Origin of the sequence: Candidatus Palibaumannia cicadellinicola (genome assembly GCF_000754265.1) — a bacterium.
Taxonomy (GTDB): Bacteria; Pseudomonadota; Gammaproteobacteria; order Enterobacterales; family Enterobacteriaceae; genus Baumannia; species Baumannia cicadellinicola_B.
Genome location: NZ_CP008985.1, coordinates 634,387 through 749,729 on the forward strand (window position 1 = coordinate 634,387; position 115,343 = coordinate 749,729).

98 protein-coding genes, 6 tRNA genes, 2 other RNA genes and 4 pseudogenes (2 of these 110 only partly in view) are annotated in these 115,343 nt (G+C 40.6%); 44 read left to right on the top strand and 66 right to left on the bottom strand.

Translation table 11 applies throughout. The annotated features are described in order from the left end of the window. From recB to crp, 3 genes are all read left to right on the top strand, one after another. Positions 1 to 3,212: the 3' portion of an exodeoxyribonuclease V subunit beta gene (gene recB, locus IM45_RS03035; RefSeq protein ID WP_038499126.1), read on the top strand. Its footprint begins 367 nt before the window's first position; 3,212 of the gene's 3,579 nt are visible here — the last part of the coding sequence; its start codon lies beyond the left edge, outside the window; the stop codon is at positions 3,210 to 3,212. 69 nt (positions 3,213 to 3,281) lie between these two features. Next, positions 3,282 to 5,165, top strand: a complete 1,884-nt coding sequence (recD, locus tag IM45_RS03040; protein ID WP_038499129.1) for an exodeoxyribonuclease V subunit alpha — start codon at positions 3,282 to 3,284, stop codon at positions 5,163 to 5,165. A 130-nt stretch (positions 5,166 to 5,295) separates the two neighbouring features. After that, entirely contained in the window at positions 5,296 to 5,928 is a 633-nt protein-coding gene (gene crp, locus IM45_RS03045; protein ID WP_038499132.1) for a cAMP-activated global transcriptional regulator CRP, read from the top strand. 116 nt (positions 5,929 to 6,044) lie between these two features. Here crp and IM45_RS03050 read toward each other — a convergent pair whose 3' ends face one another. Next, on the bottom strand, positions 6,045 to 6,632 hold the full coding sequence (locus IM45_RS03050) for an anthranilate synthase component II (RefSeq protein WP_038499135.1): 588 nt from the start codon (positions 6,630 to 6,632) through the stop codon (positions 6,045 to 6,047). 105 nt (positions 6,633 to 6,737) lie between these two features. Between IM45_RS03050 and dnaB the strand changes: the two genes are divergently transcribed. The 3 genes from dnaB to dnaJ all read left to right on the top strand — a co-directional run bounded on the left by dnaB (position 6,738) and on the right by dnaJ (position 11,759). Further along, positions 6,738 to 8,126 carry a replicative DNA helicase gene (gene dnaB, locus IM45_RS03055; RefSeq protein ID WP_038499138.1) on the top strand — a complete coding sequence of 463 codons (1,389 nt, stop codon included), beginning with the start codon at positions 6,738 to 6,740 and terminating at the stop codon, positions 8,124 to 8,126. 515 nt (positions 8,127 to 8,641) lie between these two features. Beyond that, complete coding sequence (dnaK, locus tag IM45_RS03060) at positions 8,642 to 10,546, top strand: molecular chaperone DnaK (RefSeq protein ID WP_038499141.1); 1,905 nt, start codon at positions 8,642 to 8,644, stop codon at positions 10,544 to 10,546. Positions 10,547 to 10,646: 100 nt separating this feature from the next. Beyond that, positions 10,647 to 11,759: a molecular chaperone DnaJ gene (dnaJ, locus tag IM45_RS03065; RefSeq protein WP_038499144.1), complete on the top strand. Its 1,113-nt coding sequence runs from the start codon at positions 10,647 to 10,649 to the stop codon at positions 11,757 to 11,759. Between the two features lie 5 nt (positions 11,760 to 11,764). Here dnaJ and rpsT read toward each other — a convergent pair whose 3' ends face one another. Beyond that, positions 11,765 to 12,025 carry a 30S ribosomal protein S20 gene (gene rpsT / locus IM45_RS03070; RefSeq protein WP_038499148.1) on the bottom strand — a complete coding sequence of 87 codons (261 nt, stop codon included), beginning with the start codon at positions 12,023 to 12,025 and terminating at the stop codon, positions 11,765 to 11,767. 175 nt (positions 12,026 to 12,200) lie between these two features. On the opposite strand from rpsT, the gene ribF reads away from it, so the two are divergent. Genes ribF through folA form a run of 7 tightly spaced genes read left to right on the top strand, consistent with a single transcriptional unit; the run spans position 12,201 to position 22,474 of the window. Next, positions 12,201 to 13,184, top strand: coding sequence for a bifunctional riboflavin kinase/FAD synthetase (gene ribF, locus IM45_RS03075; protein ID WP_051984615.1), 984 nt, complete (start codon positions 12,201 to 12,203; stop codon positions 13,182 to 13,184). Further along, positions 13,177 to 15,993, top strand: a complete 2,817-nt coding sequence (gene ileS, locus IM45_RS03080; protein ID WP_038499152.1) for an isoleucine--tRNA ligase — start codon at positions 13,177 to 13,179, stop codon at positions 15,991 to 15,993. Before ribF ends, ileS begins: the two co-directional genes overlap by 8 nt. A 4-nt stretch (positions 15,994 to 15,997) precedes the next feature. Next, complete coding sequence (gene lspA, locus IM45_RS03085) at positions 15,998 to 16,501, top strand: signal peptidase II (RefSeq protein ID WP_038499651.1); 504 nt, start codon at positions 15,998 to 16,000, stop codon at positions 16,499 to 16,501. A gap of 28 nt (positions 16,502 to 16,529) precedes the next feature. After that, on the top strand, positions 16,530 to 17,492 hold the full coding sequence (gene ispH, locus IM45_RS03090) for a 4-hydroxy-3-methylbut-2-enyl diphosphate reductase (protein ID WP_038499155.1): 963 nt from the start codon (positions 16,530 to 16,532) through the stop codon (positions 17,490 to 17,492). Positions 17,493 to 17,530: 38 nt separating this feature from the next. After that, positions 17,531 to 18,685, top strand: a complete 1,155-nt coding sequence (gene carA / locus IM45_RS03095; RefSeq protein WP_144241942.1) for a glutamine-hydrolyzing carbamoyl-phosphate synthase small subunit — start codon at positions 17,531 to 17,533, stop codon at positions 18,683 to 18,685. Positions 18,686 to 18,695: 10 nt separating this feature from the next. After that, positions 18,696 to 21,965 (top strand): carbamoyl-phosphate synthase large subunit, encoded by a 3,270-nt coding sequence (gene carB, locus IM45_RS03100; RefSeq protein WP_038499158.1) that lies wholly within the window; start codon positions 18,696 to 18,698, stop codon positions 21,963 to 21,965. Between the two features lie 20 nt (positions 21,966 to 21,985). Beyond that, positions 21,986 to 22,474, top strand: coding sequence for a type 3 dihydrofolate reductase (folA, locus tag IM45_RS03105; protein WP_038499161.1), 489 nt, complete (start codon positions 21,986 to 21,988; stop codon positions 22,472 to 22,474). A 10-nt stretch (positions 22,475 to 22,484) separates the two neighbouring features. Here the strand turns inward: folA and apaH are convergent, their stop codons facing one another. From apaH to IM45_RS03145, 8 genes and pseudogenes are all read right to left on the bottom strand, one after another. Continuing rightward, the gene (apaH, locus tag IM45_RS03110) at positions 22,485 to 23,309 is read right to left on the bottom strand and encodes a bis(5'-nucleosyl)-tetraphosphatase (symmetrical) ApaH (protein ID WP_038499164.1); all 825 of its coding nucleotides are present in this window, start codon (positions 23,307 to 23,309) and stop codon (positions 22,485 to 22,487) included. A 2-nt stretch (positions 23,310 to 23,311) separates the two neighbouring features. Beyond that, positions 23,312 to 23,653 carry an ApaG domain-containing protein gene (locus IM45_RS03115; RefSeq protein ID WP_038499658.1) on the bottom strand — a complete coding sequence of 114 codons (342 nt, stop codon included), beginning with the start codon at positions 23,651 to 23,653 and terminating at the stop codon, positions 23,312 to 23,314. Between the two features lie 16 nt (positions 23,654 to 23,669). Next, on the bottom strand, positions 23,670 to 24,503 hold the full coding sequence (gene rsmA / locus IM45_RS03120) for a 16S rRNA (adenine(1518)-N(6)/adenine(1519)-N(6))-dimethyltransferase RsmA (RefSeq protein WP_038499167.1): 834 nt from the start codon (positions 24,501 to 24,503) through the stop codon (positions 23,670 to 23,672). Continuing rightward, positions 24,496 to 25,491 (bottom strand): 4-hydroxythreonine-4-phosphate dehydrogenase PdxA, encoded by a 996-nt coding sequence (gene pdxA, locus IM45_RS03125; RefSeq protein ID WP_038499188.1) that lies wholly within the window; start codon positions 25,489 to 25,491, stop codon positions 24,496 to 24,498. The genes rsmA and pdxA overlap by 8 nt, the downstream gene beginning before the upstream one ends. 2 nt (positions 25,492 to 25,493) lie before the next feature. Then, a complete protein-coding gene (gene surA, locus IM45_RS03130; protein WP_038499192.1) occupies positions 25,494 to 26,801 on the bottom strand; it encodes a peptidylprolyl isomerase SurA in 1,308 nt (435 codons plus the stop codon). A gap of 190 nt (positions 26,802 to 26,991) precedes the next feature. Continuing rightward, a pseudogene (gene lptD / locus IM45_RS03800) lies at positions 26,992 to 27,627 on the bottom strand (LPS assembly protein LptD); the annotation flags it as partial. An 843-nt stretch (positions 27,628 to 28,470) separates the two neighbouring features. Beyond that, complete coding sequence (locus tag IM45_RS03140) at positions 28,471 to 28,764, bottom strand: RnfH family protein (RefSeq protein ID WP_260086850.1); 294 nt, start codon at positions 28,762 to 28,764, stop codon at positions 28,471 to 28,473. Further along, a complete protein-coding gene (locus tag IM45_RS03145) occupies positions 28,754 to 29,188 on the bottom strand; it encodes an SRPBCC family protein (RefSeq protein ID WP_038499199.1) in 435 nt (144 codons plus the stop codon). The genes IM45_RS03140 and IM45_RS03145 overlap by 11 nt, the downstream gene beginning before the upstream one ends. A 163-nt stretch (positions 29,189 to 29,351) precedes the next feature. On the opposite strand from IM45_RS03145, the gene smpB reads away from it, so the two are divergent. After that, a complete protein-coding gene (smpB, locus tag IM45_RS03150) occupies positions 29,352 to 29,834 on the top strand; it encodes an SsrA-binding protein SmpB (RefSeq protein WP_038499202.1) in 483 nt (160 codons plus the stop codon). A gap of 34 nt (positions 29,835 to 29,868) precedes the next feature. Next, positions 29,869 to 30,255, top strand: a transfer-messenger RNA (tmRNA) gene (ssrA, locus tag IM45_RS03705). A 16-nt stretch (positions 30,256 to 30,271) separates the two neighbouring features. On the opposite strand, the gene cysQ is transcribed toward ssrA, so the two are convergent. The 16 genes and pseudogenes from cysQ to orn all read right to left on the bottom strand — a co-directional run bounded on the left by cysQ (position 30,272) and on the right by orn (position 45,475). Beyond that, on the bottom strand, positions 30,272 to 31,021 hold the full coding sequence (gene cysQ, locus IM45_RS03155) for a 3'(2'),5'-bisphosphate nucleotidase CysQ (protein ID WP_038499206.1): 750 nt from the start codon (positions 31,019 to 31,021) through the stop codon (positions 30,272 to 30,274). A gap of 31 nt (positions 31,022 to 31,052) precedes the next feature. Continuing rightward, positions 31,053 to 31,505, bottom strand: coding sequence for a 50S ribosomal protein L9 (gene rplI / locus IM45_RS03160; protein ID WP_038499209.1), 453 nt, complete (start codon positions 31,503 to 31,505; stop codon positions 31,053 to 31,055). Between the two features lie 59 nt (positions 31,506 to 31,564). Further along, on the bottom strand, positions 31,565 to 31,792 hold the full coding sequence (gene rpsR, locus IM45_RS03165) for a 30S ribosomal protein S18 (RefSeq protein ID WP_038499212.1): 228 nt from the start codon (positions 31,790 to 31,792) through the stop codon (positions 31,565 to 31,567). 8 nt (positions 31,793 to 31,800) lie between these two features. Continuing rightward, complete coding sequence (gene priB, locus IM45_RS03170) at positions 31,801 to 32,121, bottom strand: primosomal replication protein N (protein WP_038499216.1); 321 nt, start codon at positions 32,119 to 32,121, stop codon at positions 31,801 to 31,803. 6 nt (positions 32,122 to 32,127) lie between these two features. After that, entirely contained in the window at positions 32,128 to 32,508 is a 381-nt protein-coding gene (rpsF, locus tag IM45_RS03175; RefSeq protein WP_038499218.1) for a 30S ribosomal protein S6, read from the bottom strand. Positions 32,509 to 32,703: 195 nt separating this feature from the next. Further along, positions 32,704 to 33,450 carry a 23S rRNA (guanosine(2251)-2'-O)-methyltransferase RlmB gene (rlmB, locus tag IM45_RS03180; RefSeq protein WP_038499221.1) on the bottom strand — a complete coding sequence of 249 codons (747 nt, stop codon included), beginning with the start codon at positions 33,448 to 33,450 and terminating at the stop codon, positions 32,704 to 32,706. A 43-nt stretch (positions 33,451 to 33,493) separates the two neighbouring features. Beyond that, positions 33,494 to 35,737, bottom strand: coding sequence for a ribonuclease R (gene rnr / locus IM45_RS03185; RefSeq protein ID WP_051984617.1), 2,244 nt, complete (start codon positions 35,735 to 35,737; stop codon positions 33,494 to 33,496). A gap of 113 nt (positions 35,738 to 35,850) precedes the next feature. After that, the gene (locus IM45_RS03190; protein ID WP_038499224.1) at positions 35,851 to 37,155 is read right to left on the bottom strand and encodes an adenylosuccinate synthase; all 1,305 of its coding nucleotides are present in this window, start codon (positions 37,153 to 37,155) and stop codon (positions 35,851 to 35,853) included. A 127-nt stretch (positions 37,156 to 37,282) separates the two neighbouring features. Continuing rightward, entirely contained in the window at positions 37,283 to 38,311 is a 1,029-nt protein-coding gene (gene hflC / locus IM45_RS03195; protein ID WP_038499228.1) for a protease modulator HflC, read from the bottom strand. 6 nt (positions 38,312 to 38,317) lie between these two features. Next, on the bottom strand, positions 38,318 to 39,481 hold the full coding sequence (hflK, locus tag IM45_RS03200; RefSeq protein WP_038499231.1) for an FtsH protease activity modulator HflK: 1,164 nt from the start codon (positions 39,479 to 39,481) through the stop codon (positions 38,318 to 38,320). Between the two features lie 256 nt (positions 39,482 to 39,737). Further along, positions 39,738 to 40,028 carry an RNA chaperone Hfq gene (hfq, locus tag IM45_RS03205; RefSeq protein WP_038499234.1) on the bottom strand — a complete coding sequence of 97 codons (291 nt, stop codon included), beginning with the start codon at positions 40,026 to 40,028 and terminating at the stop codon, positions 39,738 to 39,740. A gap of 125 nt (positions 40,029 to 40,153) precedes the next feature. Beyond that, the gene (miaA, locus tag IM45_RS03210) at positions 40,154 to 41,101 is read right to left on the bottom strand and encodes a tRNA (adenosine(37)-N6)-dimethylallyltransferase MiaA (RefSeq protein ID WP_038499238.1); all 948 of its coding nucleotides are present in this window, start codon (positions 41,099 to 41,101) and stop codon (positions 40,154 to 40,156) included. Further along, the gene (mutL, locus tag IM45_RS03215; RefSeq protein ID WP_038499241.1) at positions 41,094 to 42,809 is read right to left on the bottom strand and encodes a DNA mismatch repair endonuclease MutL; all 1,716 of its coding nucleotides are present in this window, start codon (positions 42,807 to 42,809) and stop codon (positions 41,094 to 41,096) included. The genes miaA and mutL overlap by 8 nt, the downstream gene beginning before the upstream one ends. A 154-nt stretch (positions 42,810 to 42,963) precedes the next feature. Further along, positions 42,964 to 44,175, bottom strand: a pseudogene (locus IM45_RS03220) (N-acetylmuramoyl-L-alanine amidase); the annotation flags it as partial. After that, complete coding sequence (gene tsaE, locus IM45_RS03225) at positions 44,172 to 44,651, bottom strand: tRNA (adenosine(37)-N6)-threonylcarbamoyltransferase complex ATPase subunit type 1 TsaE (RefSeq protein ID WP_038499244.1); 480 nt, start codon at positions 44,649 to 44,651, stop codon at positions 44,172 to 44,174. The pseudogene IM45_RS03220 and the gene tsaE, both read right to left, overlap by 4 nt. A gap of 269 nt (positions 44,652 to 44,920) precedes the next feature. Further along, positions 44,921 to 45,475 (bottom strand): oligoribonuclease, encoded by a 555-nt coding sequence (gene orn / locus IM45_RS03230; protein WP_038499667.1) that lies wholly within the window; start codon positions 45,473 to 45,475, stop codon positions 44,921 to 44,923. A gap of 375 nt (positions 45,476 to 45,850) precedes the next feature. Here orn and asd point away from each other — a divergent pair, with 375 nt between their 5' ends. After that, the gene (gene asd / locus IM45_RS03235; protein ID WP_038499247.1) at positions 45,851 to 46,735 is read left to right on the top strand and encodes an archaetidylserine decarboxylase; all 885 of its coding nucleotides are present in this window, start codon (positions 45,851 to 45,853) and stop codon (positions 46,733 to 46,735) included. A gap of 46 nt (positions 46,736 to 46,781) precedes the next feature. Further along, the gene (gene mscM, locus IM45_RS03240; RefSeq protein ID WP_420021797.1) at positions 46,782 to 50,069 is read left to right on the top strand and encodes a miniconductance mechanosensitive channel MscM; all 3,288 of its coding nucleotides are present in this window, start codon (positions 46,782 to 46,784) and stop codon (positions 50,067 to 50,069) included. A 32-nt stretch (positions 50,070 to 50,101) separates the two neighbouring features. Here the strand turns inward: mscM and efp are convergent, their stop codons facing one another. The 3 genes from efp to IM45_RS03255 all read right to left on the bottom strand — a co-directional run bounded on the left by efp (position 50,102) and on the right by IM45_RS03255 (position 52,806). Beyond that, positions 50,102 to 50,668 (bottom strand): elongation factor P, encoded by a 567-nt coding sequence (gene efp, locus IM45_RS03245; protein ID WP_038499253.1) that lies wholly within the window; start codon positions 50,666 to 50,668, stop codon positions 50,102 to 50,104. A gap of 129 nt (positions 50,669 to 50,797) precedes the next feature. Further along, a complete protein-coding gene (gene groL, locus IM45_RS03250; RefSeq protein WP_038499256.1) occupies positions 50,798 to 52,441 on the bottom strand; it encodes a chaperonin GroEL in 1,644 nt (547 codons plus the stop codon). A 71-nt stretch (positions 52,442 to 52,512) separates the two neighbouring features. Then, positions 52,513 to 52,806: a co-chaperone GroES gene (locus IM45_RS03255; protein WP_038499259.1), complete on the bottom strand. Its 294-nt coding sequence runs from the start codon at positions 52,804 to 52,806 to the stop codon at positions 52,513 to 52,515. A gap of 486 nt (positions 52,807 to 53,292) precedes the next feature. Between IM45_RS03255 and aspA the strand changes: the two genes are divergently transcribed. The 3 genes from aspA (at position 53,293) to ffs (ending at position 55,110) form a co-directional block, all read left to right on the top strand. Beyond that, complete coding sequence (gene aspA / locus IM45_RS03260; protein WP_038499670.1) at positions 53,293 to 54,711, top strand: aspartate ammonia-lyase; 1,419 nt, start codon at positions 53,293 to 53,295, stop codon at positions 54,709 to 54,711. A 112-nt stretch (positions 54,712 to 54,823) separates the two neighbouring features. Beyond that, a tRNA-Phe gene (locus IM45_RS03265) sits at positions 54,824 to 54,896 on the top strand. Positions 54,897 to 55,013: 117 nt separating this feature from the next. Beyond that, positions 55,014 to 55,110: signal recognition particle sRNA small type (gene ffs / locus IM45_RS03710), an RNA gene on the top strand. Between the two features lie 26 nt (positions 55,111 to 55,136). On the opposite strand, the gene hha is transcribed toward ffs, so the two are convergent. Beyond that, the gene (gene hha / locus IM45_RS03270) at positions 55,137 to 55,340 is read right to left on the bottom strand and encodes a hemolysin expression modulator Hha (RefSeq protein WP_038499263.1); all 204 of its coding nucleotides are present in this window, start codon (positions 55,338 to 55,340) and stop codon (positions 55,137 to 55,139) included. Positions 55,341 to 55,604: 264 nt separating this feature from the next. Beyond that, a complete protein-coding gene (locus IM45_RS03275; protein WP_038499267.1) occupies positions 55,605 to 56,207 on the bottom strand; it encodes a peroxiredoxin C in 603 nt (200 codons plus the stop codon). A gap of 163 nt (positions 56,208 to 56,370) precedes the next feature. Between IM45_RS03275 and queA the strand changes: the two genes are divergently transcribed. The 13 genes from queA to IM45_RS03340 all read left to right on the top strand — a co-directional run bounded on the left by queA (position 56,371) and on the right by IM45_RS03340 (position 70,970). Further along, positions 56,371 to 57,432 carry a tRNA preQ1(34) S-adenosylmethionine ribosyltransferase-isomerase QueA gene (gene queA, locus IM45_RS03280; protein WP_038499270.1) on the top strand — a complete coding sequence of 354 codons (1,062 nt, stop codon included), beginning with the start codon at positions 56,371 to 56,373 and terminating at the stop codon, positions 57,430 to 57,432. Positions 57,433 to 57,483: 51 nt separating this feature from the next. Next, positions 57,484 to 58,596, top strand: coding sequence for a tRNA guanosine(34) transglycosylase Tgt (tgt, locus tag IM45_RS03285; RefSeq protein ID WP_038499273.1), 1,113 nt, complete (start codon positions 57,484 to 57,486; stop codon positions 58,594 to 58,596). A 21-nt stretch (positions 58,597 to 58,617) separates the two neighbouring features. Continuing rightward, complete coding sequence (gene yajC, locus IM45_RS03290) at positions 58,618 to 58,950, top strand: preprotein translocase subunit YajC (protein ID WP_038499275.1); 333 nt, start codon at positions 58,618 to 58,620, stop codon at positions 58,948 to 58,950. A 48-nt stretch (positions 58,951 to 58,998) separates the two neighbouring features. Next, the gene (secD, locus tag IM45_RS03295) at positions 58,999 to 60,846 is read left to right on the top strand and encodes a protein translocase subunit SecD (protein WP_038499278.1); all 1,848 of its coding nucleotides are present in this window, start codon (positions 58,999 to 59,001) and stop codon (positions 60,844 to 60,846) included. Positions 60,847 to 60,855: 9 nt separating this feature from the next. Continuing rightward, on the top strand, positions 60,856 to 61,803 hold the full coding sequence (gene secF / locus IM45_RS03300; protein WP_038499281.1) for a protein translocase subunit SecF: 948 nt from the start codon (positions 60,856 to 60,858) through the stop codon (positions 61,801 to 61,803). Positions 61,804 to 61,912: 109 nt separating this feature from the next. Beyond that, the gene (gene nrdR, locus IM45_RS03305) at positions 61,913 to 62,329 is read left to right on the top strand and encodes a transcriptional regulator NrdR (RefSeq protein WP_038499284.1); all 417 of its coding nucleotides are present in this window, start codon (positions 61,913 to 61,915) and stop codon (positions 62,327 to 62,329) included. A gap of 50 nt (positions 62,330 to 62,379) precedes the next feature. Further along, entirely contained in the window at positions 62,380 to 63,507 is a 1,128-nt protein-coding gene (ribD, locus tag IM45_RS03310; protein WP_038499288.1) for a bifunctional diaminohydroxyphosphoribosylaminopyrimidine deaminase/5-amino-6-(5-phosphoribosylamino)uracil reductase RibD, read from the top strand. 74 nt (positions 63,508 to 63,581) lie between these two features. After that, complete coding sequence (gene ribH, locus IM45_RS03315; protein WP_038499291.1) at positions 63,582 to 64,055, top strand: 6,7-dimethyl-8-ribityllumazine synthase; 474 nt, start codon at positions 63,582 to 63,584, stop codon at positions 64,053 to 64,055. Positions 64,056 to 64,075: 20 nt separating this feature from the next. Next, positions 64,076 to 64,495, top strand: coding sequence for a transcription antitermination factor NusB (nusB, locus tag IM45_RS03320; protein WP_038499294.1), 420 nt, complete (start codon positions 64,076 to 64,078; stop codon positions 64,493 to 64,495). Positions 64,496 to 64,571: 76 nt separating this feature from the next. Next, a complete protein-coding gene (thiL, locus tag IM45_RS03325; protein WP_038499297.1) occupies positions 64,572 to 65,558 on the top strand; it encodes a thiamine-phosphate kinase in 987 nt (328 codons plus the stop codon). Further along, entirely contained in the window at positions 65,555 to 66,082 is a 528-nt protein-coding gene (gene pgpA, locus IM45_RS03330) for a phosphatidylglycerophosphatase A (RefSeq protein ID WP_038499300.1), read from the top strand. Before thiL ends, pgpA begins: the two co-directional genes overlap by 4 nt. A gap of 116 nt (positions 66,083 to 66,198) precedes the next feature. Continuing rightward, a complete protein-coding gene (gene tamA / locus IM45_RS03335; protein WP_038499673.1) occupies positions 66,199 to 67,866 on the top strand; it encodes an autotransporter assembly complex protein TamA in 1,668 nt (555 codons plus the stop codon). Between the two features lie 65 nt (positions 67,867 to 67,931). Further along, the gene (locus IM45_RS03340) at positions 67,932 to 70,970 is read left to right on the top strand and encodes a translocation/assembly module TamB domain-containing protein (RefSeq protein ID WP_260086104.1); all 3,039 of its coding nucleotides are present in this window, start codon (positions 67,932 to 67,934) and stop codon (positions 70,968 to 70,970) included. A gap of 56 nt (positions 70,971 to 71,026) precedes the next feature. Here IM45_RS03340 and ppa read toward each other — a convergent pair whose 3' ends face one another. Continuing rightward, complete coding sequence (gene ppa / locus IM45_RS03345) at positions 71,027 to 71,581, bottom strand: inorganic diphosphatase (protein ID WP_038499306.1); 555 nt, start codon at positions 71,579 to 71,581, stop codon at positions 71,027 to 71,029. Between the two features lie 120 nt (positions 71,582 to 71,701). On the opposite strand from ppa, the gene IM45_RS03350 reads away from it, so the two are divergent. Continuing rightward, positions 71,702 to 71,778 (top strand) — tRNA-Pro (locus IM45_RS03350). A gap of 28 nt (positions 71,779 to 71,806) precedes the next feature. Here the strand turns inward: IM45_RS03350 and IM45_RS03355 are convergent. The 3 genes from IM45_RS03355 to nadK all read right to left on the bottom strand — a co-directional run bounded on the left by IM45_RS03355 (position 71,807) and on the right by nadK (position 74,847). Further along, positions 71,807 to 73,534 (bottom strand): proline--tRNA ligase, encoded by a 1,728-nt coding sequence (locus tag IM45_RS03355; RefSeq protein WP_038499308.1) that lies wholly within the window; start codon positions 73,532 to 73,534, stop codon positions 71,807 to 71,809. Between the two features lie 86 nt (positions 73,535 to 73,620). After that, positions 73,621 to 73,702 (bottom strand) — tRNA-Leu (locus IM45_RS03360). A 197-nt stretch (positions 73,703 to 73,899) separates the two neighbouring features. After that, the gene (gene nadK / locus IM45_RS03365) at positions 73,900 to 74,847 is read right to left on the bottom strand and encodes an NAD(+) kinase (RefSeq protein WP_051984620.1); all 948 of its coding nucleotides are present in this window, start codon (positions 74,845 to 74,847) and stop codon (positions 73,900 to 73,902) included. A gap of 83 nt (positions 74,848 to 74,930) precedes the next feature. Between nadK and grpE the strand changes: the two genes are divergently transcribed. Beyond that, positions 74,931 to 75,530, top strand: coding sequence for a nucleotide exchange factor GrpE (grpE, locus tag IM45_RS03370; RefSeq protein ID WP_038499311.1), 600 nt, complete (start codon positions 74,931 to 74,933; stop codon positions 75,528 to 75,530). Positions 75,531 to 75,559: 29 nt separating this feature from the next. On the opposite strand, the gene ung is transcribed toward grpE, so the two are convergent. The 6 genes from ung to rpsU form a co-directional block, all read right to left on the bottom strand. Then, positions 75,560 to 76,261 (bottom strand): uracil-DNA glycosylase, encoded by a 702-nt coding sequence (gene ung, locus IM45_RS03375; protein ID WP_420021798.1) that lies wholly within the window; start codon positions 76,259 to 76,261, stop codon positions 75,560 to 75,562. A gap of 67 nt (positions 76,262 to 76,328) precedes the next feature. Beyond that, entirely contained in the window at positions 76,329 to 77,987 is a 1,659-nt protein-coding gene (gene nadB, locus IM45_RS03380; protein ID WP_038499314.1) for an L-aspartate oxidase, read from the bottom strand. Between the two features lie 141 nt (positions 77,988 to 78,128). After that, positions 78,129 to 78,204: transfer RNA gene (locus IM45_RS03385), tRNA-Ile, on the bottom strand. Between the two features lie 76 nt (positions 78,205 to 78,280). Further along, positions 78,281 to 80,122: an RNA polymerase sigma factor RpoD gene (gene rpoD, locus IM45_RS03390; protein WP_038499317.1), complete on the bottom strand. Its 1,842-nt coding sequence runs from the start codon at positions 80,120 to 80,122 to the stop codon at positions 78,281 to 78,283. A 35-nt stretch (positions 80,123 to 80,157) separates the two neighbouring features. Then, positions 80,158 to 81,915: a DNA primase gene (dnaG, locus tag IM45_RS03395; RefSeq protein WP_038499320.1), complete on the bottom strand. Its 1,758-nt coding sequence runs from the start codon at positions 81,913 to 81,915 to the stop codon at positions 80,158 to 80,160. Between the two features lie 123 nt (positions 81,916 to 82,038). Continuing rightward, positions 82,039 to 82,254 (bottom strand): 30S ribosomal protein S21, encoded by a 216-nt coding sequence (gene rpsU, locus IM45_RS03400; protein WP_038499323.1) that lies wholly within the window; start codon positions 82,252 to 82,254, stop codon positions 82,039 to 82,041. Positions 82,255 to 82,452: 198 nt separating this feature from the next. Between rpsU and tsaD the strand changes: the two genes are divergently transcribed. Genes tsaD through bacA form a run of 3 tightly spaced genes read left to right on the top strand, consistent with a single transcriptional unit; the run spans position 82,453 to position 84,740 of the window. Next, positions 82,453 to 83,484 carry a tRNA (adenosine(37)-N6)-threonylcarbamoyltransferase complex transferase subunit TsaD gene (gene tsaD / locus IM45_RS03405; protein ID WP_038499326.1) on the top strand — a complete coding sequence of 344 codons (1,032 nt, stop codon included), beginning with the start codon at positions 82,453 to 82,455 and terminating at the stop codon, positions 83,482 to 83,484. A gap of 53 nt (positions 83,485 to 83,537) precedes the next feature. Then, complete coding sequence (gene folB, locus IM45_RS03410; protein WP_038499329.1) at positions 83,538 to 83,894, top strand: dihydroneopterin aldolase; 357 nt, start codon at positions 83,538 to 83,540, stop codon at positions 83,892 to 83,894. A gap of 36 nt (positions 83,895 to 83,930) precedes the next feature. Next, complete coding sequence (bacA, locus tag IM45_RS03415; protein ID WP_144241943.1) at positions 83,931 to 84,740, top strand: undecaprenyl-diphosphate phosphatase; 810 nt, start codon at positions 83,931 to 83,933, stop codon at positions 84,738 to 84,740. Between the two features lie 63 nt (positions 84,741 to 84,803). Here bacA and IM45_RS03420 read toward each other — a convergent pair whose 3' ends face one another. Both IM45_RS03420 and ubiK read right to left on the bottom strand, forming a co-directional pair. Further along, complete coding sequence (locus tag IM45_RS03420) at positions 84,804 to 86,030, bottom strand: multifunctional CCA addition/repair protein (protein ID WP_038499331.1); 1,227 nt, start codon at positions 86,028 to 86,030, stop codon at positions 84,804 to 84,806. A gap of 238 nt (positions 86,031 to 86,268) precedes the next feature. Further along, positions 86,269 to 86,604 (bottom strand): ubiquinone biosynthesis accessory factor UbiK, encoded by a 336-nt coding sequence (gene ubiK / locus IM45_RS03425; RefSeq protein WP_051984622.1) that lies wholly within the window; start codon positions 86,602 to 86,604, stop codon positions 86,269 to 86,271. Positions 86,605 to 86,905: 301 nt separating this feature from the next. On the opposite strand from ubiK, the gene ribB reads away from it, so the two are divergent. Continuing rightward, positions 86,906 to 87,547 (top strand): 3,4-dihydroxy-2-butanone-4-phosphate synthase, encoded by a 642-nt coding sequence (gene ribB / locus IM45_RS03430; RefSeq protein ID WP_038499333.1) that lies wholly within the window; start codon positions 86,906 to 86,908, stop codon positions 87,545 to 87,547. A gap of 79 nt (positions 87,548 to 87,626) precedes the next feature. After that, a complete protein-coding gene (gene cpdA, locus IM45_RS03435) occupies positions 87,627 to 88,454 on the top strand; it encodes a 3',5'-cyclic-AMP phosphodiesterase (protein WP_038499336.1) in 828 nt (275 codons plus the stop codon). Positions 88,455 to 88,491: 37 nt separating this feature from the next. Here the strand turns inward: cpdA and IM45_RS03440 are convergent, their stop codons facing one another. The 20 genes and pseudogenes from IM45_RS03440 to greA all read right to left on the bottom strand — a co-directional run bounded on the left by IM45_RS03440 (position 88,492) and on the right by greA (position 108,720). After that, the gene (locus tag IM45_RS03440; protein WP_038499339.1) at positions 88,492 to 89,229 is read right to left on the bottom strand and encodes a 1-acylglycerol-3-phosphate O-acyltransferase; all 738 of its coding nucleotides are present in this window, start codon (positions 89,227 to 89,229) and stop codon (positions 88,492 to 88,494) included. 207 nt (positions 89,230 to 89,436) lie between these two features. Then, on the bottom strand, positions 89,437 to 90,837 hold the full coding sequence (radA, locus tag IM45_RS03445; protein WP_038499342.1) for a DNA repair protein RadA: 1,401 nt from the start codon (positions 90,835 to 90,837) through the stop codon (positions 89,437 to 89,439). 162 nt (positions 90,838 to 90,999) lie between these two features. After that, positions 91,000 to 91,401: a DNA polymerase III subunit psi gene (locus tag IM45_RS03450; protein ID WP_038499346.1), complete on the bottom strand. Its 402-nt coding sequence runs from the start codon at positions 91,399 to 91,401 to the stop codon at positions 91,000 to 91,002. Between the two features lie 30 nt (positions 91,402 to 91,431). Then, positions 91,432 to 93,195, bottom strand: a complete 1,764-nt coding sequence (locus IM45_RS03455; RefSeq protein WP_038499349.1) for a DEAD/DEAH family ATP-dependent RNA helicase — start codon at positions 93,193 to 93,195, stop codon at positions 91,432 to 91,434. Then, the gene (gene yrbN, locus IM45_RS03815; protein WP_144241944.1) at positions 93,182 to 93,334 is read right to left on the bottom strand and encodes a protein YrbN; all 153 of its coding nucleotides are present in this window, start codon (positions 93,332 to 93,334) and stop codon (positions 93,182 to 93,184) included. The genes IM45_RS03455 and yrbN overlap by 14 nt, the downstream gene beginning before the upstream one ends. A 210-nt stretch (positions 93,335 to 93,544) precedes the next feature. Then, a complete protein-coding gene (pnp, locus tag IM45_RS03460; protein ID WP_038499353.1) occupies positions 93,545 to 95,665 on the bottom strand; it encodes a polyribonucleotide nucleotidyltransferase in 2,121 nt (706 codons plus the stop codon). A gap of 262 nt (positions 95,666 to 95,927) precedes the next feature. Further along, positions 95,928 to 96,197, bottom strand: a complete 270-nt coding sequence (gene rpsO, locus IM45_RS03465; RefSeq protein ID WP_038499356.1) for a 30S ribosomal protein S15 — start codon at positions 96,195 to 96,197, stop codon at positions 95,928 to 95,930. 124 nt (positions 96,198 to 96,321) lie between these two features. Beyond that, positions 96,322 to 97,266, bottom strand: coding sequence for a tRNA pseudouridine(55) synthase TruB (truB, locus tag IM45_RS03470; RefSeq protein WP_038499359.1), 945 nt, complete (start codon positions 97,264 to 97,266; stop codon positions 96,322 to 96,324). Between the two features lies 1 nt (position 97,267). Continuing rightward, positions 97,268 to 97,666, bottom strand: coding sequence for a 30S ribosome-binding factor RbfA (rbfA, locus tag IM45_RS03475; RefSeq protein ID WP_038499362.1), 399 nt, complete (start codon positions 97,664 to 97,666; stop codon positions 97,268 to 97,270). Between the two features lie 59 nt (positions 97,667 to 97,725). After that, positions 97,726 to 99,939 (bottom strand): annotated as a pseudogene (gene infB / locus IM45_RS03480) (translation initiation factor IF-2); the annotation flags it as partial. A gap of 152 nt (positions 99,940 to 100,091) precedes the next feature. After that, positions 100,092 to 100,383: pseudogene (locus IM45_RS03820) on the bottom strand (translation initiation factor IF-2 associated domain-containing protein); the annotation flags it as partial. 25 nt (positions 100,384 to 100,408) lie between these two features. After that, entirely contained in the window at positions 100,409 to 101,896 is a 1,488-nt protein-coding gene (gene nusA / locus IM45_RS03485) for a transcription termination factor NusA (protein WP_038499368.1), read from the bottom strand. A 344-nt stretch (positions 101,897 to 102,240) separates the two neighbouring features. Beyond that, a tRNA-Met gene (locus IM45_RS03490) sits at positions 102,241 to 102,314 on the bottom strand. A gap of 57 nt (positions 102,315 to 102,371) precedes the next feature. Further along, positions 102,372 to 102,458: transfer RNA gene (locus IM45_RS03495), tRNA-Leu, on the bottom strand. Positions 102,459 to 102,505: 47 nt separating this feature from the next. Then, on the bottom strand, positions 102,506 to 102,838 hold the full coding sequence (secG, locus tag IM45_RS03500; RefSeq protein WP_038499371.1) for a preprotein translocase subunit SecG: 333 nt from the start codon (positions 102,836 to 102,838) through the stop codon (positions 102,506 to 102,508). 146 nt (positions 102,839 to 102,984) lie between these two features. Then, on the bottom strand, positions 102,985 to 104,322 hold the full coding sequence (gene glmM, locus IM45_RS03505) for a phosphoglucosamine mutase (RefSeq protein ID WP_038499374.1): 1,338 nt from the start codon (positions 104,320 to 104,322) through the stop codon (positions 102,985 to 102,987). After that, positions 104,319 to 105,167 (bottom strand): dihydropteroate synthase, encoded by an 849-nt coding sequence (gene folP, locus IM45_RS03510; RefSeq protein WP_038499688.1) that lies wholly within the window; start codon positions 105,165 to 105,167, stop codon positions 104,319 to 104,321. Before folP ends, glmM begins: the two co-directional genes overlap by 4 nt. Positions 105,168 to 105,224: 57 nt before the next feature. Continuing rightward, positions 105,225 to 107,141, bottom strand: a complete 1,917-nt coding sequence (ftsH, locus tag IM45_RS03515; protein WP_051984624.1) for an ATP-dependent zinc metalloprotease FtsH — start codon at positions 107,139 to 107,141, stop codon at positions 105,225 to 105,227. 58 nt (positions 107,142 to 107,199) lie between these two features. Further along, on the bottom strand, positions 107,200 to 107,829 hold the full coding sequence (gene rlmE / locus IM45_RS03520; RefSeq protein ID WP_038499377.1) for a 23S rRNA (uridine(2552)-2'-O)-methyltransferase RlmE: 630 nt from the start codon (positions 107,827 to 107,829) through the stop codon (positions 107,200 to 107,202). 414 nt (positions 107,830 to 108,243) lie between these two features. Next, the gene (greA, locus tag IM45_RS03525) at positions 108,244 to 108,720 is read right to left on the bottom strand and encodes a transcription elongation factor GreA (protein ID WP_038499380.1); all 477 of its coding nucleotides are present in this window, start codon (positions 108,718 to 108,720) and stop codon (positions 108,244 to 108,246) included. 244 nt (positions 108,721 to 108,964) lie between these two features. On the opposite strand from greA, the gene dacB reads away from it, so the two are divergent. Further along, positions 108,965 to 110,404 (top strand): serine-type D-Ala-D-Ala carboxypeptidase, encoded by a 1,440-nt coding sequence (gene dacB / locus IM45_RS03530; protein ID WP_038499383.1) that lies wholly within the window; start codon positions 108,965 to 108,967, stop codon positions 110,402 to 110,404. Positions 110,405 to 110,493: 89 nt separating this feature from the next. Here dacB and cgtA read toward each other — a convergent pair whose 3' ends face one another. The 3 genes from cgtA to rplU all read right to left on the bottom strand — a co-directional run bounded on the left by cgtA (position 110,494) and on the right by rplU (position 112,269). Then, positions 110,494 to 111,564, bottom strand: a complete 1,071-nt coding sequence (cgtA, locus tag IM45_RS03535) for an Obg family GTPase CgtA (protein WP_038499694.1) — start codon at positions 111,562 to 111,564, stop codon at positions 110,494 to 110,496. 94 nt (positions 111,565 to 111,658) lie between these two features. Continuing rightward, on the bottom strand, positions 111,659 to 111,934 hold the full coding sequence (gene rpmA / locus IM45_RS03540) for a 50S ribosomal protein L27 (RefSeq protein ID WP_038499386.1): 276 nt from the start codon (positions 111,932 to 111,934) through the stop codon (positions 111,659 to 111,661). A gap of 23 nt (positions 111,935 to 111,957) precedes the next feature. After that, on the bottom strand, positions 111,958 to 112,269 hold the full coding sequence (rplU, locus tag IM45_RS03545) for a 50S ribosomal protein L21 (RefSeq protein ID WP_038499390.1): 312 nt from the start codon (positions 112,267 to 112,269) through the stop codon (positions 111,958 to 111,960). A gap of 198 nt (positions 112,270 to 112,467) precedes the next feature. Between rplU and ispB the strand changes: the two genes are divergently transcribed. The 3 genes from ispB to fbaA all read left to right on the top strand — a co-directional run. Beyond that, the gene (gene ispB, locus IM45_RS03550; RefSeq protein ID WP_038499393.1) at positions 112,468 to 113,439 is read left to right on the top strand and encodes an octaprenyl diphosphate synthase; all 972 of its coding nucleotides are present in this window, start codon (positions 112,468 to 112,470) and stop codon (positions 113,437 to 113,439) included. 232 nt (positions 113,440 to 113,671) lie between these two features. Continuing rightward, positions 113,672 to 114,868, top strand: coding sequence for a phosphoglycerate kinase (locus tag IM45_RS03555; RefSeq protein WP_051984625.1), 1,197 nt, complete (start codon positions 113,672 to 113,674; stop codon positions 114,866 to 114,868). Between the two features lie 92 nt (positions 114,869 to 114,960). Further along, positions 114,961 to 115,343 carry the 5' portion of a class II fructose-bisphosphate aldolase gene (gene fbaA, locus IM45_RS03560; protein WP_038499396.1) on the top strand. Its footprint extends 694 nt past the window's final position, so 383 of the gene's 1,077 nt are visible here — the first part of the coding sequence; the start codon lies at positions 114,961 to 114,963; the stop codon falls past the right edge of the window.

Genomic DNA, 115,343 nt, shown 5'->3' on the forward strand with positions numbered 1-115,343 from the left:
TTACTGCAGAACAGCAAATAGATGAGGCAGCGATATTTACAATTCATAGTTTTTGCAAGAGGATGCTCAATCATAGCTCGCTAGAATCTGCAGTGCTGTTTCCAAACCATTTTGTAGAAGATGAATCATATTTGCTTCAACAGGTAAGTGCTGACTTCTGGCGGCGTTACTGCTATCCATTACCAGAGACGATAGCGCGAATAATTCAGCAGCAGTGGAAAAGCCCTAATCATCTCCTAATAGAACTCTTGCCTTATCTACATAGCGAAGCGCTAGTTGTCTCTAATCCACTCAATAAAAATAAGTCAATTATTGATTGTCATAACAGCATTATTGCCAAGATTAATGCATTGAAGCAACAATGGAATACTTTTGCACAGCATCTACCTCTGATCCTTAAGAGAAATAATTTAAATAGCTTAGTATATAGTAAAAAAAATCTATTGTGCTGGCTCAAAAAAATAAGTATATGGGCTCATGAACCAACAGTGGATTACGAAATCCCAAAGGAATTAGAACGATTCAAAACTTCGGTACTAAAGAAAAATACTTGCCGGGGAGAACCCCAGCATCATTTATTATTTGAGTCTATAGAAGAATTATACCGTCAACCCTTGTCGCTGCGAGAATTCATTTTGATGTTAGCGCTTGATGAGATACGCCAATCTTTAGCGCAAGAAAAAAAACTACGGGATGAGATTGGATTTGATGATTTACTCAAACGTTTCGAGAGCGCACTAGCTAGCAAGGGAGGCGAAGCTATCGCACAGGCTGTGCGTAGTAGATATCCGGTGGCGATGATTGATGAATTCCAGGATACAGACCCACAGCAATACCGCATATTTAACCGTTTATATGGCGTGTCTACTAGCTCAGTATTATTACTCATTGCTGATCCTAAACAAGCTATTTACTCATTTCGTGGTGCGGATATTTTTACTTATATGCGCGCGCGTGAATTAGTAAAGTATCACTACACACTTGATACTAACTGGCGGTCTGCTCCTGGAATGATAAATGCTGTTAATCAGCTATTCCTATGCTTACCTACGCCATTTATTTTTCGCGATATTCCATTTCAACCAGTAGCTGCTGCAAAGTGTAACGCTAGGTTGCGGTTTTTACTACACAACAAACCACAACCTGCAATGTTATTATGGCTACAAGTAAGTAATGCCGTAGGAGTTAGTGATTACCAAAAGATTATGGCGCGCCAGTGTGCTACCACTGTAAGCGACTGGCTAAGAGCCGCCTCTTCTGGGCTAGCATGGTTGGAAGGAAATCAAAGAAAGCAGCCATTACAGGCATCGGATATTGCGGTTTTGGTACGCGACCGCAACGAAGCAGCACTAATTAGCGATGCACTGACAGTATTATCGATCCAGTCTATTTACCTTTCTAACCTTAATAGTGTGTTTAATACAGCTGAGGCACGTGAAATAATGTGGCTATTACAGGCTGCTTTGGAGCCTGAACAAGACACTAAACTACGCTGCGCTTTAGCTACTAGCTTACTAGGCTGTGACGCTGAGGTTATCGAGGCTTTTAATAGTGATGAGTACTATCGTAATAAATGGATAGCTGAATTTACTACCTACCGTAACATTTGGCTACAGCGCGGCGTTTGGCCTATGTTGCATCATATAATAATTAGAAACAGTATGGCAGAATTATTACTAGCCCGCAGCGGCGGTGAGCGTTGTTTTACAAACGTGTTACATTTAGGTGAGTTATTACAGGAAGTATCGGTACAGCTAGATAATGAATATGCGCTAGTGCGTTGGCTGTCTTCGCAGATTAGATCACCAAATAAGAAGGATAAAAATCAGCAACTGTGGCTAGAAAGCGATAGTCATCTAGTGCAGATTATGACTGTACATAAATCTAAAGGATTAGAGTTTCCACTAGTTATACTTCCGTTTGCTTGTAATTTCCGACAGAAAAAATCGTCGTTATTTCATGATAGACAACAATATCAAGCCTGGTTTGATTTAAGTGCGTCGCCTAATAGTATCAAGCTAACGGAAGAGGAACGTCTAGCAGAAGATTTACGGCTATTGTATGTAGCAGTAACTCGTTCAATTTACCACTGCTGTATCGGCATCGCTCCGCTATTTCATGGTAGTCGTCAAAAAACTGGTACTAGCGATTTGCACTTCAGTGCCTTAGGTTACCTAATACAACAGGGAAATGTTGGTAACGCGATATTTCTACGTAGCCAATTAGAAAAGTTGCGGTATCGTGCAGGAGGAGATATAGCATTATGTGACATTAATAATCCACAATCTTTGCCGCTGACATCTGTACCAGCACAAACTACTAATATCGCTCTGAGGGCACGATCTTGGCAAACTCCTTCATTTGATCTCTGGCGAGTAACCAGTTACACGGGTTTACAACAAAACAGCACATCGGTCATGGTAGATCGACAACCACGGTTTAATGTAGAGCCAGCTGGCAATAACCATAACTACCAGCAGAATATACAGCAACTAACACCACATACTTTCCCATGTGGTGCATTAGCTGGAAAGTTTTTACACAGCCTATTCGAAAATCTAGATTTTACTAAGTCACTAGATAGTAATTGGTTGAGTAGAGAGCTAATGAAAAATTGTCTCGATCAAAGTTGGCTCCCAGTCCTTCAACAGTGGATCAAAAAAGTAGTTACTACGTCGCTTAACGGTACTACGCTGTCACTCAATAGGCTAAATCGCGGGAGTTGTTGTGCTGAGTTACCATTTATACTACCGGTAAATACAGTCGTTAAGGCGCAAGATATGGATAAGTTATGTAAGCATTATGATCTTTTGTCAGCGCGTTGTCCCCCGCTAGATTTTCCACCAGTAAAAGGAATGCTGAAAGGAGTGATTGATCTCGTGTTTTGTTGGCAAGAGCGTTATTACCTGCTGGATTATAAATCTAACTGGCTTGGTCAGGACAATGATGCTTACACCAAGTTGGCCGTAGAGCAGGCAATGATCATACATAGATACGAATTACAATACCAGCTTTATACCCTAGCGCTGCACCGCTATATGCGTCAAAGATTGGTAGATTACGACTATCAACGTAATTTTGGTGGGATTTTTTATCTTTTTCTCCGTGGTGTTAACATTGATTTACCTTGTAATAGTATTTATACGTGTCGGCCAGATGTAGCGCTAATAAATAGATTAGATCAGATGTTTAGCGGCGAAGCATATACTTAAGGTCAATTGAATATTGAACCTAAACCTAAGTATTAATATTAATCAATCATTTCAGCTACAGGTATCTAAATGGAAGAAATTATACTTCAGGCACAAAAGCTATGTTTATGGCGACCGTTAGATATTCAATTTGCTCGTATGGTGGCAGCGCCATCACATTCACCACAGGCATTATTGCTCGCAAGCGCTTGTCTTAGTGCTGATGTAGGGTTAGGGCATGTCTGTCTACCGCTATTACTATTAACACCTAAGAAACTATTCGACGGTCGCTACCCAAAACTAGCGTTACAAGCGTGGCAACAAGTTGGTAGCCTAAAGCTTAAAGCTTGGCAACATTTACTACTAACATCACCATCCGTCAGTGATGGTTCACGCTCAACACCCTTAGTACTAGATAACCAGCGTCTTTATTTGCATCGTATGTGGCGATATGAATGCACAATTGCGTATTTTTTTCAACGGCAGTTTAGACCACGAGTTGTCACTGATGAGAACCGTATTCGTGCCGTACTAAATAGGCTGTTCCCGACCAAAGATCAGATGATTAACTGGCATAAAATTGCTATTGCTGTAGCGCTAATCGACCAAGTAGTGCTGATATCAGGGGGTCCTGGTACCGGTAAAACTACAATTGTGGCTAAATTACTAGCAGCAATATTGCTTCTAAGTGATAACGCGCGTTTGCGCATAATGATAGCTGCCCCAACTGGTAAAGCCGCTGCCCGCTTGAGCGAGTCCCTTGCTCAAGCAATACAAAAGATGCAATTAGATAACAGTTTGCGACAACAGATAGCTTGTCAGGCTATTACTCTACATCGATTGTTAGGTGCGCAACCTAATAGTCAGCGCATGCGCTACCATAATGATAATCAGTTGCATATAGATGTTCTTATTATTGATGAAGCATCAATGGTTGATTTTAGGATGATGGCTAATATTATCGATGCTCTGCCGGCGCACACTAGGGTCATTTTTCTTGGCGATCGCTATCAGTTAGCATCGGTCGAAACCGGAGCAGTATTTAGAGATTTATGTCAATTTGCGAATACTGGTTACAGCGTTCAGCGCTGTCAAGAACTATCCAGGTTGACTGGTTATAGACTCTCTACTAAAAAAAATCACGAGGGTAGGTATGATAGTAGGTATAAAATAGCCGATAGTCTATGTTTATTACGTAAAAGCTACCGTTTTAACTACCATTCTGGTATTAGCCGTTTAGCTCACGCTATTAATGTTGGTGATATACAAAATACTCTAGCGTTACTAAATTCGAAACAATATGCGGACATTCACTATATACCTAGACGAGAGGAACAGGATTACCAAAAGATGATAAATGACTCTATTACTAGCTACTACTACTATTTGAAACTGGTATATGCAGGTGAATCACCACACGCTATCATAGCAAAGTTTAACAATTACCGGTTACTAACCACACTACGTGAAGGTCAATTTGGTGTCTCTGGCTTAAATAGTAGTATTGAGCAAATGTTGATGAACTACGGTCTGATTAAGAAAATAGGCTGCAGTTATGCTGGCCGGCCGATTATAATTCTACATAACGCGCCGTCACTCGGTTTATATAACGGAGATATTGGAATGGTGCTTTCGTCCGGGCAGCATATACTATGTGCGTATTTTATATTGCCTGATAGCAGCATTAAAGCTGTGCCAATAAGCTGTCTCCCGAAACACGAAACTGCTTTTGCCATGACAGTACATAAATCGCAGGGATCAGAGTTTACGCATACAGCGCTGGTACTACCAGACAATATATGCCCAGTATTAACACGTGAGCTTCTATATACTGGAGTGACTAGAGCACGCCAACTCCTTTATATTTATGCTCCTGATAATGGTATCCTAGCTCAGACTATTGCTACTACTATTCAGCGTCGTAGCGGACTAAAAGAACGGTTCTTATCAGAACCTAACAGCTACACACTCTAGCTTTATTAATCTTTTGAACTGAATTGCATTATAATACAGCATTATATGATAATTAAAAGTCAAAGCAAAAAGTAATAGGCTGTACTTGATTTGGTAAAGGACAACGATGACAAAATGAGGATAACAGAGAATGGTTCTTGGTAAACCACAAACTGACCCTACACTAGAATGGTTCTTGTCTCATTGCCATATTCATACGTATCCATCGAAGAGTACGTTGATTTACCAGGGTGAAAAAGCAGATACTCTCTACTACCTTGTGAAGGGTTCAGTGGCGGTGCTGATAAAGGATGAAGAAGGCAAAGAAATGATTCTCTCTTATCTTAATAAAGATAATTTTATTGGTGAGTTAGGATTATTTGAAGAAAGTCAGGAACGTAGCGCTTGGGTGCGAGCAAAAACTGCTTGCGAAATAGCTGAAATATCTTATAAAAAATTCCGACAGCTTATTCAAGTCAATCCGGATATTATTATGCGCCTAGCATCACAGATTGCTAGTCGCCTGCAGGTGACTTCAGAGAAAGTAGGTAATTTAGCTTTCCTTGATGTTACCGAACGCATTGCACATACCTTACTCAATCTTACTAAACAACCAGATGCTATGACTCATCCAGATGGCATGCAAATAAAAATTACCCGCCAGGAGATCGGGCAGATTGTTGGATGTTCGCGGGAGACTGTTGGGCGAATTTTAAAAATGCTTGCAGATAAGAATCTTCTCTATGCTCATGGTAAGACGATTGTCGTCTATGGTACTCGTTAATTTTCTTTAGCATTTTTTCACAGTAAACGGTAACGGTCATATCATTCACGAAATAAAATAACGTTACTTTTATTTTGCTCACGATGAGAGCTACTAGCTGTCTAACAATCACAGCATTAGCAACGTAGTCTCAGAAAGTTTTCTAACAACTTATGTCCTTGTTCACTCATAATACTTTCCGGATGAAACTGTACACCTTTTAGTGCTAGAGAGCGATGTTGGATAGCCATAATTTCATCTTTTTCTCCTGCACGTAAACTCCAGGCTGTAACTTCTAAACAAGGCGGAATACTAGTGGGATCTAGTACTAAAGAATTATAACGTATCACTTTAAGTGGCTGTGCTAGACCAGCGAAGAGTCCTTCTCTCTGGTGCTGAATCAGCGATATTTTGCCATGCATAACTTTATGCGCCTGCACTACCTTCGCACCAAAGACCTGACCAATAGCTTGATGACCAAGGCAAACACCCAGGATAGGCAGTTTGCCGGCAAAGTAACGGATAGCGTGCAATGAAATACCAGCTTCGTCTGGCGTACCGGGACCAGGTGAAATAACTAGTTGCTGTGGTGCTAACTGCTTAATCTCCATAATATTAATGTTATCATGTCGTCTTACCTCTACCTGTGCACCTAATTCAGAAAAATATTGATATAGGTTCCAGGTAAATGAATCATAGTTATCGATTATCAATAGTTTACTCATAAAATGGCCTTTAAATTGGTTACAAAGCGCATAGGATATCTTTCTAAGAGAGGATACAATGTGTTATCTCCCCGTTAATTCTCTATCAAGCAAAGTAATCATTTTATGTCAGATAAAATAAATTTACCCCTAGATAACCAGGTAGAGGGTTTAAAAATGCCACCCCATTCGTTAGAAGCGGAACAGTCAATACTGGGAGGCTTAATGCTAGATAATAAGCGGTGGGATAATGTATCCGAACGTGTAACAACTCCTGATTTTTTTCATCGTCCGCACCGGTTAATTTTCAGAGAAATGCAACGTTTATTAGACATGAGTAAACCGATAGATTTGATAACTCTTTCTGAATCTCTGGAGCAGAAAGGTGAGCTAGACGCTGTGGGTGGTTTTGCCTATCTAGCGGAATTATCGAAAAATACCCCGAGTGTTGCTAATATTTCTGCTTACGCAGATATTGTACGTGAACGTGCTGTGGTACGTGAAATGATAACTGTAGCTCATGAGATAGCAAATGCTGGATATGATCCGCAAGGTCGGAGTAGTGAAAATCTACTAGATTTTGCAGAATCTCGGGTATTCCAGATAGCTGAGAATCGTGCCAACAAAGATGAAGGTCCCAAAAGTATTGACCGTATTCTAGAAGATACCGTGACGCGCATAGAACAGTTGTATCAAAATCCACATAATGGTGTCACTGGTATATCTAGTGGTTACCAGGATCTAGATAAAAAAACGGCTGGTCTCCAGAAGTCTGATTTAATTATCGTTGCTGCGCGACCATCAATGGGAAAAACGACTTTCGCTATGAATATGTGCGAAAACGCTGCGATGACCGAAGCAAAGCCGGTGCTAATTTTTAGCCTCGAGATGTCTGGTGAACAGATTATGATACGTATGCTATCTTCACTATCGCGTGTAGATCAAACACGTATTCGTACTGGTAGGTTAGACGATGAGGATTGGGCACGATTATCTAGTACTATGGGTATTCTACTAGAAAAGCGGAATATGTATATTGATGACTCATCTGGTTTAACACCGACAGAAGTACGTTCCCGTGCACGGCGGGTATTCCGTGAACATAATGGATTAAGTATGATTATGATTGACTACTTACAACTAATGCGTGTACCAGCGCTAGCTGATAATCGTACGTTAGAGATTGCAGAAATATCACGCTCGCTGAAAGCCTTAGCTAAGGAGCTACAGGTACCGGTAGTAGCGCTTTCTCAGCTTAATAGAAGCCTAGAGCAGCGAGCAGATAAGCGACCGGTAAATTCAGACCTACGTGAATCAGGCTCTATAGAACAAGATGCTGACTTAATTATATTTATCTATCGTGACGAAGTTTATCATGATAATAGCGAAATGAAAGGTATCGCTGAAATTATTATTGGTAAACAGCGTAACGGCCCTATTGGTACTGTACGATTAACTTTTAACGAACAGTGGTCGCGTTTTGATAATTATGCTGGTCTACAGGATCTAGATTAGTACAATCTATTTATTTCATAGTTTTATTAATATCTAGTTACTTAGTTATAGCATATAATAGATATAGTAATAGTAAATGATATTAATCATCTCATCCTTATAACACTTAGTATTTGATCAAACTATACTAGAGAAAAATTTTTCTTAAACTCTATCTCCGAAGTTAAACAAAGATCACGAACTCCTCCTAAGAGCTAGTTGTAAGTTCAATTACTCTATGAAATCTTGCTGTCTATAACTGCAAAAAAAACTTTAGTACAATCAAAAACTACTTATCGCATTAGTATATGGGTAGATTGCACACCATATTTGGTTCAATTACTGTCACTTCATCTAATTATGTATTTTTTTACCTTATCCCCCTTGATGCTGGGTAGTGTGACCCCATCTTAATTGGCATCAAACGTTGTTGAACCTGCAAAGTAAACTAACAGCAAAAAATAAATTAACAAGTTTATGAACGCATATTAGGTTGATGATAACAACACATTAAATATTTTTGTGGAGATGTTTAGATGGGAAAAATCATAGGTATTGATTTAGGTACAACTAACTCTTGTATCGCAATTGTAGAAGGTACTAAACCTCGTGTACTAGAAAATAGTGAAGGAGATCGTACAACTCCTTCTATTATTGCTTATACCCAGGATGGTGAGATTCTTGTTGGGCAACCGGCTAAACGTCAGTCTGCTACAAACCCGCAAAATACTCTATTCGCTATTAAGCGTTTAATTGGTCGCCGTTTCCAGGATGAAGAAGTACAGCGCGATGTTAATATTATGCCTTATAAAATAATTGCTGCTGATAACGGGGATGCTTGGTTAGAGATCAAGGGCCAAAAAATGGCGCCGCCGCAGATTTCAGCGGAAATTTTGAAAAAAATGAAAAAAACTGCAGAAGATTATCTGGGTGAATCTATTACTGAAGCAGTCATTACAGTGCCTGCTTACTTTAATGATACACAGCGCCAAGCAACTAAAGATGCTGGTAGGATCGCTGGTCTAGAGGTGAAGCGCATTATCAACGAACCTACCGCTGCAGCTCTAGCCTATGGTTTAGATAAGGAAATAGGCAACCGCACTATCGCTGTCTATGATCTTGGTGGCGGTACCTTCGATATTTCTATTATCGAAATTGATGATGTTGATAGCGAGAAAACATTTGAAGTTTTAGCTACTAATGGCGATACTCATCTAGGTGGTGAAGACTTCGATAGTAGGTTAATCAACTATTTAGTAGATGAGTTTAAGAAAGACCAAGGTATCGATCTACGTAATGATCCACTGGCTATGCAACGTTTAAAAGAAGCAGCTGAGAAAGCAAAGATAGAGCTATCGGCAGCACAACAGACTGATGTAAATCTACCTTATATCACTGCTGACGCTACTGGTCCTAAGCATATGAATCTGAAAGTTACTCGTGCAAAACTTGAGTCTTTAGTAGAAGACTTAGTCCATCGTACTATGGAGCCTTTAAAAGTAGCATTGAAAGATGCCGGTCTATCTATTTCTGATATTAAAGATGTAATATTAGTTGGCGGTCAAACTCGTATGCCGCTCGTGCAGAAGAAAGTAACCGACTTTTTCAGTAAAGAGCCACGGAAAGATGTAAATCCAGACGAAGCAGTAGCTATCGGTGCTGCGGTTCAAGGTGGCGTACTATCTGGCAATGTGAAAGATGTGCTATTGCTGGACGTTACTCCGTTATCACTAGGTATCGAAACCATGGGGGGAGTGATGACGCTGCTGATTGCCAAAAATACTACCATTCCAACCAAGCACAGCCAGGTGTTTTCTACTGCAGAAGACAACCAGTCGGCTGTAACTATTCATGTACTACAGGGCGAACGTAAACGAGCAGGAGATAATAAGTCTCTGGGTCAGTTCAACCTAGACGGTATTACCCCGGCGATGCGAGGTATGCCGCAAATTGAAGTTACGTTCGACATTGATGCCGATGGTATTCTGCATGTGTCAGCTAAGGATAAAAAAAGTGGGCGTGAACAAAAAATTACTATCAAAGCATCCTCTGGTCTAAGCGAAGACGAAATTAAAAAAATGGTGCAGGAGGCAGAAGCAAATGCAGAGTCAGATCGTAAATTTGAAGAGCTAGTACAGACGCGTAATCAGGCTGATAACTTAATGCATAGCACTAGTAAACAATTAGAAGAGCATAGTAATAAGTTATCAAATGAGGACAAAAATCAGATAGAAGATGCAATTAACAATTTGAATATAGCGTTGAAAGATGAAAGCAAAGCTGATATTGAAACTAAAATGCAGGCTTTAATCCAAGTGTCTAGTAAATGTCTTAAATTTACACAACAACGAACCCAGGCAGCAGACGATAATAACGACAATACTAAGATAGATGATGATGTAGTAGACGCTGAATTCGAAGAAGTAAAAGATAAAAAATAATCGCCCCGAACAGGTTGAGTCCTCGCTGCTGTTAGTTAGAAGCTCGAGTATCAAACACAAATCTTTGTTCGTGACAGCATGTTGAGGACCAGAATAAACGATGGCGAAATCAGACTATTATCAGATTTTAGGGGTTTCTAAAAATGCGGACGAGCGTGAAATAAAAAAGGCTTATAAACGCCTCGCAATGAAATTCCACCCAGATCGTAACCCAGGAAATGCTGAAGCTGAAGTAAAATTTAAAGAGATCAAAGAAGCTTACGAAGTATTAACCGATGGGCAAAAGCGCGCAGCTTACGACCAATACGGCCATATGGCTTTTGAACAAGATAGTATGGGCGGTAATGCTGACTTCAGCGATATTTTTGGTGAAGTATTTGGTGATATATTTGGAGGAGGACGTCGGCAACGTGCCAACAGAGGATCTGATTTTCGTTATAACATGGAGCTTACTCTTGAAGAAGCAGTACGCGGAGTTACTCGTGAAATCCGTATCCCAGTATTAGATGAATGTCAAGCATGTCATGGTAATGGTGCGAAGCCAGGTACTTCATCGATAAAGTGTCCTACTTGTCAGGGGCAAGGCCAGGTACAGATACGGCAAGGGTTTTTCGCAGTACAACAAGTATGTCCTACTTGTCATGGACAGGGCAAAGTTGTCAAAGAACCTTGTATTAAATGTAATGGTCACGGTAGGATAAAAAAATCAAAAACACTATCAGTAAAAATTCCTTCAGGTATCGATACTGGTGATCGGATTCGTCTATCTGGTGAAGGCGAAGCAGGAGAGTATGGGGCACAGGCTGGTGATTTGTACGTGCAGGTGCAGGTACGTAAACATCCGATCTTCGAGCGTGAAGAGAATAACCTGTACTGTGAAGTTCCAATAAACTTTGCCATGGCCGCGCTAGGCGGTGAAATTGAAGTACCTACTATTGATGGTAGACTTAAACTTAAAGTACCGCCAGAAACTCAAACCGGCAGAGTTTTTAGAATGCGCGGCAAAGGAGTAAAATCAGTACGTAGCGGTAGCCAAGGTGATTTACTATGCCGTGTAGTAGTAGAGACTCCGGTGAAGTTAAATGAATGGCAAAAGCAGCTCTTACGGGAGCTAGAAGAAAGTTTTGGCGGACCTAGTGGTAATCAAAATAGTCCGCGGCTGAAAAGTTTTCTTGATGGAGTAAAAAAGTTTTTTGATGATTTAACAAGTTAGTTCATCTACATTCTATTGATTTGTGCAATCAGATGAGCTTTATAACGTGCTGCTTTGTTTTTATGGATTAAACCTTTGCTAGCCTGACGATCCACTACAGGTTGCATAGTAGAAAAAGCATTCTGCGCAGCTGCTTTATCTCCAGTAGCAATAGCAGTGTAGACTTTTCTTACGAAAGTTCGCACCATTGAACGTCGGCTAGCATTGTGCTGACGACGTTTTTCAGACTGTATAGCACGTTTTTTAGCTGACTTGATGTTTGCCAAAGTTTAATCTCCTAAACAATTCTCACCAGAAATTTCAAATTATTTGATTATATCAGTCTCAGCAAAAAGAATACAACAGACAAAAAAGTAATTAGTACTGTAATACCCTGCTAGTATTAGAATAGCAAGTTAACCTGAGCTATAATCTGCCGATGTCCACTCTATTGAGCCTAATATGGAGCTGATTCGCGGCATACATAACTTACAGCCACGTCACCATGGCTATGTGCTCACTATTGGCAATTTTGACGGATTTCACCGTGGTCACCAGGCACTCATCACCGCATTACTGGCTGAGGGTCGTCATCGTCGTCTACCAGTTATGGTCATGATTTTCGAACCGCAGCCGCAGGAATATTTTTCTGGTACTAGCGCCCAGGCACGTCTAACTCGTCTGCGAGATAAGGTAAAATACCTAGCTACTGCTGGAGTAGATGCGATATTATGCGTAGCTTTTAATAAAAAATTTTCTGAACTAAGTGCCCATGCGTTTTTATTTGATCTTGTAGTAGATAAGTTAGGAGCACGCTTTATTTGTGTTGGCGATGATTTTCACTTTGGTACTCGCCGCCAGGGTAATTTCACTATGCTACAGCATGCTAGTAACCAGGTTGGTTTTGAGGTCATGCGTATTATTACCTATACAGAAGGTGGGCGACGTATCAGTAGTACCGCTGTACGGAAAGCACTATTACAAGATCGTCTAGTTGAGGCTGAAATGCTGCTAGGTCACCTATACCGTATCTCAGGACGGGTGATTTATGGCGATGCACTAGGACGGACTCTTGGCTTTCCGACAGCTAATATCTCGCTTAAAGGATTACTAGCACCATTGAACGGTGTGTATGCAGTATGGGTATACGGTATAACTAAATCTCCATTGCCGGGAGTAGCTAATCTAGGTACCCGTCCGACAGTAACCGGTAATCGTGAAAGCCAGCAGCATATGGAAGTTCATTTAATTGATGTCACTTTGAACTTATACGGTTGTCATATAGAAATTGTAATATGTGCCAAAGTCCGTAACGAACAATGTTTTGTCTCTTTAGAAGAATTAAAGCAACAAATAGCAAATGATGTAGTGAGTGTTCGTCAATATTTTAAGCTAGGACCGCAACAACCAGCTTTAAAAATAATAAACCGAGAATCAAATGAATGATTATAAAAGTACTCTAAATTTACCAGAAACTAAATTTATGATGCGTGGTAATTTAGCAAAGCGTGAGCCTATAATGCTACAACGTTGGTATAAAGAAAATCTATACCAAACTATTCGCAAAGCGAAAAAGGGCAAACAAATATTTTTGTTACACGACGGTCCACCGTATGCGAACGGTAGTATTCATCTTGGTCACTCTGTTAATAAAATTCTCAAAGATATTATTATTAAGTCAAAAACATTAATGGGCTATGATTCGCCATATGTACCTGGCTGGGACTGCCATGGTCTACCTATTGAGCTTAAAGTAGAACAACTTATTGGCAAACCTGGTGAAAAAATTAGTGCTTCCGAGTTCCTTGTAGCTTGCCGTAGTTACGCAGCTGAGCAAGTAACCAGGCAGAAGAAAGAATTTATCCGCCTGGGTGTACTTGGGGACTGGGAAAACATCTATCTTACAATGAATTTTACCACAGAGGCCAACATTATTCGTGCACTAAGTAAAATAATAGCTAATGGTCACTTATATCAGGGCAATAAACCGGTTCATTGGTGCATCGATTGCCATTCTGCACTAGCAGAAGCAGAAGTCGAATATTACGATTATACGTCGCTCTCCATTGATGTTACTTTTGCCGCGACTGATGCGCATGATATCGCTGTTAGGTTCGGTGTCCCATATTTTGACCAGTCAGTTTCATTTGTAATTTGGACTACCACACCTTGGACAATACCCGCTAATCGAGCTATTTCTGTACATCCAGATTTTGATTATCAATTAGTTGAAGTGAACGGACAAGGGCTAATATTAGCTGCTGATCTAGTTAATAGTGTGCTACAGCGGATCGGTATAACCGACTGGACAATACTTGGCAGCGTCAAAGGACACGTACTGGAGCTACTGCGGTTCCGTCATCCGTTTATGGGTTTTGATATCCCAGTTATTCTCAGCAAACACGTCACCCTAAATACTGGTACTGGGGCCGTTCATACCTCTCCTGGTCATGGTATGGAAGATTATATAATCGGCATTAAGTACGGTCTAGAAGTAGCAAATTTAGTTGGTCCTGACGGTTGCTATCTAACGGGTACTTTTTCATCACTTGATGGTGTACAAGTTTTTCATAGCAATAGCATCATAATAGGTCTACTGCAAGAGAGTCGTACACTCTTACATACAGAAAAACTACAGCATAGTTATCCACATTGCTGGCGCCATAAAACTCCGCTGATATTTCGTGCTACACCACAGTGGTTTATTAGCATGGATCAAAAATTCCTACGTCAAAAGTCGCTCAAAGAAATCAATAAAATAAAATGGATACCTAGCTGGAGCCAAGCGCGCATTTATCATATGGTTGCTAACCGCCAAGACTGGTGCATTTCACGTCAACGAATTTGGGGTGTTCCAATGTCATTATTTGTACATAACGATACTAATACATTACACCCGCAGACTAGCGAAATCATGGAAAAAGTAGCTAAACTAGTTGAGAAATATGGTATCCAGGCTTGGTGGGATCTAGATCTAACAACAATATTAGGTCATGATGCAGCTAATTATCGCAAAATTACTGATACACTAGATGTATGGTTCGATTCTGGTTCGACACACTCATCGGTTGTTGAGGCACGACCAGAATTTTCTGGTAATGATGTAGATATGTATCTAGAAGGAGCCGATCAGCATCGTGGCTGGTTTATGTCATCATTAATGAGCTCCACTGCTATAAAAGGCAGGGCGCCATGTCGACAAGTACTGACCCATGGTTTTACCGTAGATGGTAATGGACGTAAGATGTCTAAATCGGTTGGGAACGTGGTGAGCCCACAGCAAATTGTAGACAAATTAGGTGCAGATATTTTGCGTCTGTGGATAGCTTCTACTGAGTATTCCGATGAAATAGCAATTTCAGATGAAATACTAAAAAGCTCAACTGATACGTATCGTCGTATACGTAATACCGCGCGCTTCTTATTAGCAAATCTAAATGGTTTCGATCCAGCACTACATAGTGTTAGCCCAGATAAAATGATAGTCTTAGATCGGTGGGCAGTCGGTCGTGCACAGGTTGCTCAAAAGCAAATCGTCGCAGCTTACGATAGCTATGATTTTCATAATGTTGTACAACGTATTATGCAATTCTGTTCAGTAGAAATGGGATCTTTCTATCTAGATATCATCAAAGACCGCCAATACACTACTAAATCGGATAGTATTGCCCGACGTAGCTGCCAAACAGCACTTTTTCATATTATCGAAGCACTAGTGCGATGGATCGCTCCGATTATATCGTTTACCGCCGACGAAATATGGGGCTTCATACCGGGAAAACGTTCGCAGTATGTGTTCACGGAAGAGTGGTATCATAACTTGTTAAGATTAGATGCTGTACAGCCAATGAATGATGCTTACTGGGACACATTGCAGCAAGTTCGCAACGATGTTAATCAGGTAATTGAACAGGCACGTACTAATAAACAAATTGGTAGTTCTCTTGAGGCACAAGTCACACTATACTCAGAACCTATTCTTGCCATGCAACTACGTAAACTAGGCGATGAGTTGCACTTTGCATTGCTTACCTCAGCAGCACAGGTGGCTGATTATGCTAATGCTAGCGATGACGCACTTCAGAGCCCAAGAATAAAAGGGCTTAAAATTGCCCTAAATAATGCTATAGGTAAAAAATGCCAGCGTTGTTGGCATTATGAAAAGGATATTGGACAGAATACCGAACATCCTGAAATTTGTGGTCGTTGTTTTACTAATCTAGCCGGCCCGGGCGAAGAGCGTAAGTTTGTCTAATATAATCCATCGTACCTTAATATCAACTGGAATACCCTGGCTTTGGCTAACGCTGATAATTTTAGCAATCGATATCCGTAGCAAGCAGTGGGTTATGACTAATTTTGAGCTAGGAGAATCGGTATCTGTAATACCTTTTATCAATATTTTCTATACCCAGAATCCAGGCGCAGCTTTTAATTTTTTAGCAGATCAAAGTAGCTGGAATCTTTGGGTTTTTACACTGATAGCTGTTATAATATCCGTGATACTGTTGGTCACCATGTATCGTTCAAATTATCGAGCAAGCATCACAAATATTTCTTATGCTATGATTATTGGAGGAGCCTTAGGTAATCTATTCGACCGGATAAAACATGGTGTTGTAATCGATTTTATTGATTTTTATGTTAACAGCTGGCACTGGCCAACTTTTAATATAGCTGATTTAAGTATCTGTCTTGGTGCAGCGATAATAGTACGAAAAAGTTTTTTTCATACTACTAACTACTCAAAAACGCAAGGGTAAAGTAAATATAGAAATTAGGAGACGATTCATGCGTATTCTACTTGCTAACCCACGTGGTTTTTGCGCTGGTGTGGATCGGGCAATCAGTATCGTAGAAAAGGCTATAGAAATTTATGGTGCGCCGATCTACGTACGTCATGAAGTAGTGCACAATCGTTATGTCGTTGACATACTACGCAATCAAGGTGCCATATTTATCGAACATATTTCCCAAGTACCAGATAGGTCTATTCTTATTTTTTCTGCACATGGAGTTTCACAAGCAGTACGTAACGAAGCGCTTACCCGTGATCTGAGGGTTTTCGATGCTACTTGTCCGCTAGTTACGAAAATACATATGAAAGTCGCGCGCGCCAGCCGTAAAGGTACCGAAGCAATTCTTATTGGCCACAATGGTCATCCTGAAGTTGAAGGTACCATGGGACAGTATAATAATGCAGTAGGCGGTATCTATTTAGTAGAATCACCAGAAGATGTTTGGCAACTACAGGTCAAAAATATCGATAATTTGTGCTTTATAACCCAGACGACTCTTTCTATAGATGATACCTCAGCCGTTATCGATGCGCTGCGCCATCGTTTCCCCTCGATCATAGGACCACGTAAAGATGATATTTGCTACGCCACAACTAACCGGCAAGAAGCCGTACGTAATTTAACTATAGCAGCCGATGTTGTGCTAGTAGTAGGTTCAAACAATTCATCTAACTCCAACCGTTTGGCCGAACTAGCACAACGAATTGGTAAACCTACATATTTAATAGATAGTGCTAGCGATATCCAAGAAAGCTGGCTACAGGGAATGAATATTATTGGTGTAACTGCTGGCGCATCAGCTCCTAATATTATTGTCCTTCAAGTGATATCTAGGCTACAGTCGCTAGGCGCTGAGAGTGTAGAAGAGCTTATCGGACGCAAAGAGAATATTATGTTTGAAGTCCCTAGAGATCTAAATATTGGAGTAAAGAAAAAAGCTAATAACATAGCTTGAATGTGTTGATTTTTCCGAATTTGATTGGAGGGGCGATTTTGACAAGATCAGCGCTGTTAGTTCTGGAAAATGGAACCCAATTCTATGGTAAAGCCATTGGAGCAGAAGGTACAACAGTGGGAGAAGTAGTTTTCAACACATCGATGACTGGTTATCAAGAAATTATCACAGATCCTTCTTATTTTAACCAAATTGTGACTTTAACTTATCCTCATATTGGTAATACTGGTACCAATGAAATAGATAACGAATCATTACGTGTACAAGTACAAGGTCTGGTTATCCGTAATTTACCACTTGTTGCTAGCAACTACCGCAGTACTCTGCCCCTATCGGAATATCTAGAGCAAAAAAATGTGATCGGAATTGCCGAAATAGATACCCGTAAATTAACGCGCCTACTACGCGAGGAAGGTACACAAAATGGTTGTATTATCGCCGGTAACATGTTAAATGCGGAGCTAGCGCTACGCAAAGCGCGTGAATTCCCTGGCTTGAATGGTATAGATTTAGCAAAAGAAGTTAGTACAACTGAACAATATAGCTGGACTGAGGGTAGTTGGAACCTTAAGGATAGATTGTCGGTACAATCTGCTAATTTACCATATCATGTTGTCGCCTATGATTACGGTATCAAACGTCATATTATGCGTATGCTGGTTGATCGCGGCTGTAGGCTTACGGTTATACCAGCTCAGACGACAGCGGATACCGTACTAGCAATGAATCCTGACGGTATTTTACTGGGCAATGGACCAGGTGATCCGACACCCTGTGACTATGCTATTACTGCCATCCAAACTTTTCTAACGACTAATATTCCACTATTTGGCATCTGTCTAGGCCATCAGTTACTAGCTATAGCTAGCGGTGCTAAAACGGTAAAAATGAAGTTTGGGCATCATGGTAACAATCATCCTGTTAAGGATTTAATCTCCGGTCGGGTTATGATTACCTCCCAAAACCATAGTTTTGCAGTGAATGAGCATACATTGCCAGATACACTAAGAATTACTCATATATCTCTATTTGACGGTACCCTACAGGGATTACATCGCACTGATAAGCCAGCATTCAGCTTTCAGGGGCATCCAGAAGCTAGCCCAGGGCCACATGATGTCGCATCACTTTTCGATTACTTTATTAAATTAATTATTGCCTATCGTTCTCAGTATCACATAATAAATAAGTAAGAATGCCTACATGCCAAAACGTACCGATATAAAAAGCATCCTGATTATAGGGTCTGGCCCAATAGTGATTGGCCAGGCCTGTGAATTTGATTACTCTGGTGTGCAAGCGTGTAAAGCTTTACGCGAGGAGAGCTACCGAGTAGTCCTGGTGAACTCTAACCCTGCTACAATTATGACAGACCCCGATATAGCTCATGCTACTTACATCGAGCCTATTGACTGGGAAGTAGTACGTAAGATTATTGAAAAAGAGCGACCGGATGCAATGCTCCCAACTATGGGCGGCCAGACAGCACTAAACTGCGCATTAGACTTAGATAGTAAAGGGGTACTCAAAGAGTTTGGAGTAGAGATGATAGGCGCTACCGCGCATGCTATCAAGCAAGCAGAAGATCGCCAGCTTTTTGACAAAGCAATAAAAAAAATAGGTTTGGAAACGCCCCGTTCAGGCTTTGCCAGCAATATGAAAGAAGCACTCGCTGTAGTTGCGAACGTTGGATTCCCTTGCATTATCCGTTCTTCGTTTACGTTAGGTGGCACAGGAAGCGGTATTGCTTACGATAAAAAAAATTTTGAAGCAATTTGTGAACGTGGACTAGATTTTTCTAAGAACGGTAAATTACTAATAGAAGAATCACTCATAGGTTGGAAAGAATATGAAATGGAAGTTGTACGCGATCATAAAGATAATTGCATCATCGTTTGTTCTATTGAAAACATAGATCCTATGGGCATTCATACTGGGGACTCGATCACCGTAGCACCAGCACAGACACTCACTGATAAGGAATATCAGATAATGCGTAATGCTTCTATGGCTGTGTTACGTGAAATTGGCGTAGAAACTGGTGGCTCTAATGTACAGTTTGCTATGCACCCTAAGACTGGACAACTCATTATTATAGAAATGAATCCGCGCGTATCGCGGTCTTCTGCTCTTGCCTCTAAAGCAACTGGATTTCCCATCGCCAAAATAGCCGCAAAGTTAGCGGTAGGCTATAACCTTGATGAACTAATGAATGATATTACCAATAGTAAAACACCTGCTTCGTTTGAACCTTCTCTGGACTATGTAGTAACGAAAATACCAAGATTTAACTTCGATAAATTCTCCGGGACTAATGATCGTCTTACGACACAGATGAAATCTGTTGGCGAAGTGATGGCTATAGGACGCACACAACAGGAGTCGCTACAAAAAGCATTACGTAGCCTAGAAGTAGACATCAAAGGTTTTGATCCGAAAGTAAAATTAGGAGATCCAGAAGCGCTAACAATAATCCAACATGAGCTTCAAAACGCCGGCGGAGAACGTATTTTGTTCGTAGCAGACGCATTCCGCGCTGGTATGTCAGTCGACCATGTTTTTCATCTAACCCATATCGACCGCTGGTTCTTAATACAGATTGAAGAATTGATACAATTAGAAAATCATGTCGCTAAAATGGGTATTACCGTCTTAAAAGCAGATTATCTGCGTCAATTGAAACGCAAAGGATTCGCTGATGCACGTCTCGCAACACTAGTAGGCGTAGAAGAAATAGAAATTCGCAAATTAAGAGAAAATTATAACCTCTATCCCGTCTATAAGCGAGTCGATACTTGCGCTGCTGAGTTTTCGACTAACACTGCTTATATGTATTCTACCTATGATGATGAGTGTGAATCTTATCCCGCTCATGATCGTAAAAAAATCATTGTGTTAGGTGGAGGACCGAATCGTATCGGGCAAGGCACTGAATTTGACTATTGCTGTGTGCATGCACTACTAGCATTACGTGAAGAAGATTATGAACCGATTATGGTTAACTGTAATCCAGAGACAGTATCCACTGATTATGATATTTCAGATAGACTCTATCTTGAGCCTGTGACCTTGGAAAATGTCTTAGATATTGTGCGTATAGAACAGCCTGATGGTGTGATTGTGCAGTATGGTGGACAAACACCACTGAAACTTGCGCGTGCGCTAGAAGCCGCGGGAGTACCAATAATAGGAACTAAACCTGACGCTATTGACCGGGCTGAAAATAGAGAAAGATTCCAGAAAATGATCAATACCCTTGGTTTGAAACAACCGACCAACGCTATTGTGACTAGCATGGATATGGCGGTAGATAAAGCAGCTACTATTGGTTATCCAATCATGGTACGTCCCTCTTATGTACTCGGCGGCCGAGCGATGAAAATAATTTACGACGACATAGATTTGCTTTTATCTTTCCAGAAAGCATTAAGTCTCTCTTCTCATGACACAGAAATACCGGTACTACTAGAGCAATTTATTGATGATGCAATAGAAGTCGATGTAGATGCTATCTGTGACGGCAAAACTGTGTTGATATGTGGCATTATGGAACATATCGAGCAGGCTGGTGTACATTCTGGTGACTCTGCTTGTTCGCTGCCAGCCTGTACCCTAAACCATGAAATTCAAAACAAGATGCGTCGTCAGGTAGAACAACTAGCTTTTGAGCTTCAGGTTATCGGTATGATGAATGTGCAGTTTGCTGTTAAAGATAATGAAGTTTACTTAATTGAAGTTAATCCGCGCGCTGCCCGTACCGTCCCTTTTGTCTCTAAAGCAACGGGAGTAGCACTAGCTAAAGTAGGTACTAAAGTTATGATTGGTAAATCTCTGATTGAGCAAGGCATGACCAATGAGGTGATTCCACCTTACTATTCAGTAAAAGAAGTAGTGATTCCTTTCAATCAATTTTCGGATATAGACCCGATTCTAGGACCAGAAATGCGCTCTACTGGTGAGGTCATGGGAGTTGGTCGCACTTTCGCTGAAGCATTCGCTAAAGCTATGCTTAGTAGTCAGTCCCGCATTAAAAAAAGTGGACGAGTTTTGCTATCGGTAGATGAAAAAAATCAAAACAGAGTCGTTGATCTAGCAATACAACTACTTCAGCATGGCTTCGAGTTAGATGCTACAGAAAGTACCGCGGCAATCCTAATCAACTCCGGGATTCATGTACGTCTAGTAAATACTGTAGATAAAATTAACTCACATCTTCAAATGCAAGAGAGAATGAAAAATGGTGAATATAGTTACATAGTTACTACAACTCCTGGAGGTGAATCTATTGAGTATTTTAAGCTTATGAGGCGCCGTGCTATACAATATAAAGTACATTATAATACTACTATGAATGGTGCTTTTGCTACCGCTATGTCACTTAACGCTAATGTGACAGACAATATTATTTCGATACAAGAGATGCACTCACAAATGATGAATCATTCATATGTGATAGATACTTCTCAAACCTAATATTTCTTATTATTTAATCGATGATTATTAGTTTAATTGCTGCACTAACAACAGATCGTATAATAGGGATACAAAATACCATGCCTTGGTATTTGTCTGACGACCTCACATGGTTTCAATATCATACTCGCAATAAACCGGTGATTATGGGCCGTAAAACTTTTGAATCAATTAATAAGCCTTTATCTGGCCGGCTTAATATCGTGTTGAGCCGTAGTTTGATCAAAGCACTTGAAATAGGAATGATCTGGGTTAATAACCCTCTCCAAGCGCTGACAGCAGCTGGAGATGTAGCGGAGGTAATGGTGATTGGTGGTGCACAAGTATACCACATTTTTCTGGCGCAGGCTACAAGACTTTATCTAACTCATATTGATCTAAAAGTAGAGGGCGATACCTGGTTTCCTCATTATCAACCGGATGATTGGCGGATAACCTTTAGTGAATTCCACGAAGCTAAAGAAAATAATTCCCCTAGTTACTGCTTCGAAATTCTCGAGCGACGCTAATAGAATCTTTCTACGTGTTTTTAATCCCTGTGTAGGGAATACGGATAAATTTTTTATCTTCCCAACATAATAGAGTTAATTCGCCACCCCAACAGCAACCGGTATCCAAGCCGTAAATTCCTTTTGGAGTACCATTTCCCATCAGCGAAGCCCAATGGCCAAAAACAATACTGTATTTTTCTGCAATTGGACTAGGTAGGGTAAACCAGGGGCGTAACGGCTCTGGAGCCTTGTTGGGCATATCCTTACAGATCATATCAAGCTGACCATTAGGAAAGCAGTAGCGCATACGAGTAAAAACATTAGTACTAAACCGTAGCCGTGCTAGGCCACTGAGCTCTTGACTCCAGTTATTAGGCATATCCTCATACATGGTATTTAAAAATAGCGGATAACTATCGCTTCTAAGTATAGCTTCAACTTCCCGGGCGCATTGTAGTGCAGTATCAATGTTCCATTGTGGGGTGATGCCCGCATGGGTCATTACAAGTTTTTTCTGGTTATCCACCTGTAATACCGGTTGGTAACGTAGCCAATTAATCAAATCGTCGGCATCAGATGCTTCTAGTAGTGGTGTAGTACGATCTTTAAATTTATTACGAACAATACCTGCATAGACGGCCAGTAAATGCAAATCATGATTGCCGAGCACAATTCGTACGCTATCACCTAGCCTACGTATCAGACGTAGTACCTCCAGAGAACCTGGTCCACGGGCAACAAGATCTCCGGTCAGCCAAAGTGTATCCATAAACTGATTAAAATTAACTTGTTCTAGAATAGTCTGCAGCTCATAATAACAACCGTGGATATCACCTATTAAGTAAGTAGACATAATTAGTTTATGATCGTAGGAATTGCTAGACGGAAGATAAGGAGAGCAACACGAAAGCTCTGTCCTTCATAATCTAGCATTTCGTAATATCGCTGCATAGTCCCAAGTGGTGTTTCTAGGACCCCACCACTAGTATATTGAAACTTGCCGCTCGCTATAATCAACAGTTGTTCCCCGATCACATCCTTGCTTTGTACTTCTGTTTCCTGACCATAAGCGTTGGTAATCAACAAATAGCGGCCCATAATTTGTAGTGTGATGGTATCTGTAAAAACATAGCGATTTTCTTCTAGTTGAGACTTCATTCTTTGTACCTTAATGCAAATACGGGACGCATTAGTCATCATTGAGGTACTCCTCTTAGAACTTTGAGTCCTTGTAATGTTCAGGAAGGCGCTCTGCTAGCACATTAGCTAAACTACAATACTGCTCAACGCTTAAATTTTCCGCACGTAGCGTGGTCATAAATCCCTGTTTTAACAACTGTTCGACACTGAACAGGTTACCTAAACTATTACGAATAGTCTTCCTACGCTGGTTAAATGCAAGGCGGGTCAAGGTAGATAACTGGTTAATATCTTTAACCAGATAGGGTGGTGTATCGTAAGGCACGAGCCGCACCACTGCTGATTCAACCTTAGGTGCGGGTCTGAAAGACCCTGGGGGAACTTCTAGAACCAAGTTGATCTGACAATAGTATTGAGCTATCACGCTTAACCTACCGTAAGTTTTATTATTAGGGTTAGCTATCAGACGGTTGACCACTTCTTTTTGCAACATAAAGTGCATATCATGAATTACATCAAGATAGCGGAAAAGGCAAAAAATGAGTGGTGTAGAAATGTTATAAGGCAAGTTGCCAAAAATTCTTAACGGATGACCAAGCGACTTTGACAAATCGGCGAAGTTTACCTTCATAGCATCCTGCTGCATGATGTTCAGCTTCTGCTGCATAACAGGATGACTCGCTAAACGTGCAGCCAAATAGCGGTCAAGCTCGATAACCGTCATGGTATCGATATACTCTGCTACTAGTTTGGTCAGTGCACCTAAACCTGGTCCTATCTCAACAATAGCCTGACCAAGTTTCGGATCGATCGCAGCTACGATGGATTCAATAATATCGCTATCCTGCAGAAAGTGTTGACCAAAACATTTACGCGGGAAATGGCCCTGATAATAACGATTATGCATAACGATGTTTTACCATATCTATGGTCATATTAAGAGCATTTTTAATGCTACTTGCTTCTGCAAGTCCTGTACCTGCTAGTTCAAGTGCAGTACCGTGATCAACAGAAGTACGAATAAAAGGTAGACCTAAGGTTATATTAACTGCCCTACCTAATCCTTGGTATTTAAGCACCGTTAAACCTTGATCGTGATACATCGCTAGTACTACATCAGCATACTGTAGATATTTAGGTTGAAAAATAGTATCTGCTGGTAGTGGACCCATAATATTATAACCTTTGGCGCGTAGTGCATCTAACGCTGGTATTATTACGTCAATCTCCTCACGGCCTATATAGCCACCTTCGCCGGCATGCGGATTTAAGCCGCAAACGTAAACCCGCGGCTGCATAATACCTAATTGCTGACGCAAATTATCTACAAGTATGGTAACCACTTCACACAGCATCTGATTGGTAATTGCCCCTGGCACGGCACTAAGTGGTAAATGTGTCGTGGCCAAGGCCACGCGCAGCGAATCCGTTGCCAGCATCATCACCACTCTTGTTATCTGGCTACGTTCGGCGAAAAATTCGGTATGACCACTAAATGGTATACCACACTCGTTAATTATCCCTTTATGTACTGGTCCAGTCAGTAGTGCGGCAAACTCACCGCTAAGGCAGCCGTCACAAGCGCGCGCTAGCGTTGCGACAACATAGTTACTGTTAGCTACATTAAGAACACCTGCAGTTACTATAGCTGGCGCTGGAAGTGCCAGTACGGTCAGTTCACCAGCAGGGTGGATGACAGCTGGTTGATCAGGCTGATAAGGATGAAGTAGCAACGGCGGTAAACCAAGCTGTTGTGCTCGGGCAGTCAGTAAGTAGGGATCAGTACAAATAACTATTTCCACCGGCCACGTCTGCTGAGCTAGTATTGCGACGAGATCGACACCAATCCCAGCGGGTTCGCCAGGAGTGATTACTATACGCGACTTACTACCCATACTTACTCCCCATCGTGGTCAATAATTTTGATATAAGCCGAAGCCAGCTGTTCTTGCATCCAAGTACGTGCCTTTTGATTTAACTTCCGATTTAACAGTAGACGATATGCCTCTTCTTTGTATGTAGTATTATCTACTTGGCGGGTATCTTGTAGTTGAATCAGGTGCCAGCCCTGTGAGGAGTAAACAGGTACGCTGAACTCGCCCTTTTTGAGAGACAATAATACGCCGCGGAATGTCGGAGTAAAGGCGTTCAAGGGATTCCAGCCTAGATCACCTCCCTGGTTCGCCGAACTAATATCTTCTGATATTTGCTTAGCAGCTACGCTGAAGCTGATACGGCCACTCTTGATGTTCTGTATTATCTCAAGCAGTTTGGCGCGGGCTTGATCATCGGTCCTCCTCAACGAGGTACGTAGTAAAATATGGCTAGCATAAACCTCTGTAACTGGAACAGACATATTGTGGTTGTCGCCACGTATATCATTAACTTTTAAGATATGAAAGCCTATATCTGAGTATATAGGGCCAATTACTCTACCTTTTTGCGCTCCCTGTAAGCGTTTAGCAAATACAGTTGGTAATTCTTCTAGTTTTCTCCAAATCATATGTTCTGATTTTAAAATCTGATTATCGGTAGAATATTTGATAGCTAACTGATTGAAATCATAGTTTGTTTTGCTTTGTGCTATAAGAAACATAGCTAGTGCTTTAGCTTTATTAATTTTATATAGTGAAGGGTTATCAGGTAGTGGTATCAAAAGATGACTCAGATCAAATTTAGTGCTGTTACTGTTTTGCGCTGTAATTTGTTGTGCCAGAGTATTTACTTCCTGTGGTAAAATTCTTATACTCCGGCGAATAGCCTCGTTTCGTACTTCTGTTATCAATAGCTCTTGACGAAGCTGCGCACGATAAGTCTCGTAGCTTATACCGTTATAGGCAATACGGCTACGTAACTGAGCTATCGTAAAATTATTCTCGATAGCAATATCGCTAATAACTTGGTCTAACTCAGCATCGGTAATGATAATATCACCCCGCTTTGCCTGTTGTAGAACTATTTTATCTTGAATTAACCGGTTAATAATATACTGACGGAGTGTGGTTTCTTCTAGTTCTAGTAGAGGTATAGATTTCACGTTTAGTTTAACATAATTAAGCAAAGTATTAACATCGCTTTCTAGAATTATGTCATTCTCAACTACGGCGGCAACTTGATCTATCTGAATAACTTGTTGAGCAGATAAAGAAGCGTTTGTGTATACGCACAGAGCAATGCTAGAGATAAGTGTTCTGCCGTTTATCATAAATTTTCCGTTTCAAAAAAAGTACCACAAAAATCTCTACTGATGCTGATAAGGCATCAGCACGGAGCCTATTATGTTTTCTGTTTCTAGACGAGAATTATCATGGTTGCTTAACCCACGTAGTTCAATGTGAAACGATAATATCGTGTCATACTTGCTAGAACTATCTGTATTACTCCAGCCGGTTATTTTATGCTCGTAACCTATATTGACTGTCCAAAGTACTGTATTGCAAGCCAATAAGTTTATCTATCATAGTATCATAATAATATGCTCCTACTAGCGACCAACGGTTAACTAATAGCCACTTTCCAGTTACTCCTACTTGGGAGATCCCCTGCTGATAGCCTGGAAGATAAATATCTTCACGTATTGGCTTGACATACTGTGGGTTGGCGTAACGATAATTAAGCTGCAATACATTATTGTCGTTTTGTTGGTATGCAAGCACTACATCGCCCAGCACGATACTATTAAGACTAGTATCGTACTGCATTCCTCCGTAGACACCCCAATTACTGCTAATGCGCCAGAAACTAGCACCCGCCCATACTACTCTACGAGTCTTAACAGATTTATTCTGAGTACTAATGATATCTTCAGTACGTGGTAGTAAGAAATAATAGACTTTGTCTAAAGATGTGTGAAATGTTTTAACTAAAGCGCTATCAGATATACGAGTTATTATACCTCCTACCAGCTTGTTTGCGGAAGAAATTCGATCTAGACCACTGTAGCTACGGTCCCTGCATAATCCGGCATAGGATATCTGTAGGATGGTGGAGTCGTAAACGCCAATATTGTTTTGGTTCAGGTACTGTAGTCGAGGCTCTAGCGTTTACGTATAATCATGATAAAAATTAATGTTACTATCAAATATTACATTACCGTAGGTTTTGAACTGTGGCATCAAGCGTTTGACGGATTCTTCTAAGTTACGACCTACTTCACTATATTTCTTAATATTTTCCTGTTGATAGGTTGATAGTAAGTGGCAATCAATCAATTTAGCTTCAGTACCAAGATTACCCCAGCTATTAGCGATAATCTTATTATCGCTAATAGCTGCGATTAACGTTGGTGAATTTAGTCGTCTGGCTGATTATTTTAAAATAGAAAGGATCGATATTGTATTTGTCATAGGTAACATTTAACTGCGGTACTGCGCGGTAAGCCCAGTAGTGGGTGTTAAATACTTGAAATTATTTATGGGAAAGGGTGGTATCCCAATTGTTGTCGGTATAACTGATGCTAAACGTCTGGGTTACGTAACTCTCTGTATTATCGCGTATCGCGATACTTCGAGTTTATTGCGTCAAAGTAATAAAAGTCACTGACTTTAGTGTAGTTGATACCAAAGCGCTATTTATTATCTATAAGAGTATTATGCTACCATAATAGTAACGCGATTGTTGCCGCGTTGCTTCATAGTATTGGCATATCCTCGGCCTTGCCGCACTACCATTTGGTAGTTTCCTTGAGAAACATTAGTATCTTTAGTCTTGAGGTTAGACCAGGCTTTCGGCCTTCGGCCTTTTAAAAAGCATCTTGAAAGTGATATTTAACTAAACAAAGTGTTACTACTTTAATATATGGCAAACAATTTGCTACGGTTTTATTGCATTAATATTTACAGATATTTATGGAGTATCCGGATATAGAGGATCAACTACTTGTGAATCTTATGCTCTGCGCGTTGGCGCCGTCGTTCTTTAGGATCGATTAATAATGGCCGATAAATTTCTACCCGGTCACCATCGTGTAATTTTTCCTGAAGTGAGATAATCCTGCTAAAAATACCGACTTTATTGATATTTATCATATCTATTTCTTGCTGCAATGTAAGAATACCTGATGCGTTAATAGCTTGCTCTACTGTACTGCCTTCTGAAAGTAGTAACGATAGCATATACTGATATTCTGGTAGCGCATAAACTACCTGAACTCTAATATTAGGCACTATAAACTTCCTTTGCCCTACGAGTAAATGCCATTACCATGCCGTTAGCCATTTCTTTAAATATTTTACCTAGTGCCATATCAATCAACTTATTTTTGAATTCGAAATTAAGATGTAACTCTACTTGACTCACGTCATCACTAAGTGGAATAAAACGCCAGTCTCCGGCAAATGAACTGAAAGGACCTTCCACAAGATCCATAATAATACTTTTATTTTTATTCATGATATTATGAGTAGTGAACGATTTACTAATGCCTGCTTTAGAAACATTCATTTCAGCTGTCAACTCGCTGCCGTGCTGGGTTAATACCCGACTGGCAATGCATCCTGGGATAAATTCCGAATAGGCACTTATATTATTAACTAAAGCAAACATCTGTTCTGCACTATAGGGAACAATTACTGATCTCGTGATAAGAGGCATAACTTTTCCTGTATCCTGTCATGTTCGATTAATCTAGATATTATTATCTCTATTTTGACGAGATAAAAAGACCGTTTGTTATAATAAACTGCCAAGTTATGCGATGAAACTTTCATGGAACCCTGTTACCCTTAGTGAACTGGATAATATTAGCTAACTTTCTATGAACGAGAATAAAACACATAAATCTAACTTAACCACTATTACGCAAAATAAGCGTGTGTACCACGAATATTTCATTGAAAAAAAGTTTGAAGCAGGACTTTTGTTACAAGGATGGGAAGTCAAATCTCTGCGCGCTGGAAGAGTGCACATCAGCGATAGTTATGTGTTACTAAAAGATAAAGAAGCCTTTTTATTTGGCGCTACTTTTCAGCCACTTATAGTTGCTTCATCTCATATAGTTTGTTATCCTATGCGTACTAGAAAGCTATTGCTCAATAGACGTGAACTTGATTATTTGTTTAGCCAAGTTTATCGTAAAAGTTACACGATTGTAACGCTATCACTTTACTGGAAAAAACACTTAGCTAAGATCCAAGTTGGCGTAGCTAAAGGTAAAACAAGATATGACAAACGTCTTTTACTAAAAGAAAGTGAATGGCTGCTTCATAAAAAACGTATCACAAAATATCTTTATAGGTAATAAAGTTATATACTTACATAAGTATTAGTACTATGGGGCTGATTCTGGATTCGACAGGATTTACGTAACTCTAGGTGCATGCCGAGTTAGGTTATCTCGTAAAACAACCTAAAATAAATAATTGCAAATAACTCGCAATACGAATCTGCTGCATTAGCAGCTTAAATCGGCCTAAACACTGAAGATTCCCTCTCTCCCTAGTCTTCTCTCTTAGAACAGGGGTTAAGAAAGGTCAAACATAAAAGAGATCGCGTTGATATCCTGCCGAGGACTAAAGCGTTAAAAATAAATATTATTAGGCTAGTTTTTCAATAGCGTGTCTGTTCGCAGTTGACAAAACAAAAGTAAAAACAGTACTAAGCATGTAGTACCAATGGTGTAGAAATTCTGGACGCGGGTTCAAATCCCGCCAGCTCCACCATCCTAACCTTACCTTATCAAAATAAAAGCGACACTTGAAAACCAGGGTTAAGAAAAGATACGCGCGGGGTGTAGTCAATGGATTTTTTATGCCAGTCATTTACTTGAGCACCAGCCGCTATAGCAATAGCATGGCCCGCAGCAGTATCCCAAACATTAGTCGGCGTGAAGCGCGGATATATTTGTGCGCGCCCCTCTGCTACAAGGCAAAATTTTAGTGATGACCCAATAGTAATCGTCTTATGCTCTCCTAGTTGCGTCAGGTAATCGTGTAATTTCTGATTGTTACCATGAGAGCGGCTAACCACCACGAGCGGTGGGTTTGATTCTTTAACTGATAGTTCTAACCAATGGTTACTAGCATCTACTTTCCATGCTTTACAATTAGCTGCTGCATATACCATATCCATGGCAGGTGCATATACAACCCCCATTACTGGCTTACTATTTTCTATCAAAGCGATATTTACTGTGAACTCGCCATTATGACGTAGAAACTCTTTCGTGCCATCAAGTGGATCGACTAACCAGAAACAACGCCAATGCTGCCGTAAATCCCAGCCAGGTGGATTTTCCTCCGATAGTATCGGTATATCCGGAGTGAGTTTCTGTAAACCAGAAACTATCACCTGATGTGCGGCGAGATCTGCAGCAGTAACGGGAGATGTATCCTGTTTTTTATTAAAAACCAACGGTTGTTCACTGGTATAGACCTGCATAATAGCCTTTCCTGCCGCGCGAGAAAGTTCAATTATTTGTTTGATCATATTAATTATCTATTAATTTATGCTATTTAGTTTATGCTTCAGCTATCACAACTACATTTATAGTAACTGAAATATCGCTATGAATACGAATACTGACTATATGATTACCAGTAGTACGTAGAACGCCATTAGGAAGACGGACTTCACTTTTGGTGATATTTATACCAGCAGTCGTGATAGCATTAGCAATATCGCGAGTACCGATCGAGCCGAACAATTTACCTTCTTCGCCAGCTTTGGATAAGATGGTGACGCTACCTAGTTTATTAATTTTATCAGCACGAGCTTCAGCAGTACACTTAATCTCAGCTAGTTTCGCTTCTAATTCCACACGACATTTTTCAAAATAATCAACGTTTTTTCTCGTAGCCGGCACAGCTTTCCCTTGTGGTACTAGACAGTTACGAGCATAGCCCGCTTTAACCTTAACTTTTTCACCTAACCTGCCAAGGTTAGAGACATGATCAAGCAAAATTATTTGCATAACCTTATCCTCTTATAATAGTTATTATATATAGTAGTAAACAAACTATAAGCTATAAGTTATTTATGAAGATCAGTGTATGGTAATAGAGATAGGTAGCGTGCACGCTTGATTGCACGGGCCAACTGACGTTGATATTTCGCACGAGTACCTGTAATACGACTTGGTACAATTTTACCGCTTTCGGTTATGTAATTTTTTAGCGTTGTGATGTCTTTGTAATCTATTTCAATAACGCCTTCTGCAGTGAAACGGCAGAACTTGCGACGACGGAAATAACGTGCCATATACTATGTTAGTCTCCAGAATCTATCAAATCAATCTGTTCGGCATGCAAGACCATTTTGCTGAGTCCATTACGTCCTTGATGACTACTGATGAACCCGTGTACGGTAATTTGCTCGCCGATTGTTATACGGTGAGTAATCTGATTTGAGGTTTTTCTACTGATACTGACTACTACTGGTACCCGACACCAGACCTGGCGTACAAAACCAGCTTCCTCCTGCACAGAACGATGCTCAAGCACAAACTGGTAATGTGTGATACCAGATGGACTAACCTTTTTAAGGGGCATCTTGCAAACGGTACCTGACAACATCAGACGGTTAGCCATCACAAATTACTCATTACTTACCTCAGAATATTTTTTTGTTTCTGTAGCTAAATCTTCACGGTATTCATCTTTTGTCTTTACCATTGGAGATGCTTCAGCTACTGCATGCTTAACACGTATTATCATACTGCGGATAACGGCTTCATTAAAGCGGAAAGATTTTTCCAGTTCGTCTATGACTTTCTGTGAAACTTCTAAGTTCATCAGGACATAGTGTGCCTTATGCAGTTTTTTAATGGGATAAGTCAACTGACGACGGCCCCAGTCTTCCAAACGATGAATGGTACCTTGAGCACCGGTAATAACTGTGCTGTAACGTTCAATCATTCCAGAAACTTGTTCGCTTTGGTCAGGATGAACCATCAAAACAATTTCGTAATGACGCATTAAATTGCTCCTTACGGATACAGACTATTTAGCCTCCTGTCAAGGTCAACCGTGGCCTATGGAAGGAAGCAGGCAATCTTTTGTGAAAAACAACGCGCAATTGTACTAATCAGATTTGGTAAAAACAAGGACTAAGGTTGATTATTATGTTACCGTGTCGTGTACTAACGAAGTACTTATAAACTACAGCTACAACTAACCTATTCTTTGTCGGACGACCTCGAAAAGACAAATACCGACCGCTACTGAAACATTAAGCGAAGAGACCGAACCAACCATAGGTATGCGAATAAGCTCATCGCAATGTTCTTTGGTCAAGCGACGCATCCCCTTCCCTTCTGCACCCATAACCAACGCTATCGGTCCGGTGAAGTTTAATTGATTATGATAGAGGTTATGATCGGCCTCAATAGCTGTACCAATAATACATACATGATATTGCTGCAGTAACTGCAATGTACGTACTAGGTTAGTAACGCGAATCAATGGTATTGTTTCTGCAGCGCCACTGGCGACCTTTTTAGCTGTGGCGTTTAAATGTACTGAACGATTGTTTGGAATAATGACTGCATGTACTCCAGCCGCATCGGCACAACGAAGACACGCCCCTAAATTATGAGGATCTGTAACACCATCTAGCACTAGCAATAGCGGTGCTCCATCATGTGGTGCTAGCAGCGTTGGTAGATCTTGTTCCTGAAACTGGGATCTTTGTTGTTGCACGAGTGCCATAATCCCCTGATGTACAGTACCTTCTGCTTGTCTATCTAGCCACTGGCGATTAACTAGCTGGATAATAATATCGGCTTGTTCCAGTTGCTTAATTAGCGATTTGAAGCGCTGGTCATCGCGTTTCTTGAGAATATAAACTTCTCGAAACAATTGGGGAGCACGTTTTAAAAGTGCCTGCACAGCGTGGATGCCATAAATAATTTCGCTCATTCTTTCGTGTGTGTTTATATTGACCGTAGACTATTTTTGTCGGTCAGCTGGCCACGAGGTGCTGCTGGTTTGGCGGCTGACTTTTACTTTTTTGATCGTTACGCCGGGTTGAGATTAGCGAAAAGGTAATTTTTCGCTCACTCATATGTATGGCTTCGACACGAATTCCTACTGCGTCACCAATCCTATAGATTCGACCACCAGACTCGCCTATTAGCCGCTGACCAACATTATCGTAGCGGTAATAATCATTATCTAGTGATGAGACATGTACAAGACCATCGATAAAAAGTTCATTAATACGCACAAAGAAACCGAAGCTAGTTACGTTTGCGATAATTCCATAGAAAACTTCACCTACATGGTCTTGCATAAAATCGCATTTCAGCCAATCAGCTACATTACGGGTAGCTTCATCAGCCCGCCGTTCGCTCATCGAACACTGCTGGCCAATTTGTAGCATATCTTTCGGCTCTGAATGCCAGCCCCCGGTTGGGGTGGAACACCCATCAACTTTTCCGTTTTGCCTACCTAATAGATATTTAATAGCCCGGTGCAATACTAGATCTGAATAACGACGGATAGGTGAAGTAAAATGAGTATAAGCCTGCAAAGCTAAACCGAAATGACCACGATTTTCAGGATCATAAATTGCTTGTTTCATAGATCGTAGCAGCATTGTCCGTAACATTTCATGATCTGTTCTACCAGAGATTCGACTCATGATATCTGCATAATCCTTAGTTTTAGGTTGATCACCACCGCCTAAGGTTAATCCTAGTCCTCCTAGAATGGTACGTAGTGAGGTAATATTATCATTATTGGGTCGATCATGTACGCGATATAGCGCGGGCTCTTTATTTTTATCGATAAAGCGTGCAGCTGCGATATTTGCTAAAATCATACACTCTTCAATGAGTTTATGAGCTTCATTGCGGATAACTGGCTCAATACGTTCAATACGGTGCTCGGCATTAAAAATAAACTTTGCTTCTTCTGTTTCAAAGGATAAACCGCCGCGCTGTATCCGCGCATGCTCCAGCTTTTGATACATAGCATACAATTGGGTAAGCGGCTTCATTAGCTGTGCATAATCAGCACCCAGCTTTTGTTTGCCCTGTAATATCTGCCAGACCTTATTGTAGGTAAGACGTGCTTGGGAATTCATGACTGCTTCATAAAACTTATAGGAAGAAAGTCTGCCATAAGCAGAGATAGTCATTTCGCACACCATACACAACCGGTCTACCTTAGGATTTAACGAACATAAACTGTTGGAAAGTACCTCTGGTAGCATCGGAATAACTTGAGACGGGAAATAAACTGATGTAGAACGGTTGCGGGCTTCAGAATCTAGCGGCGTATGTGGACGTACATAGTAACTGACGTCGGCAATAGCTACCCATAAACGCCATCCCCCGCGTTTTTTCTCACAGTATACTGCATCATCGAAATCACGTGCTTCTTCTCCGTCGATAGTTACTAAAGGTAGCATGCGTAAATCAATACGGCCGTACTTAGCCGATTCAGGTACTTCTTCTGTTAAATTAGCAACCTGTTTTTCTACTTCTAGCGGCCATATATAAGGTAGATCGTGAGTACGTAGCGCAATATCTACGGCCATGCTTGGGTCCATCTTCTCACCTAGTACTTCGACTACCTTACCGATAGCTTTCGTATTACGGTTAGGACGCTGGGTTAATTGAACTACTACCATATAGCCTATATGAGCGTTATGTGTCGCTTCCGACGGAATCAGGATGTCGAAACTAAGACGACTATCATCCGGTACGACAAAGGCACTATGAGCATTTATGCCAAAGCGACCTACGATTTGGTTAGTTTTAGGTACTAGTACTCGTATAATACGAGCGGCGATGCGATTTTTATGGTATTCTCCTTGAGATTGCGCTAAAACTACATCTCCATGAATAGCCATTTTCATCTGTTCGGCGGAAAGATAAAAATCTTCTTTTCTACCATCAACTCGTAGAAAACCAAAACCATCTCTATGGCCAATGACCGTACCACGTAGTAAATTGAGACGTTCTGGTAGAACATAATACTGTTTATGGAGAAAAATTAATTGTCCATCTCGCTCCATGGCGCGCAGGCGCCGACGTAGACCTTCTAATTGTTCTATGTCGCAAAGATTTAGTTCCCGAGCTAAATCCTCACGGCTTATCGGGGTCTCTCGCTTGGCAAGGTGAACAAGGATTAATTCCCTGCTGGGGACTGGAAACTCATATTTTTCTCTCTCTAGCTCCATAAAAGGAGATTTTGACATCGTGCTACCTCCATAATGTCGTAAAAGGGTCACTGTGCAGGTAAGCAAGGTTTAGAAAACAAACCTTGATGTGCTTGGTTTATTTTCTATATGTTATGTAACTTTGTTAGCTATTATACGTTAACGCTAAATAGGTCGCGTAAAATAATAGTATCACGGCGGTCTGGACCTGTTGAGATGATATCAACAGGCACTCCTGTTAGCTCTTCTAGACGTTTAATATAGTTGCGTGCCGCTTCTGGCAAATTTTCTAATGCTTGCATTCCGAAGGTTGTCTCACTCCAGCCCGGTAGAGTTTCATAAATGGGTTCTATACCTTCCCAGTTTTCTGCTGACATCGGTGTAGTCTGCATTATGCAACCATCCGGCATACGATAAGCAGAACATATTTTTACTTCCTTTAGGCCATCTAGTACATCTAGCTTAGTAAGGCAAAAGCCAGATAGGGAGTTGATATGTACAGCGCGGCGGAGAGCTACTGCGTCAAGCCAACCAGTACGACGGCGGCGGCCAGTTGTTGCTCCGAACTCATTACCCTTAATACAAAGAAACTCACCTATTTCTTCAAATAACTCGGTAGGAAATGGGCCAGCACCTACGCGTGTGGAGTAAGCCTTAACAATACCTAACACATACTCTATATAGCGTGGTCCTAGGCCAGAACCAGCAGTTACACAACCTGCTGTAGTATTGGAAGAGGTCACATAGGGGTAAGTACCGTGATCAATATCTAATAGGGTACCCTGAGCACCTTCAAACATCATTACATCGCAACGCTGATAGGCGTTGTATAGTAGCTCGGAGATATCAACTACCATACTGGTCAATATATCAGCCACAGCCATGACATCGTTAAGTACCTTCTGGTAGTTAATTGATTCTACCTTATAGTAATGTACTAACTGAAAGTTATAGTAGTCCACGACATCTTTAAGTTTAACTGCAAAGGATTCTTTTTTGAATAGGTCGCCTACACGTAGTGCCCGTCGCGCTACTTTATCTTCATAGGCAGGACCGATACCACGTCCAGTGGTACCGATAGCGTTGGCGCCACGAGCTTGCTCACGGGCGATATCCATCGCTACATGGTAAGAAAGAAGAAGCGGGCAAGCTTCCGAAATACGCATACGTTCGCGTACTGGGATACCTCGTGCCTCCAACTCATGCATCTCTTTCATTAGAGCTTCCGGCGATAGTACTACGCCATGGGCAATGATACTAATTACATTTTCTCGCAGAATGCCAGAAGGAATTAAATGAAGGATAGTTTTTTCACCATTGATAACCAAAGTATGACCAGCATTGTGTCCTCCCTGATAACGAATCACATATTTCGCCCGTTCAGTCAAGATGTCAACAACTTTACCTTTACCTTCATCACCCCATTGGGTACCAAGCACGACAACGTTATTACTCATATCTTACATTTACCATATTACTTACTTAAAAGTAAATTTTATCATCTGAATTTTATTTTTTCAGTACTTAATTTTAAGGAAAATAGTAGTAAGGTCAAGCGCATTAGTCCTATTCATGAGATATTCATCAGGGTAGACGGTGGCTGCGAATAGTTTTTACAGGTGATTTCATGAATCGCAAAAAATCACTTTCCGGGCTCAGTACCATAAAATTATTATTACCGTTAAAGCTGTTTTCATATGCACGCAAGCTACGGATAAAAGCATAGAAAGCCGGATCTTCGCTAAAAGCTTCCGCATATAATTTAGCAGTCTCTGCATCCGCCTCACCGCGAATAATGAGTGACTGACGCTCAGCTTCTGCCAGAGTTCGTGTCACTTTATAGTCCGCTGTTGCACGTAGTTTTTCCGCTTCTTCCTGGCCCTGCGAACGATGACGACGAGCAACGGCCTCACGTTCAGCACGCATACGCTGATAGATAGCATCAAACACTTCGGTCGGCAAATTGATTTGCTTGATACGCACATCTACGACCTGAATACCCAACGCGGTCATACTATTCGAATTTACTGTAGCTGCAGCAGGTTGCAACCCCTTTGTTTCGCGCTCAACACGTGCTACCGCAGATGCTATCGCATTATCAGTCGCAGTCGATGGTAACTCATCGTCATCGCCAGAGGTACCATGATTAAGCGCTTCCCGTACGTCGGTCATGAGCTGATTACGTGAGTCGGTCACAATACCCTTGACATGCAGCCTACCTAATTCGGAACGTAAGCGATCAGAGAATTTACGTTTGAGTAGCACTTCGGCCTGTGAAACATCACCACCACCAGTAGCAAGATAATAACGACTAAAGTCACTGATACGCCACTTAATATAGGAGTCAACGATGAGATCTTTTTTTTCCATCGTGACAAAGCGATCTGCCTGATTTTCCATAGTTTGAATACGCGCATCTAGGTTTTTTACCGTTTCAATTAAAGGAATCTTAATATGCAAGCCCGGATTATAAATGAGTGGTTTGTGATAGCTATCGCGTAGTACTTTACCGAAGCGCAAAACGATACCACGTTGTCCTTCTTGAACAACGAATAGTGATGCGTACAACATTAAACAAATTATGACCACAATTAGTGTTAAAGGCTTACGCATTAGTTACTATCTCCCTTTGCTGTTGGCATTATCGCGCTGTATATTAGCCTTGCGCTGGTTAATAACTGTCTCACTATCTTTGTTGCCGGCTGTGGGTAACCGCATTAAATTAAACGCATCGCTGTCCTGAACATGTTTGTTATTATCAGTCAAATGATGGCGTAACATATGGTCTAGCGGTAGCATCATTAAGTTATTACTGCTTTTTTCGTTGACTATAATTTTATTAGTGTTGCTTAGCATATGCTCCATAGCATCGATATATAGACGTTCGCGTGTGATTTCTGGTGCAGCCTTATACTCAGGCAACACCTTAGCGAAACGCTGAACTTCACCTTGTGCCTCTAGTATCGTGCGTGCTTTATAAGCACGACCCTCTTCCAAGATGCGCTGCGCTTGACCGTTAGCTCGAGGTTGTACCTCGTTAGCATAAGCTTCTGCTTCGCGAATATATTGTTGTTCGTTTTCGCGCGCAGCGATGGCATCATCAAAAGCTGCTTTTACCTCTTCTGGGGGCCGTGCCGCTTGAAAATTAACGTCTAACAAGGTTAGACCCATATTATATGGTTGAATGGTATCCTCTAGAACACGCTGAGTATCACTGCGTACTACAGTACGGCCTTCCGTAAGAATAAGATCCATCGTATATTTACCGATAACGCCGCGCAAGGCGCTATCGGTAGCCTGACGCAGACTTTCGTCAGCGTCGGTCACGCTAAAAAGATAACGTTCTGGATCCGTAATACGATACTGCACATTCATTTCCACGCGTACTACGTTTTCATCTGAAGTAAGCATTACACCCGAAGCAGCCAATTCTCGTACTGACTCCACATTGACCGGAGTTACTATATCGATAAAGGTCGGCTTCCAGTTCAGGCCTGGATTCACTAGATGGTAAAATTTACCAAAGCGAAGTACCACGCCCCGTTCGGCCTCTTTAATGGTATAAAAACCGCTGCCGGACCAGATTAATATTAATGTTATTAGCACAATATACAGGCTACTTTTCCCAGGCATACCATGATGACCGAATCCGCTTAATTTATGACTTAACTTACGAAAAATCTCATCTAAATTAGCAGAACTATTATAATTTCCATTATTATTATTACTACTTCCCCACGGGTCGCGGTCATGTCCGTGATTACCGGGCTGATTCCACGCCATGTTTTAGCTCCATTTTACGATTGATAAAAATTGCTATGTGGTCGGCTCTAGGTGGTAAGTGCTGATCATAGCTCGTCATGTATGTCATCCACTAGTAGTGATCTCTGTGCCATTGACTATCGTGTTGTTTTCCTTTAATAAAACTAGATGACCAAGTAGTGAGGGCTATTGTTTTGGCTAGTTAGCTTTAAATAGTTAAATTTTAGGATAAAGCTAAAGCACCATTAAATAGCAAAATATAAATTATTCACACGTGCTATTCAGCATCATAATTTTCCGGTACAGGATTATTACCATAATAATAATGACTAGAGCAGCCACTCAGGTTGTTATTGTGATGTGACACAGCGCGCGACGGAACCACAGTTGATATAGCGTGCTTATAAATCATCTGACTGATCGTATTTTTAAGCAAAATGACAAACTGGTCGAAAGACTCAATTTGGCCCTGTAGTTTAATACCATTCACTAAATAAATAGAAACCGGAACGCGTTCCCGACGCAATGCGTTTAAGAACGGATCTTGTAAAGATTGCCCCTTAGCCATTCTATCTTTTCCTTACTTGACTTACTTATAATAAGAACCATGTAGCTTTCAATCAAATAACCGATGTAACAAAGCGCGTTTAGTACTCTTTATTTTGTACTGTACTATCACCTGTGGTTAATAAATCAACCAGTATATGCACCCATCACTTGTAATACTCTGTTAAGAGCTGTGTCAGGTTGCTCACTATCTAGCCAGTTGACAGCTGGCCAACCCCGCAACCAGGTCATTTGGCGCTTGGCAAGCTGTCGTGTTGCAGAAATACTACGAAATACCATATCATCATAATCTGTTTCTCCGGCTAGGTATGACCATATCTGACGGTAGCCAACGCAACGGATGGATGGCATGTCTTGATTCAGATCATTACGTGCAAAAAGCATACTGACTTCATTTTCAAATCCATCATTTAACATCTGATGAAATCGCCGTACGATACGCTGGTGTAGCAAGAAGCGATTAAATGGCACCAGAGCAAATTGATGCACTTGATACTTTAACGCATCACCAGATATTTTATTCATTTCCGTTATAGTGTTACCTGAAACTAAAAAAACTTCTAGTGCTCGGGATACTCTATGTGAATCATTCGGATGAATACGATTTGCAGCTCTAACATCAATTTCTTGTAATTTCCGGTGTAACGCTGCCCATCCTGTAGTTTTGGCCTCATGTTTAATGCGTATACGTATTTCATTATTAGCCTTAGGCAATGGGGATAATCCATTTAGCAATGCTTTGAAGTAAAGCATTGTTCCACCTACAAGCAATGGTATACGTCCTGCTGCGGTTATATCAGCCATTTCATCAAGTGCATGACGGCAAAAATCTGCAGTTGAATATGGTTCTGCTGGATCGCAGATATTGATCAGCCTGTGTGGTGCCTGCGTCAGTACATAACTGTCTGGCTTCGCAGTACCAATATCCATGCCGCGATAAATCAGCGCTGAATCAACACTGATAATTTCAACCGGTAACTGCTGGTATAGTTTAACCGCTAATGCAGTTTTACCAGATGCTGTTGGTCCCATAAGAAATATAGCTATAGGTAGGCGACTGCAATGCTTAGTCATAGTTCAAGGCTTTTATGGCAGTTTCAATATTAAGTGTAACCATAAGTCCATTAGGGGGTTTGTTCACCCAATGTGGACAAAGTCGCTCTATTTCTGCGATTAATGGTATCGCTCTGGAATAGCTCCATATAGTCACTTCATCATTGATCCTGCGTGCTAACCAAGCAGCAACTTTATGATATGTTACGGATGCTTCACTACTAAGGTAGCCTAACAGTTCTGGAATCAAGTTTTGTAGATTTTTTTTTCTTAATAATTGCAAAGGTACTGCATTAAGTATTGCCTGATGCTCGTTAGATTGCAGTAAAATCCCCATGTTTTGCAAAAATATCCTATGGTGATGAAGCGCAGCAGCTTCGCAAGGGCGTAATATCATACGTAGTGGAATGAGTAGCGGCTGAGCTAGCAGAGTATTGTCTTCTGGCATTAATTGACGCTCAGTGAGATAGCGTTCCGCGAATGGCAGTGATAATAAGGACAATCCATTAGCTGATTCTAACAGCGCATAGGAAGGAGAGCAAAAAGTTAGTACTCTACCGAAACTATATGGATCGTAGCAGGTTTGTGCCGCCAGGGGCGGTACTTCTTGTAGCTTTAGTTCATTAGAGTCTTTTGCGCAAGCCGAATAATTGACTGACTTATTCTCCTTACTCAGTAGAATAACATGAGGTTGAGCTGTTTTCACACCTTGCTGTCTAGCGGAACGGACAGGTAGATTATGTTGCAAAACAGTAATGACCGCCTGATAAATCAAATGGTGCACCTGTCTTGCTTGATGAAATCGCACCTCTTTTTTAGCTGGATGAACATTGATATCCACTTGTTTAGGGTTAATTACGATAAATATAACAAAAGCTGGTTGCCGCATCCCTACCAACTGCTCCTGGTAGGCCTGGCGGATAGCGTGGTTAATTAGCTTATCTCGTATCATACGTTGGTTGACGTAACTGTATTGCATTTCCGGCAAATCTTCGCCGCGAGGATCTTCAGCCCAACCCTGAATAGTCAAATCGCTATGCTGCCAGGACACTGCTAGTGCACGCTTGACAAAAGCGGTTCCACACAAACGACTGAGTCGCTGCGAATATTTACTAGGTTCTATGACAGCGCGGTATTGCTGTACAGTTTTATCGTTATGTTGTAGAATAAATGTTACGTCGAATCGCGCAAGTGCTATTCGGCGAATAACCTCTTCAATATGCTTGAACTCAGTAGTTTCAGCACGCATGAACTTACGTCTAGCTGGTGTATTATAAAATAGATCTACAACTTCCACTGTGGTCCCTATCGGATGTGCAGCCGGTTTAATAGTAACAGTTTTATCGTATTTTTCGGCGTATGCCTGCCAAGCTTCATTTTGCCCTGTAGTACGTGAAGTAATAGTCAGGCGAGCTACCGAGCTAACACTAGCTAGGGCTTCACCACGAAATCCCATGCTCGTTATACAATCTAAATCTTCCATGCTAGATATTTTGCTGGTAGCATGGCGGGCAATAGCTAGTGCTAGTTCCTCTTTACTGATACCGCTGCCGTTGTCACGGATGCGTATTGTTTTAGCTCCACCACGTTCTACCTTAATATCGATACGCGTAGCGCCAGCATCTAGGCTATTTTCTACCAATTCTTTTACTACCGACGCAGGCCGTTCTACTACTTCACCGGCTGCTATTTGGTTGACTAATTGTGGCGACAGTATCTGAATGGGCATAGCAACTAGTTCCTTTTGTGTGTGTAATACAAGCTAAATAGTGCACAGGTAGAGAGCTTACTTACTTTTGCTAACATATGGTAACGGCACCTAATAGATCTCAAACAGCACCGTACGCCGGCAAACGATAAGTTGTAGAGCTAAAGTTCTGTAGTCTTTGTTCCTTGAAACTAGTTTGTCGTAAAGGATGCGCTATAAAATAAGCACGTAATCCCAGATGTAGGGCGTGAGCTATTTTTTCCTGATAAGCATTGCTGCCTAGTAGTTGCTCTTCTAGCATATTACTTATAAAACCTATTTCCACTAGTAATGATGGAATATCCGGAGAACGTAGTACTCCAAGGCTGGCATGTTCAGGCAGGTTTTTATGTAACGTGCCTATATTTTTTAATTGCCGCAGTACTTTCATAGCAATGTCATAACTTACCCGTTGTGAATGACAAAACTGTAAATCTAAGACAACTTGGCTGAAGTAGGGATCGGTCTTACTATTGGCTAGTAAATTACCTGCGCCGCCTAGTAGTTCCGATTGTTTCTCGTATTGTTCCAACCAATTAGCCATTTCGCTATTAGCACGTCGATTAGATAGTACCCAGACCGAAGCTCCACTAGCGCGGCGGTTGGGCGCTGCATCAGCATGTATGGATACTAGCACGCTTGCTCCATGTTTACGTGCTACATCGGATCTACCCATCACCGAGATAAAAGAGTCACCGTCACGAGTTAGTACTGGCTTAAACATAGGATCCGCATTGAGCATAATTTTTAGCTTTCTAGCTATAGCTATCGTGACATTTTTTTCTTGAAGTCCGTTGGGGCCAGTAGCACCTGGATCTTGACCACCATGTCCCGCATCAATAGCTACTATTACTGGTACAGTACTTGCTGTGGGAAGGTCTCTATTTATCATGTTAGAAGGTAAAGGTAGGGGCGTACTACTTACCGCTGACATCTTTCTATTAATATCAGTGGCCAAAATCGTTAATACTACATTATAACGCTCACTCACTTGTTGTTTCGTTACCCGTATGTTAGATTGGCACGTTAACTCTAAAACTAGACGTAAACTTTGCTTATCTACTGGTCTACTAGTGCGAATACGTTTAATAAGATTATTGCCGTTAAAATTTATCGGTAACTCTTCCTGCCCCTGCAAAAGTACACTTTGGCGAATATCCAATACTACCCGCTCTGGATTATGCAGAGAGAACCAAGTATATACTGGTGGTGCATTGAAACAGAGTGTTACCGTTGAGTGGATGATATTATTAGTGACTTGGATATTGCGTAGGGTCGCAGCAGCGCACCGGCCCATAATTAATCCTATTACTAAAAACAAAGTAATATAATAATATAATAGCTTCATGAATAAGGTTCCTGCAGCAAGGACAAAGCTGCCAGCAGGTGTTCGCCGTTAGCGTTGTATGTTTGTAGCTCAGCCCGACGTATTATCCCCTGAGACTTAAGGGTAAGAGATAGATCCATAGTGGGTAAAATACCTTCACCATGTTGTGGCCACTCTATCAAACATAGAGCACAATGATCTAAATAGTCTCGTATACCTATTAACTCTAGTTCCTCTGTGTTTGCTAAACGGTAAAGATCGAAATGATAAACCGTCCAGCGTGCTAACACATATGGCTCTATCAAAGTATAAGTAGGACTTTTAACATTTCCCACATACCCTAACGCCCGTAGAAATCCTCGACATAAGGTCGTCTTACCGGCGCCAATATCGCCATAAAGATAAATTACACAAGCTTGTTGGCATGCGACGGCTAATGTCGCACCTAAAGCCACTGTTGCCATTTCATCTGGTAAAGGGATGATCAGTTTTTCCATATTTTTTCTATGCTTTGTGATCAGAATAAATTGATAGCATGCAAATGCTAGTAGCGATAGCTTTGACGCAAGCTATCTGTCAAAAAAAACACGAAAGCAATAATTTGTCATCTCGCTAAAATAAGTCTTGAGCCGGAAGATCATTGATTTCGAGTGAGGGGTAATAAAAGCATTGTGACTCTAGAATACCAGTAATTGAAGCGCATTTTTATGCCTATCTGATGAAACTGAAGCTAAATATATACCCATGCTGTTTAATTGAGTTATCATCAATTAGGCTCAAGACGGATAAAATGTGCGCGATAATAAACTAATTCTGCCACTGACTCACGAATATCATCCAGAGCCTTATGGCTGTTTTTTTTCTTCAGACCTACCATAATTTCCGGACGCCATCGGCGAGCAAGTTCTTTTAAGGTACTGACATCTAGGTACCGATAATGAAAATAAGCTTCTAGTGCTGGCATGTAACGATAGAGAAAACGTCGATCTTGACCAATACTATTACCACAGATTGGCGATTTACCAGCTGGTACCCACTCCTTTAAAAAAGTAAGCGTTTGTGCTACTGCTGTTTCTTCATTTAACGTACTATTACGAACTCTTTCCACTAATCCACTAGTAGTATGGGTACGGGTATTCCATTCATCCATTAACGTTAGTTGAGCTTCACACTGATGAACTGCTAAAACTGGCCCTTCAGCTATGACGTTTAAATCAGTATCAGTGATTAATGTAGCAACTTCAATAATACGATCATGTGTAGGATCAAGACCAGTCATTTCTAGATCTATCCATATTAAGTTATTGTCATTTACCGGCATAATGTGTTTGTCACAAGAGATTTTATAGATGATCTGATATAATATTTCTATTATATCGATGTTCATCGCTACGAGCGATGTATTCACTACAAGCTAGTTAGTAAAAATTACTATTCAAAGGTTCGTCGAGTACTCAATTAGCGTACACGATACCATTGCCAAACATATACCAGTAAAGTGAAAACGATTCCTCTTCAATAAAATAACTTCAGTCTAGCCTTAACTAGCTATTATAAGATTGCACAGCTTTATTATTTGAGCAATTGTAACCAATGCATAGATTAACTAAGAAGTAAAAATTATTTTTATGGCATCTACAGCCAGAATAAATGACCTGTTGTTTGTCAAATTTTAAATTAGTCATAAGAGGTACCTGTGCTGTATAGAATAATAAAAGCATTACAACACCTACTGTATCTACCTAAATATTGGTTGACCCAGCTAGCTGGTTGGGGTGCTGAACTCCAGGGCGGCTGGCTAACTAGCGTAGTGATTACACTATTCGTACGCTTCTATAAAGTCAATATGCAAGAAGCGCTACAGCCTGATATAGCTACTTATTCTACATTCAATACATTTTTTATCCGTGCGCTCAATAAATACGCTCGTCCGATCGATACAGATCATTCGGTACTAGTACTGCCCGCTGACGGTATGATATCCCAATTAGGATCTATCAAAGGAGAGTGGATTTTTCAAGCTAAAGGTTATCACTATAGCTTAGAAGCTCTACTAGCTGGTCAAGATCATATGATCAATGATTTTCGTAATGGAAGTTTTGCTACCACTTATCTTTCTCCTAAAGATTATCACAGGATTCATATGCCTTGTAACGGCGTATTGCGCAACATGATCTATGTACCAGGTGATCTATTTTCAGTTAATCCTTCTACGGTTACCAAGATTCCTAATCTATTTGCTCGTAACGAGCGAGTCATTTGTTTATTCGATACTGATTTCGGCTCCATAGCACAAATTCTTATTGGCGCAACTATTGTCGGTAGTATAGAAACAGTCTGGGCGGGTACTGTAACACCACCACGAGCAGGTATGATCAAATATTGGCACTATCCAAAAGTCGTAGCAAACGATGCCATCGTATTACTGAAAGGGCAAGAAATGGGCCGCTTTAAGCTTGGCTCTACCGTCATTAATTTGTTCCCTAGCGGTAGAGTCCAGCTGGTAGATCACCTACATGCGAGTTATGTTACCCGTGTTGGACAGCCGTTAGCATATGGCATCGTCCTAGCTGTAAGCTAACTTCTGCCTTAAACGGTAAAATAAGAGAGTTTTAGCCTTGCGTCTAATGATGATGTTCCTACTAGGATGGCTAGTTACCGCTCCAGTATTAACTGCTAAGCTACCTGATGAGAATACTATTCAAAAGGATCTACAACAGGAGCTTGATGATAAAAGTACTGTGAATCATACCGCTATAATTGAGGCTCTGCAGTTAGCATTAAACGCGGTTGCAGAGAGTAAAGCGTCGAGCGCAAAAATTAAAGAATATCAGAAGGTCATCGATGATTTTCCTGCTCTGACGCGACAGTTACGTGCTAAAAAACACAAAGCATTGGAACAATCAGCTCAGATAATACTACATCACAACATCTCTACTAGAGAACTAAACCAGCAATTGCTACAGGTAAACAGAAAATTTATTGATCTAACGAGACAATTGCAACATGAGCAGGAAATAGCGCGCGCTATCAGCGACTCACTAGGCTTCTTACCGCAGCAGCAAACAGTTGCGCGTAGAGCGCTAAATGATGTAGAGCAACAACTTCAGGCGTTACCAACACCATGTACACCGCTAGAGCAGGCGCAAGCAACCACATTGCAGGCAGAACAAATAGCGCGCAGGTTAAAAGTTGATGAATTAGACCTAGCGCAACTTAGTGCCAATAATCGGCAGGAACTTTCACGTCTTCGCGCAGAACTATTAAAGAAACGTCACGATCATATGGATCAACAGTTGCAAATGTTACGCAATCAGCTAAATAATCTATACCAGCAGGAGGCAGAACAAGCGCTTGAACATACTGAAATAATCGCAGAAAAAGGTAAAACTTTACCTCAATTCATTAGTGATCAGTTACAAACTAACCACCAACTATCTATTGCTCTGAATAAACAGGCTCAACGCATGGATACGATTGTTTCGCAGCAACGCCAGGTAGCATCACAGACTCAAAAAGTACGACAGGCACTAACTGCATTAATCGAGCAGGAACCGTGGCTCAATGAATCACCAATACTTGGGGAGACCTTACGTACTCAAGTTTCTAATTTACCGGATCTACCCAAACCTCAGAAACTGGATAGCCAGATGGCGCAGCGGCGAGTTAAGCGCTTGCAGTATGAAGAGTTAATCAATCAACTGCCACAGTTTGTGCAAGGCAAACAAGATGACGGCTCGCCGCTCAAACCAACACAAAAGCGTATCTTAGCTGCCCAGTTGACAACTCAACGTAACCTACTCAATGCACTGCTAACCGGAGGCGACACAGAAATACTTGAGCTCACTAAACTGAAGGTTGCTCACAGCCAGTTGGAAGACGCGATGAAGGAGCTCAGAGAAACAGCACATAGCTATCTTTTCTGGGTGGCTGATGTAACTCCTATTACCTTTGCTTATCCTCTACTTGTTGGTCAAGATCTAAAGATGCTCCTAACGTTAGATACTTACCATCAACTTTTATGTGCACTTAAAATGATATTTACTAGACATGAAACTTTGATTCAGCTTTTTGGTGCTCTAGTACTGATCGGATTCAGCTTAAGTTCACGCCGGCACTATCATACTTTTCTCGTACGTTCTAGCGGTAGAGTCGGTAAAGTTAATCAAGATCATTTCACTCTAACATTACGTACAGTGTTCTGGTCATTACTGATCGCCTTACCGCTACCGGTATTATGGTCGGCTCTAGGTTACGGTTTACGTCATGCTTGGCCTTATCCAGCGGCGGTAGCGATTGGCGAAGGTGTAAGCGCTACTGTTTTAATACTGTGGATATTTATGGTGAGCACTTGTTTCGCTAAACAACAAGGGCTTTTTATTGTTCACTTTGGCTGGCCAGCACCACAAGTTAAGCGGGCGCAGCGCTATTATGCGTTTTTTATCGGTATTATTGTACCATTGATGATGGTGTTAATTGCCTTAGATACTTACCGCGACCGTGAGTTTGCCGGCACACTAGGCAGGCTATGCTTTATATTGTTATGTACCTGCTTGGGATTAGTTACTGTGAGTCTGAAACGCGCTGGATTACCGTTACATCTTGATCAACATGGTTCTAGCGATCATATTATAAACCGTTTTCTATGGAATACTCTGATCTGTGCACCAGTAGTGGCAGCCATAGCTTCTTGCCTTGGTCATCTCGCAACAGCCCAAGCATTGCTATCGAGGTTAGAAACATCAGTTGCTATATGGTTCTTGCTGCTGATTATTTATTATATAATCCGGCGCTGGATGTTGATCCAGCGCCGGCGTATCGCTTTCGAGCGCGCCAAACAGCGCCGTGCAGAAATTTTAGCTCAGCGTGCACGTAATGAAGAGCATTTATCTCAGTTACAATTAAATGAGGCAGCTGCAGAAGTCGATGAAAAGGTACTAGATCTCGATACTATGAGCGCTCAGTCGCTGCAATTGGTACGATCTATTATCACCCTCATTGCTATCTTATCGATTATCCTGCTGTGGTCGGATATTTACTCAGCATTTGGCTTTTTAGAGAAAATAAAATTATGGGATGTCACATCTACTCTCCAGGGCGTAGATATCATTCAGCCTATTACGCTAGGCGCAGTATTAGTTGCTATTGTAGTTTTCCTCATAACAACACAGCTGGTGCGCAACCTACCTGCACTACTGGAATTAGCGCTATTGCAACATTTAAATCTCACACCTGGTACTGGGTATGCTATTACGACACTTACTAAATACAGTCTGATGCTTTTAGGAGGGCTCATTGGATTTTCTTTCATAGGCATCGATTGGTCGAAGTTACAATGGTTAGTAGCGGCGTTAGGTGTGGGATTAGGGTTTGGTTTACAAGAAATTTTCGCTAACTTTATCTCTGGCCTAATTATCTTATTCGAAAAACCAATTAGGATCAGTGATACCGTTACTATCCGTAACCTGACTGGGAATATCACCCGTATTAATACTAGAGCTACAACGATTACCGACTGGGATCGTAAAGAAATAATCATGCCCAACAAAGCATTTATTACCGAACAGTTTGTCAATTGGTCACTGTCTGATACGGTAACGCGTGTCGTTTTAAATGTTCCCGCACCACCTGGCGCGAACATCGAACAGGTAACCCATATTTTAGTACAGGCTGCACGTCGCTGTCCGCTAGTATTAGAAATTCCTGCACCGGAAGCGTATCTAGTAGATTTGCAGCAGGGTTTACCACTTTTTGAATTACGTATGCACGTTGCTGAAATGGGTCACCGCATGCCTTTACGCCATCAGGTACATACACAGATTATCAACGAATACCGAGAACATGAGCTAGAATTACCATTTCCACCGTTTCAGTGGCGTACAGATCAGTTCCGCATCGATAAGTCAGTGTATTAAACCAAAACTAAACTTAAGAGTGATATGTAATTTTATTTAACTCTAGATACATACTCACTAGAGCGGGTGTCTACTTTAATTATTTCACCGTTCTGGATAAATAAAGGAACTTTCACGATTGCTCCAGTAGTTAAGGTCGCTGGTTTATAGCTAGTACTAACGGTATCACCTTTGATACCAGGATTGGTAGAAATAACTTCTAATTCAACAAATTTTGGTGGGGTTACGATAATAGGCTGACCGTTCCATAGGGTGAGTACACAAGCTGCTTGTTTGACTAACCATTTAGCATGGTCGCCAACAGCTTTCGCATCCGCAGCTAGTTGTTCAAAGTTATTATTATTTATAAAATACCATAAATAACTGTCCTTATATAGATAATTAAGGTGGAGATCTATTACATCAGCTGCTTCAACAGAATCACCAGACTTAAAAGTTTTTTCGAGCACCTTATCCGAAATAAGCTGACGTAGACGTACTCGGTTGAATGCCTGTCCTTTACCTGGTTTAACAAACTCATGATCGATAATCGCACAGGGTTCGCCATCTAACATGATTTTAAGACCAGAACGGAATTCGTTAGTATTATAAGACGTCATATCTATTTGATATTGCTGCAATAATGTATGAAGGATAGAAGGATATAAGATAAAAAACCCCAGCTAATACTCAGCTGGGGGATTAACGCGATTAGTCGCTTGTTGATTTATTACTTTTTTATGGGCAACTTACATCATGCCGCCCATACCGCCCATACCACCGCCACTCGAGGCGCCCATATCAGGCTTTTCTTCTTTGGGAAGATCTGTGACCATACATTCTGTAGTGATCATAAGACCAGCAATTGAAGCAGCATACTGTAGTGCAGAACGAGTAACTTTAGTTGGATCTAGTATACCCATATCAATCATATTACCGTACTTTTCTGTCGCTGCATTATAACCCATATTACCTTCACTTGCTTTGACGTTGTTGGCAATAACTGATGGTTCTTCACCAGCATTAGCCACGATCTGACGTAGCGGAGCTTCCATAGCACGTCGTGCTACTTTTATGCCAACGTTTTGATCTTCATTGTCGCCACGTAGTTCAGTAATACCGTTAGCCGCGCGAATGAGCGCTACGCCACCGCCTGCAACAACACCTTCTTCTACTGCAGCACGAGTAGAGTGTAGAGCATCTTCTACGCGGGCTTTCTTCTCTTTCATTTCAACTTCAGTGGCTGCACCAACTTTAATAACTGCAACGCCACCAGCTAATTTAGCTACACGTTCCTGTAGTTTTTCACGATCGTAATCAGAAGTAGCTTCTTCACGCTGTTGATTTATCTGTGTCACACGGCTATCAATTACTGCTTTATCGCCTACTCCATCGATAATAATCGTAGTATCTTTCGTAATAACAATCCGTTTAGCCTGTCCCATATCTTCTAGGGTAGCTTTTTCAAGTTCTAGACCGATTTCTTCGGAGATTACGGTACCAGCTGTAAGAACAGCAATATCTTGCAGCATTGCTTTACGGCGATCACCAAAGCCAGGTGCTTTTACTGCTGCGACTTTTACGATACCACGCATGGTATTAACCACTAAAGTAGCTAGAGCTTCGCCTTCTACATCTTCAGCTATCACTAAAAGTGGTTTGCTTGCTTTAGCCACAGCCTCTAATAACGGAAGCATTTCTCGGATATTGGATATTTTTTTATCAGCTAGTAAGATGAACGGATTTTCTAATTCTACGGTCCCGGTTTCTTGCTTATTGATGAAATAAGGAGATAAGTAGCCACGGTCAAACTGCATACCTTCAACTACATCCAGTTCGTCTTGTAAACCAGAACCTTCTTCAACAGTGATAACGCCTTTTTTACCTACTTTTTCCATCGCTTCAGCGATCAGAGTACCAACTTTTTCATCAGAGTTGGCGGATATAGTTCCAACTTGAGCAATAGCTTTGGAATCTGCACAAGGTACCGATAGTTTTTTCAATTCTTCAACAGCACCAATAACCGCTTTATCGATACCACGTTTCAGATCCATTGGATTCATACCAGCGGCCACTGCTTTTAGCCCTTCGTTAACTATAGACTGCGCTAGTACTGTTGCGGTAGTAGTACCATCACCTGCAGCATCATTAGCTTTTGAAGCTACCTCTTTCACCATCTGCGCACCCATATTTTCGAATTTATCTTCTAATTCTATTTCACGTGCAACAGAAACACCGTCTTTAGTGATGACAGGAGCGCCAAAAGACTTGTCTAACACCACATTACGACCTCTAGGACCTAGAGTAACTTTTACTGCATCAGCTAGAACGTTTACACCTCTAAGCATTTTGACGCGAGCTTCGTTACCGAATTTTACTTCTTTAGCTGCCATTTTATTTTCCTTAAACTTGTTTAGTTAACATAATTCAGCAAACTTATTTAGTTAACATAATTACGCGTGGATTACTTTTCAACAATGGCCAAAATGTCGCTTTCAGACATGATTAACACCTCATCATTATCTATTTTTTCTACCTTCACGCCATATCCGTCATTAAAAATTATGGTGTCGCCAACTTTCACATCTAACGCTTTCACTTCACCATTTTCTAGGCTACGGCCACGACCCACTGCCAGTACTTCTCCACGGGTAGATTTGCCTGCTGCAGAACCTGTCAGCATAATGCCACCTGCTGATTTAGATTCAACTTCTTTACGCTTTACGATAACACGATCGTGTAATGGACGAATTTTCATTGATAGCTCCCCTTAAAGAAAATTCAGGTCAATTTTGTATAGGATGGATGAATGTTGGGCATTTAATTATGCCACCTTCATGCGTTAATGATGGGGGCGTTAAAGAACGCTTCAAGGGTAAAAAAATAATTTTTTTTATTTTGCGTAATTTTTAGTCAAAATAATTACGATATTGAAATAAAATTTATCACTAAAATATAAGTGCTTACTATCATTTTCATGATGTTTTGTTTAGTAACGACAATTAAGCCTAAATTTAGATTTGGATGACAATATTAGTAAATCAATTTAACTCCCAAAAATAATCATAATAGCCACTACTTTCCTATTTAGCGAGGCTACACTCTCCTTCCTTAACCTTAAGTTTTAGGTTCATAATATATTTGTCATGTTCATAAGGCATTACATATTACATGTAGTAATTTATTAATTATAACAAAAAATATTTAAATGAATTATTTTATAAATTAAGGAAGTGACATGGCAATAGCAAATACGATCCGTATAGAAGAAGATCTACTTGGTACCCGTGAAGTTCCTGCTGCTGCCTATTATGGTATTCATACCTTACGTGCTAGCGAAAATTTTTATATTAGTACCGTACGTATAAGCGATATACCTATATTAGTGCGCAGTATGGTGATGGTTAAAAAAGCAGCAGCTTTTGCTAATAAGGAATTAAAAACTATGCCATCGGGTATTGCTGATATTATTACTCGTGCTTGTGATGAGATGCTGGTCAAAGGCCGCTGTATGGATCAGTTTCCAGTTGATGTTTTTCAGGGTGGAGCAGGCACCTCTATTAATATGAATATTAATGAAGTGCTAGCTAACATTGGTTTAGAATTAATGGGACATAAAAAAGGAGAATACCAATTTCTTAGTCCTAACGATCATCTCAATTTATCTCAGTCTACCAACGACTCTTACCCTACCGGTTTGAGATTAGCAGTATACAACGCTATCGAGCAGCTAATAGAAGGTGTTAATCATCTAGGTACCGGCTTTGAACAAAAAGCTCAGGCTTTTGCAACTACACTAAAAATGGGACGAACGCAATTACAAGATGCAGTGCCAATGACGCTAGGTCAAGAATTTCATGCGTTCAACGTCCTGCTTAAGGAAGAGAATAAGAATCTATTGCGCAGCGCTGAGCTACTGTTAGAAGTTAATTTAGGTGCTACTGCTATCGGTACCCGTATCAATACACCGGAGGGTTATCAGGCTATCGTGGTAGACAAATTAGCGAAGATAAGTGGTTTACCCTGTTTTCCCGCGGAAGATTTGATCGAAGCAACTTCAGACTGCGGCGCCTATGTTATGGTACATAGTGCGCTGAAACGTCTTGCGGTAAAACTATCAAAGATTTGTAATGATTTACGCTTACTTTCTTCAGGGCCACGAACAGGCCTAAATGAAATTAACCTCCCGCAACTACAGGCAGGTTCATCGATTATGCCCGCTAAAGTTAATCCAGTAATTCCTGAGGTAGTGAATCAAGTATGTTTTAAGGTTATTGGTAATGATACTTGCATTACCATGGCGGCGGAGGCAGGCCAGCTGCAGTTAAATGTCATGGAACCTGTCATTAGTCAAGCAATGTTTGAATCGATTTATCTTCTCACGAATGCTTGCTACAATTTGCAAGATAAGTGCATAGGAGGTATTAGTGCTAACCATTCTATCTGTGAACAATATGTTTTTAACTCAATTGGCATTATAACCTATCTTAATCCTTTTATTGGCCATCATAATGGCGATATAGTAGGTAAAATTTGTTTTGAAACCGGCAAGAGCGTACGTGAAGTTGTGTTAGAGCTCGGTCTTTTAACAGAGATGCAATTAGATGATATTTTTTCTCTACACAATTTAATGCGTCCGAGATATCAGGGACGGCGCTACTAACAAATAACCCAAATATTATTTAATTAATTTGCGTTACCATATTATTCGATAAACTTATTGACTAAATATTGACTAAATAGCGCTAATGGTATCTAATATATATGCCTCCTCTGCCCGGATAGCTCAGTTGGTAGAGCAGGGGATTGAAAATCCCCGTGTCCTTGGTTCAATTCCGAGTCCGGGCATAATTCAGGCTAATAATATAAAAAGCCATGTCTAACCTAAGGTGGTTGCATTTCACCAAGCAATCATTAATAATACAAAAAAGCCTGTAGTGAACACGGGTAATCAATGGAGGTCCTTTTAGTGCTCCCGCACAATGCTTACTTGTTAAATCGGTCAGGTCCGGAAGGAAGCAGTCGTCGCAAGTTACGTATGTGCCGGGATGTCGTTAGCTGGGCTTCCTACTAATAAAAATAAATAATTTATCGTATATTTTTCCAAACGAAAATTGGCACTTTATCGTATAATTTATTCATAGTTAGCTCTGCTAGACGATGGTCTGCAGCTGAGTTGAATATTTCTAATTCATCATTAGATAGTGCATATTTATTTTTTTCAATCACGCGCTCAAGCGTTTCTATTGTTCTGCATTTTCTTAAGCGCATTAAATAATCAATTTTGGTCATTTTTACCTTGTGACATTTGATACCGTAGAGAAAAGACATTGCTTATCTCAACAGGTTAAAAACCTGAACTAAATTAGGGTTTATAGTCCCTATATCACCATGATTTTTTTTGAAATAAAATATATATATTATTTTTGCTTGGCAGGTAATGATGAACATGTTGGTTAGCGTGCTATTATACTAGAAAAAACAACCTGCAAACCCAACATTATAGGGTTGAGTGCAGGTTAAAAATAATACATCAAGAGGTAACAGAGACTACAACTACAGTGTTGTTAAGTGTTTAGAAAGATATTGAGCAACACCTTCCGGAGAGGCTTTCATACCATCCTCACCTTTCTGCCATTGAGCTGGGCAGACTTCTCCGTGCTCTTCGTGGAACTGCAGAGCGTCAACCATACGTATTATTTCATCGATATTTCTGCCAAGTGGCAGGTCATTGACTACCTGGTGGCGTACGATACCCTCTTTATCGATTAAAAAAGAACCGCGTAAGGCAACCCCAGCGTATGGATGTTCGATACCGTAGGCTTTGATTATTTCACGTTTAATGTCAGCAACCATAGGGTATTGTACTTTACTAATGCCACCTTTATTAGTTTCAACTAAGCGCCAAGCGTTGTGCACGAACTCAGAGTCTAATGAAACACCAATAATGTTAACACCACGTTTCTGGAAATCAGCATAGCGTTTATCAAAAGCAATTAACTCAGATGGGCAAACAAAAGTAAAATCCATCGGCCAGAAAAAAACAATAGCCGGTTTACCTTGGATGTAGCTTTTAAGATTGAAGTTGTTGACGATTTTACCGCTGCCTAATACCGCAGCGGCTGTAAAATCAGGTGCTTCACGAGTTACTAATACCATATATTCTCCTATAAATATAATAAATATTAACATAACATGGCATTATAAGACGATAACGTAAAAGAATAAAGCTAGTGGTTGCTAGCTGGTGGTTCAACGGAACTTATGGTTTAATCTATTAATTTCCATAATTAGTTATGATGCTATGCATAAGTAGATCAGAATGCGTGTTGCCGACTTTTCTTTTGATTTGCCAAAACATTTAATTGCTCGTCATCCGCAGCAAGAACGTAGTGCTTGCCGTTTGCTGTCGCTGGATGGTCCTAGCGGGACTGTGAAGCACCAAGTTTTTACTGATATTATCGATCTCTTATTCATCGGCGACCTACTGGTATTTAATAACACTCGTGTGATTCCCGCTAGGTTGTTCGGTCGCAAAATTAGTGGAGGTAAAGTCGAAGTTTTGGTAGAACGAGTGCTGGATAATAAGCGAGTATTTGCTTATGTCCGTACTTCCAAAACACCAAAAGTAGGAACATTGCTACTATTAGGTGACGATGAGAGTATTTATGCAACCATTGTGGCACGCCATAATGTGCTGTTTGAGCTAATATTCGATGACCAACGTGATGTGCTTACCTTGCTGAATGATGCCGGTCACATCCCGCTACCCCCCTATATAGATCGTCCTGATGACGCCACGGACCGCGAGCTATATCAGACTGTCTATAGTAAACGTCCCGGCGCTATTGCAGCTCCTACAGCTGGTCTCCACTTTGATGAGCAGCTCTTATCCGCTCTCCGCGCAAAAGGAGTTGACATGGTTTTTCTTACTCTACACGTTGGCGCTGGTACACTTCAGCCCATACGAGTTGAAAATTTAAAACAACATCAAATGCACTCAGAGTATACTGAAGTATCGCGTACTGTAGTAGATGCTGTACTTGCCTGTAAAGCACGCGGCAATCGGGTTGTAGCTGTAGGTACGACCTCGGTACGCTCACTAGAAAGCGCGATAGTGTCGAATGGCGCAAATGCCATCATAGCACCTTTTTTAGGTGATACCAGTATTTTTATTTATCCTGGCTATCACTTTCGTATTATTGACGCGCTAATTACTAATTTTCATTTCCCTAAATCCACTCCCATTATGCTAGTCTCTGCCTTCGCAGGTTACCACCATACCTTTGCTGCCTACCGGCAGGCTATTAATCTAGCGTATCGTTTTTTTAGTTATGGGGATGCTATGTTCATCACTCGTAATCCCTCTGCCTGTGACCAATGATAGAAAATTTGTTATCTAATAATATCTCATATCTTTGATGTTGGAGGATTTATGAAATATCAATTACTGAAAAATCATGGCAGCGCGCGGCGCGGGCGTATGGTATTTGATCGCGGTGTAGTAGAAACGCCGGCTTTTATGCCGGTAGGTACCTATGGTACCGTCAAAAGTATGACACCAGAGGAAGTCAAAGAAACCGGCGCGCAAATTCTGCTGTGTAATACCTTTCACCTGTGGTTGCGCCCGGGGCAGGAAGTTATGAAGTTGCACGGTGATTTGCACCATTTCATGCATTGGTACGGACCGATCCTCACCGATTCAGGAGGTTTTCAAGTCTTTAGTATGGGGAATCTTCGGAAAATTACCGAGGAAGGAGTTCATTTTCGTAATCCTATTAATGGCGCCGCAATTTTCCTAAGTCCGGAAAAATCTATGGAAATTCAGTACGACCTAGGTTCTGATATCGTCATGATTTTCGATGAATGTACACCTTATCCAGTAAAATGGGATTACGCTAAAAACTCCATGGAGATGTCTCTACGCTGGTCGGAACGTAGTCGCAAACGTTTTGATGAGCTAAATAATAACAATGCGTTATTTGGTATTATTCACGGCGGAATTTATCAAGATTTACGAGATATTTCTGTCAATAGATTGATAGATATTGGATTTGATGGCTACGCTTTGGGCGGTTTGTCAGTGGGTGAACCAAAAGAGAATATGTACCATATTCTGGCACATATTTGTCCACAAATACCAGAAGATAAACCACGCTATTTAATGGGAGTAGGTAAACCAGAAGATTTAGTGGAAGGATGGCGCCGTGGTATCGATATTTTCGATTGCGTAATACCTACCCGTAATGCACGTAATGGTCATCTTTTTGTGACGAATGGGATAGTAAAAATCCGTAATGCTAAGTATAAAAATGATGTTGCATCGCTAGATATGGAGTGTGATTGTTATACCTGTTGCAATTATAGTCGTGCATATTTACATCATCTTTACCGTTGCAACGAAATACTAGGTGCTCGTCTTAATACCATTCACAATTTACGTTATTACCAACGTTTGATGGCTGGTTTACGCCAGGCTATCGATACAGGCAAATCACACAAATTTATTGAAGAATTTTATAATAAAAAAATAAATAGTGTTTCTTAAATTACTAATGAGGTAATAAAAATGCTTTTTTTTATTTCTGATGCCATTGCTAGTACTAGCCTGTCATCTCAAGGAAGTTCTTACTCTCTTATAATTATGCTAATATTTTTTGGTCTAATTTTTTACTTCATGATCTTGCGGCCGCAGCAAAAACGCACCAAAGTACATAAAGCATTAATCAATTCGATCTCCAAAGGAGATGAAGTGCTAACTACCGGCGGTTTGATCGGTAGAGTAGTGAAGGTAACTCAAACTGGTTATATTTACGTTGCACTGAATGAGACCAATGAAGTTTTGATCAAGAGTGATTTTGTAGCGGCAGTGTTACCTAAAAATACGATGAAAGCACTATAAATTTACATTTACCCTAAGTCAGGAGGGGGTATCAAGAGGACCACTATTGTGTTAAACCGCTATCCTTTATGGAAGTATATTATGCTCGTCTTGACTTTTATCTTCGGACTACTTTATGCACTTCCAAACATTTATGGCGAAGATCTAGCTATACAAATCACAGGCACTCGTGGTGCTACGATGAGTGAATCAACACTGCTCTATATACAAAAATATTTGACCCAAAATAATATTACGAGCAAATCTATTTCTTTAATTAATGGTGCCATCTTGGCCCGCTTTTCAAGTCAGGATATACAGTTGCGCGCCCATGATGTTTTATTAAACGTACTCGGCGATAATTATGTTGTTGCGCTTCACTTAGCACCAGCAACACCATCATGGTTAGCGATGATAGGGGCGAAGCCGATGAAATTAGGCCTTGATTTACGTGGCGGCGTACATTTTCTCATGGAAATCGATATGAATACCGTATTAAGTAAGCTACAGGAGCAAACCATGAACATTTTGCTTCAAGAGCTGCGCGATAAAAACATTACTTATACATCAGTACATAAAAATGATGACTATGGAAGCTATATTAGCTTCAGCGACGCTTCTATTCGAGATCAAGCGCTTTCCTGGCTTATTTCAAGCCACCGTGACATGGAGATCAACCGTAGTGGAAGCTATGGTATTAGTGCGCATTTATTAGATAATTATCTGCATGAAGCCCATGAATATGCGGTGCAACAGAACATCATGATTCTACGTAACCGTGTAAACCAATTAGGAGTATCTGAACCACTAGTGCAGCGTCAGGGCTCTAGCCGGATTGTAGTTGAACTGCCCGGTCTTCAAGATACCGCTCGTGCTAAGGAAATTATAAGCGCTACCGCGATGCTGGAGTTTCGCCTCGTCAATAATACAGTACATCAAACTACCCAAGCGCATAGTAGCATTCTAGACAATTCTGAAGTGAAATTCACCCAAAAGGGTCAACCAGTAGTACTATATAAACAGGTCATTCTTACTGGCAACCATATTACGAATGCTACCGTTAGCGTCGATAAGTATAACCAGCCACAGGTTAATATTTCTCTCGATAATCTAGGTGGGACTCTAATGTCCCAATTTACCAAGAATAATATAGGTAATTTGATAGCTACATTATTTGTTGAATATAAAAACAGCGGTAAAAAAGACACTAAAAACAACCCTATATTAGTTAAGCAGGAAGAAGTGATCAACGTTGCTACTATCCAGTCACATATTAGTAATCTTTTTAGTATCACCGGTATCAATAATATAAAAGAAGCACGTCATCTTTCACTGTTACTACGTGCGGGAGCATTGATTGCACCGATCAAGATTGTCGAGGAGTGTACTATCGGGCCTACTCTAGGTATGCAGAACATCACCCAGGGTTTAGTAGCTTGCCTATGGGGACTAATAGCTTCTATACTATTTATGGTGATATGGTATAGAAAATTTGGTCTAATTGCCACAACAGCACTAATTGCTAATCTAGTTCTGATTATTGGGATTATGTCGTTGTTACCAGATGCTACTCTGACAATGCCGGGTATCGCTGGTATTGTGCTCACGCTAGCGGTTGCGGTGGATGCTAACGTACTTATTTACGAGCGTATAAAAGAAGAGCTACGCAACGGTCGTACCGTACAACAGGCTATCTATCAAGGGTATCATGGTACGTTTTCTAGTATAGTTGATGCTAATATGACAAATCTCATTACCGCTATTATTCTCTATGAGTTTGGTACTGGTTCTATCAAAGGCTTCGCTATAACAACCGCTATTGGAATAGCCACATCAATGTTTACCGCAATCTTAGGCACTCGTGCTATCATTAACCTGCTATACGGTGGAAAGTTTATAAAGAAACTTTCTATTTAGGATCAGCCTATGAATCGGCAAATAAAAAGTATTAAAGAATTAAATCATGGTTGTAAAGTATACAACTTTATGCGCTGGTCCTCTATAGCATTTAGTCTATCAGTTATATCTTTTATCACTTCTATTGCTATTATGGTTGTCTACGGCTTTAATTGGGGACTAGATTTCACTGGTGGTACGGTTATTGAACTACACTTAAAGCAAGCAATAAATCTAGAACAAATGCGCGAAGCGATAGAGCAAGCAGGATTCAAAGATATTTTAGTGCAGAATTTAGGTAGTAGCCGAGACGTGATAATACGTATGCCGCCAGATGAGATTCAGCAAAAGCTAGGTGATAGAGTCCTTAAGATTGTGAATAAGGTGAATAGCCAGAACGCTACGGTGAAACGAATAGAGTTTATTGGACCTAATGTTAGCAACGATCTCTTACAAGCAGGCAGCCTAGCACTACTACTCGCTTTCCTTTGTATTTTTATCTACGTGAGTTTCCGCTTTGAGTGGCGACTGGCTACTGGTACTGTGATCGCGTTAATCCATGACGTTATTATTACCCTAGGATTGCTATCATTATTCCATATTGAGATTGAATTAACTATTATCGCTTCACTGATTTCAGTTATTGGTTATTCACTCAACGATAGTATAGTAGTTTCCGACCGAATTCGTGATAATTTCCGTCGAATGTGCTGCTACAATGCTTACGATATTTTTAATATTTCGCTGACCCAAACACTAAGTAGGACCATTATTACGTCAGCTATTACTATGATGGTGGTACTAATACTTTTAATTTTTGGCGGCTCTATGCTACGTAGTTTTTCGATGACGCTGTTAATTGGCGTATTTATCGGCACTATTTCCTCCATTTATGTTGCTTCTGCGTTAGCGCTTAAACTTGGTATCAAACACGAACATATCCTGCCACATAAATTAGAGAAAGAGGCAGTTGAATAATCAAGATATATTGTAGCTATTACAATAAGTGCTGCTTGCTTTCTCATAGGCTACGTTCGCGCTACACTTGTTTGATCTAAATTCATCAGCTAGCCAGGAAGCGCAATCCATGCATTGCTTATTTTGTTTCGCGGTCGATACTAAAGTTATCGACTCCCGTCTCGTAGGAGAAGGAACACAAGTTCGCCGCCGCCGACAGTGTGTTATCTGTAATGAACGTTTTACCACCTTTGAAGTAGCAGAGTTTGTCTTACCTCGAGTTATAAAAAGTAATGAAATGCGTGAACCATTCAACGAAAATAAGCTACGGCGCAGTTTTCTCAAAGCTTTAGAGAAACGTCCTGTCAAATCCGATGATATCGATATGGCTATAAATAACATTAAATTTAATTTATGCGCTACCGGTGAGTGCGCAGTGCCTAGTAAAATGATAAGTAATTTAGTCATGGACGCTTTAAAAAAACTAGATAAGGTAGCCTATATACGCTTTGCTTCTGTCTATCGCCATTTCGAAGATATTAGCTAATTTTGCAAAAAAATAGCTAGATGATAAGATTCAATTTCAAGGCTTATTGAATGATATGTGATGAATTTTACCTGGCATTGGCATTTAAGTTAGCCCGTCGCGGACGGTTTACAACCGCGCCTAATCCCAATGTGGGTTGTGTGATCATCCGCGATCGTTGCATAGTTGGTAAAGGTTACCATGTACGCGCTGGTGAACCTCATGCAGAAGTACATGCACTACGTATGGCTGGTACGGCGGCGCGCGGTGCTACTGCTTACATAACACTAGAACCTTGCAGCCACTATGGACGAACCCCACCATGTACCGAAGCACTAATAGCAGCTGGCGTAGTACGGGTGGTAGCTGCTATGCTCGATCCGAATCCGCAAGTTAATGGCCGCGGCCTGTACCGTCTACAAGAGGCAGGCATAGAAGTCCGCCATAGTCTCATGCTGCTAGAGGCAGAGATGATTAATCAAGGTTTTATTAAACGTATGCGTACCGGTTTTCCTTGGATAAGAGTAAAATTAGCGGCGTCTTTGGATGGCCGTACAGCAATGGCATCAGGGGAGAGCAATTGGATTACTTCTGATCAAGCGCGTCAGGATGTACAGCGGTTCCGCGCCGAAAGCGACGCTATTCTTTCTACCTCAGCTACCGTGTTGGCAGATAATCCTGCACTTAATGTACGCTGGTTATCTCTTCCTGCTGACGTTCAGTGCTTATGCGAAGAGAAGTACCTACGCCAACCAGTAAGAGTGATTATCGATAGTGCTAATAAAGTAAATCCTATCCACCGTGTGATACACGGTCAGGGGATAACCTGGCTGGCACGTCGAAAAAAGGACAATAATAGATGGCCAACATGGGTCGAGCAACTGGAATTACCATCATTTAATCAGCAGGGTCTAGTACGTATTGATATCATGGCGCTGATGATGCAACTAGGAAGCCGGCATATTAATAGTGTATGGGTAGAAGCTGGAGCAAGTCTCTCAGGATCTCTCTTTTCGGCAGGTCTAGTAGATGAGCTAATTCTTTATCTTTCACCGAAACTACTAGGTACCGCTACACGGCCGCTATGCTTACTACCTGGACTGGAACGTCTCAGTGATGCGCTTACTTTTGACCTGCTAGATATGCGTCAAGTTGGTCCTGATATACGCCTACGTTTGAAACCGATCCGTGCAGTATAATGAATTCGCTTCAAAAGCATGATGTGAAAATCTCCATCTACGTGTTAATATGTTAATATTAGGTTAGGAGACTTATGAAAGTTATTAAAGGTATTGTTGCAGCACCTAATGCGCACGTTGCTATCGCTATTGCACGCTTTAACAACTTCGTCAATGATAGCTTGCTTGATGGTGCAATCGATGTCCTCATTCGTATTGGTCAAATCAAAGATGAAAATATCACCGTCGTATGGGTACCGGGCGCCTATGAGCTACCACTTACTGTTAGCATGTTAGCCAAAAGCCAGAAATACGACGCTATAATTGCGTTGGGTACTATTATACGTGGAGGGACCGCACATTTTGAATTTGTTGCTAGCGAATGTAGTTCAGGTCTATCAGCCGTAGCTATTAATAGTGCACATCCTGTAACGTTCGGGGTACTTACTACTGAAAGCCTCGAGCAAGCCATCGATCGCGCTGGCGTTAAGGGTGGTAATAAGGGCGCAGAAGCAGCACTAGCTACGCTAGAAATGATTAACGTATTACAAGCAATCAAAGCTTTGTAAATCTAGTCAAGGAGAATTGTGTGAAACTAACGGCTCGTCGCCGTGCCCGTGAATGCGCTGTCCAAGCGCTTTACTCATGGCAGTTATCTCATAACAATATCGCAGATATAGAAGTACAGTTACTAGCTGAACAGGATATAACAGGTATTGATCTAGCTTATTTTCACAAGCTATATTCTGGTACAGCAATCGCTGCTCATGCACTAGATCAATTAATGGCGCCATATCTATCCCGTCCACTAGAGAAACTTGGACACGTAGAGCGTGCTGTGTTACGTATTGCGCTATATGAACTAAGCAAGTGTCAGGACGTACCATATCGAGTAGCAATTAATGAAGCAATAGAGCTAGCTAAAACTTTTGGTGCCGAAGATAGTTATAAGTTTATCAATGGTGTTCTGGAGAAAACAGCACCTCAGGTTCGTCCTAACCGGAAATAACATTCCTGTCAGCCCCTATCCGTAGCTCGTTTAGCCAGTGATTTCATGTAATAGTCAAAGTTAATTGAGACATAGTATGGCATGTGGTGAGTTTGAGTTAATTAACCGTTATTTCAACCAGATGCGTAATACACGCCAAGATGTTTTAGTTGGAATAGGTGATGACTGTGCGCTATTATCTGTGGTCGGTACAAAACTAATTGCGATTAGTACCGATACATTAGTTGCTGGTACGCATTTTCTGCCTGAAATAGATCCGATTGATCTAGGTTATAAGTCGCTAGCGGTGAACCTAAGTGATTTAGCAGCAATGGGTGCCGATCCCTCCTGGTTATCGCTATCTTTGACGCTACCATCAGTAGATGAAGCTTGGATAGCTGCTTATAGCCATAGCTTATTCCAGCAGCTGAATCATTACAATATGCAGCTAATTGGTGGCGATACAACGAAAGGGCCACTAAGTATCACACTAACAGTTCATGGGCTTATTCCGGTAGGTCAAGCGTTAACTCGCTCCGGTGCCTGTATTAGCGACTTTGTTTATGTCACCGGTACGTTAGGAGATAGTGCCGCTGGACTAGCTATTTTACAAAATAAACTACCAGTAAATAATGAAAAAGATCGACAGTATCTGCTAGGCCGCCATCTTCGTCCTCAACCACGCATACTAGAGGGGCAAGTTCTGCGCGATATAGCTAGTGCCGCTATCGACCTCTCTGATGGTATGATTAATGATTTGCGTCGTATCTTGATCGAGAGCGACTGTGGTGTACATATCAATTTAGAAAATATTCCCTGTTCATCGGCGCTGAAGCGGCATACAACGCCGGACCAGGCTTTGCGCTGGGCGCTGAGTGGTGGGGAAGATTATGAACTTTGTTTTACTGTGCCACAGATCAACTGCGCAGCACTAGATGTAGCTATGAATTACATTGGTACTCAATTCACCTGTATCGGTCAAATTAAACCTAGCGGTGAAGGGATTAAATTTATGGTTCATAACCATCCCGTACAGTACAACTGGTACGGTTATGACCACTTCAAATTAGATAAACTCTTATGACTCTCAAGAGTCAGCACGCCAAAAAGCCCATTGAACTATCTAACCCCTTGCACTTACTTGCTACTGGTTTCGGTAGTGGCATGTTTTATTGGATGCCTGGTACAGTGGGATCGCTTGTAGCTATTTTATTATGGTTTCTATTGCTATCCTTCTTACCTTGGCCACTAGATTTACTAGTCGTAATCTTGAGTATTTTCCTGGGCATCTATGTTTGTCATCATACTGCATGTGATATAGGGGTGCATGACCATAGTTGTATTGTATGGGATGAATTTATCGGTATGTGGCTAACGTTAATAGCTTTGCCGAGGAATGATTGGCGCTGGGTTATAACTGGTTTTTTGTTGTTTCGTTTTTTAGATATTTGGAAACCTTGGCCAATTAGTTGGCTTGACCGTAAAGTGCAGGGAGGCATAGGTATAATTATCGACGATGTTGTAGCTAGCATGATAGCAGCAGGAATATTAATTCTACTCCATACGTCAGGCTGTTTTTTGAGCGAAACATTAACAAAAGACTTATAAAACACTTAGTAAGAACGTTTGTTTGTGGATGGGATAGATAAACTTTGCCAGGCAATAATATAAGCGTGAAAGTACGACATCACTGTAAATTATTACTACTCTATGTTTTATTTTATATGTCACCTACTTATGGTACGACTTGCTTAGAGTTTAAAGGACTCAGCGAAGACTTACAGAGCAACGTACGTACCCGTTTATCCACACTTGACGCAGATGATGTTCATGTTTATAGCAGTTGGCTTAATGACGTGGTGCGCGAAGAGCTGCGTGCTCTTGGTTATTACTCTCCTACCATAGATTTTGAATTACGACCTGCGTTAAATAGCGGGTGTGATGTTCTTATTACCAATGTAGATATTGGTAAACCTATTACGATAACAGGAGTGAACGTTGTTTTGCGTGGCGATGCATGCCTGGATATTGATTACCAGCAGTGGGTCAAACTTAGTAAGCCGGCATTAGGCTCGATTCTAAATCACCGTCAGTACGATAATTTCAAAAGTGGCTTCTCTAGCCTAGCACTACGTAAGGGTTACTTTAACGCTGCATTCTACAAAAGTCAGTTAAGTATCTCACCTATACGCTACCAGGCTTACTGGGATATTGATTTTGATAGCGGTAAGCGTTACCGATTTGGAAAAGTGCGTTTTCATGGCACGCAAATCAGCGAAGATTACTTACAGAATATCGATTTAATTAATTTAGGTGCTTCTTATAGCCTAGAAGCGCTGGCAATCTTCTATAACAGCTTGGTCGCGAGCAACTTATTTAAATCAGTAATTATATCACCTGACTTTCAGGATAACACTTTGCTGCTAGACACTATGGTAACGCAATGTCTCCGTAATAAGCTAGAAATAGGTCTAGGATATTCAAATGACTTAGGACTACGGTTAAAAACACTCTGGCATAAACCTTGGCTGAACTCGCGCGGTCATAGTATGAAAACAAGTATCAACTTGCCAGTACCAGAGCAAGTGATTGAGATAACATATAAAATTCCTTTGTTTCATCATTATCTGGAGCAATACTATCTACTACAAGGGAGATTTAAGCTAGCTCATATCAATTATAATAAATCTGAGTTAACCACCCTAAATGTAATACGTTACTGGGATATATCTAACAGCTGGCAACGGGCAATACATCTACGCTGGAGCATGAATCATTTCACAGAAGCAAAAATAAATAATACTACTATGCTGATTTATCCAAGTATCAGCATGAACCGCACCCGACAACGCGGTGGAATCATGTCAACCTGGGGTGATAGCCAGCGCTATTCGTTATCGGTATCTACTACTACCTGGGGTTCAAATGTAAATTTTCTGCTATTACAAGCACAAAATGTTTGGATCCGTACGCTAGCGGAAAAGTATCGCTTTGTAATGCGTAGTCATTTAGGCTGGATTGAGACTAATAATTTTGAAAACATTCCTCCTACACTGCTTTTTTTTGCCGGCGGAGACCATAGTATACGGGGTTATAAATATCAATCCTTATCGCCACGGAATAACTACGGTAAGCTCACTGGCGCTTTAAAATTAGCAAGAGTATCACTAGAGTATCAGTACCATATGATAGGCAAATGGTGGGGTGCAGTCTTTATCGATAGCGGTGAAGCAGTAAATGACATCACACAGAGTAATATTAGAACTGGTGCCGGTATTGGTATGCGTTGGCAATCGCCAGTTGGTTTGTTCGAATTAGATCTTGCTACACCGGTAGCAGATAAGTGTGAGCATGGATTGCAGTTATACATCGGATTCGGGCCAGAACTGTGAACCTATTGAAGAAAAACCATTTAGGAATTTTACTGTTACTCTTGTTACTAAGTACGCTAGCTTTTTTGCTTAGTACAACTACTGGTTTACATCTAGTACTAAACAGTGTCGTTAGCTGGGTACCAGGGCTAGAAATTTCTTCTGTTCACGGTGATTGGAGTAATATTATTCTTAAACAAGTCCGATACCAAATACCAGGTGTTATAATTAAAGCAAGTGAATTTAACCTTGCGCTAGACTTTAGCAGTTTGGTGCACCGTAAGCTATGTATTCATACTGTCTATCTACGTGATGTCTCGGTCCAGGTCAAAATTAAACCACTAAGCTCACATACTACACAAGCTTGCTTGAGTAACTATGAGCCAAATAGTACAACTAGAATAATTCTCTCGACACCTTATCCACTTATTATACGCCGCCTGACACTACATAATATGCAGGTTAAGGTCAATCATACTAATATTAAACTTCATGAGTTAAGTACTGGACTGATATTCAGAGAACATCAATTATTGGTAAAGTCAACACGTATCTCAGGTCTATTCGTCGCACTGCCTAAAGCAGCACCAGTAGTAATAAACCAGTGGGTTGCAATGGCAATCAAACTCAAAAACCTCAGTCAATCTTCGCTGTTAAAAACTCTGCCAAATATGTTTACCAAACCATTTAGATCCGTGTCATTACTACCAACGCTGCCGTTGAATATTACTATTGAAGATCTTAATGGTAATAATCTACATATCACGGGAAAAAATGATATATGGATTACTCGGCTACGCATGCAGGCAATAACTCACGATCAGTACGCAGAACTAATACTACTAGAGATAGAATCCTCCCAGGGGTTGTTAAATGCATCCGGCAATGCAGATTGGCGTTGTAGTAAATTACCAGTTCATTTGATAGTAAACAGTATACTGAATATCGATCCTATTAAAAAAGAAATAGTTCAGTTAAGCATCAGCGGTAGTTTACGTGATGAACTACATACAATGATTGATCTTTCTGGCTCTGTCAAAGCTAAACTCGCTATTAATATTAAGATGATACAGTTAGGAGCTCATAAGTTCGCGCTACCGCCGGAAGTTAATCATCAGCTTAGATTAAGTTCCGGCGGTAGCGCGCGTGGGAGTCTCAAACTCAGAGGTGATATAAGCATCAGCTCGCAGCAAGTACTAGTAGACTGTCACATTAGCTCGTTACGCTGGGCTGATTTAAACATTAGGGACATTACTTTACAAGGGATAATATTATCAGGAGAAAGTCTTAGTGGTTACCTGCACTTGCAAATCGCTCAATTGCAGCAGAGGCAATGGTTATTACGTCAGCTAATTTTTACAGCTACCGGAGATGAGAAGCAGCATCAGCTAACATTGATCATGCTTGGTAAACCAAAGATAGCAGGTCAGTTACAAATACAAGGTCATTTCGATAGCACACATCAGCTATGGCATGGTGTACTTAGCCAAACTAGTTTCACAACCACTATCGGAGAAATACTAAAACGATTGGTGCCTAAATTTCAATTTCAATCTAATATGCAGGCTAGCGGTTTTGTTACAGGTAGCGCAGAGGTTGGTTGGGAAGCTGGCAGTAAACTACCGCATGCCAAAGTTGGACTTTTCGGCCAGAATATCAAAATCAGTCAGATAGTACCAGTACCGGGAAAAACCTGGCAGGTATTATTAGATAGGCTCATATTAAATGCAGGATTCGATAAAGATCAGGCACACTTTAATTGGTTACTAAAAATAGCTAGTAACGGTCAGTGTAACGGGCAATTACAAGTAGTGCATACTAAAAAAAAGCATAATATTAACGGTAATATTAATATTCAAGATATCTCTCTAGCGCTACTGAAGCCCCTCTTCGGGCGTGGAGAGAGCGTAGAAGGTATGCTAAATGCAGCCTTATTGATCAGCGGCAATACTAAGTTACCACAGCTTGACGGTCAGCTAAGATTAGAACAACTCATTATAAAACACACAGTAATACCTTGTTCTATGACAGAAAGCCGGTTAACACTGAATTTTTCAGGTACTAAATTAGATTTGCATGGATTGATTAGTACCAAACATGGACAAGTTAATATCATCGGCCACGCTAATTGGAACTGTGTTGATGTTTGGCAAGCGCGTATTGCCGCCTCGGGTAATAGAATGCGCATTACTATGCCGTCGATAGTACAGATAGTACAGTTAGATATATCTCCTAACATTGTTTTTGAAGCTACTCCGACGTTATTAACCCTTAACGGTAAGATAGACATTCCCTGGATGCGCATTAAAGTGAAAGATATGTCGGAAAGTACCGGGAGCATTTCATCTGATGAGGTACTATTAGATGAGCAACTTAAATTAGTGACAATGCGAGCACATGATCAAAGTATTGTTATTCCTATCATCACTAACCTATTAGTCCATGTTGGGAATGACGTACAAATCAATGCCTTAGGTTTGAAAGCTAATCTTTCAGGTGACCTAAAAGTAACTCAAGATCAAAAAAGACTGGGTATTAGTGGGGAAATAGATATTCCATCCGGCTATTTCCAAGCTTATGGTCAGGACTTAATCATAACTCAAGGCCAACTGCTCTTCTCTGGACCCATAGATCAGCCTTATCTCAACATCCAAGCGATCCGTGATCCAGAGTATACTAAGGATAATGTAATAGCTGGCGTACAAGTTACTGGTCCAGTTTACCAACCGATACTAGATGTATTTTCTAATCCGATTAAATCCCAGCCAGAAGCGCTGTCTTATTTATTAAAAGGCCACGGTATTGATGAAATGAGTACTGATCGTAATATCATGGTAGCAATGTTAATTAGAATGGGAATGGTACAAAGCGAGCAATTTTTAGGTAAAATTGGAGATTTATTTGGGGTGACTGATCTAGCTTTAGATACCCAGGGTAGTGGAGATAGTTCCAAAGTAATTTTCAGCGGATATATTGCTCCTAGATTACAGGTTAAATATAATCTTGATATTTTTGACTCACTAGCAACGTTAATCTTACATTACCGCTTAATGCCTCAACTTTATTTAGAAGTAGTATCTGGTCTTAACCAGGCACTGAACTTATTTTATAGATTTGATTTTTAAATACTTATGGTTGTAGTAAAGTATATTACTGAAACTTTATTATTTTTGATACCTATTTATCTTCCTTCGTTATGAGCTAAGTTTTGCTTTGCTCGTGAGAAGGATAGCATAATCTCTCTTTTAGCATCTTGAGCGTTTTCCCAGCCGTCTACTTTAACCCATTTGCCAGCTTCTAGATCTTTGTAGTGCTCGAAGAAGTGGATAATCTGCGCCCGCAGTTTTTGTGGTAAGTCTTCAATATCTTTTATATTTTCATATTCATTCGATAACGTAGTGTGCGGCACTGCGATCAGCTTAGCATCTTCACCAGATTCGTCGGTCATTTTTAGCATACCAATTGGACGGCAGCGGATTACGGAACCTGGTTGTAGTGGATAAGGTGTTGGTACCAGCACATCTACTGGATCACCGTCTAGCGATAAGGTATGGTTTATGTAACCGTAGTTACAAGGATAAAACATCGCAGTGGACATAAAACGATCAATAAATAACACTCCTATTTCTTTATTTACTTCATATTTAATCGAAGCAGCCGTATTTGCTGGAATTTCTACCACCACGTAAATATCATCTGGTATATTTTGTCCTGCAGGTACCAAATTTAAGCTCATGTAACTTTCCTTCAATATAATTTATCCGTAGTTAGCCTAAATAAGTGACAATAAAAAGCAGTTTTCCCTAAAGTAATTGATCTATTATAACATAGTGTAGTAATATGTGTACTAAAATTACGGTGAGTGGCGCAGCCTGGTAGCGTAATACGTTCGGGACGTATTGGACGGAGGTTCAAATCCTCTCTCACCGACCACAGAATAGGTACATAATACACAACATATTCAACTCATGCCCGTAGCTATCTCAGCAGTTAGAAACTCTACGATAGTACTAAGTTTCATGATCTTTTTTTCACCGCTACGGCGATTTTGGTATTCTATCTCTTCAGTATCTAGATTACGATCGCCTATGACGATCGTATGTGGCACCCCAATCAGTTCAATATCAGCAAACATAACGCCCGGACGTTCTTGTCTATCGTCTAATAGTACGTCGATGTGGTTAGTGCGTAGTAGATTATAAAGTTGTTCTGCGGTGTTTTTAACCCGAAAAGATTGATGCATATTTATCGGCAAAATAGCCACATTGAAAGGTGCTAGTGCTTCTGGCCATAAAATACCGCGCTCATCATGGTACTGCTCTATAACTGCGGCAACGACACGAGTAATACCGATGCCATAGCAGCCCATCGTGACAATCTGATGATTGCCGTCTTTGCCTTGCACCGTAGCTTTTATAGCTTCGGAATATTTGCTTCCTAGCTGGAATATATGTCCTACTTCAATCCCGCTTTGTATTAGCAGAGTTCCCTGACCATCCGGACTAAGATCACCATGAATTACTTTTCTAAGATCTGCCACTTCTGGCAAACATAGATCTCGTTCCCAGTTAATACCGAAAAAGTATTTGCCATCAATATTAGCGCCGGCAACGAAATCGCTCATTAACGCAACACTATGATCAATCACCAATGGCAATGGCAAATTCACCGGTCCTAGTGAACTGGAACTAGCGCCGATAGCTAAGCGGATCTCATCTTCAGTCGCAAAAACCAGAGGAGTTGCCACCTGAGGTAGTTTTTCTACCTTAGCGTCATTGAGATAATGATCGCCTCGTACCATCAGCGCTACCAACGGTAGATCCGCATCTTTTTTAGCACGAACAATAATCATCTTAATAGTTTTTTCTATCGGTAAGCTAAATTGTTTCAATAATTCAGCAACAGTGGAAATACCAGACGTATCTACTAAATGCATTTTCATACTAGGTTGATCACATTTAGTAGATGATACCACAGCTTCCGCAATTTCAATATTAGCAGCATAATCAGAAGTAGTAGAAAATACCATATGGTCTTCGCCATTACCGACTAGTACCTGGAACTCATGTGATACGATACCACCTATCGAGCCGGTATCCGCCTGTACCGTGCAAAAATCCAGACCCATACGGGTAAAAATTGCGCTGTAGGCACGATACATTGCGTCATAAGTTACTTGCAGCGACTCTTGATTAGCATGAAAAGAGTAAGCATCTTTCATTACAAATTCACGCGAACGCATCACGCCAAAACGTGGACGAACTTCGTCACGGAATTTTGTCTGAATCTGGAATAAATTCAGTGGGAGTTGTTTATAAGATCTAACTTCATTACGAATTAAATCAGTAATAACTTCTTCATGAGTCGGTCCTAGAAGAAACGCACGAGCGCTTCGATCGGTAAAACGTAGGAGTTCCTGACCATATTGTTCCCAGCGTCCACTCTTCTGCCACAAATCTGCTGGCTGTACTATCGGCATGGATACTTCGATAGCTCCAGCATTGTTCATCTCTTCTCGCACGATGTTTTCTACCTTACGTAGTGTGCGTAGACCAGTAGGCAGCCAAGTATAGAGACCTGATGCCAATTGACGAATCATTCCTGCGCGTAGCATCAATTGGTGGCTGACCACTTCTGCATCTACGGGAATTTCCTTAAGAGTAGAGAGTAAATATTGGCTAGTACGCATGCTTATCTCCTTCTAGTCTAGTCTTAGCCGACCTAATTAAATAGAGATGTAGATGCGCATAATATCTGAAACCTTTTGCAGTAGAATGCCGAAGACCGGACTCGAACCGGTACACCTAAAGGTGGTTGATTTTGAATCAACTGCGTCTACCAATTTCGCCACTTCGGCCTTGAAAGATCTTCGTAAGTGAAGATAGATAAACTTACTATTTACATAAACTAATTTACTAGTATTAATACCCGTACTAATCAGCTACGGGTATTGGGTAGAGATAAAAATACCATGAATTTATATTCTATCGTAACCTCATTTGCAAACCAAGTTTTTTATGTTATTACTTGATATTATTGATTTAATTACTGAGTTTAGATTGGCTTAATAGCCTTATTTGAGCAAAAAATTTTTGACCAGCCTAGTTTACGGCTTAAAGTATGAAAATAATTATAATCATTCGGATGGATCAAATATAGGTAGTAATTGCTACGGCGGATTACAATTTCATCTCCATCATGGATGGGAAAGGTGATCTGACTATCGCAGCTAATTTCTACATCAGGCTTCCATTCAGCAAATTTAAGTCTGATAGTACTGCTACCATGGATAACTAACGGACGGGAAGAAAGAGTGTGCGGAAACATAGGTACAAGTGCTATCGTATCCACAGTAGGGGTAAGGATAGGACCTCCAGCAGAAAGAGAGTAGGCAGTAGATCCGGTAGGAGTAGATATAATCAGTCCGTCGGCACGTTGTGAAAATGCGAAGTGATCATCGATATAAACATCAAATTCAATCATATGTGCGACCTTACCAGAATGTAGCACAACTTCATTAATAGCGGTACTAGGTTGTCCGCATATGTTGTTACGACAAATACGCGCTTCTAGTAAGAAGCGTTTATCACTGTGATAATTACCTGCTAAAACATCGGATAACTGTGTTAACGCTGAGTCTGGGTCTAAATCAGTGAGAAAACCCACATTACCACGGTTGATGCCAATAACTTTTATATAGTAGCGGGATAAAATCCGCGCTGCACCTAGCATATTACCGTCACCACCGATAACAATCGCTAGGTCTGCCTGCTGGCCTATATCTGCTAAACTACCGGTTATAGTATCGTATAATTCCAAATCACTAGCAATTTTATGTTCTATGATAACTTTTATACCCTTTTTTATTAACCAATAATATAGCATTTCATGGGTAGCTAGTGCATTTGGATAGCCGGGATGGCCGACAATACCAATAGTTTTAAAAGTTGCCGTAATGTTCTTGGTGATATCTGCGTTTGTTTTGTCTTTTGCCAGTTTCATTATGTTTCGTCCCTTGAATCCTTACTATTTATCCCCATAATAACCGGACTCGTAAGAATAATGCTGAAGCGCGGAGAAAACGTATGATGAGTCAAGAAATAAACACTCCTGACGAGCAAGTCTCACAAGATCACCAAAAAGATCAAGCACAAGCACAAGCACAAGTAGAAGTCGCGCCTGAAATGGTTGAAGAAGTGGTCGATCCTAGAGATGAGCGTATTGAAGAACTAGAAGTAGAACTAGCACAGTTGCAACAGCGCGAACGAGATTGCCTACTACGTGCTAAAGCAGAAATAGAGAACATGCGCCGCCGCAGTCAGATAGAAGTAGAAAAAGCCTATAAATTTTCTCTAGAACGTTTTGTCAGTGAATTACTACCGGTGATTGATAATTTAGAGCGCGCATTGGAGATGTCAGATAAATCTAACAGCGATCTAACTTCTACCATTGAAGGCATTGAGCTCACGTTGAAATCTCTGCTAGATGCTGTACGTAAATTTGGGCTCGAAGTTATAAGTGAAATACACATTCCATTTAACCCAGACGTACATCAGGCAATTACCATACTCGAATCTGAAGAGCATGAACCTAATAATGTCATAATCGTTATGCAGAAAGGCTATACTCTAAATGGTCGTCTTATTCGCCCGGCTATGGTTACAGTATCTAAAGCAAAAAGTTAACTATTTAACATTGACTCGGTACTATACTACTATATTTTGTTTATGTGGTTCACGTGATGCCACCCTATGGGTAGTTTTGGCTCCCAGTTTATGGTAGTTTTACCTTGTTCTTTTAGCAGAGTATTAACCTTTGAGAAATGATGGCAACCAATAAAGCCGCGATGCGCGGACAGCGGAGATGGGTGTGATGCTTTTAGAATGTAGTGGCGTCTCACGTCTATTATTTTGCTTTTTGTGTGCGCATGATTACCCCATAGAAGAAAGATAATGCCTTCACCTAGGCTATTAACTAAAGTAATCACTTTATTGGTAAAAATTTCCCAACCTAAGTGGGCGTGGGAATGTGCTTTGCCTGCTTCTACGGTTAATACTGTATTGAGTAGCATTATTCCCTGTGTTGCCCAACTATGTAAATAACCATGTGGTGGTATAATAAAGCCAGGTATATCGTTCTTTAGCTCTTTATAGATGTTTATCAGTGATGGTGGTATAGGTACACCAGGCGGTACAGAAAATGATAAACCATGGGCTTGCTTAGGCCCATGATAGGGATCTTGACCGAGGATAAGAACCTTAATAGTATTAAGTTCCGTCAGGCAAAAAGCTTTAAATATATCGTTCTGCGCTGGATAAATAGTAACGCCTGCTGCCCGTTCGCTAGCTATAAAAGCTAATATGTTCTTAAAATAAAGCTGTTTTTTTTCCTCCGAAATCATATGCAGCCAATTCATATTTTGTCCATTAATCATCTGATTAAGTTTCTATTCTATTATTCACTAGTATGTTGATCTTTTACTTTTATCCTGATCCATAGTAATAAGCCTTCCTTCCTGGTTGTAGAATAGTTGGTTGCGGGTTGGGCTGCATAGTAGGATAATCCAGCGTATAATGTAACCCGCGGCTCTCTTTGCGTAAGAGGGCACTTTTAACAATCAGTCCCGCTACTTGAAGTAGGTTACGTACTTCTAGTGCAGCGTGAGATATCCTAAAATTAGAGTAATACTCATTCATTTCTTTAGTAAGAAAGTTGATACGATATAGTGCACTCTCTAATCGTTTTGTTGTGCGCACAATACCAACATGATCCCACATCAATAGCCGCAGTTCTTGCCAATGCTGCTGTAAGACTATCTCATCACCATAACCAGAGTTACTAATAGAGCTATGATTCCAAGAAGGTAACTGATGTTCTTGTTTTACGAAAGTTGGTAAGCGGTGCAAAATATCTACAGACGCAGTCCAGCCATAGACTAGGCACTCAAGCAAAGAGTTGGATGCCAGTCTATTAGCACCGTGTAGGCCGGTATAACTTACTTCGCCGATAGCGTAAAGCCCGTCTAGATCGGTACGTCCATGTTTATCGACCATAACACCACCGCAGGTATAGTGTGCTGCTGGAACTATAGGAATCGGTTGGCGAGTTAAATCGATATCTAGCGTACGTAACTTATCATAGATCGTAGGAAAATGATGGCGAATAAACTTCTCAGGCCTATAGCTGATATCTAAATACATACATTTTGCCCCTAAACGTCTCATTTCGTGATCGATAGCGCGCGCCACGATATCCCTAGGTGCTAGTTCAGCTCGTAAGTCAAAATCAGGCATAAAGCGGCTGCCATCCGGTCGATATAGGTAGGCGCCTTCGCCACGTAGCGCTTCTGTTAACAGAAAATTACGAGCTTGCGGATGGAATAATGAGGTGGGGTGGAACTGATTAAATTCAAGATTTGCAACTCGGCACCCAGCACGCCAGGCCATTGCAATACCGTCACCAGATGAGATATCTGGGTTAGTGGTATATTGATAAACTTTGGAGGCTCCGCCTGTTGCTAGTACGACGGCGGCACAAGCATAGCACCGTTCCACTTTTTCCTGGGATCTATTCCAGATATAGGTGCCAACCACCCTACTGGGGCCGCACAGACCTATTGTATTCGAGGTAACGAGATCTACGGCGTGACAGTGTTCTATTATATGAATATTAGGATGCAGTGCCGCCTTGTGAATAAGAATTGTTTCTATTGCTTTACCAGTAGCATCAGCAGCATGTAATACGCGACGATAACTATGGCCTCCTTCTCGGGTAAGATGATAACGTGTGTTAAGCGGCACCGGTAAGGTCGCATTCTCTGCCTCTACATCGAATAGTACACCTTGCTGGACCAGCCACTCCACGCAATGGCGAGCATTACTAGCGATAAATTCTACCACATCGCGATTACAGAGTCCGGCACCGGCTTGTAACGTATCTTCTACATGAGAATTGATACTATCCATATCCTCAAAGACAGCAGCTATACCACCCTGTGCATACCAAGTGGAGCTCTCATTCAATAAATCTTTGCTAAGGATGATAACTTTGCAGTGTTCAGCTAGACGAAGCGCGAGCGATAAACCTGCCGCACCACTACCGATGATTAGTACGTCAGTGACATATTCAGTTAATGGTTGCATAACGAAAGAGTTACATTTGCTAATATACTAATACTGATGTTAACACCCAATCTCCGCAGTATAAATATTTTTTAACCTTCTATTTAACTTATCAAATGACCTAAAATCGGGGAGATAAAAAAAGTAAATTAGCATTTGGTATGGTGGCCCCTGCTGGACTTGAACCAGCGATCAAACGATTATGAGTCGCCTGCTCTAACCACTGAGCTAAGGGGCCAAACTAATAGTAAATTATAAATAGTACCGCTAAACTGGTCCATAGTTTTTTTGCTAGATTGATGATTTCTTCCTATTTAATCATCCAAAAAGCTACGCAGAACCTCAGAGCGGCTTGGATGGCGTAATTTCCGCAATGCCTTAGCTTCAATTTGCCGGATACGTTCACGAGTTACGTCAAATTGTTTACCTACTTCTTCTAATGTATGATCTGTATTCATATCTATCCCGAAACGCATACGTAGTACTTTAGCTTCACGAGCGGTCAGACCAGCCAGTACGTCATGGGTAGCAGAACGTAGGCTTTCAGAAGTAGCTGATTCTAAAGGAAGCTCTAAGGTCGTATCCTCGATAAAATCACCTAAATGTGAATCTTCATCATCCCCAATCGGTGTTTCCATAGATAAAGGTTCTTTAGCTATTTTCAGTACCTTACGAATTTTATCTTCTGGCATCAACATACGTTCTGCTAGCTCTTCTGGTGTCGGTTCTCGTCCCATTTCCTGTAGCATCTGCCGGGAAATCCTATTTAGCTTATTAATAGTCTCAATCATATGTACTGGAATGCGTATAGTACGTGCCTGATCAGCAATAGAACGAGTAATAGCCTGGCGGATCCACCAGGTAGCATAAGTAGAGAACTTATAGCCACGGCGATATTCAAATTTATCTACCGCCTTCATCAGACCAATGTTGCCTTCCTGGATCAAATCAAGAAATTGCAGACCGCGGTTAGTATATTTCTTGGCGATAGAAATAACCAACCGTAAGTTAGCTTCTACCATTTCTTTCTTGGCGCGACGAGCTTTCGCTTCACCAATTGACATGCGGCGGTTAATTTCTTTTACCTGTTCGATGCTTAGGTCAGTTTCTTCTTCTATTTGGCGTAGTTTTTGCAAGCTCTCACGTACGTCTTCATCTACTTTATGCAGTTTTTCAGACCATGGCTTGTTCATAGTAAGTGCTGTTTTGAACCAGGTTTCACTAGTTTCATTACCAGCAAATAGCTTGACAAAGTTTTTCTTCGGCATTTTGCTGATTTCGACACATAGCTTCATGATCAAACGTTCTTGAGTACGCACTCGATCCATCATAGCGCGCATGTTCTTGACGAGATAGTCAAACTGTTTTGGCACCAAATGAAACTGCTTGAAGATCTCGGATAGCTTGATAATTTCTTCTATGGCTTTGGTATGACTGCGGCCTTTGGTCTGAATAATATTACGAGTTATTTCATATTGTTCGCGTAATTCGATAAATTTCTGGTGGGCAAGTTCAGTATCGATGCTACTATCTTCGTTAGTATGATCGTCATCAACGTCCTCTTCTTCTTCGTCATCGTTGATGTCTGAAGGTAGTTCTGAACTCATATGGCGAGAGGTCGACGCTATGTCGACTTCTTCCGCATGAGCATCGACAAAGTCTGTTATGAGATCTGCTAAACGAACTTCACCAGATTTGACGCGATCATACTGTTTAAGTAGATACGTGATAGCTTCAGGATACTCAGCAACAGAAGATTGCACCTGATTAATACCATCTTCTATACGTTTCGCAATATCAATTTCACCTTCGCGGGTCAGTAGCTCTACAGTGCCCATTTCGCGCATATACATGCGAACAGGATCAGTAGTACGCCCGATTTCTGACTCTACGCTAGATAGTACCTGGGCGGCTGCTTCTACAGCATCTTCATCAGTATCGGAGGTCGTTTCAGCTAAAAGAAGGTCATCAGCGTCTGGTGCTTCTTCCATGACTTGGATGCCCATATCATTAATCATCTGGATGATATCTTCTATCTGATCAGAGTCAACAATATCTTCCGGTAAGTGGTCGTTGACCTCAGCAAAAGTCAAATAGCCTTGCTCTTTACCACGTGTGACAAGTAACTTTAGCTGTGAATGCTGGTTTTGTTCCATAACAAGGTATCCACATATCAGAGTAACATGCTCTTTTATTGATCTTTTTTTGCTAATGCTTGATTAAGCGACCAAAGTTCTTTACGCTCTTCAGCAGTCAGACCATGCGTTCGGTCAAGAGCAATAAGGGCTTCTTGGCGTTGTTCAAGTATAGAGTCGTACAGACTCGTCAATGCATCGACAAACGTTGTTTCGATCATATCTTCTATGATCATGTGGTTCCAGGTTACTAAAGTTTCAAGTTGTGAGTAAAATTTATTATTACGATAAAACTCTAACAACTGTCCTGTAGTTAACCACGGCTGTGTTTGGCAAGTTTTCACTAAGTTAATAAACAGCATTACTCCTGGCTGTTTCGCTTGCTCTAGTCCCTGAATGATCGGAACCAAGGTGGAAAGCCATGGATTTTGCACTAGTAATCCTATCAGGATACGCATAGTTGTGCATTTCATCCGCGGCTGTCGCCAAATATATGCTTGCCTTACTTTTTTATTAGGTAGCAGGAGTTTTTCCAGCTGGCTATCGTCAATAAGACCAAGTTTATGACCTAATTGCTGCCGAAGACATATACGTAGGATACTACCTGGTATTTGATGGATCAGGGGTAATGCCAGTGCACTCAGTTTAGCACGACCGTCTAGATTACTAAGGTCAACCTGTTGCATTAACGTTTCAAACAAAAATTTAGATAGTGGCTGTGCCTGTTCAATACATTGTTCGAATGCTGTTTGACCAATTTTACGTACTAGCGTATCAGGATCTTCCCCCTCAGACAAAAACATAAAGCGCAATTGACGCCCGTCTATTAGGTAGGGTAGAGCGTTTTCTAGTGTCCTCCAGGCTGCCTCCTGTCCTGCACGATCTCCATCATAACAGCAAATGACTTGATCGGTGGTACGATATAGTAACTGAATATGTTCGGTAGTTGTTGCGGTGCCAAGGGATGCAACCGCATAATCTATACCAAACTGCGTCAAAGTCACTACATCCATATAGCCTTCTACAACTAATACCCGAGATAATTTAGTATGTTTCTGTTGTGCTTCATACAGGCCGTATAACTGGCGGCTTTTATGAAAAATATCAGTTTCTGGTGAATTTAGGTACTTAGGCTGACCTTCTCCGAGAATACGGCCGCCAAAGGCTATGATTCGCCCACGCTTGTCACGAAGAGGAAAAATAACTCGATTACGAAAACGATCATAAGTATCGCCGTTATTATTTTGAATCACCATGCCGGCTGCTTTGAGCAAGGTTATTTCTTCAGCTGAACGACCGAAGTACTTGATCATGTTGTTCCAGCCCGGCGGCGCAAAGCCGATCGCAAAATTATTGATGACGATTTCACTCAGACCGCGTTGTTGAAGATAGTTATGAACTAACATTGCCTGTTTATTTAGCGATTGCTGATAAAATTTACTGAGCTGATTCATAAGCTTATAAAGGCTCTGGCGCGAATGCAACTTCTGCTGCCAATTGGAACTAAAATGCGCTTCGTATGGGACATTTAAGCCACATATTGTGGCTAATTCTTCAATAGATTCTAGAAACTCTAGACGATCATAATTCATCAGAAAATCGATGGCGTTACCATGAGAGCCGCAGCTGAAACAGTGATAAAATTGCTTTTCACTACTAACGTTAAACGAAGGGATTTTATCATGATGGAACGGACAGCAAGCAATAAAATGCTTACCCTGCTTTTTTAGCTTAACTCGTGCATCAATTAGGTCAACGATGTCAGTACGTGCCAATAAACTATTGATAAATGTACGTGGAATTCGTCCAGCCATAAGCTCTATAAAATTAGCTCTAAAACTTAAACAAGCTACTACATCTACACAGATGTAGTAACACAATCTAGCGAAGGTATAACATGGCAGAAGTATACTCTTATCTAAAAAATGTTAATTAACTTAATATAGACGAGTACGACGTGCGTTTTCACGAGCTAGTTTTTTGGTATAACGTTTTACTGCTGAAGCTTTCGCTCGTTTGCGTTCCGTAGTAGGTTTTTCATAGAACTCACGACGACGAACTTCGGATAGAACTCCTGCTTTTTCGCAAGAACGTTTAAAGCGACGGAGTGCCACGTCGAATGGCTCGTTTTCACGTACTTTAATTACCGGCATATTTTTTGTCTCACAAGAAAATAAATATTTTACAAGCAAATATTTATTTGATTACTATTTCTTAAATCGTACTGAATTTTACTTTAAGTATGCTTCTTTTGTAAAGTAATGATATTTTTGACTTGGAATATTGCTGATTGATTTACCAATTTTAGTGTAAGTGCAAATATATTATATTTAATAGGAATGATAAAAATTATGCCAGTATTAGGTATTGAGACTTCCTGTGATGAAACTGGCGTGGCAATTTATGATGATCAGCAAGGGCTACTAGCGAATCAAATTTACAGCCAGGTGAGACTACATGCAGATTATGGCGGTGTGGTACCTGAACTAGCGTCTCGTGATCACGTACGAAAAACAGTGCCTTTAATTCAAGCAGCACTATTAGAGGCTGGACTACAGGCAAAAGATATCAACGGAGTTGCGTATACCGCTGGACCAGGACTAGTTAGCGCGCTGATGGTAGGAGCTACCGTAGGATGCGCGCTAGCCTATGCATGGAGGGTACCGGATATAGCTGTGCACCATATGGAAGGTCATTTGCTAGCACCGATGTTGGAGGCTAATCCTCCAGATTTTCCTTTTGCCGCGCTGTTAGTATCTGGTGCGCATACTCAACTTATAGCGGTAACAGGCATCGGTGAATATCAATTACTAGGTGAGTCTATAGATGATGCTGCAGGTGAGGTATTTGATAAGATAGCTAAGCTACTTGGTCTCGATTATCCAGGAGGACCTCTGTTATCACTAATAGCACAACAAGGCGTTGCAGGACGCTATACTTTTCCGCGGCCTATGACTGACCGCCCTGGTCTGAATTTCAGTTTCTCTGGATTAAAAACCTTTGCTGCTAATACAATAAATGCGGTCGCTAGGAATGCACAGACTGATGCCGATGTGGCGCGGGCATTCGAAGATGCGGTAGTAGATACGTTAGCAATTAAATGCCGCCGTGCGCTAGATCAAACTGGTTTACAAAGACTAGTAATTGCAGGCGGCGTTAGCGCTAACCAGACGCTACGTACGCGTATGAAGGAGATGATCGAACAACGGGGAAAGGGAGAGAAAGTATTTTACGCACGACCTGAGTTATGTACTGATAATGGTGCAATGATCGCATACGTTGGCATGGTACGGTTACCATCCTGTACCAAGAGAAAGAGTCAATTAGCAGTCACAGTACGCCCACGTTGGCCACTAGAAGAGTTAACAACCGTAAGAACCTAATCAATTTGTTCAGACAAAAAATTATATTTGTGACATATCATGGAATTTAACACGTGGATATTATCTTTATTGAACAATTAACCGTAATGGCCTTCATTGGTGTTTATGACTGGGAGCAGCAATATTTGCAAAAGTTAGTTTTCGATTTAGAACTTGGCTGGGATAACCTACCAGCAGCGCGTAGCGACAATATATCTGATAGTCTGAGCTATACCGATGTTAGCGAAACTGTATTGTCTTTAGTTAGTAGTAATTGTTTTACACTGATAGAACGAGTGGCCGAAGAGGTAGCGGAACTACTAATCACTAAATTTTCTCTCACCTGGGTACGCATTAAAGTAACTAAACCAGGAGCTGTGCCGCAGGCGGCAAGCGTCGGCGTCATTATTCAGCGTGGACAGAAAAAATGACATCTTTTGATCGTTATGATTTGAGGTAAATGTAATATGGCAGATATGCACTGGTTAGTAATTGCGTTGATACTTGGCCTAGTAGAAGGAGTAACAGAATTTTTACCTATCTCCTCTACCGGACATATGATATTAGTAAGTAATTTACTAGGATTAAATGACGATAAGACGAAGACCTTTGAGATTATGATCCAACTTGGCCCCATTTTAGCGGTAGTTGTCATTTTCTGGCGTCGGTTATTTAGTCTGATCGGCATCAACTTTAATAGTGTCAGTAGCGATCGTAGGTTGCATCTCAATCATATTATACTGGGCATAGTACCATCTGTAGTATTTGGATTAATGTTTCACAAAAAAATCAAATCTCTTTTTGAACCAAAATACGTGATGTATGCGTTGGTTGTTGGTAGTCTGTTACTACTAGCAGGTCAATGGCTGAATCCTAGAAAACCCCGCGCTACTAGTATTGACGATATTAGCTATCGACAAGCTTTTTTTATCGGCTGTTTTCAATGTTTTGCTTTATGGCCTGGTTTCTCACGTTCTGGTGCGACAATTAGTGGTGGCTTATTGGTAGGAGTAAGCCGTGATGCTGCGTTTGAGTTTTCCTTTATTCTAGCTGTGCCGATGATATTAGGAGCTACAATATTAGATGTATATAAAAGCTTACCTTGTTTATTCTGGCAAGATTGGCCAATGTTCATCGTTGGTTTGTTCACGGCGTTTATTGTAGCCCTGATTACTATTCAATTCTTCTGGCATATTATTAAGTCCATATCCTTAGTTCCTTTTGTTCTCTATCGCTTTCTACTTGTAACTCTTTTCTACTGGGTTTTAATATATTAGGGATTAGGATATCGTATCCTCTATCCGGTTTATGCTACTAAATTATCGTATAGTGAAGTAAATTTAATACCTACCCTGTTGCTTCCATCTTGCTATTGCACGCTGACGTTGCTGACGCAACTGTTCTCCAATTTGTTGGCCGGTAAAACCATTATCTACAACCTCGCGCGACGTAATAGAAGAGGCTATGCGGTAGGCTTCACGCAGTAATTCGCCCTGGGGATAGGGATGATTTTCAAACCCGGTGCGCCCACGGGCATCTGCTGTACTAATGAGGATCATCTGTTCTAGACGCTCAGGACGACGCCAGACATCGATAGCATAAAAAAATGTTATTAGCTTCTTCGGCGTTAGCTTTGCTACGCAGTGCAGCAAATCATGATACTTAGTAACTATTATAGCCAAATTACGTAGTGAATTTGGCACCCGTAGACGTTTGCACAAAGAATTAACTAACTTGACTCCAGCAGGTCCGTGCCCATGATGACTAGGCCACTTATCGCGTGGAGTCAATCCTTTACCAACATCATGACAGAGCGAAGCAAAACGGACCGCGATATTGTCGGATAACTGCGCCGTCATTGCTACGGTCATTAGAGTATGAATACCAGTATCGATTTCTGGATGCCATTTAGCAGGTGCTGGGATACCAAAAAGTGTATCTAATTCAGGAAAAAGCGTCTTAAGAGCACCACAATCACGTAGAACCTGAAAATATATTTGCGGATTACGTGTAACTAGTGCTTTTTCTGTTTCTTTCCATACTCGCTCTGGCGATAGCAGTGGTAACTCACCAGTCATATGCTGCATCATAACTAATGTATCCGGCACGATACGGAAATTTAGGTGAGCTAGCTGTGCTGCAAATCGTGCGACCCTAAGTACACGTAACGGATCTTCGTAGAAAGCTTCTGAGACATGGCGTAGCCAGCGTTGGTGAATATCACGCTGACCATGATAGGGATCAATCAATAATCCCTGTGCATCGCAAGCTATCGCATTTATAGTAAGATCACGGCGCCGAAGATCTTCTTCTAACGTTATTTCTGGTGAAGCATAATAGGTAAAGCCGGTATAACCACCCATTACTGACTTTTTTTCAAAACGTGCAAGTGCATATTCTTCCCCACTTTCGGGATGTAGGAACACCGGAAAATCTTTTCCAACTTGTTGATATCCGGCCATGAGCATTTCTTGCCGTGTTGCGCCGATGACAACCCAATCCCGTTCTGCTACCGGAAGCTGCAGTAACCTGTTACGTACGGCACCGCCCACCAGATATTTTTCCAAATTGATCTCCCTTCGACGTGTAGACGTATAATAGGTAATAGAAAAATGAAACGTATCTAGTTGGATATTGCTTTAAACATACATACTCTTTCCTATTAAAGCTTCATTAATTATGTCCGTTATTTTTAATGTTAATCTGAATTTAAATAGGATATAATCTAATCTTACTGTAATAAAATTAGTAGATTATGTCTGGTGGTAATGTGGTCGTTAATATCTAACTTTTAATCAAAGTACTCTATTTATTATTTTCCATGTTTTTTAAGGAATGTTTGCCCAGCGAGCATTCTTGTGGTGTATCAGGCGTAGTTTTTTCATCGCTGTCTTTCTTCATCAGCATCATTTCCAGCGCCTTCAGACGTAATTCTAATTGGCTAAGTTTTTCGCGGGTACGTAGTAGTACCTGGGTTTGTACATCAAATTTTTCACAGCTAATTAAATTCATACGATTAAACTGGTTTTGCAAAACCTGACGGATCTTTTTTTCTATATCGTCTCCTAGGTTGCGAATACTTTTAGGTAACGAATCATGAACTTGGAGAACAAGTGCTTCTATTTTTTGGGGATCTATCATAGTTAGTTCTCTAAACTAGTTAGAATAGAATTGGTTAAATGTAATGCTAGTTAAATTCAAAGAAAAACACTATAAAATATAACCATATTTTGTTACTAATTTTTCTATTTTTAATGAAACTGTTTTATTACATGGGAGGCTTTCATCATCCGCTGTCATTTTTCATGAAGTTTTATTAAATAATTTTACTAACTAAAATTAACCAGTACTCAATTACTTTACTTATACTGGTAATTTTTTTTACGTTTAAGCCTACCTTTTAGTTCTAGTAACCTATAATAATTTAGAGGTTGATCTTACCATGAATAAGATACTTTTTTCCCAATTCGGTACACCCATAGAACGCGTAGAAATAGCGCTTGGTGCTTTACGTCATGGCCGTGGTGTATTAGTACTAGATGATGAAGATCGGGAAAATGAAGGCGATATGATTTTTGCAGCAGAAAATATGACTATTGAGCAAATGGCACTTGCTATTCGTTATGGCAGCGGTATCGTATGCCTGTGTCTTACTGAAGAACGCCGTCAACAACTAGAGCTACCGATGATGGTAGAGCGCAATACTAGCCACTATAAAACCGCCTTCACCGTAACCATAGAAGCTGCAGAAGGTGTGACTACTGGTGTTTCTGCGGCTGATAGAATCACTACGATTCACGCAGCTATCAACGATGATGCTATACCATCAGATCTCAATCGCCCTGGGCATGTCTTCCCACTACTAGCTCAGCTAGGCGGTGTACTGAATCGGGGAGGGCATACCGAGGCAGCCATTGATTTAACCTCACTTGCTGGTCTTAAGCCTGCTGGCGTATTATGCGAAGTAACTAATCAAGATGGTAGCATGGCGCGGACATCAGAAATAATTGCCTTTAGCCATCAGCACAATATGCCAGTGCTCACCATAGACGATTTGGTAGCCTATCGTCTAGCTTTGCTCTAGCCAACTTTCATTATCAGGCTAAGTTATCGCTTTCAAGCACATTATGAGAAATTATAACTACAATAGACAATGTTAATCTATGGAAAGCCTGTTAAAACTTCCTGTAGCGTGTGGGGCTAATATCAGGATATTACAAATAACAGATACTCACTTGTTCGCAAGTAAGCACGATACTTTACTTGGAGTAAAGACTTTCTATAGCTATAATGCAGTACTGGACGCAGTGCAAGCTACAGATGATCATTTTGATCTGGTAGTGGTAACCGGAGATCTGGCACAGGACTACTCACCTAATGCTTATCGTCACTTTGCTAGTGGTATGACGCGGCTGCCGGCACCATGTGTCTGGTTACCGGGTAATCACGATTACCAACCGGTGATGGTGAATATTCTAGCTGAGTACGGGATTTCTCCGGCAAAACAAGTAATAATGGGTGAAAACTGGCAGCTTTTGCTACTTGATAGCCAGGTATATGGTGTACCATACGGCAAATTAAGCGACTACCAATTAAAATGGCTTGTCAAAATTTTAGTACAGCAGCCGCTGCGCCATACCATACTTTTGCTACATCATCACCCTTGTCCTTCAGGATCTATCTGGCTAGACCAGCATCGCCTAGGTAATGCCCACAGATTGGCAGAGGTACTACAGCAGCATCCCTTAGTTCATACTCTGCTATGCGGTCATATTCATCAAGAGCTAGATGTAAACTGGCAAGGACGACGTGTGCTGGCTTCGCCCTCAACTTGCGTACAGTTCAAACCGCATCATACTAGCTTCACTATCGATACAGTAGGTCCTGGCTGGCGTTATCTTGACCTTACTTTGGAGGGAGATGTTTATACTGAAGTGCGTCGATTGACGAGTCATGAGTACCTACCTGACATTAATAACGAAGGCTACTAAATTATGCCTATCTTATCGTATTATTCTATGAACTTACTTATATAACGTGAGACTCATATTTAGCAACTTCTGCGTTTAGTTCATCGATCTTGTTTTTCATTATTTCACGACAGTATTTAGTCAATCCTCGTACCTGTTTCCTACTATAGTCTTGGGTATCTATAGGTGGAAGAATTTCGATAATAACGATCCCATTAGACCAGCGGTTAAGCTTAATCTTATCGGTAGTATTGGAGACGCAAATTGGTACGATTGGCACTTCAGCTGCAATAGCAGTGTAAAAAGCACCAGTTTTGAACGGTAGCAGTCCGCGTCCGCGGTTGCGAGTTCCTTCTGGAAATATCCAAATAGATATGTTACGTTTTTTCATACTATCGACAATCTGGCTTAGTATCTTATGGGCACGAGTGCCGTTATCACGATCAATAAGTAAATTACCGGTGAGCCAATAAAGTGGACCAAAAAGTGGGATCCACAGTAGGCTTTTTTTACCAACGGTAACCGTCCGCGGTTGTACTACATAGGCGGCGGTCACCATATCGTAATAGTTTTGATGATTAGCGATATAGATGCAATTTTGCGGTAAAGTTACTTTTTGAGGAAAACGTACCTCAATTTTGATTCCAAATAGGGGTGCCATACGCCCAAACCAACGGCCGAATGCCGCAACATGACGAGGATTACGCGGGCTAAAGAGACAATAAATTAAGCCTAATATGCAGATCATAATAGAGAATAGTACCACCAAAAAGGCGCGAACAATAGCTAGTAGCATGTTTACCTCTTAACTCTCTGATCTACTGTAACTAGAATATCGTACTCAAATTTTATACTAGTTAGGAATACTTTAGTCGGAAGCTGATAAAGCAGCTTACAGCGCATCTTTTAGATCAGTTAGCAGCTTAATTGATTGATGTTGAAAATCACAGTAAAAAATATAATATACTCGTTAGTAGTAATATTTTTATATTTTTCAGAGGATTCAGATCTGTTCTAATATCGTGAGTGCATCAGTCAGTTTCTTCACACCGAATATTTGCATATTCTCTGGCACTTTTTTTGGCACATTAGCTTCAGGTAATATGGCATAGCGGAAACCATGTTTCGCGGCTTCAGTAATACGCTCTTGACCACTCTGAACTGGGCGAATTTCACCAGCAAGTCCTACTTCACCAAATACTACCAAGTCTCTTGGTAGCGGACGGTTATGTAAGCTAGATACTATAGCTAACATCAGTGCTAAGTCAGCGCTGGTTTCACTAACTTTTACTCCACCAACTACATTTACGAACACATCCTGATTTGCCATCTGTAGCCCACCGTGGCGATGTAGCACCGCTAGCAATATTTCTAGCCTATTTTGTTCTAATCCCACCACGATCCTACGGCGCGGCTGTGCGATTATAGAATCATCTACCAGGGCCTGAATTTCTACTAAAAGCGGGCGAGTACCTTCCCATACTACCATAACACTACTGCCTGCGGTCATTTCTTCCCTTCGACGAAGGAAAATAGCTGACGGGTTATTTACCTCGTGCAACCCATGCTCGGTCATAGCAAAAACCCCCAGTTCATTCACAGCGCCAAAACGATTTTTATTACTGCGTAAAATTCCAAAATGGGAATCTGAGTCTACATTCAGCATAATCGAACAGTCAACACAGTGTTCAAGTACCTTAGGACCTGCCAATGAGCCGTCTTTGGTAACATGTCCAACCATAATTACTGCTACGCCCTCGTTTTTTGCAAAACGCGTAAGACAAGCTGCGGCTTCACGCACCTGGGAAATACTACCAGGCGACGATGGTACATCCGTCATATACATTACTTGAATGGAGTCTATAACCATCAACTGCGGTTTTTCTTCTAAGGCAGTGAGGCAAATTTGCTCAATGTTAGTTTCTGGTAATATATTTAGCTCTGTGTTAGGTAGTAGTTTCAATCTATGAGCACGTATAGCTACTTGCTGCAGAGATTCCTCGCCACTTACGTATAAGGTTTTTATTTGCAGTTGGGTGGTTATTTGGCACAATGTTTGTAGTAATAACGTACTTTTTCCGGCTCCGGGGCTACCGCCTAGTAGAATCACGCTGCCTGGCACTATACCACCACCCAGCACGCGGTCGAACTCTTTAAAACCGGTAGAAAAACGTGGTAGTTTTTTGAGGCAAATATTTCTCAGTTTTTGTACTTTTTTTGTACTGACAATAGTTTGATTATCATAGCCGGCAAACCAAACTGGCCGTACCGCAACTCCGGTAGCCTCTCGGTAGCACTCAGTGATAGTATTCCAAGCCTGACAATTAGTACACTGCCCTTGCCAGTGAGGATATTCTAAACTGCACTTATTACATATAAAAAAACGTTTTACCGCTTTAACCACAAATGACCTCGGCAATGGCTAATGCAAGTAGAACACTACAGAATACTACGTTTAGAGTCATTAGTCTTTATGATGGTAGCTTAGGAGACACAAAAATTACAAGATGTCGCACCTAGATCAGACCAATTAGTAGTATCTAGTAAACTAAACGAGTAAAATCTATTAATGATTTTTTATAGATATGATCTGACGCCATAGATCACGTTTAGCAGCAGCGTCATTCTCAAGTACCGATAATGGTGGAGTGACTAAAGAAATACCGTTTAAGTTGCGGATAGCTGTTAAACCTACCCACCAACAGTGAAAGCGTAAATGTTTTGGTAAGATCATTAATTGTTCAGGAGTAATATGCAGTAGTTGTTTCGTAATCAATGGTATGCTACGTACCACATCTGCGACGAGAGGATGATCTGGAGGCGGCAGATGGTCTGCAATTGCAACAAATAAGAAATTGGTATGTGCCGGCAACGTTACTACAACTTCGCCTTGTAGCAATTGTGGACGCCACAGCGTCCATTGTATGATGCCTAGTTGTTTTAACTGCCAGTCACGCCTTATAGTCATAAGTAACAAGTAGAGTGAGTAAATACTTATTTATTCACTATCACTACGCTGGGCACGCGAGCTCTGACGGCTGAAACGACGTTCGCAGCCAGCAGCAGTTCCAGCTGCACGGCGATCGTGGAAGTTACGACGAATACCATGGCGTTCAATACATCTAGCCGGAGCTTCACTAAAAAGTTGCATATTAATAGGTTTATTCATAATACGAGTACGGGTGAAATGAGAGAGCATATCACCCGGTATGCCTTTCGGTAGCTCTATAGTAGAATGTGATGCAAATAACCTAATATTACCAATGTAACTACTATTTATATCCCCTTCATTGGCGATAGCCCCAACGATATGACGTACTTCTACACCATCATCACGACCTACTTCAATTCGGTATAAATCCATTTTACTAAAGTCTAAACGTTCACGGTGAGTATGTCGACGAAACTCACTACGAGGGCGGCGTTCAACAATAGGATCTGGCGACATAATTAGTGGACGTTCACCCTGAGCCATTTTAAGTAGTACTGCGGCCAGCGTTTCCATATCGAGATCTAATTTTTCTGTCCGCTGCAGCCTAGCCAGCATGGCACGATACATACTTAGATCTCTATTTTTGAGTTGATTTTTTACTTTAGCAGCGAATTTTTCTAGACGACGGGTGCTCAGCACCTCGGCGGTTGGCAACTCCACTTCCGGAATCGTAAGTTTCATCAGGCGTTCAATATTACGCAACAAGCGACGTTCGCGGTGCTCTACGAACAGTAGAGCACGCCCAGCTCTACCGGCGCGCCCCGTACGACCTATGCGGTGTACATAGGATTCAGAGTCCATAGGAATATCATAGTTCACTACAAAGCTGATGCGATCAACATCTAAACCGCGTGCGGCTACATCAGTTGCTATTAGAATATCTAGACGGCCATCTTTAAGACGGCTCAGCGTTTGCTCTCGTAGCGCTTGGTTCATATCACCGTTCAGCGCCGCGCTATTATAACCATTTTGTTCCAGCGATTGTGAGACTTCTAACGTTGCATTTTTGGTACGGACAAAAATAATTGCCGCATCGAAATCTTCTGCTTCTAGGAAACGTACTAGCGCTTCATTTTTACACCTTCCGTGCACTGTCCAGTAGCTTTGACTGATATCTGGACGATTAGTAACACTAGATTCTATGTGCACTTCTTGTGGTTCATTCATAAAACGTCGGGTAATGCGACGAATCGCTTCCGGCATAGTAGCTGAGAATAGCGCGGTCTGGTGTTTAGCTGGTATTTGCGCCAGAATATTTTCTACATCTTCGATAAAGCCCATACGCAGCATTTCATCTGCTTCGTCCAATACCAGGCCGTTTAGATGGGATAAGTCTAATGTGCCACGTTTGAGATGATCCAGTAAGCGACCTGGAGTGCCTACTACGACCTGGGAACCTTGACGTAAAAAACGTAACTGTACGTCATAGCGCTGGCCACCGTACAATGCAACAACATTTACGCCTTTCATATGTTTAGAAAAATCTGAACATGCTTCTCCAACTTGAACGGCAAGCTCGCGAGTAGGTGCTAAGACAAGCACCTGCGGGGCATTTAACTTAGGATTTATCTTATGGAGTAATGGCAGAGCAAAAGCAGCGGTTTTACCGCTGCCTGTTTGAGCCATACCTAACACGTCACGACCAGCTAATAGGTACGGAATACACTCAACTTGAATCGGAGATGGTTTTTCATAACCAAGATCATTGAGAGCGTCAAGAATAGGAGCATTAAGTCCCATATTCGCAAAAGAGATATTAACTACAGACATGTACACGTGCCTCATTTCTTCTAGTGGCCAGTCTACATACCTCGTAGTGAAAATTGTAATTCATTTTCATAAAAAGGGTGAACCTGATCACATTAAATTTAAAACTAAAAACAAGCAGTAACCCGATAAGATCAAGCATAATAAAATTAATTTAGTCGTTTTACTCTTATCCTCTTTACTCAGACCTATGCGGATGATTATCATCAGTTAGATTAAGTTAGAAGATAAGTAAATTATTTTATCAAGTATATGCTAATAGTGTGAATTACTTCCTGATACTGAATATCATGCTATTGTATCATACAGTACTCCACGTTCATATAACATATGTTCTATCTCTGACTTTTACTTATCTGAGTACCATCGCATCCTGATTATGATCATTAGTAATACTAGCTTCTTTCATGCTGAGACGAACGCGTCCATTACGGTCTACTTCCAGTACCTTAACTAACACTACCTGATCTAAGACTAAATAATCGGCAATTTTATCCACCCGCTTGTTAGATATTTGGGAAATATGCACCAACCCCTCTTTACCACCACTAATAGCTATAAAAGCGCCAAAGTCAACGATACGGGTAACTTTACCATGATAGATACGACCTACTTCTATTTCTGCGGTAATCTCTTCGATACGGCAAATGGCTTGACGTGCTTTAGTACTATCAGTTGCGGCAATTTTCACGGTACCATCATCTTCAATTTCGATGATTGTTTTAGTCTCTTCGGTCAAAGCTCGGATCACAGATCCGCATTTTCCGATCACATCCTTAATTTTATCTGGATTAATTTTGATGGTGTGAATACGCGGCGCGAATTTGGAAAGATCACTACAAGGCGCGCTGATCACCTGCTCCATCATACTCAAAATATGCATCCGCGCATCTTTTGCCTGATTTAACGCTAATTGTATAATATTGCTGGTTATACCTTCTATTTTTATGTCCATCTGTAATGCGGTAATTCCCTCTCTGCTACCAGCGACTTTCAAATCCATATCACCAAGATAATCTTCATCACTTAGAATATCCGATAACACGACAAAGTTATCACCTTCCTTTACTAAACCCATAGCCACACCGGCAACTGCAGCTTTAATAGGCACTCCGGCATCCATTAATGCTAGTGAGGCACCACATATCGAAGCCATAGAAGAGGATCCATTGGATTCGGTTATTTCTGAAACAACGCGTATGGTATAAGGAAATTCCTTTGCTTTCGGTATGACTGCTAGCATACCACGTTTTGCTAAACGACCGTGACCGATCTCACGACGTTTTGGTGAACCAACCATCCCGGTTTCACCGACGCAATATGGAGGAAAATTATAGTGTAGTAAGAAACGGTCAGTACGTTCACCAGTAAGCTCATCGATATTCTGTGCGTCGCGTTCAGTTCCAAGAGTGACGGTCACCAAGGCCTGAGTTTCGCCGCGTATGAATAATGCGGAACCATGGGTACGTGGTAGTATGCCAGTACGCATGTCTAAACTTCTAATCATATCTTTGGTACGACCGTCAATGCGTGGCTCACCACGTAGGATACGGTTACGGACTATTTTTTTCTCCAGGTTGCTGAGGATATTTTTTATTTCTTCTTCTTCGATAGTTTCGTTTGACTGATTCAATGTGCTTACTATATCGGCCTTGAGAGATTCTATATAGGCGTAACGTTCTTGTTTTTCTCTAAGGCAAAACACGTTATTTAAGCTGGATTCAGCAAGTTTAGTAACCTGCGACTGTAGATGAGCATTGACTTTTGGTGCTTGCCAATGCCATTTTGGTTTACCAGCTTCAGCAACTATATTTTGAATATTTCGGATAACAATTTGCTGTTGTTCATGGCCGAAAACTACTGCGCCTAGCATTTGCTCTTCGCTTAACAATTGTGCTTCTGATTCAACCATTAGTACCGCGTTAGCCGTACTAGCAACTACTAAATCAAGGCGGCTTTCTACTAATTCTGTCATCGTTGGGTTCAGTATATATTGATTATTGATGTAACCCACGCGCGCTGCGCCAAACGGTCCGTTAAATGGGATACCAGATAGACTTAACGCTGCTGAAGCACCAATCATTGCGACGATATCTGGGCTCACCTGTGGGTTAACAGATACAACTGTGGCTATCACTTGAACTTCATTTAAGAATTCTTCCGGAAACAAAGGACGGATCGGACGATCGATAAGACGAGAAATCAAGATTTCTCCTTCGCTAGGACGGCCTTCACGGCGGAAGAATCCACCAGGAAAACGGCCAGCTGCATAAGTTCTTTCCTGGTAGTTTACCGCCAGCGGAAAGAATTTTTGTTCTGGTTTTGTTTGTTTAACGCCTACTACGGTAACTAGTACTGCTGTATCGTCCATGCTTACCATAACTGCTGCAGTTGCCTGACGAGCTAGAATACCAGTTTCTAGCATTAGAGTATGCTTACCGTATTGAAAATGGTGAACAATAGGATTTAGCAAAATGATATCCTTAATTTCAGAGTGTGCAGCGCAAGCTTAACTTAACCGCCGACCACCATTGACTAACAATCTTCTCATTACATTAGCTGAAGTCGTCTAATAAAATGGAAGAATACTTTTAAAATTTCAAACAAGTAATTAATATAATTATTCGTTTAACTTTATATATAATATAAGAAAGGGGCCAAATTAGGCCCCTACGATACTAATCGATCAGATTTGTTGTTCCTGATTAATATTATCATCTATATCTAAATCTAGCTTAACGACGCAGGCTAAGACGTTCAATTAGGTTGGTATAACTAGCTATATCTTTATCCTTAAAGTAGGATAGCAGTTTACGACGTTGTGAAACCATACGTAGTAAACCACAGCGGCTATGGTAATCTTTTTTATGTTCTGTAAAATGACCCTGCAAGTGGCTAATCTGAGCTGTTAAAAGAGCAATTTGAACTTCTGTTGAACCGCTGTCGTGAGCATAACGGCCAAAATCAGAAACTATTTTTGCTTTTGCGTTGATACTTAGAGACATTGTAACACTCCAAATTGAAGGTAAAATAGACAGGCATTAATCTATAATTTAGCCGCCAGCTTCACAAAGCATTATCATTTTACTCTGAGCCTATTTTTATCGCAAGGTTAAGGTGATTGCATCATCAAATAAGTGATTCAGTAATAAGGCGCCGAGGCTTCAGCCGTCCCGGCTCAGTAATTTCACCAATGCCGAAGAAGCGTAGAGTATCCGCTATGCGTACTCGTACTAAGCCCCGTTGCCAAGCGGTATCAACTACCACTGTCTGGCCGAGTCGTACTCGGGCGGCAATGGTTGGAGGTAAGTTGATAGCTGGTAAATTAGCTAACGCACTATCTATTGGTAATAGTAGCGCATCTAGCTGCGCTAGATGCGTCTCGGTAACTTGTGGTACATCTATAGTTTTTTGCAACATCTGGAGTGTCACCATACGTGCTGCAGGATAGTGCGCTACTGCCAAACGACGCAATCTTGTAACGTGCGCACCGCAACCTAAGAACTCACCAAGATCATTAATAATAGTACGGATATAAGTGCCTTTCGAGCAGTGAACTTCTAGTTCAATATTCGTATGATCCCAATAAAGTAACTGTAGATCGTATATATGAATCAACCGTGCTTCACGTGGAACTTCGATACCTTTGCGTGCATATTCATACAGTGGTCGACCTTGGTACTTTATAGTTGAAAACATTGGGGGAACCTGGTGGGTCTCACCGTAGAACTGCGCTAGTGTCTGCTCAAGCATTACTTGATCTAGTATAACAGGACTAGTACTAATAATTTTACCTGTAGCATCGTAGGTATCAGTCCGCTCCCCTAGCTTTGCAGTAACACGGTAACGTTTGTCAGCATCTAGAAGATACTGGGAAAACTTGGTCGCTTCCCCTAGACAAATAGGTAACATACCAGTAGCTAGTTGATCTAGCACACCAGTATGCCCGGCTTTTTTTGCTCTGAATAATTGTTTTACTGTTTGTAATAAATTGTTCGACGACACACCACCTGGTTTATCTAGCAGAATAATGCCATCAATATTACGATAGCTGCAACTGAGACGATGGTCCATATTAATCGGCTGTATCTTTTTCGTGATAACGTTGACGATCTTTTTCTACAGCTTGACTAACAAGATTATATATGCGCATACCTTTTACCAATGAGTAGTCATAAGCGAAAGTTAGCTTCGGCACCACACGTAAGTGCATTGCTTTGCCGAGCAGGCTACGGATAAATCCCGAAGCAGCCTGCAGTGTCCGTATCGCTATGTTTACCTGATCATCGTTATTCTCATTCAGGAAGGTGAAGGTCACAAAAACTGTTGCTGATGCTAAGTCACGGGATACATCAACTCCTGAAACAGTAGCCATACTAATACGAGGATCTCTAATTTCGCGTTGCAAACTAATGGCTATTGTTTTTTGCATCTCCTGAGCGAGACGTTGTGTACGGCTATACTCTTTGGCCATAAGACATTCTCCAGATAGATAAGCCAAGGCGTTTCTCATATTTCTGTACTTAACGATCGTTAGTTATCAAGCGCTAGTTTTTGTATTATCTGAATGAATTCGAATACTTCTATAACGTCGCCAGTATGAATATCAGTATAGTTTTTTATACCAATACCACATTCCATACCGTTACGCACTTCATTAACATCATCTTTAAAGCGACGTAGCGAATCTAGCTCACCTTCGTAGATGACGATATTATCGCGTAGTACGCGAATTTTGTTATGGCGCTTAACTACACCTTCTGTTACTATACAACCAGCGATAGCGCCAAATTTAGGTGAACGAAAAACATCACGTACTTCTGCTAAACCAATAATTTCCTGTTTATACTCAGGTGCTAGCATACCATTAATTGCTTGTTTGACTTCATCAATCAAGTCGTAGATTACAGAATAATAACGTATATCAATATTTTCAGTATCAATTATGCGACGAGCAGAGGCATCAGCACGAACGTTAAAACCTAGTACTATAGCATGAGAAGCAGCAGCAAGAGTAACGTCAGTTTCAGTAATACCACCAACACCAGAGCCGATGATATTCACTTTTATGTTATCGTTAGAAAGTTTCTTAAGTGCATCATGGATTGCTTCTGCTGAACCTTGTACGTCTGATTTGAGCACAATGTTCAACTCTAATATGTTGCCTTCGGTAACATTAGCGAACATATTTTCTAGTTTAGAACTATGCTGACGTGCTAATTTTACTTCACGAAACTTACCCTGACGATATAGGGCCACTTCACGAGCTTTTTTCTCATCACGGACTACAGTCACTTCGTCACCAGCAATAGGAACTCCGGATAGACCGAGAATTTCTACTGGGATAGATGGACCAGCAGAATATAAAGTACGACCTCCTTCATCACGCATGGCACGTACACGACCATATTCTAGTCCGCATAGCACAATATCACCACGATTCAGAGTACCTTCACGTACTAATATGGTTGCTACTGGACCTCTGCCTTTATCCAAGAAAGATTCGATCACAACACCGCTTGCCATACCATGATGAATGGCTTTAAGTTCTAGCACTTCCGCCTGTAGCAGGATAGCGTCTAGTAGATCTTCAATACCGGTACCATCTTTAGCAGAGACATTCACGAACTGATTTTCACCACCCCATTCTTCCGGAATAACACCGTACTTAGTTAGTTCATTTTTTATACGATCTGGATCAGCTTCTTGTTTATCAATTTTATTGATAGCGACAACAATCGGTACTTTTGCAGCTTTAGCATGTTGTATCGCTTCTATTGTCTGCGGCATAGCGCCGTTGTCAGCCGCAACCACTAGCACAACAATATCCGTTGTTCTAGCACCACGAGCACGCATGGCAGTAAAAGCTGCATGTCCAGGAGTATCCAGAAAGGTAATCATACCTCTCTCTGTTTCTACATGGTAAGCTCCAATATGCTGAGTAATACCGCCAGCTTCGCTAGCTGCGACCTTAGTTGAGCGGATATAGTCTAGTAATGAGGTTTTACCATGGTCTACGTGCCCCATGATGGTTACAACGGGAGCACGTAATTCAGCAGCAGCGTCGCTACCAATATCACGGTCGTTCATAATCGATGCTTCTAATTCGTTTTCACGAAGTAGGATAACCTTATGACCCATATCTTCTGCCACAATTTGCGCAGTTTCTTGATCAATTACTTGGTTAATAGTTACCATGGCACCTAATTTCATCATTTTTTTTATTATTTGTGAACCTTTTACTGCCATCTTATTAGCTAGTTCAGCAACCGTGATCATTTCTCCGATAACAACATCGCGGTTGATTACTTGCGAAGGTTTGTTGAAAACTTGCATCAGAACGCTAGATTTACGTTTGTTTTGACTTTTCCCACTACGTCCAACAGCGCGTGCTTCTTCGCGATCTGCTTTAAACTCAGATAAACGGTTAGTTCTTTTTTGTTTAGAAGTTTTACCTCCTCGGATTCGACGTTCGTTTTCTATCTTTCTATCATTATCGTCTTCTGCTACACGGGCGTGATGACAAGTCGTAATATGGTAATCAGTTATATCTTCTTCGGTAGATTCGGACGTAGCAATCCAATTGCTACCATGATTTTCAGCAAGTTGAGAGACTTCTTCTGCAATTTGGCGAGCCTTTTCTTCGATCTTACGACGTGTTTCTTCTTCTACTTGATGTTTCAACCATGCTGCTTCTACTTGACGGTTGGCTTTTTCAGACGCCTGTTTTGACTTAGTCATAGGATTGGTCTGATTTATTATCAATTTATTACTTTCCGCTATCCTACATTTATTTTGTTTCTTAGGAACAGATTTAGTATTATCTTCTGTCTGAAGTATTACTGTTTCGACAGTCATCTTTTTAGTCAGTTCTTCTACTTCATTCTGTTTCAAAGCCTGAGGTTCTCGTTGCACATATATGCGCTTTTTACGTACTTCTATTTGTACTGACTTACTTTTACCACTGGCACTAGGAATCTTTAAGGTGCAGCGCGTTTTACGTTGTAAGGTTAATTGATGTGGCGCGTTGCTAAGATCAGATTTTAGGTACGCGAGTAAGGTTTCTTTTTCCTGCGAAGTAACATAATCTACTGCGGTTTTATCAATACCAACATCAGTAAACTGCTGTACTAGACGATCCACAGGAATTTGCATTTCTGCGGCAAGCGATTTTACTGTTACATTTGTCATGCTGTTTCTTCCATGCTACGTTTTATTACACCTTATTACCAAACCAGCAAATATTGCGCGCTGCCATAATTAGCTCTCCAGCTTCCTCACTGCTTAATCCTTCAATATTTGATAAGTCTTCGACACCTTGTTCGGCAAGATTTTCCAGCGTACACACCCCATGCGCGGCTAATTTGAAAGCTATATTGCGCTCAAGTTTCGATAATCCCAATAAGTCTTCAGCCGGCTTGACTACTTTGCTATTATTTTCCATAGCTAAGGCAAGTTCCGTAAGAGCATGCTTAGCTTTTGTTCGCAGCTTTTCTACTGTATTTTCATCAAGTTTATCGATGGCTAGTAATTCCTTTATTGGTACGTAGGCTAGCTCTTCCAGCGAAGAAAAGCCACCATCCACAAGTACTGTAGCTAAATTTTCATCGATCTTTAGATGTTTAATAAAAATTTTGATAGAAGCATAAGCTTCAGCTCTATGTTTTTCCTGTAGATCATATACTGTCATAACATTTAGCTCCCATCCGCTGAGCTGGGAAGCTAACCGGACGTTTTGTCCGTTGCGTCCTATAGCCTGAGCAAGGTTCCCAGCTTCTACCGCAATATCCATAGTATGTTTATCCTCATCTACTACTATGGACGTTACGTCAGCGGGGGCCATAGCGTTAATAACAAATTGAACAGCGTTATCATCCCATAAAACAATATCAATACGTTCCCCGCCTAATTCGCTAGAAACTGCCTGTACGCGCGCACCGCGCATACCAACACACGCACCAACAGGATCAATTCTTTTATCATTAGTTTTCACTGCTATTTTGGCTCGTGAGCCTGGATCTCTGGCTACAGCCTTAATTTCAATTACTTCTTCGCCGATTTCTGGTACCTCAATACGAAACAGCTCAACTAACATTTCGGGACGAGCGCGGCTCACGAAAAGTTGCGGGCCACGTGCTTCCGGACGTATGGAGTAAAGCACTCCGCGGATACGGTCACCCAGGCGAAAATTCTCACGTGGTAACATATCTTCACGACTAATAAAAGCTTCAGCATTATTCCCGAGATCTAGATTTATACTGTCGCGATTAACTTTTTTTACCACACCGGTAAGGATTTCTCCTTCGTGATTACGAAATTGTTCTACTACCATAGCACGCTCTGCTTCGCGTACTTTTTGCACAATAACTTGTTTAGCGGTTTGAGTAGTGATACGGTCAAATATTACAGATTCAATTTCATCTTCAATATAACCGCCTATTTTAGCTTTTGAATTGTCAAATTTTGCTGCTTCCAGTGTGATCTCGCGAGTTGGCAGGGTGACTTCTTCTACAATAAGCCAACGGCGGAATGTTTTAAAATCACCAGACTTACGATCAATGTTAATGCGAACTTCAATTTCTTGTTCGTATTTTTTCTTTGTTGCGGTAGCCAGAGCAGTCTCAAGCGCTTCGAAAATCTTTTCCCTTGGAATTGATTTTTCGTTGGAAACTGCCTCAACAACAGCAAGAATTTCTTTATTCATCCTAGTAGCCTCAGTAAAATGTTAAAAGTCGGGTACAAAGCGAAAACTTTTACTTTTTTTCTTTCTACCGTCACCGTGATCATTTCACCGTCGACCGCTTTAAGAATGACCTACTACTTACCGCTACCGCCGTAGTTTGGCACTGCTATACCATAACCATCTTCTGCGCCGGTAAATAGCGCGAAATAGGCTGCGGTGAACTTTGATCTTATTATTTAATAATAATATTTAATAACAAAAAGCCCCGAAAAATCGGGGCGTTAAGTTATTGTAACTTGTCAATCGCAAGCAAAAATGCAAATTATTAATAATATTTTAAAAAATACTATTAAAGAAAAAAGAGGTTGCGGGGGTCGGATTTGAACCAACGACCTTCGGGTTATGAGCCCGACGAGCTACCAAACTGCTCCACCCCGCGTAATAAAATACTTTAATATACTTTGTTTACCGTAATAAATCAACTAATCAACGAAATTGGTACCGAGAACGGGACTTGAACCCGTAAGCTTTATTAAGCACTACCACCTCAAGGTAGCGTGTCTACCAATTCCACCACCTCGGCACTAAACAACTATATTTATAAAATGAATTATTTTGTAAGTAAAGACTTTACTTTAAAATATCATTAGTAACTTTATCTGAAGATAAAGTACTACCTGTACTGATGCGCATATCTTTAACTAGATTTGAATCATGTATATCACTATTTTTATCATAATCATGACTGCTTATATTCCCTAATATTAAACTCAGCAACAAAAACAGTGTTCCCATAACTGCAGTCATACGTGTTATAAAGTTACTAGAACCACTCGAACCAAACAAGGTACTAGAGGCGCCGATACCGAAAGAAGTATCCATATAAGTACCTTGTTGCAGTATAATCAGTGTTATTAGACATACTGCCACTAATATAAATATTACTAATATAGTTTGACACATAATATTTTTGATTATTATTTTGTATAATACTAATTATTGTTTCTCAAACTCTAACCTAAGTAATCAGTTAGTTTGAAGTTTAACCAAAGCATTCGTTACGCACAAGAAGCATTTTTCTGCTCGTTTATTTATTTAATTAATGTTCCTCAGTTCACAGCTTTTACAGCATCTGCTATATAATGTGCTAAGTGTGTGACCTTAGTTTCATCTTCACCTTCAACCATGACTCGGATAAGATGTTCGGTACCAGATTGACGTAATAATACTCGACCTTGCTCGGCTAATTTTCGCTCAACTTCTTCACACGCCTTAATAACGGTAATAGAATTTAGTGGATTATTTTTACCAGCAAAGCGTACATTAACTAATGTTTGGGGAAATAGCCGCATACCGTGGCACAGATCATGTAGTTTCATACTATTCCCCACCATTGCCGATAAAACCTGTAGTCCTGCAATAATACCATCACCCGTTGTAGTATGATCCAGTAGAATTACGTGACCAGAGTTTTCTGCTCCAATACGCCAACCTTTCTCCTGCATTTTTTCCAACACATAACGATCTCCTACACGGGTACGTACAAAAGGAATACCCAACTTTTTAAGCGATAACTCGAGCCCCATATTACTCATTAGTGTGCCAACAACACCACCAGCTAACTGACCTTGTCGCATTTTCTCACGTGCTATAATATATATGATTTGATCACCATCTACCTTATGCCCTAAATGATCTACCAAGATCATTCGATCACCGTCACCGTCGTAAGCAATACCAATATGAGCATTTTCGGCCAGTACTCTACTTTGTAGCTGCCGGACATCGGTAGTACCGCACTCTTTATTAATATTCATACCGTCTGGTTGGCAACCGATAGCTACTACCTCAGCGCCTAATTCACGTAGCACGCTTGGCGCAATATGGTAAGTAGCCCCATTAGCACAATCAACTACAACTTTAAGACCCTTGAGACTGAGATTACGCGGGAATGTACCTTTACAAAATTCAATATAGCGGCTTGCCGCATCGCCTATTCGGCTAGCTTTTCCAAGTTCTGCTGACTCAACGCACATTAGTTTATTTCCTAGTTCTGCTTCGATCGCTTGCTCAACTTCGTCTGGAAGCTTAGTACCTTCAATAGAAAAAAATTTAATGCCGTTGTCATAAAATGGATTATGTGAAGCTGAAATGACAATACCCGCCTCTGCACGAAAAGTTCTAGTTAAATAAGCAATCGCTGGCGTAGGCATCGGACCAGTAAAAGCAGTCGAAAGACCGGCAGCGGCCAGTCCAGCTTCCAAAACAGACTCTAGCATGTAACCGGAGATCCGTGTATCTTTGCCAATAATAATTTTACGAGAGCCGTGACGTGCCAATACCTTACCAGCTGCCCAGCCTAGCTTTAGCACAAAGTCAGGTGTGATCGGAGTATCACCTACCTTACCGCGGATACCATCGGTACCGAAATATTTATTGTGATTCATACAAAAAACTGTTCCTTTGCTAAAAGTGTAGCTTCTACTACACGTAGTGCTTCGATGGTCTGCTTGACATCATGAACACGAATGATCTGCACCCCTTGCATAGCAGCAATTACTGCACAAGCAATGCTACCGGTTACTAGCTGCTCAGGCGGTCGATTAATTAGCTGTCCTATCATCGATTTACGCGACATACCTACTAGTATAGGTAGGCTAAAGTGATGAAAATCTACTAGTCTAGCTAGTAAGCGATAATTGTGCGCTAAATTTTTGCCAAAACCAAAGCCTGGATCGATAATTATTTTGTTTCTTTTGATTCCAGAGACTTCACAACGTGCAATCTGTTGTACAAAGTAATTTTGTACTTCGGTAAGTACATTATAGTAAGATGGCTTTTGTTGCATAGTGCGCGGTTCTCCCTGCATATGCATTAGGCATACTGGTAACTCACTGGCCGCTGCTGCTTCTAGTGCTCCAGGTTGACTCAACGAGCGGATATCGTTAATTAAATGTACTCCAGCGGCAGCGCTTTCGCGTATCACCAAAGCCTTAGAAGTATCAACTGATATTAAAGTATCAAACCGCTGTACTAATGCAGTCACTACCGGGACTACCCGCGCCGCTTCTTCTTCATCATTAACAATATCAGCTCCCGGACGAGTAGATTCTCCACCGATATCGATAATACTTGCGCCGGCTTCGATCATAACAGCAGCATGATCGATAGCAGCAGCAATAGTATTGTATTTACCACCATCAGAAAAAGAATCCGGAGTAACATTCAAAATACCCATAATTCTAGTTACTGAAAGGTCCAACGTACGTTTGTTAGAGACTATTTGTCTCATAGCTATATTTATCGGCACTAAAAATACCTTATGATGCTGAATTATTTATTGCCTAATCTAATTGCTTTGACATAACATAGTATTATCTTGATTCGGTACCGGACTCTTCTCTCCCATATTCATGTCATGGCTACTACTGCTACTTCTATCTAAATGATCATCCCATCCTGCCGGTGGTCGTATAGAAGATTGGCGTGTCATTAGATCATCGATCTGTGGGGCATCAATAGTTTCATATTTCATGAGCGCATCTTTCATAGCCTGTAAGATATCCATATTTTCTATCAATAACATGCGTGCGCGCAGGTAATTACGCTCAATTAGCAATTTCACTTCTTGGTCAATGATACGTGCAGTTTCGTCTGACATATGTTTAGCTTTAGCGACGGAACGACCGAGAAACACCTCACCCTCCTCTTCTGCGTATAAAAGTGGGCCTAATTTATCTGAGAATCCCCACTGAGTCACCATATTACGAGCAATAGAAGTGGCTACTTTTATATCGTTGGATGCTCCGGTAGAAACTCTAGCTGAACCATAAATTATTTCTTCTGCCAAGCGTCCACCATATAGGGTAGAAATTTGGCTTTCCAGCTTTTGACGGCTAGAGCTAATCGTATCTCCTTCAGGTAAGAAGAAAGTCACTCCGAGAGCACGACCACGCGGGATAATAGTTACTTTATGCACCGGATCATGGTCTGGCACCAGACGACCAATAATCGCATGACCTGCTTCGTGATAGGCTGTCGACTCTTTCTGTGCTTCGGTCATAACCATGGAACGACGTTCGGCACCCATCATAATTTTATCTTTGGCTTTTTCAAACTCGATCATTGAGACAACATGTTTGCTACAGCGTGCCGCAAAAAGTGCTGCTTCGTTTACTAAATTAGCTAAATCTGCTCCGGAGAAGCCTGGTGTACCACGAGCAATAACTGAAGCGTCCATATCTGCTGCTAGTGGAACGCGGCGCATATGTACTTTAAGAATCTGTTCACGCCCACGCACATCCGGTAAACCAACAACTACCTGCCGATCAAAACGTCCTGGTCGTAGCAACGCTGGGTCTAACACGTCCGGGCGATTGGTAGCCGCGATAATAATAATGCCTTCATTACCTTCAAAACCGTCCATTTCAACCAGCATTTGGTTCAAGGTTTGTTCGCGTTCATCGTGACCGCCGCCCAGGCCTGCTCCACGCTGCCGACCGACAGCGTCTATTTCATCTATAAATATAATGCATGGTGCTGCTTTTTTAGCCTGTTCAAACATATCCCGCACACGCGAGGCGCCTACACCTACAAACATTTCTACAAAATCAGAACCAGAGATCGTAAAGAATGGCACTTTTGCCTCTCCAGCGATCGCTTTAGCTAGTAAGGTTTTACCAGTACCGGGTGGCCCAACCATTAAAACACCTTTTGGAATTTTACCACCTAGTTTTTGAAAACGACTCGGTTCTCGTAGATAATCTACCAGCTCGCTGACTTCTTCTTTAGCTTCATCGCAACCAGCAACGTCAGCAAAAGTAGTTTTAATTTGATCTTCTGTTAGCATACGTGCTTTACTTTTACCGAAAGAAATTGCCCCCTTACCGCCTCCTTGCATTTGCCGCATAAAAAAGACCCAAACGCCAATTAGCAACAACATCGGGAACCAGGATATAAAGATTGACGCTAGCAGACTCGGTTCTTCCGGTGGTTCACCAACTACTTTCACATTTTTTGTTAAAAGAATATCTAGCAGTTTCGGGTCATTGATTGGAATAAAAGTAGTATAATGGTGATTATCTTTTTTGGTAACGGTAATCTCACGACCATTAATACGTGCTTCCCTAATTTGGTCTTGATTTAATTCGGATATAAAGGTGGAGTAATCTACTTTACGTCCATTTGATTCGCTGGGCCCGAAGCTCTGGAATAACGACATCAGCACTATTGCGATGATTAACCAAAGAATTAGGTTCTTCGCCATATCACTCAAGAGATTAACCTCATATTAAAACAACATGAACTATTTGCATAATAGGGTATTATATTTTACGCCCCTTCGCTAGAAGGTATACTTCGCTGGAACGAGACAGCGAAGCATCTGGTTTAATAATTTTGACTTTCGTAAATAAGAAGCGTATGTTCCGTAAAGACTCATCAAACCCATCTCCCTGAAATACTTTAACTATAAAACTACCACCTGGAATTAAAATATCTCGACATATTTTTAATGCATGTTCTACTAAAGACATAGATTTTGGAATATCTATCATTGGGATCCCACTCATATTAGGGGCCATATCTGATAAAATAACCTGAACTTTTGTTTGTCCTACTAATTTCAGTAGTATTCGTAATACTTCCGGATCACAAAAATCCCCCTGCAAAAACTCTACGCCTAATAACGGAGACATAGAGAGGAGATCACAGGCAATCACACGTCCTTTTCTGCCTATTTGCGTCGCAGCATATTGCGACCAACCTCCAGGTGCCGCACCAAGATCTATTACTGTCATGCAAGGCTGAAACAGCTTATATTTTTTTTGTATTTCATCAAGTTTAAACCAAGCACGAGAACGTAGTCCCTTTTTTTGTGCTTGTATCACGTATTTATCTTTAAAGTGTTCTTGCAGCCAGCAGTGGGAGCTAGCTGAACGTTTTTGGGAAATCATATTAATTTTTGAAATGATTTGAATAGAATACCGTCAGTAAACGGTGAAGAGATTTTGCCACTCATACGTCTAACATATCGCTGTTCAAAGCAATCTGATGTGTATGACATGACGGTAGAGGGCTTCGTTTTCAATCCCAAACGAAGCAAAAAAGATAAATGAATCCAAAGCAAAATCAACAACAGCATCACCTAACCTAAAAACCTGGCCATACGTGGCAAATCAAATGGTAATTATAATCAACGAATAACAACAACTATGATTGAATATTTTTCGCTAAAATTGAATCGGTACTGGAAAGTTTTAATCTGATTAGTGAACAGCTGATTGCAAACTAACCAAGACACTATCTATTATAACTAAATATACTTTATTTAGTATATCAGCAAAGAGTATAACATTTTTAATAAAAAATTATATATACTTAACTTTTAATATATGATACTTGACTTCTCCTCCAGGCGTTTGAATCACAACAATATCTCCCTCTTCCTTACCTACGAGTCCACGAGCAATGGGTGAATTTATAGAAATTAGATTCTGTTTAAAATCTGCTTCATCGTCACCAACTATGCGATAAGTTTGTTGTTCTTGGATATTAAGATTATCAACACTTACCGTAGCGCCAAAAATTACGCGAGAACTAGGAGATATTTTAGTTACATCAATAATCTGTGCATTAGAAAGTTTAGCTTCAATTTCCTGAATCCTACCTTCGCAAAAACCTTGCTGCTCGCGTGCAGCATGGTATTCAGAGTTTTCTTTTAGATCTCCGTATTCACGAGCTTCCACAATATCCCGGATAATTTCAGGGCGACGTACACTTTTTAAGTAACTTAGTTCTTCCCGTAGTTTTTCAGCGCCGCGTAGAGTCATGGGAGTTTGATTCATAATTATACCTTTACGTTAATTGATACTACATTGCGAAAGTAGTAGCTATCTAAAAGTGTAATGCTAATGCTACTTTAGCTTCGTTAGCCCTACTATGAACTGCTTCCCAACCTAATCTAATTTTTAAATGATGATTTGAGAAGCATTTTACCGCAGAGTTTAGTATCGGTCATCGTTTACTTTCTCCATATTCGCACCGTAGTATGTACTATTAGAGTTAGTGATTTTTTTTTGACTCAATATTATGTTTGTTTCAAAATTAATAAGATGCTGGACTAGTGTTTTAATACTATCCGCACAAGCAGTAGCGGTTGAAAACTACACCGCATATTTACCAGAAGGTGTTAACCTAGCGTTAATGGTACAAAAAGTAGGAGCGCCGCAGCCGATTATCGATTATCACAGTCAGCAGCTAGCGCTACCTGCTAGTACGATTAAGCTATTGACAGCACTAGCAGCACTACTACAACTAGGACCAACCTATCGTTTTCATACTAGTTTTGAAGCAGTATTACCTGCTGTAGAGGGAGTATTGCACAGTGATCTGATCGCACATTTTGGCGGTGATCCAACATTTTCTCGTCAACGACTGCATACAATGGTGACAACACTACGTAAGCAGCGTATAAGACAGATTACTGGTAACTTAATTATCGATACGTCAGTATTCGCTAGTTATGATAAAGCACCTGGTTGGCCATGGAATAATTTGACCCGATGCTTTAGTTCACCTCCAGGTGCTGCGATCATTGATCGTAACTGCTTTTCTCTTTCTCTTTATAGCGGGCAGACTGTAGGTGAAATAGCTTTTATTCATCTCTCTTCTTACTATCCTATACATATGTTCAGTCAGGTACGTACTCTTGCGCGTAGATCTCGAGATTACTGTGAGCTAGATATAATATCAGGCGAACTAAATCGTTTTACCTTAACAGGTTGTATTACTCAACGCTCTGAACCTCTATCACTTACATTTGCAGTACAGGATGGCGCTAGCTATGTCGGTGCCATTATAAAAGAAGCACTAAAGCAGGCAGATATAAAGCTGAATGGTACGATTATACGACAAAATTATCCTACTACAGTTACATCACGTCAGGTTTTAGCGGAATCTACTTCTGCGCCATTACATGATTTATTACATGTTATGCTCAAAACATCAGATAATATGATTGCCGATACTATTTTTCGTACCATCGGCCATGAACGCTTCAAAGTACCGGGCACCTGGCGTGCTGGTTCTGACGCAGTACGCCAAATTCTACACGAATATGCTAATATTAACTTAGGTAACACTATTCAAGTTGATGGATCTGGTCTATCACGCTATGATCTCATCTCGCCTGCAACTATGATGCGTGTCCTACAATATATCGGTCAGCATGATCAGGTACTCAATTTCATCTCTATGCTACCATTAGCTGGTTATGACGGTACGCTGATGTTTCGTACTGGCCTGCATAAAGCAGGATTAGACGGTAAACTTTCAGCAAAAACTGGCTCATTACAAGGTGTCTATAATTTAGCTGGTTTTATGACGGTCTCTAGTGGTCAGCGTATAGCGTTTGTCCAGTATCTTTCTGGATATACAGTTTTGCATTCACCGGAAGATTCGTATGCATATAAAATACCGTTAGTTCGTTTTGAATACTGGCTATATAAAACTATTTATCTTCATAACTAAAAGTTACTCGGAATTCAAAGACAAAATTTATGAAGGATAATATATATGCTATAGTAAAATCTACAAAAGATAGTTTTATATGATCAAATTTATTCCCATATTAACTTTATATTATCTGGTATTTTTTGTGCGGCGTACTGATGTTTTTTGTGCTCATTCATAAATAACATTATATCCCAACATAACGCCTTGATGCCGTTGCGATTTACGGCAGAGATTAAATAGTAGCTATTTGTTTTGGGTTCGTTAATTGTATTTATAATAGCTTTAGCATGAGCCATAGCTTTAGTTTTACCTAAAAGGTCTATTTTATTAAATACTAACCATCGTGGTTTAGCTGCTAGCGTTTCGCTATAGTTCTTTAACTCTTGAATAACAAGATGAGCATTTTCTAATGGATCTGATTGATCTACTGGGGCTAAATCAATAATGTGCAAAAGGATCCGGCAACGTTCTAAATGTTTTAAAAATCTAATTCCTAGACCAGCGCCAGAAGCGGCACCCTTAATTAATCCTGGAACATCCGCTACAACAAAACTCTGTTTAGGTTTCATTTGTACGACACCAAGATTAGGTACTAGAGTTGTAAAAGGATAATCCGCTACCTTGGGTTTTGCAGCTGATACCGCTCGAATAAATGTAGATTTACCAGCATTAGGTAAGCCTAGCAAACCAACATCAGCTAACAACATGAGTTCTAGCTGAAGCTGACGTATCTCGCCTTTAATACCAATAGTTTTTTTACGTGGTGTACGGTTGATCGAAGATTGAAAATTAGTATTACCTAAGCCATGCAAACCACCTTTTGCAACTAATAAACGTTGTTTATTAACAATCATATCATCTATAATTTCATTAGTACTTTTATCAAAAACTCTAGTACCTACTGGTACTTTAATAATAATATCTTTACCGCGTTTACCAGTGCAATTACTGCCTTGACCGTTTTTACCATTTTCCGCATGAAAATTATGTGTAAAACGATAATCAATAAGGCTATTAATATTTTCATCAGCTTGTAGCCACACGTTACCGCCATCACCACCGTTACCGCCATCTGCCCCACCAAATGGAAGGCACTTTTCGCGGCGAAAACTAACGCAACCACTGCCGCCGTCGCCGGCAGCTACTAAAATAGCTGCTTCATCAATAAATTTCATTAATCCTCTTTTTAAAAAGTTTGATGATAGTCGCTGATATTAGGTACTATAAAGAATAATAATAAAAATTATTTATTGTTTATTTTATTAGTAATTACTTAATTTCGTTAATAACGTTAACAACGTGACGTTTTTTATGTTTCAGACGATTATTCTTAACTTTAAACTGTACTTTACCCTCAGTTAGAGCAAAGATAGTATAATCTTTACCACAGCCTACGTTCGTTCCTGGATGAAATTTAGTTCCTCGCTGACGTATAATAATACTACCTGCTTTTACTATTTCATCACCAAAAAATTTAACGCCTAGTCGCTTACTTTCTGAGTCACGACCATTGCGTGTAGAGCCACCAGCTTTTTTATGTGCCATAAGTATACTTTAAATTTATTAAATTAAACTTTAATACTAGTGACTTCAACTTCGGTAAACCACTGACGATGACCATGGTGCTTACGAGAGTGTTTACGACGACGAAACTTGATAATGTTTAATTTTTTACCCCTACCGTGAGCAATTACTCTTGCAGTAATTTTGCCATGATTAATTAGAGGATTACCGATATGAATATTATCGCTAGTAGTTATCATCATAACTTCGTTAAATTCGATAGTACTATCAGTTGCTATGTTCAGCTTTTCAAGGCGGACAGTTTGACCTTCTCTTACTCGGTACTGTTTACCACCATTTTGAAAAATTGCGTACATAAAAAACTCCTTTTAGTCCGCTTTTTCTGTTCACAACAATAATAATATGATACGTGAAAATTTGATTCAAAACAAGTTTTTATCAGGTTTTTACTTCTGATTTTTTTAAGTACAATCAGCAAAAACATTTTTGCCATTTAATTTTATGTGTTATGTGCTGCATTACATATAACGTCACACTAAAATAGTGAAAATATAATGAATATCAAACAAATTCTCGAAATAATAGCATCCGATATGGCAAATGTTGATACGATGATTTATGAACAACTTAATTCTGATATCGTTTTGATAAATAAACTAGGACACTATATTATCAGCGGGAGAGGTAAGCGCATTCGTCCAATGATCGTTGTACTAATAGCTCGGGCATTAAACTATGATATTAAACAGCATGTAACTGTTGCGGCACTAATCGAATTTATTCATACAGCTACATTACTTCACGATGATGTCGTAGATGAATCTAATATGCGTCGTGGTAAAGCAAGCGCTAATGCTACATTTGGTAATGCAGCAAGTGTATTAGTCGGTGACTTTATTTACACACGTGCTTTTCAGATGATCATAGCACTCGAATCACTACGAGTACTGAAATTAATGTCTGAAGCAGTAAACATTATTGTAGAAGGCGAAGTACTACAATTAATGAATTGTCACGATCCAGACATTACTATCGAAAATTATATGCAAATTATATATAATAAAACTGCAAAATTATTTGAAGTAGCTTCTCAATCGTCTGCGATTTTGGCAGGTGCACTTCCATATCAAGAAGTGGCGTTACGTGATTACGGCCGCTATTTAGGTACTGCTTTCCAACTAATTGATGATTTACTAGATTATGGTGCTAATGGTAATCGGATAGGAAAAAATACTGGAGATGATCTAAACGAAGGAAAATCTACCCTACCTTTACTACATGCTATGCATAATGGTACTCCTGTACAGACATCACTTATTCGTCAAGTAATTGTACAAGGTAATGGTCGTAATTTTATGGAAATGATATTAGAAACCATGCATCAATGTGGTTCATTAGAATATACACGTAAATGTGCTGAAGAAGAGGCAGATAAAGCCATCACTTGTCTTACTTGTTTATCCCCTTCTCCTTATCGTGATGCTTTAGAAAATTTGGCACACTTAATAGTACAACGTAGCTTTTAATAGCTTCTATAAATTGAAATAAATTTATTTATATCAAACATGTCTCATGATTATAGCACTTAATAGAAAGTGAAAGATGATTGTGTTGATTAAATACTTACTACAGCTTTGGTAGAAAGACTCGATAATAACTGAATCTATAGTAGTTAATCTTATTAAAACTAAGATAGCTAAAAAATATTCAGTACTGACTTGAGGTCAGTTTACGAGCTCAAATATAAGAAGGTGAATTATGGCAATCATTCAGATGATAGATTTAAATTTAATGGGTAAACGTGTTTTAATTCGCTCTGATCTTAATGTACCAATTCACAAAGGTGAAATTACTTCACATGCTCGTATATATGCGTCTTTACCAACTATCAAAACAGCTCTGAAACAAGGCGCAAGTGTAATGGTTACTTCTCATCTTGGCCGACCTATAGAAGGTCAATACAACGCTGAATTATCATTACAGCCAATAGTAAATTATTTAAAAAAGAAAATTTCTGCTCCTATTAGGCTTGTTAAAGATTATCTCAATGGTGTAGAAATTTCTGTAGGAGAACTAGTAGTATTAGAAAATGTACGTTTTAATAAAGGTGAAAAAATAAATGATGATAATTTAGCAAAAAGATATGCGGCATTATGTGATATTTTTGTGATGGATGCTTTTGGCACTGCTCATAGAGCTCATGCTTCTACTTATGGAGTAGGAAAATTTGCGCCGATTACCTGTGCTGGCCCACTATTATTTGATGAATTAAAAACATTAAGTACAGTACTACAAAATCCAGAACGTCCAATGGTTGCTATCATTGGTGGTTCTAAAATATCGACAAAACTAACGATACTTAATGAACTTTCAAAAATATCAGATCAAATTATCATTGGTGGAGGTATCGCAAACACTTTTTTTGCGGCACTAGGTTATAATATTGGTTTATCGTTATTTGAAACTAATTTACTTACAGAAGCAAAACAATTACTAAACAGTAATAAAATTTATATTCCTACTGATGTACGCGTAGCTACTAAATTTTGTGAAACAGCTATAGCAACCTTAAAGTCTATCAAAAATATTCAGCCATATGAATATATTCTTGATTTGGGTGATGAATCTGCAGCTAGTTTAGCAAACATGTTAAAAAATGCTAAAACTATTTTGTGGAATGGCCCAGTTGGAGTTTTTGAATTTACTAATTTTCGTAAAAGTACTGAGATATTGGCTCGTGCTATCGCTGAAAGTAATGCGTTTTCTATAGCTGGTGGTGGCGATACACTAGCAGCAATTAATCTTTTTAAGATTGCTCATAATATATCTTATATTTCTACAGGTGGTGGTGCTTTTCTCGAGTTTATCGGGGGAAAAACACTTCCTGTAGTCGTAATGCTTGAAGAACGTGCAAAACATTTAGAATACGTAGGAAAAAACGATGCAAAAATCTAGCTTTACTACATTTGTTAATCAAATAATACTGAGATAGTAATACTCATATATTTTATCTTTCACTTGATTTTACAAAAGTAGGACCAAATTATATGTCTAAAATTTTAGATTTTGTAAAACCAGGAGTGATTACTGGTGATGATATTCAAATAGTATTCGCTATCGCAAAAGAAAACAAATTTGCTTTACCTGCTGTTAACTGTATCGGTACAGATTCTATTAATGCAACATTAGAGGCAGCTATGAAAGTAAGTGCACCTATTATTGTCCAATTTTCTTATGGCGGTGCAGCTTTTATGGCAGGTATGGGTATTAAAAAGGAAAGCAAGACTACTTCAGTACTAGGAGCAATATCCGGAGCCCTACACGTGCATCATATAGCAGAATATTATGGAGTGCCGGTCATACTACATACTGATCATTGTTCTAAAAAACTATTGCCATGGTTAGATGATCTCCTAATAGCTGACGAAAA

Bases quoted from the DNA above. Each gene is read 5' to 3' on its own strand.
- IM45_RS03555 (WP_051984625.1), top strand. From the start codon at position 113,672: ATGGCAATCATTCAGATGATAGATTTAAATTTAATGGGTAAACGTGTT.
- ribH (WP_038499291.1), top strand. From the start codon at position 63,582: ATGAAAGTTATTAAAGGTATTGTTGCAGCACCTAATGCGCACGTTGCT.
- hha (WP_038499263.1), bottom strand. From the start codon at position 55,340: ATGACCAAAATTGATTATTTAATGCGCTTAAGAAAATGCAGAACAATA.
- cgtA (WP_038499694.1), bottom strand. From the start codon at position 111,564: ATGAAATTTATTGATGAAGCAGCTATTTTAGTAGCTGCCGGCGACGGC.
- ileS (WP_038499152.1), top strand. From the start codon at position 13,177: ATGAATGATTATAAAAGTACTCTAAATTTACCAGAAACTAAATTTATG.
- rplU (WP_038499390.1), bottom strand. From the start codon at position 112,269: ATGTACGCAATTTTTCAAAATGGTGGTAAACAGTACCGAGTAAGAGAA.
- ispB (WP_038499393.1), top strand. From the start codon at position 112,468: ATGAATATCAAACAAATTCTCGAAATAATAGCATCCGATATGGCAAAT.
- IM45_RS03455 (WP_038499349.1), bottom strand. From the start codon at position 93,195: ATGTCTGTAGTTAATATCTCTTTTGCGAATATGGGACTTAATGCTCCT.
- rpmA (WP_038499386.1), bottom strand. From the start codon at position 111,934: ATGGCACATAAAAAAGCTGGTGGCTCTACACGCAATGGTCGTGACTCA.
- tamA (WP_038499673.1), top strand. From the start codon at position 66,199: ATGTCACCTACTTATGGTACGACTTGCTTAGAGTTTAAAGGACTCAGC.
- pdxA (WP_038499188.1), bottom strand. From the start codon at position 25,491: ATGGGTAGTAAGTCGCGTATAGTAATCACTCCTGGCGAACCCGCTGGG.
- crp (WP_038499132.1), top strand. From the start codon at position 5,296: ATGGTTCTTGGTAAACCACAAACTGACCCTACACTAGAATGGTTCTTG.
- priB (WP_038499216.1), bottom strand. From the start codon at position 32,121: ATGGCTAACCGTCTGATGTTGTCAGGTACCGTTTGCAAGATGCCCCTT.
- nadK (WP_051984620.1), bottom strand. From the start codon at position 74,847: ATGAAACTGGCAAAAGACAAAACAAACGCAGATATCACCAAGAACATT.
- dacB (WP_038499383.1), top strand. From the start codon at position 108,965: ATGTTTGTTTCAAAATTAATAAGATGCTGGACTAGTGTTTTAATACTA.
- ung (WP_420021798.1), bottom strand. From the start codon at position 76,261: ATGAATTGGCTGCATATGATTTCGGAGGAAAAAAAACAGCTTTATTTT.
- IM45_RS03255 (WP_038499259.1), bottom strand. From the start codon at position 52,806: ATGAAAATTCGTCCATTACACGATCGTGTTATCGTAAAGCGTAAAGAA.
- apaH (WP_038499164.1), bottom strand. From the start codon at position 23,309: ATGTCTACTTACTTAATAGGTGATATCCACGGTTGTTATTATGAGCTG.
- rplI (WP_038499209.1), bottom strand. From the start codon at position 31,505: ATGCAAATAATTTTGCTTGATCATGTCTCTAACCTTGGCAGGTTAGGT.
- rsmA (WP_038499167.1), bottom strand. From the start codon at position 24,503: ATGCATAATCGTTATTATCAGGGCCATTTCCCGCGTAAATGTTTTGGT.
- ftsH (WP_051984624.1), bottom strand. From the start codon at position 107,141: ATGGCGAAGAACCTAATTCTTTGGTTAATCATCGCAATAGTGCTGATG.
- dnaB (WP_038499138.1), top strand. From the start codon at position 6,738: ATGTCAGATAAAATAAATTTACCCCTAGATAACCAGGTAGAGGGTTTA.
- IM45_RS03275 (WP_038499267.1), bottom strand. From the start codon at position 56,207: ATGGTATTAGTAACTCGTGAAGCACCTGATTTTACAGCCGCTGCGGTA.
- orn (WP_038499667.1), bottom strand. From the start codon at position 45,475: ATGCCGGTAAATGACAATAACTTAATATGGATAGATCTAGAAATGACT.
- mutL (WP_038499241.1), bottom strand. From the start codon at position 42,809: ATGCCCATTCAGATACTGTCGCCACAATTAGTCAACCAAATAGCAGCC.
- folA (WP_038499161.1), top strand. From the start codon at position 21,986: ATGATTATTAGTTTAATTGCTGCACTAACAACAGATCGTATAATAGGG.
- miaA (WP_038499238.1), bottom strand. From the start codon at position 41,101: ATGACTAAGCATTGCAGTCGCCTACCTATAGCTATATTTCTTATGGGA.
- IM45_RS03050 (WP_038499135.1), bottom strand. From the start codon at position 6,632: ATGAGTAAACTATTGATAATCGATAACTATGATTCATTTACCTGGAAC.
- ubiK (WP_051984622.1), bottom strand. From the start codon at position 86,604: ATGATAGATCCCCAAAAAATAGAAGCACTTGTTCTCCAAGTTCATGAT.
- rpsR (WP_038499212.1), bottom strand. From the start codon at position 31,792: ATGGCACGTTATTTCCGTCGTCGCAAGTTCTGCCGTTTCACTGCAGAA.
- queA (WP_038499270.1), top strand. From the start codon at position 56,371: ATGCGTGTTGCCGACTTTTCTTTTGATTTGCCAAAACATTTAATTGCT.
- bacA (WP_144241943.1), top strand. From the start codon at position 83,931: ATGGCAGATATGCACTGGTTAGTAATTGCGTTGATACTTGGCCTAGTA.
- thiL (WP_038499297.1), top strand. From the start codon at position 64,572: ATGGCATGTGGTGAGTTTGAGTTAATTAACCGTTATTTCAACCAGATG.
- greA (WP_038499380.1), bottom strand. From the start codon at position 108,720: ATGAATCAAACTCCCATGACTCTACGCGGCGCTGAAAAACTACGGGAA.
- glmM (WP_038499374.1), bottom strand. From the start codon at position 104,322: ATGAATCACAATAAATATTTCGGTACCGATGGTATCCGCGGTAAGGTA.
- grpE (WP_038499311.1), top strand. From the start codon at position 74,931: ATGATGAGTCAAGAAATAAACACTCCTGACGAGCAAGTCTCACAAGAT.
- nusA (WP_038499368.1), bottom strand. From the start codon at position 101,896: ATGAATAAAGAAATTCTTGCTGTTGTTGAGGCAGTTTCCAACGAAAAA.
- mscM (WP_420021797.1), top strand. From the start codon at position 46,782: ATGATGATGTTCCTACTAGGATGGCTAGTTACCGCTCCAGTATTAACT.
- IM45_RS03190 (WP_038499224.1), bottom strand. From the start codon at position 37,155: ATGAGTAATAACGTTGTCGTGCTTGGTACCCAATGGGGTGATGAAGGT.
- rpsO (WP_038499356.1), bottom strand. From the start codon at position 96,197: ATGTCTCTAAGTATCAACGCAAAAGCAAAAATAGTTTCTGATTTTGGC.
- tsaE (WP_038499244.1), bottom strand. From the start codon at position 44,651: ATGGAAAAACTGATCATCCCTTTACCAGATGAAATGGCAACAGTGGCT.
- groL (WP_038499256.1), bottom strand. From the start codon at position 52,441: ATGGCAGCTAAAGAAGTAAAATTCGGTAACGAAGCTCGCGTCAAAATG.
- truB (WP_038499359.1), bottom strand. From the start codon at position 97,266: ATGGACCATCGTCTCAGTTGCAGCTATCGTAATATTGATGGCATTATT.
- ribD (WP_038499288.1), top strand. From the start codon at position 62,380: ATGATATGTGATGAATTTTACCTGGCATTGGCATTTAAGTTAGCCCGT.
- cysQ (WP_038499206.1), bottom strand. From the start codon at position 31,021: ATGATCAAACAAATAATTGAACTTTCTCGCGCGGCAGGAAAGGCTATT.
- IM45_RS03115 (WP_038499658.1), bottom strand. From the start codon at position 23,653: ATGACTAATGCGTCCCGTATTTGCATTAAGGTACAAAGAATGAAGTCT.
- ribF (WP_051984615.1), top strand. From the start codon at position 12,201: ATGGAGCTGATTCGCGGCATACATAACTTACAGCCACGTCACCATGGC.
- IM45_RS03440 (WP_038499339.1), bottom strand. From the start codon at position 89,229: ATGCTACTAGCTATTGTTCGCGCCTTTTTGGTGGTACTATTCTCTATT.
- IM45_RS03145 (WP_038499199.1), bottom strand. From the start codon at position 29,188: ATGCCTCTTATCACGAGATCAGTAATTGTTCCCTATAGTGCAGAACAG.
- yajC (WP_038499275.1), top strand. From the start codon at position 58,618: ATGCTTTTTTTTATTTCTGATGCCATTGCTAGTACTAGCCTGTCATCT.
- ribB (WP_038499333.1), top strand. From the start codon at position 86,906: ATGAATAAGATACTTTTTTCCCAATTCGGTACACCCATAGAACGCGTA.
- cpdA (WP_038499336.1), top strand. From the start codon at position 87,627: ATGGAAAGCCTGTTAAAACTTCCTGTAGCGTGTGGGGCTAATATCAGG.
- rpsU (WP_038499323.1), bottom strand. From the start codon at position 82,254: ATGCCGGTAATTAAAGTACGTGAAAACGAGCCATTCGACGTGGCACTC.
- nrdR (WP_038499284.1), top strand. From the start codon at position 61,913: ATGCATTGCTTATTTTGTTTCGCGGTCGATACTAAAGTTATCGACTCC.
- ispH (WP_038499155.1), top strand. From the start codon at position 16,530: ATGCGTATTCTACTTGCTAACCCACGTGGTTTTTGCGCTGGTGTGGAT.
- hflK (WP_038499231.1), bottom strand. From the start codon at position 39,481: ATGGCGTGGAATCAGCCCGGTAATCACGGACATGACCGCGACCCGTGG.
- rnr (WP_051984617.1), bottom strand. From the start codon at position 35,737: ATGTCAAAATCTCCTTTTATGGAGCTAGAGAGAGAAAAATATGAGTTT.
- carB (WP_038499158.1), top strand. From the start codon at position 18,696: ATGCCAAAACGTACCGATATAAAAAGCATCCTGATTATAGGGTCTGGC.
- rlmB (WP_038499221.1), bottom strand. From the start codon at position 33,450: ATGAGCGAAATTATTTATGGCATCCACGCTGTGCAGGCACTTTTAAAA.
- smpB (WP_038499202.1), top strand. From the start codon at position 29,352: ATGAACGAGAATAAAACACATAAATCTAACTTAACCACTATTACGCAA.
- pgpA (WP_038499300.1), top strand. From the start codon at position 65,555: ATGACTCTCAAGAGTCAGCACGCCAAAAAGCCCATTGAACTATCTAAC.
- dnaJ (WP_038499144.1), top strand. From the start codon at position 10,647: ATGGCGAAATCAGACTATTATCAGATTTTAGGGGTTTCTAAAAATGCG.
- rpoD (WP_038499317.1), bottom strand. From the start codon at position 80,122: ATGGAACAAAACCAGCATTCACAGCTAAAGTTACTTGTCACACGTGGT.
- secG (WP_038499371.1), bottom strand. From the start codon at position 102,838: ATGTGTCAAACTATATTAGTAATATTTATATTAGTGGCAGTATGTCTA.
- ppa (WP_038499306.1), bottom strand. From the start codon at position 71,581: ATGAGCTTAAATTTGGTACCTGCAGGACAAAATATACCAGATGATATT.
- secF (WP_038499281.1), top strand. From the start codon at position 60,856: ATGAATCGGCAAATAAAAAGTATTAAAGAATTAAATCATGGTTGTAAA.
- rlmE (WP_038499377.1), bottom strand. From the start codon at position 107,829: ATGATTTCCCAAAAACGTTCAGCTAGCTCCCACTGCTGGCTGCAAGAA.
- IM45_RS03355 (WP_038499308.1), bottom strand. From the start codon at position 73,534: ATGCGTACTAGCCAATATTTACTCTCTACTCTTAAGGAAATTCCCGTA.
- nadB (WP_038499314.1), bottom strand. From the start codon at position 77,987: ATGCAACCATTAACTGAATATGTCACTGACGTACTAATCATCGGTAGT.
- tgt (WP_038499273.1), top strand. From the start codon at position 57,484: ATGAAATATCAATTACTGAAAAATCATGGCAGCGCGCGGCGCGGGCGT.
- rpsF (WP_038499218.1), bottom strand. From the start codon at position 32,508: ATGCGTCATTACGAAATTGTTTTGATGGTTCATCCTGACCAAAGCGAA.
- tsaD (WP_038499326.1), top strand. From the start codon at position 82,453: ATGCCAGTATTAGGTATTGAGACTTCCTGTGATGAAACTGGCGTGGCA.
- rbfA (WP_038499362.1), bottom strand. From the start codon at position 97,666: ATGGCCAAAGAGTATAGCCGTACACAACGTCTCGCTCAGGAGATGCAA.
- hfq (WP_038499234.1), bottom strand. From the start codon at position 40,028: ATGGCTAAGGGGCAATCTTTACAAGATCCGTTCTTAAACGCATTGCGT.
- folP (WP_038499688.1), bottom strand. From the start codon at position 105,167: ATGAGACAAATAGTCTCTAACAAACGTACGTTGGACCTTTCAGTAACT.
- yrbN (WP_144241944.1), bottom strand. From the start codon at position 93,334: ATGCTTGATCTTATCGGGTTACTGCTTGTTTTTAGTTTTAAATTTAAT.
- recD (WP_038499129.1), top strand. From the start codon at position 3,282: ATGGAAGAAATTATACTTCAGGCACAAAAGCTATGTTTATGGCGACCG.
- surA (WP_038499192.1), bottom strand. From the start codon at position 26,801: ATGATAAACGGCAGAACACTTATCTCTAGCATTGCTCTGTGCGTATAC.
- efp (WP_038499253.1), bottom strand. From the start codon at position 50,668: ATGACGTCTTATAATACTAACGAATTCCGTTCTGGTCTTAAAATCATG.
- IM45_RS03450 (WP_038499346.1), bottom strand. From the start codon at position 91,401: ATGACTATAAGGCGTGACTGGCAGTTAAAACAACTAGGCATCATACAA.
- dnaG (WP_038499320.1), bottom strand. From the start codon at position 81,915: ATGGCTGGACGAATTCCACGTACATTTATCAATAGTTTATTGGCACGT.
- dnaK (WP_038499141.1), top strand. From the start codon at position 8,642: ATGGGAAAAATCATAGGTATTGATTTAGGTACAACTAACTCTTGTATC.
- hflC (WP_038499228.1), bottom strand. From the start codon at position 38,311: ATGCGTAAGCCTTTAACACTAATTGTGGTCATAATTTGTTTAATGTTG.